The 104,304-nt window shown below is 63.8% G+C and carries 95 protein-coding genes, 2 tRNA genes and 6 pseudogenes; 71 read left to right on the top strand and 32 right to left on the bottom strand.

Translation table 11 applies throughout. The annotated features are described in order from the left end of the window. The 4 genes and pseudogenes from M3I56_RS23740 to M3I56_RS23725 form a co-directional block, all read left to right on the top strand. Positions 1-241 (top strand): annotated as a pseudogene (locus M3I56_RS23740) (hopanoid biosynthesis associated radical SAM protein HpnJ); the annotation flags it as partial. Beyond that, complete coding sequence (gene hpnI / locus M3I56_RS23735) at positions 241-1,506, top strand: bacteriohopanetetrol glucosamine biosynthesis glycosyltransferase HpnI (protein ID WP_375541781.1); 1,266 nt, start codon at positions 241-243, stop codon at positions 1,504-1,506. The pseudogene M3I56_RS23740 and the gene hpnI, both read left to right, overlap by 1 nt. 59 nt (positions 1,507-1,565) lie before the next feature. Next, positions 1,566-2,576, top strand: a complete 1,011-nt coding sequence (locus M3I56_RS23730; RefSeq protein WP_254356080.1) for a lysylphosphatidylglycerol synthase domain-containing protein — start codon at positions 1,566-1,568, stop codon at positions 2,574-2,576. A gap of 77 nt (positions 2,577-2,653) precedes the next feature. Next, a complete protein-coding gene (locus M3I56_RS23725; protein WP_254356079.1) occupies positions 2,654-3,541 on the top strand; it encodes a YopT-type cysteine protease domain-containing protein in 888 nt (295 codons plus the stop codon). 31 nt (positions 3,542-3,572) lie between these two features. Here M3I56_RS23725 and M3I56_RS23720 read toward each other — a convergent pair whose 3' ends face one another. Beyond that, positions 3,573-4,259 carry a hypothetical protein gene (locus M3I56_RS23720; RefSeq protein WP_254356078.1) on the bottom strand — a complete coding sequence of 229 codons (687 nt, stop codon included), beginning with the start codon at positions 4,257-4,259 and terminating at the stop codon, positions 3,573-3,575. Between the two features lie 184 nt (positions 4,260-4,443). Here M3I56_RS23720 and M3I56_RS23715 point away from each other — a divergent pair, with 184 nt between their 5' ends. From M3I56_RS23715 to tagF, 15 genes are all read left to right on the top strand, one after another. Beyond that, positions 4,444-4,947: a DUF3455 domain-containing protein gene (locus tag M3I56_RS23715; protein ID WP_254356077.1), complete on the top strand. Its 504-nt coding sequence runs from the start codon at positions 4,444-4,446 to the stop codon at positions 4,945-4,947. Positions 4,948-5,029: 82 nt separating this feature from the next. Next, on the top strand, positions 5,030-6,079 hold the full coding sequence (gene tssA / locus M3I56_RS23710) for a type VI secretion system protein TssA (protein ID WP_254356076.1): 1,050 nt from the start codon (positions 5,030-5,032) through the stop codon (positions 6,077-6,079). Positions 6,080-6,122: 43 nt separating this feature from the next. Further along, on the top strand, positions 6,123-6,638 hold the full coding sequence (tssB, locus tag M3I56_RS23705; RefSeq protein WP_254356075.1) for a type VI secretion system contractile sheath small subunit: 516 nt from the start codon (positions 6,123-6,125) through the stop codon (positions 6,636-6,638). Positions 6,639-6,648: 10 nt separating this feature from the next. Further along, positions 6,649-8,163 carry a type VI secretion system contractile sheath large subunit gene (tssC, locus tag M3I56_RS23700; protein ID WP_254356074.1) on the top strand — a complete coding sequence of 505 codons (1,515 nt, stop codon included), beginning with the start codon at positions 6,649-6,651 and terminating at the stop codon, positions 8,161-8,163. Positions 8,164-8,212: 49 nt separating this feature from the next. Then, on the top strand, positions 8,213-8,704 hold the full coding sequence (locus tag M3I56_RS23695) for a type VI secretion system tube protein Hcp (RefSeq protein WP_254356073.1): 492 nt from the start codon (positions 8,213-8,215) through the stop codon (positions 8,702-8,704). A 7-nt stretch (positions 8,705-8,711) separates the two neighbouring features. Then, complete coding sequence (tssE, locus tag M3I56_RS23690) at positions 8,712-9,221, top strand: type VI secretion system baseplate subunit TssE (protein WP_254356072.1); 510 nt, start codon at positions 8,712-8,714, stop codon at positions 9,219-9,221. Continuing rightward, complete coding sequence (gene tssF, locus M3I56_RS23685; RefSeq protein WP_254356071.1) at positions 9,218-11,071, top strand: type VI secretion system baseplate subunit TssF; 1,854 nt, start codon at positions 9,218-9,220, stop codon at positions 11,069-11,071. The genes tssE and tssF overlap by 4 nt, the downstream gene beginning before the upstream one ends. Beyond that, positions 11,056-12,072 (top strand): type VI secretion system baseplate subunit TssG, encoded by a 1,017-nt coding sequence (gene tssG / locus M3I56_RS23680; RefSeq protein ID WP_254356070.1) that lies wholly within the window; start codon positions 11,056-11,058, stop codon positions 12,070-12,072. The genes tssF and tssG overlap by 16 nt, the downstream gene beginning before the upstream one ends. Positions 12,073-12,076: 4 nt before the next feature. Then, a complete protein-coding gene (tssH, locus tag M3I56_RS23675; protein ID WP_254356069.1) occupies positions 12,077-14,680 on the top strand; it encodes a type VI secretion system ATPase TssH in 2,604 nt (867 codons plus the stop codon). Next, positions 14,667-16,652 carry a type VI secretion system Vgr family protein gene (locus M3I56_RS23670; RefSeq protein ID WP_254356068.1) on the top strand — a complete coding sequence of 662 codons (1,986 nt, stop codon included), beginning with the start codon at positions 14,667-14,669 and terminating at the stop codon, positions 16,650-16,652. The genes tssH and M3I56_RS23670 overlap by 14 nt, the downstream gene beginning before the upstream one ends. Then, on the top strand, positions 16,649-18,010 hold the full coding sequence (gene tagH / locus M3I56_RS23665; protein WP_254356067.1) for a type VI secretion system-associated FHA domain protein TagH: 1,362 nt from the start codon (positions 16,649-16,651) through the stop codon (positions 18,008-18,010). The genes M3I56_RS23670 and tagH overlap by 4 nt, the downstream gene beginning before the upstream one ends. An 8-nt stretch (positions 18,011-18,018) precedes the next feature. Continuing rightward, complete coding sequence (gene tssK / locus M3I56_RS23660; RefSeq protein ID WP_254356066.1) at positions 18,019-19,353, top strand: type VI secretion system baseplate subunit TssK; 1,335 nt, start codon at positions 18,019-18,021, stop codon at positions 19,351-19,353. Between the two features lie 24 nt (positions 19,354-19,377). Continuing rightward, positions 19,378-20,730 carry a type VI secretion system protein TssL, long form gene (gene tssL, locus M3I56_RS23655; protein ID WP_254356065.1) on the top strand — a complete coding sequence of 451 codons (1,353 nt, stop codon included), beginning with the start codon at positions 19,378-19,380 and terminating at the stop codon, positions 20,728-20,730. Beyond that, on the top strand, positions 20,727-24,251 hold the full coding sequence (gene tssM / locus M3I56_RS23650; RefSeq protein WP_254356064.1) for a type VI secretion system membrane subunit TssM: 3,525 nt from the start codon (positions 20,727-20,729) through the stop codon (positions 24,249-24,251). Before tssL ends, tssM begins: the two co-directional genes overlap by 4 nt. Next, a complete protein-coding gene (gene tagF, locus M3I56_RS23645; RefSeq protein ID WP_254356063.1) occupies positions 24,248-24,808 on the top strand; it encodes a type VI secretion system-associated protein TagF in 561 nt (186 codons plus the stop codon). The genes tssM and tagF overlap by 4 nt, the downstream gene beginning before the upstream one ends. On the opposite strand, the gene M3I56_RS23640 is transcribed toward tagF, so the two are convergent. The 6 genes from M3I56_RS23640 to M3I56_RS23615 all read right to left on the bottom strand — a co-directional run bounded on the left by M3I56_RS23640 (position 24,805) and on the right by M3I56_RS23615 (position 30,680). Further along, positions 24,805-26,142 carry a serine/threonine-protein kinase gene (locus M3I56_RS23640; protein ID WP_254356062.1) on the bottom strand — a complete coding sequence of 446 codons (1,338 nt, stop codon included), beginning with the start codon at positions 26,140-26,142 and terminating at the stop codon, positions 24,805-24,807. The two genes, tagF and M3I56_RS23640, sit on opposite strands and share 4 nt — an antisense overlap. A 3-nt stretch (positions 26,143-26,145) precedes the next feature. Then, entirely contained in the window at positions 26,146-27,039 is an 894-nt protein-coding gene (locus tag M3I56_RS23635) for a DUF3365 domain-containing protein (protein WP_254356061.1), read from the bottom strand. Positions 27,040-27,058: 19 nt separating this feature from the next. Then, entirely contained in the window at positions 27,059-27,895 is an 837-nt protein-coding gene (locus M3I56_RS23630) for a hypothetical protein (protein WP_254356060.1), read from the bottom strand. A gap of 72 nt (positions 27,896-27,967) precedes the next feature. Next, positions 27,968-28,891, bottom strand: coding sequence for an anti-sigma factor (locus M3I56_RS23625; protein WP_254356059.1), 924 nt, complete (start codon positions 28,889-28,891; stop codon positions 27,968-27,970). Beyond that, positions 28,888-29,433 (bottom strand): RNA polymerase sigma factor, encoded by a 546-nt coding sequence (locus tag M3I56_RS23620; protein WP_254356058.1) that lies wholly within the window; start codon positions 29,431-29,433, stop codon positions 28,888-28,890. The genes M3I56_RS23625 and M3I56_RS23620 overlap by 4 nt, the downstream gene beginning before the upstream one ends. Positions 29,434-29,606: 173 nt before the next feature. Then, the gene (locus tag M3I56_RS23615) at positions 29,607-30,680 is read right to left on the bottom strand and encodes a catalase family peroxidase (protein ID WP_254356057.1); all 1,074 of its coding nucleotides are present in this window, start codon (positions 30,678-30,680) and stop codon (positions 29,607-29,609) included. Between the two features lie 549 nt (positions 30,681-31,229). Here M3I56_RS23615 and M3I56_RS23610 point away from each other — a divergent pair. After that, a complete protein-coding gene (locus M3I56_RS23610) occupies positions 31,230-31,541 on the top strand; it encodes a DUF3331 domain-containing protein (protein WP_254356056.1) in 312 nt (103 codons plus the stop codon). 44 nt (positions 31,542-31,585) lie between these two features. Continuing rightward, positions 31,586-31,864 (top strand): annotated as a pseudogene (locus tag M3I56_RS23605) (alpha/beta hydrolase); the annotation flags it as partial. A gap of 535 nt (positions 31,865-32,399) precedes the next feature. Here M3I56_RS23605 and M3I56_RS23600 read toward each other — a convergent pair. Both M3I56_RS23600 and M3I56_RS23595 read right to left on the bottom strand, forming a co-directional pair. Continuing rightward, entirely contained in the window at positions 32,400-33,602 is a 1,203-nt protein-coding gene (locus M3I56_RS23600; protein ID WP_254356055.1) for a cytochrome P450, read from the bottom strand. Positions 33,603-33,617: 15 nt separating this feature from the next. Next, a complete protein-coding gene (locus M3I56_RS23595; RefSeq protein ID WP_309249179.1) occupies positions 33,618-34,013 on the bottom strand; it encodes a ketopantoate reductase C-terminal domain-containing protein in 396 nt (131 codons plus the stop codon). Here M3I56_RS23595 and M3I56_RS23590 point away from each other — a divergent pair. Then, positions 33,999-34,235: pseudogene (locus tag M3I56_RS23590) on the top strand (ATP-binding protein); the annotation flags it as partial. The gene M3I56_RS23595 and the pseudogene M3I56_RS23590 overlap by 15 nt on opposite strands. 47 nt (positions 34,236-34,282) lie before the next feature. Here the strand turns inward: M3I56_RS23590 and M3I56_RS23585 are convergent. The 4 genes and pseudogenes from M3I56_RS23585 to M3I56_RS23570 all read right to left on the bottom strand — a co-directional run bounded on the left by M3I56_RS23585 (position 34,283) and on the right by M3I56_RS23570 (position 36,621). Then, on the bottom strand, positions 34,283-34,726 hold the full coding sequence (locus M3I56_RS23585; RefSeq protein WP_254356054.1) for a universal stress protein: 444 nt from the start codon (positions 34,724-34,726) through the stop codon (positions 34,283-34,285). A 230-nt stretch (positions 34,727-34,956) separates the two neighbouring features. Then, a complete protein-coding gene (locus M3I56_RS23580; protein WP_254356053.1) occupies positions 34,957-35,892 on the bottom strand; it encodes an anti-sigma factor in 936 nt (311 codons plus the stop codon). Continuing rightward, positions 35,889-36,326: pseudogene (locus M3I56_RS23575) on the bottom strand (sigma factor-like helix-turn-helix DNA-binding protein); the annotation flags it as partial. The gene M3I56_RS23580 and the pseudogene M3I56_RS23575, both read right to left, overlap by 4 nt. After that, a complete protein-coding gene (locus M3I56_RS23570; protein ID WP_254356052.1) occupies positions 36,292-36,621 on the bottom strand; it encodes a hypothetical protein in 330 nt (109 codons plus the stop codon). The pseudogene M3I56_RS23575 and the gene M3I56_RS23570, both read right to left, overlap by 35 nt. Before the next feature lie 98 nt (positions 36,622-36,719). On the opposite strand from M3I56_RS23570, the gene M3I56_RS23565 reads away from it, so the two are divergent. Continuing rightward, complete coding sequence (locus M3I56_RS23565) at positions 36,720-36,944, top strand: ATP-binding protein (protein ID WP_254356051.1); 225 nt, start codon at positions 36,720-36,722, stop codon at positions 36,942-36,944. A 39-nt stretch (positions 36,945-36,983) separates the two neighbouring features. Here the strand turns inward: M3I56_RS23565 and M3I56_RS23560 are convergent. Together M3I56_RS23560 and M3I56_RS23555 are read right to left on the bottom strand one after the other, a co-directional pair. Then, positions 36,984-37,059: transfer RNA gene (locus M3I56_RS23560), tRNA-Gly, on the bottom strand. 5 nt (positions 37,060-37,064) lie between these two features. Next, positions 37,065-37,140, bottom strand: a tRNA-Asn gene (locus M3I56_RS23555). 244 nt (positions 37,141-37,384) lie between these two features. On the opposite strand from M3I56_RS23555, the gene M3I56_RS23550 reads away from it, so the two are divergent. Further along, positions 37,385-38,077 carry a pyridoxamine 5'-phosphate oxidase family protein gene (locus M3I56_RS23550; RefSeq protein WP_254356050.1) on the top strand — a complete coding sequence of 231 codons (693 nt, stop codon included), beginning with the start codon at positions 37,385-37,387 and terminating at the stop codon, positions 38,075-38,077. Positions 38,078-38,093: 16 nt separating this feature from the next. On the opposite strand, the gene M3I56_RS23545 is transcribed toward M3I56_RS23550, so the two are convergent. Together M3I56_RS23545 and M3I56_RS23540 are read right to left on the bottom strand one after the other, a co-directional pair. After that, positions 38,094-39,305: a GNAT family N-acetyltransferase gene (locus M3I56_RS23545; RefSeq protein WP_254356049.1), complete on the bottom strand. Its 1,212-nt coding sequence runs from the start codon at positions 39,303-39,305 to the stop codon at positions 38,094-38,096. Positions 39,306-39,679: 374 nt separating this feature from the next. Next, positions 39,680-40,099 carry a hypothetical protein gene (locus tag M3I56_RS23540; protein WP_254356048.1) on the bottom strand — a complete coding sequence of 140 codons (420 nt, stop codon included), beginning with the start codon at positions 40,097-40,099 and terminating at the stop codon, positions 39,680-39,682. A gap of 542 nt (positions 40,100-40,641) precedes the next feature. Between M3I56_RS23540 and M3I56_RS23535 the strand changes: the two genes are divergently transcribed. The 4 genes from M3I56_RS23535 to M3I56_RS23520 all read left to right on the top strand — a co-directional run bounded on the left by M3I56_RS23535 (position 40,642) and on the right by M3I56_RS23520 (position 43,354). Continuing rightward, complete coding sequence (locus M3I56_RS23535) at positions 40,642-41,475, top strand: ABC transporter substrate-binding protein (protein ID WP_254356047.1); 834 nt, start codon at positions 40,642-40,644, stop codon at positions 41,473-41,475. A 16-nt stretch (positions 41,476-41,491) separates the two neighbouring features. Next, positions 41,492-42,223: an amino acid ABC transporter permease gene (locus tag M3I56_RS23530; RefSeq protein WP_254356046.1), complete on the top strand. Its 732-nt coding sequence runs from the start codon at positions 41,492-41,494 to the stop codon at positions 42,221-42,223. After that, positions 42,220-42,903: an amino acid ABC transporter permease gene (locus tag M3I56_RS23525; protein ID WP_254356045.1), complete on the top strand. Its 684-nt coding sequence runs from the start codon at positions 42,220-42,222 to the stop codon at positions 42,901-42,903. Before M3I56_RS23530 ends, M3I56_RS23525 begins: the two co-directional genes overlap by 4 nt. A gap of 124 nt (positions 42,904-43,027) precedes the next feature. Continuing rightward, complete coding sequence (locus M3I56_RS23520) at positions 43,028-43,354, top strand: DUF4148 domain-containing protein (RefSeq protein ID WP_254356087.1); 327 nt, start codon at positions 43,028-43,030, stop codon at positions 43,352-43,354. Between the two features lie 122 nt (positions 43,355-43,476). On the opposite strand, the gene M3I56_RS23515 is transcribed toward M3I56_RS23520, so the two are convergent. After that, on the bottom strand, positions 43,477-44,061 hold the full coding sequence (locus M3I56_RS23515) for a LysR substrate-binding domain-containing protein (protein ID WP_309249178.1): 585 nt from the start codon (positions 44,059-44,061) through the stop codon (positions 43,477-43,479). Between M3I56_RS23515 and M3I56_RS23510 the strand changes: the two genes are divergently transcribed. Beyond that, the gene (locus tag M3I56_RS23510; protein WP_254356044.1) at positions 43,975-44,388 is read left to right on the top strand and encodes an ester cyclase; all 414 of its coding nucleotides are present in this window, start codon (positions 43,975-43,977) and stop codon (positions 44,386-44,388) included. The two genes, M3I56_RS23515 and M3I56_RS23510, sit on opposite strands and share 87 nt — an antisense overlap. A gap of 53 nt (positions 44,389-44,441) precedes the next feature. On the opposite strand, the gene M3I56_RS23505 is transcribed toward M3I56_RS23510, so the two are convergent. The 3 genes and pseudogenes from M3I56_RS23505 to M3I56_RS23495 all read right to left on the bottom strand — a co-directional run. Then, entirely contained in the window at positions 44,442-45,737 is a 1,296-nt protein-coding gene (locus M3I56_RS23505) for an Nramp family divalent metal transporter (RefSeq protein WP_254356043.1), read from the bottom strand. Positions 45,738-45,810: 73 nt separating this feature from the next. Beyond that, the gene (locus M3I56_RS23500; protein ID WP_254356088.1) at positions 45,811-46,005 is read right to left on the bottom strand and encodes a hypothetical protein; all 195 of its coding nucleotides are present in this window, start codon (positions 46,003-46,005) and stop codon (positions 45,811-45,813) included. A 141-nt stretch (positions 46,006-46,146) separates the two neighbouring features. Next, a pseudogene (locus M3I56_RS23495) lies at positions 46,147-46,308 on the bottom strand (pyridoxamine 5'-phosphate oxidase family protein); the annotation flags it as partial. Positions 46,309-46,458: 150 nt separating this feature from the next. Between M3I56_RS23495 and M3I56_RS23490 the strand changes: the two are divergent. Next, entirely contained in the window at positions 46,459-47,817 is a 1,359-nt protein-coding gene (locus M3I56_RS23490; RefSeq protein ID WP_254356086.1) for an NRAMP family divalent metal transporter, read from the top strand. Positions 47,818-48,115: 298 nt separating this feature from the next. Then, positions 48,116-48,799: a glycosyltransferase family 2 protein gene (locus tag M3I56_RS23485; protein ID WP_254356042.1), complete on the top strand. Its 684-nt coding sequence runs from the start codon at positions 48,116-48,118 to the stop codon at positions 48,797-48,799. Between the two features lie 14 nt (positions 48,800-48,813). On the opposite strand, the gene M3I56_RS23480 is transcribed toward M3I56_RS23485, so the two are convergent. The 3 genes from M3I56_RS23480 to M3I56_RS23470 form a co-directional block, all read right to left on the bottom strand. Then, positions 48,814-49,431 carry an SAM-dependent methyltransferase gene (locus M3I56_RS23480; protein WP_254356041.1) on the bottom strand — a complete coding sequence of 206 codons (618 nt, stop codon included), beginning with the start codon at positions 49,429-49,431 and terminating at the stop codon, positions 48,814-48,816. A gap of 23 nt (positions 49,432-49,454) precedes the next feature. Continuing rightward, positions 49,455-50,495: an acyl-CoA dehydrogenase gene (locus M3I56_RS23475; RefSeq protein WP_254356040.1), complete on the bottom strand. Its 1,041-nt coding sequence runs from the start codon at positions 50,493-50,495 to the stop codon at positions 49,455-49,457. Positions 50,496-50,630: 135 nt separating this feature from the next. Next, on the bottom strand, positions 50,631-51,113 hold the full coding sequence (locus M3I56_RS23470) for a PRC-barrel domain-containing protein (RefSeq protein WP_254356039.1): 483 nt from the start codon (positions 51,111-51,113) through the stop codon (positions 50,631-50,633). A 410-nt stretch (positions 51,114-51,523) separates the two neighbouring features. Between M3I56_RS23470 and M3I56_RS23465 the strand changes: the two genes are divergently transcribed. Then, entirely contained in the window at positions 51,524-51,901 is a 378-nt protein-coding gene (locus M3I56_RS23465; RefSeq protein WP_375541780.1) for a hypothetical protein, read from the top strand. 141 nt (positions 51,902-52,042) lie between these two features. After that, positions 52,043-52,777, top strand: a complete 735-nt coding sequence (locus tag M3I56_RS23460; RefSeq protein ID WP_254356038.1) for a PIG-L deacetylase family protein — start codon at positions 52,043-52,045, stop codon at positions 52,775-52,777. On the opposite strand, the gene M3I56_RS23455 is transcribed toward M3I56_RS23460, so the two are convergent. Further along, positions 52,751-54,004, bottom strand: a complete 1,254-nt coding sequence (locus tag M3I56_RS23455) for a phosphatidylserine decarboxylase family protein (RefSeq protein WP_254356037.1) — start codon at positions 54,002-54,004, stop codon at positions 52,751-52,753. The two genes, M3I56_RS23460 and M3I56_RS23455, sit on opposite strands and share 27 nt — an antisense overlap. A gap of 297 nt (positions 54,005-54,301) precedes the next feature. Here M3I56_RS23455 and M3I56_RS23450 point away from each other — a divergent pair, with 297 nt between their 5' ends. The 10 genes and pseudogenes from M3I56_RS23450 to M3I56_RS23410 all read left to right on the top strand — a co-directional run bounded on the left by M3I56_RS23450 (position 54,302) and on the right by M3I56_RS23410 (position 63,205). Next, complete coding sequence (locus tag M3I56_RS23450; protein WP_375541779.1) at positions 54,302-55,519, top strand: DNA topoisomerase IB; 1,218 nt, start codon at positions 54,302-54,304, stop codon at positions 55,517-55,519. Between the two features lie 582 nt (positions 55,520-56,101). Further along, positions 56,102-58,492 (top strand): PAS domain S-box protein, encoded by a 2,391-nt coding sequence (locus M3I56_RS23445; RefSeq protein WP_254356036.1) that lies wholly within the window; start codon positions 56,102-56,104, stop codon positions 58,490-58,492. A 592-nt stretch (positions 58,493-59,084) separates the two neighbouring features. After that, a pseudogene (locus M3I56_RS41690) lies at positions 59,085-59,156 on the top strand (4Fe-4S binding protein); the annotation flags it as partial. Between the two features lie 46 nt (positions 59,157-59,202). After that, positions 59,203-60,198, top strand: a complete 996-nt coding sequence (locus M3I56_RS23440) for a GNAT family N-acetyltransferase (protein ID WP_254356035.1) — start codon at positions 59,203-59,205, stop codon at positions 60,196-60,198. Between the two features lie 822 nt (positions 60,199-61,020). Further along, complete coding sequence (gene infA, locus M3I56_RS23435; protein WP_028207633.1) at positions 61,021-61,287, top strand: translation initiation factor IF-1; 267 nt, start codon at positions 61,021-61,023, stop codon at positions 61,285-61,287. 315 nt (positions 61,288-61,602) lie between these two features. Continuing rightward, entirely contained in the window at positions 61,603-61,893 is a 291-nt protein-coding gene (locus M3I56_RS23430) for a hypothetical protein (protein ID WP_254356034.1), read from the top strand. Between the two features lie 71 nt (positions 61,894-61,964). Continuing rightward, positions 61,965-62,213, top strand: a complete 249-nt coding sequence (locus tag M3I56_RS23425) for a hypothetical protein (RefSeq protein ID WP_254356033.1) — start codon at positions 61,965-61,967, stop codon at positions 62,211-62,213. Positions 62,214-62,271: 58 nt separating this feature from the next. Beyond that, positions 62,272-62,487, top strand: coding sequence for a hypothetical protein (locus tag M3I56_RS23420; RefSeq protein ID WP_254356032.1), 216 nt, complete (start codon positions 62,272-62,274; stop codon positions 62,485-62,487). Positions 62,488-62,663: 176 nt separating this feature from the next. Continuing rightward, entirely contained in the window at positions 62,664-62,921 is a 258-nt protein-coding gene (locus M3I56_RS23415; RefSeq protein WP_254356031.1) for a hypothetical protein, read from the top strand. A 44-nt stretch (positions 62,922-62,965) separates the two neighbouring features. Beyond that, complete coding sequence (locus M3I56_RS23410) at positions 62,966-63,205, top strand: hypothetical protein (RefSeq protein WP_254356030.1); 240 nt, start codon at positions 62,966-62,968, stop codon at positions 63,203-63,205. A gap of 63 nt (positions 63,206-63,268) precedes the next feature. Here M3I56_RS23410 and M3I56_RS23405 read toward each other — a convergent pair whose 3' ends face one another. Both M3I56_RS23405 and M3I56_RS23395 read right to left on the bottom strand, forming a co-directional pair. Beyond that, complete coding sequence (locus tag M3I56_RS23405) at positions 63,269-63,580, bottom strand: hypothetical protein (protein WP_375541778.1); 312 nt, start codon at positions 63,578-63,580, stop codon at positions 63,269-63,271. 546 nt (positions 63,581-64,126) lie between these two features. Next, complete coding sequence (locus M3I56_RS23395) at positions 64,127-64,330, bottom strand: cold-shock protein (RefSeq protein WP_028207638.1); 204 nt, start codon at positions 64,328-64,330, stop codon at positions 64,127-64,129. A gap of 465 nt (positions 64,331-64,795) precedes the next feature. Here M3I56_RS23395 and rpoD point away from each other — a divergent pair, with 465 nt between their 5' ends. The 8 genes from rpoD (at position 64,796) to M3I56_RS23355 (ending at position 76,098) form a co-directional block, all read left to right on the top strand. After that, positions 64,796-66,784, top strand: a complete 1,989-nt coding sequence (gene rpoD, locus M3I56_RS23390; RefSeq protein ID WP_254356084.1) for an RNA polymerase sigma factor RpoD — start codon at positions 64,796-64,798, stop codon at positions 66,782-66,784. Positions 66,785-67,001: 217 nt separating this feature from the next. After that, positions 67,002-69,377, top strand: a complete 2,376-nt coding sequence (locus tag M3I56_RS23385) for a PAS domain S-box protein (protein WP_254356029.1) — start codon at positions 67,002-67,004, stop codon at positions 69,375-69,377. Positions 69,378-70,220: 843 nt separating this feature from the next. Then, positions 70,221-70,427, top strand: a complete 207-nt coding sequence (locus M3I56_RS23380; protein WP_254356028.1) for a hypothetical protein — start codon at positions 70,221-70,223, stop codon at positions 70,425-70,427. A gap of 396 nt (positions 70,428-70,823) precedes the next feature. Further along, positions 70,824-71,159, top strand: a complete 336-nt coding sequence (locus tag M3I56_RS23375; protein ID WP_254356027.1) for a response regulator — start codon at positions 70,824-70,826, stop codon at positions 71,157-71,159. Between the two features lie 183 nt (positions 71,160-71,342). Beyond that, a complete protein-coding gene (locus M3I56_RS23370) occupies positions 71,343-73,178 on the top strand; it encodes an ABC transporter ATP-binding protein (protein ID WP_254356026.1) in 1,836 nt (611 codons plus the stop codon). A 185-nt stretch (positions 73,179-73,363) separates the two neighbouring features. Then, positions 73,364-74,659: an FAD-binding oxidoreductase gene (locus M3I56_RS23365; RefSeq protein WP_254356025.1), complete on the top strand. Its 1,296-nt coding sequence runs from the start codon at positions 73,364-73,366 to the stop codon at positions 74,657-74,659. A 13-nt stretch (positions 74,660-74,672) separates the two neighbouring features. Continuing rightward, the gene (locus M3I56_RS23360) at positions 74,673-75,230 is read left to right on the top strand and encodes a helix-turn-helix domain-containing protein (protein WP_028207644.1); all 558 of its coding nucleotides are present in this window, start codon (positions 74,673-74,675) and stop codon (positions 75,228-75,230) included. Positions 75,231-75,822: 592 nt separating this feature from the next. After that, positions 75,823-76,098, top strand: a complete 276-nt coding sequence (locus tag M3I56_RS23355) for an HU family DNA-binding protein (protein WP_254356024.1) — start codon at positions 75,823-75,825, stop codon at positions 76,096-76,098. 235 nt (positions 76,099-76,333) lie between these two features. On the opposite strand, the gene M3I56_RS23350 is transcribed toward M3I56_RS23355, so the two are convergent. Together M3I56_RS23350 and M3I56_RS23345 are read right to left on the bottom strand one after the other, a co-directional pair. Then, positions 76,334-77,836, bottom strand: a complete 1,503-nt coding sequence (locus M3I56_RS23350) for a GGDEF domain-containing protein (protein WP_254356023.1) — start codon at positions 77,834-77,836, stop codon at positions 76,334-76,336. Positions 77,837-78,072: 236 nt separating this feature from the next. Beyond that, positions 78,073-78,450, bottom strand: a complete 378-nt coding sequence (locus M3I56_RS23345) for a DUF427 domain-containing protein (RefSeq protein WP_254356022.1) — start codon at positions 78,448-78,450, stop codon at positions 78,073-78,075. A gap of 215 nt (positions 78,451-78,665) precedes the next feature. Between M3I56_RS23345 and ssuD the strand changes: the two genes are divergently transcribed. From ssuD to M3I56_RS23330, 3 genes are all read left to right on the top strand, one after another. Next, entirely contained in the window at positions 78,666-79,811 is a 1,146-nt protein-coding gene (ssuD, locus tag M3I56_RS23340) for an FMNH2-dependent alkanesulfonate monooxygenase (protein WP_254356021.1), read from the top strand. Positions 79,812-79,962: 151 nt separating this feature from the next. Then, a complete protein-coding gene (locus M3I56_RS23335) occupies positions 79,963-80,208 on the top strand; it encodes a helix-turn-helix transcriptional regulator (protein WP_254356020.1) in 246 nt (81 codons plus the stop codon). A 2-nt stretch (positions 80,209-80,210) separates the two neighbouring features. Next, entirely contained in the window at positions 80,211-81,536 is a 1,326-nt protein-coding gene (locus tag M3I56_RS23330; protein WP_254356019.1) for a type II toxin-antitoxin system HipA family toxin, read from the top strand. A gap of 148 nt (positions 81,537-81,684) precedes the next feature. On the opposite strand, the gene M3I56_RS23325 is transcribed toward M3I56_RS23330, so the two are convergent. Continuing rightward, the gene (locus M3I56_RS23325; protein ID WP_254356018.1) at positions 81,685-82,605 is read right to left on the bottom strand and encodes a LysR family transcriptional regulator; all 921 of its coding nucleotides are present in this window, start codon (positions 82,603-82,605) and stop codon (positions 81,685-81,687) included. Between the two features lie 194 nt (positions 82,606-82,799). On the opposite strand from M3I56_RS23325, the gene M3I56_RS23320 reads away from it, so the two are divergent. From M3I56_RS23320 to M3I56_RS23265, 12 genes are all read left to right on the top strand, one after another. Beyond that, positions 82,800-83,936 (top strand): muconate/chloromuconate family cycloisomerase, encoded by a 1,137-nt coding sequence (locus M3I56_RS23320; RefSeq protein WP_254356017.1) that lies wholly within the window; start codon positions 82,800-82,802, stop codon positions 83,934-83,936. Between the two features lie 29 nt (positions 83,937-83,965). Further along, positions 83,966-84,256 carry a muconolactone Delta-isomerase gene (catC, locus tag M3I56_RS23315; protein ID WP_254317753.1) on the top strand — a complete coding sequence of 97 codons (291 nt, stop codon included), beginning with the start codon at positions 83,966-83,968 and terminating at the stop codon, positions 84,254-84,256. A gap of 41 nt (positions 84,257-84,297) precedes the next feature. Continuing rightward, positions 84,298-85,233 carry a catechol 1,2-dioxygenase gene (gene catA, locus M3I56_RS23310; RefSeq protein WP_254356016.1) on the top strand — a complete coding sequence of 312 codons (936 nt, stop codon included), beginning with the start codon at positions 84,298-84,300 and terminating at the stop codon, positions 85,231-85,233. Between the two features lie 114 nt (positions 85,234-85,347). Next, positions 85,348-86,718, top strand: a complete 1,371-nt coding sequence (locus tag M3I56_RS23305; protein ID WP_254356015.1) for a Rieske 2Fe-2S domain-containing protein — start codon at positions 85,348-85,350, stop codon at positions 86,716-86,718. Further along, positions 86,715-87,203 carry a benzoate 1,2-dioxygenase small subunit gene (gene benB, locus M3I56_RS23300; protein ID WP_254356014.1) on the top strand — a complete coding sequence of 163 codons (489 nt, stop codon included), beginning with the start codon at positions 86,715-86,717 and terminating at the stop codon, positions 87,201-87,203. The genes M3I56_RS23305 and benB overlap by 4 nt, the downstream gene beginning before the upstream one ends. A gap of 52 nt (positions 87,204-87,255) precedes the next feature. After that, positions 87,256-88,278 (top strand): benzoate 1,2-dioxygenase electron transfer component BenC, encoded by a 1,023-nt coding sequence (gene benC, locus M3I56_RS23295; protein ID WP_254356013.1) that lies wholly within the window; start codon positions 87,256-87,258, stop codon positions 88,276-88,278. Then, positions 88,275-89,051 carry a benzoate diol dehydrogenase BenD gene (gene benD / locus M3I56_RS23290; protein ID WP_254356012.1) on the top strand — a complete coding sequence of 259 codons (777 nt, stop codon included), beginning with the start codon at positions 88,275-88,277 and terminating at the stop codon, positions 89,049-89,051. The genes benC and benD overlap by 4 nt, the downstream gene beginning before the upstream one ends. Positions 89,052-89,136: 85 nt before the next feature. Next, positions 89,137-89,871 carry an ABC transporter substrate-binding protein gene (locus M3I56_RS23285; RefSeq protein ID WP_254356011.1) on the top strand — a complete coding sequence of 245 codons (735 nt, stop codon included), beginning with the start codon at positions 89,137-89,139 and terminating at the stop codon, positions 89,869-89,871. 487 nt (positions 89,872-90,358) lie between these two features. Next, complete coding sequence (locus M3I56_RS23280; RefSeq protein WP_254356010.1) at positions 90,359-91,519, top strand: porin; 1,161 nt, start codon at positions 90,359-90,361, stop codon at positions 91,517-91,519. A 196-nt stretch (positions 91,520-91,715) separates the two neighbouring features. After that, positions 91,716-92,144: a MarR family winged helix-turn-helix transcriptional regulator gene (locus M3I56_RS23275; RefSeq protein WP_254356009.1), complete on the top strand. Its 429-nt coding sequence runs from the start codon at positions 91,716-91,718 to the stop codon at positions 92,142-92,144. A gap of 56 nt (positions 92,145-92,200) precedes the next feature. Further along, positions 92,201-93,469, top strand: coding sequence for a M20 family metallopeptidase (locus M3I56_RS23270; protein WP_254356083.1), 1,269 nt, complete (start codon positions 92,201-92,203; stop codon positions 93,467-93,469). Next, positions 93,466-94,200 (top strand): trimeric intracellular cation channel family protein, encoded by a 735-nt coding sequence (locus tag M3I56_RS23265; RefSeq protein ID WP_254356008.1) that lies wholly within the window; start codon positions 93,466-93,468, stop codon positions 94,198-94,200. Before M3I56_RS23270 ends, M3I56_RS23265 begins: the two co-directional genes overlap by 4 nt. 11 nt (positions 94,201-94,211) lie before the next feature. Here M3I56_RS23265 and M3I56_RS23260 read toward each other — a convergent pair whose 3' ends face one another. Then, complete coding sequence (locus M3I56_RS23260; RefSeq protein ID WP_254356007.1) at positions 94,212-94,754, bottom strand: isochorismatase family protein; 543 nt, start codon at positions 94,752-94,754, stop codon at positions 94,212-94,214. Positions 94,755-95,050: 296 nt separating this feature from the next. Between M3I56_RS23260 and M3I56_RS23255 the strand changes: the two genes are divergently transcribed. The 4 genes from M3I56_RS23255 (at position 95,051) to M3I56_RS23240 (ending at position 101,723) form a co-directional block, all read left to right on the top strand. Continuing rightward, positions 95,051-96,154 carry a porin gene (locus M3I56_RS23255; protein ID WP_266228091.1) on the top strand — a complete coding sequence of 368 codons (1,104 nt, stop codon included), beginning with the start codon at positions 95,051-95,053 and terminating at the stop codon, positions 96,152-96,154. A gap of 53 nt (positions 96,155-96,207) precedes the next feature. Beyond that, positions 96,208-98,739, top strand: a complete 2,532-nt coding sequence (locus tag M3I56_RS23250) for a glucose/quinate/shikimate family membrane-bound PQQ-dependent dehydrogenase (RefSeq protein ID WP_254356006.1) — start codon at positions 96,208-96,210, stop codon at positions 98,737-98,739. A 139-nt stretch (positions 98,740-98,878) separates the two neighbouring features. After that, entirely contained in the window at positions 98,879-99,916 is a 1,038-nt protein-coding gene (locus M3I56_RS23245; protein WP_254356005.1) for a porin, read from the top strand. 163 nt (positions 99,917-100,079) lie between these two features. Continuing rightward, on the top strand, positions 100,080-101,723 hold the full coding sequence (locus M3I56_RS23240; protein ID WP_254356004.1) for an ABC-F family ATP-binding cassette domain-containing protein: 1,644 nt from the start codon (positions 100,080-100,082) through the stop codon (positions 101,721-101,723). 173 nt (positions 101,724-101,896) lie between these two features. Here M3I56_RS23240 and M3I56_RS23235 read toward each other — a convergent pair whose 3' ends face one another. Next, positions 101,897-102,337, bottom strand: coding sequence for a hypothetical protein (locus M3I56_RS23235; protein ID WP_028207296.1), 441 nt, complete (start codon positions 102,335-102,337; stop codon positions 101,897-101,899). A 199-nt stretch (positions 102,338-102,536) separates the two neighbouring features. Between M3I56_RS23235 and M3I56_RS23230 the strand changes: the two genes are divergently transcribed. Continuing rightward, complete coding sequence (locus M3I56_RS23230; protein WP_254356003.1) at positions 102,537-103,955, top strand: ISNCY family transposase; 1,419 nt, start codon at positions 102,537-102,539, stop codon at positions 103,953-103,955. Positions 103,956-104,304 lie beyond the last annotated feature (349 nt).

The following is a 104,304-nucleotide window of genomic DNA, read 5'->3' as shown; positions in this document are numbered from 1 at the left end:
AGAGAACAAGACCATCAACCTGGTGAGCAAGGAAGGGGTGCAGCTCGCGGCGATCGGCTATGCGCATCTGTCGCGCGACGAGATCTATCACCACCTGGAGCAGTTCTATCGGCAGTTCTATTTCCGGCCGTCGAAGATCTGGGAGATCGTGCGCGAGATGCTCACGAGCTGGGACATGATGAAGCGGCGTCTGCGCGAAGGCGTGGAGTTCTTCCGCTTCCTGCGCGCGCACGAGGCATGATGGACCGCGCGCATGCGACGGGGCGAACGGGTGCCATCGTTGCGATGGCCGTGACGGTGCTTGCCGTCGCTTTTGCGGCAATCGAAGTCATTCGCGCTGAATTGCCCGCGTTCTCGCACCTGCTCTTCAATTCGCTCGCGGTGCTTAGCGGTCTTTGCGCCGTGCTCGGCATCATCTATACCTGCACGGCGAGCGCGCTGGTCGGCCGTTTCTTCGCGCGCGAAGTGGCGACACCTCGGCACTTTCCGGCCATCACGCTCGCCAAGCCGCTGCATGGCGACGAATGGCACCTCGAGGAGCACCTCGCCAGCTTTTTCGAGCAGGACTATCCTGGACAAGTCCAGTATCTGTTCGGCGTGCACGATGCGCGTGACATAGCGCTCAACGCCATCGAGCAGCTACGCGCGCGTTATCCCGATGCGCACATCACGGTCGTCGCCGATGCGCGCCTATACGGTCCCAACCGCAAGATCGCGAATCTCGTGAACATGCTCGAAAAGGCCGAGCATGATGTGCTGTGCTTTGCCGATAGCGACGTGCTCGTCGACAAGAACTATCTGCGCCAGGTGGTCGGGGCGCTGCAGCAACCGGGCATCGGCCTCGTGACCGCGGTTTATCGCGGCCTGTGCGCGCCGGGATTCTGGCCTCGCGTGGCGTCGGCACTGACCAACTATCATTTTCTGCCCGGCGTCGTCACGGGGCTCGCAATCGGGCGCGCGCGGCCATGCTTCGGCCAGTCCATCGCCATGACGCGTGAAATGCTCGAACGCATTGGCGGGCTGGCGCAATTCGCGCATCACCTCGCCGAAGACCATGCGATCGGCGAAGCCGTGCGCCGCGCCGGCGCGGAAGTTTCTATTCCGCCGATTCTCGTGCGACACGCTTGCGTGGAGAATACGTTTGCCCAACTCTTTGCGCACGAACTGCGCTGGAGCCGCACGGTTCGCGCGGCGGACCGCTCGGGGCATCTGGGCGCCGTGCTGATGCATCCGTTCGCGCTCGCCATGCTTGCCGTGGCATTGTCCGGCGGCGCAGCGCCCGCGTGGATACTGGGCGCCGTGGCGCTGTGCGCGCGCGCGTGGCTGATGTGGCGGACCGACCGCGCGACCGGCGACAAGTCCAGCGGACTGTTATGCTTACCCCTTTGGGAAATGGTCCAGTTCGCGATCTATGTCGCGAGCTTTTGTTCGTCTGGCGTCGTTTGGCGCGGCACGCGCTTTCGCGTCGACAGGAATGGCATGCTTTCGCCAGTCCACGAGACCTGAGCGTCACAGTAGATGGGGGGCACAATGAGACGGGAGCATCCACTAGAGAGCACCCGCAGATGAAGCACATGGGACGTATCGCCGCCCTGGTCGGTCTTGCGATCGCCGTGTGGCTCGTATGGCGCGAACATCCCGCGGCGGTGCTGCAACTGTTGCGCGGCGCGGGCATGGGCCTCGTGCTGGCGGCCATCGTGCATATCCTGCCGATGTGCGCGAACGCGTGGGACTGGCGCAGCCTGATTCGGGCGGCGCAGCGTCCGTCGTTCGCGACGATGCTCAAACTCGTGTGGATTCGCGAGTCGATCAACGGCTTGCTGCCCGTTGCGCGCGTGGGTGGGGAACTCGTGTCGTTCCGCTTGCTCGGCCGTGCGGGCGTACGGCCGGCCACGGCGGTGGCGAGCCTCATCGCCGACATGCAGCTCACGCTGATCAGCCAGGTGCTGTTTGCTTTGCTCGCAGCTGGCTATCTGCTCGAACATTCCTCATCCGACACCGCGCGGGTCGTGGGGCGGATCGCATGGGGCCTCGCGGGCTTCATACCGCTGCTCGTGCTCTTCGCGCTCGTGCAGCATGCGCGGCCGTTCGAGCGCGCGGCACGCACGCTCAACCGCGTCACGAGCGGCAAGGTTGTCGATCTCGTGGGCAAGTCCGCGCGCGTCGATTTATCTCTCAAGCTGATCTGGCGGCAGACCGGCGTGGTCGTGCGCTATGTGCTCATCTGGCAAACGCTGCAATGTCTCGGCTACGCGCTTGAAATCTGGATCGCGTTGCGCGTGCTCGGCACGGACGCGACCTTCGGGCAGGCGTTCGTGATCGAAGCCCTGATCCAGATGCTGAGCAGCATCGCGTTTCTCGTGCCAGCCGGCCTTGGCGTGCAGGAGGGCGGGTTCGTCGTGATCGGCGGACTGCTGGGATTCGATGCGCCCACTTGTCTCGCGCTCGCGGGCGCAAGACGCGTGCGCGATCTGATGTTCTATTTGCCCGGGCTGCTTGCCTGGCAGGCGGCCGAATACGGCTGGCCGTCACGACGCCGGACAGAGGGCACGGCCACGCGCACCCGCACGGAATAATCCCGGAAGTGACCTGTTATTGAAGACAGGTCGCTTCACATTGCTCTATTGTCGGCAATCGCCCGAAAGGACTCGACATGGCAAGGGATTTCAGCGCGCTGAACAAGCACGCTCACCGCGAATACAAATTCGTTCAGGCCGACTCATATCGCCAGGTCAGGCAGACCTACGGGACAGATATGGATGGCGGGGCGTGCATGGGAGTCGTGTTGAATTGGGTCAAGGAGAAGTTGTCGACCTCGAACGGGCTACTTCGTCCTGATGGTCCCCTGCGCAATTCGGCCGTCAAGCATTTTTCAAATCCACTCAATCCCCTTTCGCGCATTCGCAACGGCATCTCCCCGCCCACGGATTCCACGCTGGGGAAACTCATCGGCAAGGAACCCGGGCAACCACGCGGCAGAAAGAGCGGGGCGCGCAACGAAGCGGCCATGCTGGAGGGCGCGAAGAATCAGGAAAATTACAACCGCTACAAGACCATTGACGAGTTGGTCGCTGAACTCGAGCTCGATCCGGGCGGATATACGCCAGAAGAAAAAACGCGCAAGGTAAAGTATGTCGCGCAGAATGCTGGCACAAGCCGCCCCCAGGAGAGTTTCGGAGCCGAGCGCGTGGACGACGCCACGATTGCCGGAGCCGGGGAGCAGTTACCCAAGGGCAATGCAATCGTGCTCGATTTGAAGCAAGAGGCTGGTGGTACCGGGCACGCCGTTGCGTTCTACAAGAGCCGGGGAGGCACGCTCTATTTTTTCGACCCGAACGCCGGCGTGTACGAGATTTCTCGTCCGTATGAGAAACACCTTCTGGGATTCGTGCAGGCGTGGCTCGATGTCTACACGAAGGACAAAGACGATAACGGCGTGCCCACTCCGAAAAACTGGAAGACGAAGAATGAACACCGCTGGTATTCAGTTTATACCCGCACTGCCCCCAAGAAAGCCGGCACTACCCCCACGGAAGACTAACGCCTGAAAGAACCCGGAGCCCTCGCGAGCATTAACCGTGACTCGTGCGCAACTGAAAGCGCCAACGCTCGAGATTCGAGAGTTCATCCATGGTCTTCTTCTCGATGTCGCCGCGAATCAGGTGATGAATCGTGAGCCGACCCTGCTGTGTCTCCAGGATCTGCACTAGCCGTGCGCGCTCCTGGTGGCCCTTGAAGCCCAGATCGAAATAGATGACGCGGCGACGCGTATCCCCGGTGACGAGGCTCAAACCGCCCCCGCCGCCCGACCCGCCAAGGACGCCCATTTGGGGAATATCCCGTATGAGGAGATTCCAGCTGAAGCCATTGCGCGCGATCCACTTCTTTGCATCCTCCTCGCGCTTCATGGCCATGAGCGCAGCGGGCGGATGGTTGGTCACATCGGTCGCGATCGTATAGCGCGACCTGTGCCAATTCCTGAAGGTATTCGACTCCCGATTGTGCGCATACATGTTTCTCTCGACCTTGCCTTCGAAGTCCCATTGCTGCGTCACGGTGTCGAACCTGAACCATTCGATGCACTCGTTCCACTCCAGTTGCGGGCATTCGATGTCATCGGCCATGAGCTTGCCGAGCATGGGCGCCTTTACCTCGGCGCGAAACGTCAGATCGAATTGATGACCGGCGGTGCCAGTGGAAGAGCGCCCGCCAATGGGTTTGATCCGCTCCACGGGCACAGCAAGATTGGAAATCGTCATGCGTGCTTTCATGGCTCACCTCTGTGCAATTCGGGATGCAGCGATAACAGCTGAACGTTTCCAGATATTCCCTCCCATGCACGGCGACAGGCTGCAAAAAACAAATGGAATAGTTCTCCTCGCCGGGCTGTTGTGCAAGAGCGGATCGAACTGGATCGACCCGTTGGGCTAAAGGAGCTTCTCCATGAATCACCTCTCACGCGGGAAGCATATTGCGATTGGGGCTGGGCTGATTTCGATGATGAGTGGGCCTTCCGCGCAAGCCGAATCGATCGATGTGCCTGGCGTGCAGCCGTTCCTGAAGACGACCGCAGCGGGGGTGCAGATCTACGCCTGCGAGTACGGTGCGGATCACACGCTCGACTGGGTCTTCCGGCAGCCACGAGCCACGCTCTACGACGCGCACGGCGCCGAGGTGATCGAGCATTCGGCCGGCCCGTCGTGGCAAGCGCACGATGGCAGCCGCATCGAGGGAAAGGTCGTCGCGCAAGAGCCGAGCGATACGCCAGGCAGCGTGCCGCAACTGCTGCTCGAGGCGCACTCCGCCGGATCACCGGGCATGCTCGCATCCGTGCGCTACGTGCAGCGGGTCAGGACGGTTGGCGGCGTGAAGCCGGCCGCGCCGTGCACAGTCGAGCACGAGTCGGGTAGCTCGCCTTATATCGCGACTTACATCTTTTATAAGTAATAAGACAGATCATAGAACGGTCTCTCTGGAAAGGTACATCGTCAATTAATTCGGAATGCGAAGGTAAGACAGTCAAAGCGCCATGACCATCGAATTCATCACGCATCAGGACTGGACCGCGTGGCTCGAACCTCTCACGCAAGCACAGCCGTGCGGCCCCGACCTCGAATACGACGCGCAATTCCGCGAACTCGAAGAGGCGGTCAGCGGACGTCCGGAAGCCGAGTATGGCGACACGCTCGTGGCCGCGGTGCCGCCCGACTGGGAAGCCGCCGATGCGCTTGGCACCGCATTGATGGCCCGCACGCGAGACCTGCGCGTGGTGATGCATATGGCGCGGGCGCGCTGGGTCCGCGAGGGCATCACCGGTCTCGCGGACGGGCTCGTCCTGACTGCCGCACTGCTGGAGCGCCACTGGGAGCACGTGCATCCGCAACTCGACGCCAGCGACGGCGACGACGCGACGGCCCGCATCAACGCGCTTGCCGCGTGGACGGAGGCAGGCGGCGTGCTTGCCGGTCTCATGGATAGCCCGCTGCTGCAAGGCCGTTCTCCGGTCACGCTGCGCGAGTGGTCGTATGCGAATGGCGAAACCGTGGCACCAGAAGGGCACACGATGATGAGTCTCACGGCGATCGAAGCGTCGATCGCCGTGTCGCCCGATGCTGCGCGCAGCGCGAAGAAGGCGTTCGATGCCGCACACGACAGCGTCCGCGCAATCGAAGCGACGCTTGCCGAACGGGTAGGCGCTATCCAATCACTCGATTTCGCTTCGTTGAGGGCGTTGCTGGAGCGCGCCTCGTCGCTGCTCGCAACGGGCGTGGGCGAGCACCCGGACGATGCGCAAATGCGTTACGCAGATGAGGCCGGTGTCGCGTCGCCTGCCGCCGCCAACGGTAACGCATCCTCCAGCACGATCAGCAGCCGTGCCGACGTGGCCGCTGCGCTGCAGCGGATCTGCGCCTGGTACGCGCAACACGAACCTGCCAGCCCCGTGCCGTTACTGCTCGAACGGGCGCGCGGCCTCGTCGAGAAGTCCTTTGTCGATCTCTTGAAGGACCTCGCGCCGGAAGGGCTCGCGCAACTTACCCAGGTGGTCGGTACGGCTGCCGTCGAAACGCCGGTGGAATGATCGAAGCCGCATTGCAACGCAACTCAACCAGGAGAACGGTCAAATGGCCAAGGAGAGCAGTCAGAAGTTCATTGCGCGCAATCGGGCGCCGCGCGTGCAGATCGAGTACGACGTGGAAGTGTACGGCTCGGAAAGGAAGGTCAGCTTGCCCTTCGTGATGGGCGTGCTGTCCGATCTTTCGGGGCAGCCGCAGGAAGCGCTGCCGCCTGTTGCGGAACGCAAGTTTCTGGAGGTCGACATCGACAACTTCGACGAACGGCTGCGCTCGATGAAGCCGCGTGTGGCGATGCAGGTCGACAACACGCTGACCGGCGAGGGCAAGATCGGCGTGGACATGACCTTCTCGAGCATGGACGACTTCGAGCCCGCCGCGATCGCGCGCAACGTCGAACCGCTCGCCAGGCTGCTCGAAACGCGCAGCCAGTTGCAGAACCTGCTGACCTATATGGACGGCAAGACCGACGCGGAAAAGCTCGTCGCCCGCTTGCTCGAAGACCCTGCGCTGATGAATGCGCTCGCCGCCGCGCCGAAGCCCGAGGGCGCGCCCGACACCGAATAAAGGACCCAAGATGGCAGACACCCAACTCGATCCATCCGCGTTCGCGCAGCCGGAAAGGCAGGAAGCCGACGCGGCGAACCCATCCGGCGAGTTTCAACAGCTCCTGCAGAAGGCATTCCGCCCGCGCACGGAGAAAGCGCGCGAAGCGGTGGAAAGCGCCGTGCGCACGCTCGCGGAGCAGGCGCTGCTCGACACGCACCGCGTGTCCGACGACGCGCTCGCGACCATCGAAGCGCTGATCGCGCGCATCGACGAAAAGCTGAGCGCGCAGATCAACGTCATCCTGCATGCACAGCCGTTCCAGCAGCTCGAAAGCGCGTGGCGGGGACTCCACTACCTCGTCACCAACACCGAGAGCGATGAGAGCCTCAAGCTGCGCGTGATGAACATTTCGAAGGCCGACCTGCACCGGTCGCTGCGCAAGTACAAGGGTGTGGCGTGGGACCAGAGCCCGCTCTTCAAGCGGCTCTACGAGGAAGAGTACGGCCAGTTCGGCGGTGAGCCTTACGGCGCACTGGTAGCCGACTACTACTTCGACAACAGCGGCCCCGACGTCGATTTCCTCACCCAGATGGGCAAGGTTTCCGCCGCCGCGCACGCACCGTTCATCGCGGGCGCGGACCCCGCCGTCATGCTGATGGACTCGTGGCAAGAACTCGCGAATCCACGCGATCTCACGAAGATCTTCCAGACGCCTGAGCACGCCGCATGGCGCTCGCTGCGAGATTCCGAAGACTCGCGCTATATCGGCCTTGCCATGCCGCGCTTTCTCGCGCGCACGCCCTATGGCGCGAAAACGAGCCCCGTGGAGGAGTTCGATTTCGAGGAAGACACCGCGGGCGCGGACGCATCGAAGTACGCGTGGGCCAATGCGGCCTACGCGATGGCCGTGAACATCAACCGCTCGTTCAAGACGTGGGGATGGTGCTCGCGCATTCGCGGCATCGAGTCGGGCGGAGTGGTGGAGGATCTGCCGGTCCACGCGTTTCCCACCGACGACGGCGGCGTCGACATGAAGTGCCCGACGGAGATTGCGATTAGCGACCGCCGCGAGGCCGAGCTGGCGAAGAACGGCTTCATGCCGCTCGTGCACAAGAAGAATTCGGATATCGCGGCTTTCATCGGCGCGCAGTCGCTCAACAAGCCGATCGAATACGAAGACCCGGACGCCACGGCGAACGCCAACCTCGCCGCGCGTCTGCCTTATCTGTTCGCCTGCAGCCGTTTCGCGCACTACCTCAAGTGCATTGCGCGCGACAAGCTCGGCAGCTTCAAGGAGAAGGACGACATGCAGCGCTGGCTGCAGGACTGGATTCTTCAGTACGTGGACGGCGACCCCGCCAACTCGTCGGAAGAGACCAAGTCGCGCCGGCCGCTCGCGGCGGCGGAAGTCGTGGTCGAGGAGGTGGAGGGCAATCCGGGCTACTACACCTCGAAGTTCTATCTGCGTCCGCATTATCAGCTCGAAGGCCTGACCGTCTCGTTGCGGCTCGTTTCGCGGCTGCCGTCGACCAAAGCGGCGTGAGTCGCCGCGGTTTTCAACTCTGAACGAACCCGATCAATAAGGAATCCAAATGGCAGTCGATATTTTTTTGAAGCTTGGCACGGTCACGGGCGAGTCGCTGGATACGACTCACAAGGACGAAATCGACGTGCTCTCGTGGAGCTGGAGCATGGATCAGTCCGGCACGATGCACCTCGGCACGGGCGGCGGCGGCGGCAAGGTCGACGTGCATGACCTCTCGATCACCAAGTACACGGATCACGCCACGCCGGCCATCATGACCGCCTGCGTGACCGGAAAGCACTTCCCGACGGGCAAACTCACCGTGCGCAAGGCGGGCGGCAACAAACCGCTGGAGTACTACACGATCGATCTGGAAAAGGTGCTCGTCACGAACTACGCGACAGGCGGATCGGACGGCGAGGACCGCTTCACCGAAACGGTGACGCTCAACTTCGAGAGATTCCATGTGACCTACCAGCAGCAGGATCCGACCACTGGCTCGGCGCTCGGCGGCGTGGTCGAGTGCAAGTGGAACATTCCGGCCAGCGCGCCGGCGTAAGCGGATCATGCGCACGAGAAACGCCGAGCGCGTGCTGCCCTCGCTGCTCGAGCGGCTGACCGACCACGCGCCCGAGGCGACCAGCGAAGTCCGCGAGCATCGGGCCAGTTCGGCGCGCGCGCAGCGCCTGAGCGTCATGCGCGACATCGGCTGGCTCCTCAATGCGCGGGGCATCGCGTCGGCGCAGGAGATCGCGCGCTATCCGTGCGTGGCCGACTCGGTGCTGAACTTTGGCTTCGCGGAGCTGGCGGGCAAGAGCGCGTCGGATGTGGAGCTCACGCGGATCGAACGGCTGATTGCCGAGGCGATCGGCGCGTTCGAGCCGCGCATCGTGCGCGGCACCTTGCGCGTGCGCGCCATTCAGTCCGGTGGCGTGGCGATCGCGCACAACGCGCTGGCGTTCATCGTCGAGGGCGATCTCCATGCGCATCCGGTGCCCGAGCGGCTTTATTTGCGCACGGAACTCGATCTGGAGGCCGGCAAGGCGAACGTGTACGAAGAGGTGACGCCCAGATGAACCCCGACTTCCTGCAGTACTACAGCCGCGAACTGCAGCATGTTCGCGAGATGGGCGGCGAGTTCGCCAAGGCGTTTCCGAAGATCGCGGGGCGGCTCGGCCTCGAAGGTTTCGACTGCGCCGATCCCTATGTGGAGCGCTTGCTCGAAGGTTTCGGCTTTCTTGCCGCACGCGTGCAGATGAAAATCGATGCCGAGTTTCCGCGCTTCACGCAGCATCTCGCCGAACTGGTGTATCCGCACTATCTCGCGCCGACGCCCGCAATGACCGTCGTGCAACTGCAGCCCGACAAGACTCACCCCGCGCTTGCGGACGGGGTTGCCGTGCCGCGCGGCACGCCCCTGCAGGGCCGGTTCGACGGCGAGCGCGCGACGCGCTGCGAGTTTCGCACGGCGCACGCGCTCACCTTGTCGCCGCTCGAACTGGTGGAGGCGCGCCTTTTTACCCACACCGGCGCGCTGCCCGGCATCGCGGCCGCCATGCCGCGCGGCGTGAAGGCAGGCTTGCGCCTCAAACTGCGCGCGCTCGGCGAACGCTCGATTAGCGACCTCGCCATCGATCATCTGCCCATCTACCTGCGCGGCAGCGACGGCACGGCGGCAAAGCTCCATGAACTTCTGGTCGGTTCGACGCTCGGCATCGCGACGCCCAGTGGCGTGCTGCCGCCTTCGTCGCTGCGCGCGCTCGGCTTCTCGGATGAAGAAGCGCTGCTGCCCGTGAGCGATCAATCGTTTCCAGGCTATCGGCTGCTGCAGGAGTATTTCGCATTTGCGCAGCGCTTCATGTTCGTCGGCATCGATGGATTGCGCTCGCATTTCGCTCGTTGTGAAAGCCATGAAATCGAGCTTGTCGTCCTGCTTTCGAAGGGCGATACCGCACTCGAGCAACGGATCGACCACGAGAATTTTGCGCTCCATTGCACGCCTGCGATCAATCTGTTTGCGCGCCGCGCCGATCGCATCGCGGTGACGGGCGAGCAGTTCGAGCATCACGTCGTGGTAGACCGCACGCGGCCGCGCGACTTCGAAGTCTATCGCGTGCAAAGCGTGACGGGCCATCGCTCGGGTGGCAGTGCGCCGATCGAGTTTCAGCCGTTCTACCGCATGCGCGATCTCGGCGCAGGCGACCGCGACACGGCGTTTTATCAGGTGCGGCGCGAAAAGCGTCTGCCGTCCGCCCGCGAGCAGGAGCGCGGCGCGCGTTCGTCGTATGCGGGCAGCGAAACCTGGATCGCGCTGGTGGATACACACGAAGCACCATATCCCGGCGATCTGCATCAGCTCGGTGTCAGCGTGCTGTGCACCAACCGCGATCTCACGCTGACCCTGCCGCTCGGGCGCGGCGAAACCGACTTCACGCTGGAGCTCGAAGCGCCGGTTTCCGGCGTGCGCTGTGTCGCCGGGCCGAGCCGCCCGTTGCCATCCTATGCGCAAGGAGCAGTGGCGTGGCGTCTCCTGAGCCACCTGTCGCTCAACTACGCATCGCTCGTCGACGATGCGAACGGGAGCGGCGCCCGCGCCATGCGCGACCTGCTCGCGCTCTACGCGCCCGAAGGCGACGGCGCGGCCGCGCGGCAGATCGAAGGCTTGCGCTCCGTCGGCTCGCGGGCGGTCACGCGGCGCCTGCCTTCGCGCGGGCAGATCGTGTTCGGGCGCGGCCTCGCGCTCGATGTGCTGCTCGACGAGAGCGGTTTTGAAGGTGCGAGCGCGTTTTTGTTCGGCGCGGTGCTTGCGCGCTTTTTCGCGCAATACGTGTCGATGAATTCGTTTACCGAAACCTGCGTGAGTTCGACCACACGCGGTGAAATCATGCGCTGGGCGCCGGGGAGCGGGCAATGCCGGACGCTGTAATGCTATTCGAGCGCTTCTGCGCCGATGCGAACCGCTTCGACTTCTTTCAGGCTGTGCGGTTGGTCGAATGCACGCATCGCGGGTTGCCGCGCGTGGGGTCGTCGCTGCGCCCGCGCGACGACGCAGTGCGATTCGGTCAGGAACCCGAATTGATCTTCTTTCCAACGGCGCTACGCCGTTTCGTCAGCACGCAGGACACGGCACCGAAGCTCGCCGTGAACTTCTTCGGGCTGCTCGGCCCGAACGGACCGATGCCCACGCATCTGACCGAATACGTGCGTCACCGCGCGCGTCACGCGGGCGATCCGACTTTCGCGCGCTTTCTCGACGTATTTCATCACCGCATGGCCTCGCTGTTCTATCGCGCGTGGGCCACGGCGCAGCCGGTGGTGAGCCTCGACCGCGACGACGACGACCGGTTCTCCGCATACGTGGGCACCGTGTTCGGGCTCAACGAAGCGGCGCTGCGCAATCGCGACACTGTGCCCGATTTCGCCAAGCTGCATTTCGCGGGGCTGCTCGCGGGGCCCACGCGCCACGCGGCGGGTTTGCGGATCGTGCTGTCGCACTTCTTCGGCTTTCCGGTGGAGGTCGTGCAAAACGTGGGGCACTGGATGAAGCTGCCCGACGCTGCGCTAACGCGCGTCGGTTCGCGCGACGAAAACGCCCGCATGGGCGTCGGCACGATGCTCGGGGCGAGAGTCTTCGATCGGCAGCACAAGTTCCGCGTCGTGCTCGGACCGCTTTCGCTGGGCGACTACGAGCGCTTCCTGCCGGGCGGCGCAAGCCTCGTGCGGCTCGCCGACTGGGTGCGTCTGTACGTGCGCGATCCACTCGAATGGGACGTGAACCTGCAATTGCGGCGCGCGCAGGTGCCGCGTCTCGCGCTGGGGCGCAGGCTGCGCCTCGGCTACACGACCTGGCTGCACGCGCGCCCGGCCACGGCCGACGCGGTGCAACTCAAGCTTCGTCCGTTGGCCCCATCTCATGCAAAGGACTAGTTCAATGGCAGACATCAGCCGCGCCGTCCTGTTCGGCAAGCTCGATACGCTCAGTTTCGGCGCGATGGAGAGCGCGACCACGTTCTGCCGCTTGCGCGGCAATGCGTATGTCGAGCTTGCACACTGGCTGCATCAGATGCTGCAGTTGCCCGATTCGGACCTGCATCGCGTGATCCGCTACGCCCATATCGATCCCGCCGCGCTCTCGCGCGATCTGACCGAGGCGCTCGATCGGCTGCCGCGCGGGGCGGCCTCTGTCAGCGATATTTCTTCGCAACTGGAAGAGGCCGTGGAGCGCGGGTGGGTCTATGCGTCGCTGCTCTTCGACGCGCCGAAGGTGCGCAGCGCGCATGTGCTCGTCGGCATGTTGCAGACGCCCGTGCTGCGCAACGCATTGCGCGGCATGTCGCGCGAGTTCGATCGCGTGAAGCTGGATGACCTCGTCGCCAACTTCGCCGATGTGCTCGACGGTTCGCCGGAAGCGTCGACGCCGGCGGCCGTCGTGACGCAGGAACCCGACATGGCGCATCGCACGGACGACGCCTTGCTACGCTTTACCGTCGATCTCACGGCCCAGGCGCGTGAGGGCCGGCTCGATCCCGTGGTGGGCCGCGATGCGGAGATTCGCCAGGTCGTCGACATCCTCATGCGGCGCAGGCAGAACAATCCGATCCTCACGGGGGAGGCGGGCGTCGGCAAGACGGCCGTGGTCGAAGGCCTCGCGCTGCGCATCGCGGCGGGCGACATGCCGCCCGCGCTGCGCGACGTGAGCCTGCGCACGCTAGACGTTGCCCTCCTGCAGGCCGGTGCGGGCGTAAAAGGCGAATTCGAGGCGCGTTTGCGCCAGGTGCTGGAAGCCGTGCAGGCGGCGCCGCATCCCGTCATCCTCTTCATCGACGAGGCGCACACGCTGATCGGCGCGGGCGGCGCGGCGGGCACCGGCGACGCGGCGAATCTGCTCAAGCCCGCATTGGCGCGCGGCAGCGTGCGCACCATTGCGGCAACGACGTGGTCGGAGTACCGCAGGCACATCGAAAAAGATCCGGCGCTCACGCGGCGCTTTCAGGTCGTGCAGGTTCACGAGCCCGAGGAGGCGCGCGCCGTGACGATGATGCGGGGACTTGCCGCCGCGCTGGAAACGCATCACGGCGTGCAGGTGCTCGACGAGGCGATCGAGGCGGCCGTGAAGCTCTCGCATCGCTATCTGCCCGCGCGCCAGTTGCCGGACAAGTCGGTGAGCCTGCTCGATACCGCATGCGCACGCGTTGCGGTGAGCCAGCACGCCACGCCCCCTGCCGTCGACGATGCGCAACGGCGTATCGATGCGCTCAACACGGAGCTGGAGGTGATCGGGCGCGAGGCGGCTATCGGCATCGATACGGTGGCACGTCGCGAAGCCGCGGCGGCGGCATTGCAAACCGAAACCGCGCGCCTTGCCGATCTGCACGCGCGCTGGCAGGTGGAGCGCGAGATGGTCGAGGACATCCTCGCGCGCCGCGAGGCCCTGCGCGAAGGCGCACCGCACGCCGATCTCGCCGCGTTGCGCGAACGGCAGGCGCAGCTCGCCGCGCACCAGGGCGACGCGCCGCTCGTGCTGCCGGGCGTGGACCGTCATGCGGTGGCGGCGGTCGTGCAGGACTGGACCGGCGTGCCCGTGCTCAACATGCTGAAGAACGAGATCGGCAATGTGTTGCGCCTGAACGAGGTGCTCGACCGCCGCATCATCGGCCAGCAGCATGCCACGCAAATGATCGCGCGGCGCGTGCAGACTTCGCGCGCCGGCCTCGACGATCCGGAAAAGCCCGTTGGCGTGTTTCTGCTCGCGGGCACATCGGGCGTGGGCAAGACCGAGACGGCGCTCGCGCTTGCCGAGGCGCTCTACGGCGGCGAGCAGAACCTCATCACCATCAACATGAGCGAGTACCAGGAAGCGCACACGGTGTCGCTGCTCAAGGGCGCGCCGCCGGGTTACGTGGGTTTCGGCGAAGGCGGCGTGCTGACCGAAGCGGTGCGCCGGCGGCCGCACAGCGTCGTGCTGCTCGACGAAGTGGAGAAGGCGCATCCGGACGTGCACGAACTGTTCTTCCAGGTCTTCGACAAAGGCCGCATGGACGACAGTGAAGGCCGTTCCATCGACTTCCGCAATACGCTCATTCTGCTCACGACCAACGCGGGCACCGAGTGCATTGCGCAGTTGTGCCGCGATCCGGGTATGAGCCCGCCGATGGAGGTGATCGAACGCGAACTCCACGCGCAGTTGCTGGAGACGTTCCCGCCCGCGTTGCTCGGGCGCATGGTGACCATTCCGTATTACCCGCTTTCTAGCGACATGTTGTGCGCCATCATCCGGCTGCAACTCGGCCGCGTGGCCGAGCGTGTGACGCTTACGCACGGTGTGCCGTTCACGTATGACGAGAGCGTGGTGACGCAAATCGCCCAGCGTTGCACGCGCATGGATAGTGGCGGCCGCATGATCGACGCCATTCTCACCAACAGCGTGCTGCCGCGCATCAGCACGGAGTTTCTTGCGCGCGTGATGGACGGTAAAACGCTTGCGCGTGTGCACGTGAGCGTCGGCGGCGAGGAGTTCACTTATGCCTTCGATTGAACGCCATGTGCGCATGACCTGTGCGGCGCTCGGCGACGACGCGGTGTTTCTGCGCATGTCGGCGAGCGAGGCGCTGGGACGCCTGAGCCGCTTCGAGATCGCATTCCTGAGCATGCGCAACGATATCGATCCGGGCGCGGTGCTCGGGCAGGACCTGTCTGTGACGCTCGATTATCCGGCGGGCGGGTCGCGCGAGTTCAACGGCATTGTCACGACGCTGCGTCTGCTCGCGCCCGGTGACACCACAAAAAACCGCATGACGCGCTACGAGGCGGTCGTGCATCCGCGCCTGTGGCTGCTCACGCGCGCCTCGCACCGGCGCTTCTTCCATCAGCGCACGGCGCCGCAAATCGTCGCGCAGGTGCTGGAGGCGTACGACATCGACTTTCGCAATGCTTGCACGGCGAGCTATCCGGCGCTCGACCATTGCGTGCAGTACCGCGAGACGGATTTCGACTTCGTGAGCCGCATCATGGAGCGCGAAGGCATGCATTACTTCTTCGAGCACACAGGCGGCAAGCATACGCTCGTGCTGGCCGATTCCGGCGCGGAGCATCGGCCCATCGCGCACTATGAGTCGGTGCCGTTTCAGGGCTGGGACACGCCTGAGCCCGACGAAGAATGCGTCTACCGCTGGCACGCGGGCGCGACGCTTGAAACGGGGCGCTACGAAGTCAACGACTACGACTTCGAAAAGGCCTCGGTGAGCAACAGCGAAGGGCTCGTTTCGCGCGCGACCCGCAGTGCACCCTACGACCCGCCACGCTATCTGATGCAGGAGCATCTGAGCGGACATCTGAAAGCGGGCGACGGCGAGCGGCTCGCGCGCGTCAACGTGGAGATCCATCAAACGCAGAACGACGCGATGGAAGGGCGCACCACCGCGCGCGGCATCGCGGCGGGCGGCCTGTTCGGGCTGCGCGATCATCCGGGCGGCGCGCAGAACCGACAGTATCTGGTGATCGAGAACCAGGCCGAAATCGTATCGGATGCCTACGTATCCACGAACGACCCCACGCAGCCGCTATTTGACTGCCGTTTCAGGGCGATTCGCAGCGACAACACGTTTCGTTCGCCGCGCACCACGCCCGTTCCTCGCGCGGCGGGCCCGCAGACGGCGGTCGTGATCGGGCCGCCGGGCGAGGAGATTCTCACGGACCAGTACGGGCGTGTGAAAGTGCAGTTCCACTGGGAGCAGCTTTCGCAAACAGGCGGCGGAGATCGGCTCGACCGCTGCTGGGTGCGCGTGGCGCAGGGCTGGGCGAACCGGCGTTGGGGGGCGATGTGCCTGCCGCGCATCGGCCAGGAGGTGCTGGTGGATTTCATCGAAGGCGATCCCGACCGGCCTGTGATCGTCGGCGCGGTCTACAACTCGACCAACATGCCGCCGTACGACCTGCCCGCGCAAAGCGCGGTGTCCACGCTCAAGAGCCAGTCGACGAAGGGTGGCAACGGCTACAACGAAGTCCGCTTCGACGACCGCAAGGGCGGCGAGCAGATGTTCTTTCACGCCGAGCGCGATCACGAAACATGGATCAAGCACGACGCGCTGATGAACGTCACCGGCGAGCGGCATCTGCGCATCGGCGGCGGCGAGTTTCGCGAGACGCGCGGCGCGCGCAACGATTCGGTGCTGGGCAGCAGCACGTCGCGCGTGCTTGGCAGCGTCTCGGCAGCGAGCATGACGACGCACGAGCAGTTCGTAGGCGAGGCGTATTCGCTCGACGCCGGCGCGGCCGTGCACATCAAGGCGGGCGCGGCCGTGGAGATCGAGGCTGGCGCAACCATCGCGCTGCGTGCAGGGGCGGCGTACATCCTCATCGGTCCGGAGACGATCGAGATGTCGAGCTTCCCGATTCCGCTCGGCCCGGGCGTGCCACCGGTGCCGCTTTCGTTACCGCCCGCGCCGCCGAGGCCGCCGCGCGACGCCGACGACGGCACGAGCAAGATTCGCAATCAGGAGGCCCCGTGAGATTGACGCTGACTGTTGAGGGCGGCGATGCTGGCGAGCACGCCGCGCCACGCACGATGGAGATCGATGATCGCGCAACCATTGGGCGCGCGCCGGAAAGTACGGTGGTGCTGGGCGACGCGCAACGCGGTATTTCGCGCATGCAGGCGAGCATCGAACGCCGTGGGGCCACTTACGTACTGGTCGATACCGGCAGCAATCCGACACTGCTGAACGGCGAGGCGCTGAACGGCGCGCACGAGGCGGTGCTGTCCGATGGCGACCAGATCCGGATTGGCGCTTATACGCTTGCAGTTTCGCTCGAAAAAGGCGAGGAAAGCTGGGCGCCAGTCGATCAAACGCTGATGACGCAACCCACGCCGCCCACGCAGCCACCCGCGGCGAGCCTGCCGGGCACGCCGGAATTCGAGGCGCCGCCGGGCGCGCCGCTCATCCCCGACGACTGGGACGCGCCGCGCGCTTCCGGCACGCCGCAGCCCCTGCGCGACGACGCGCCGTTCACGCCCGACCCGCTCGCTGCGACCCCGCTGCTGCGCGAACCGGGTCATTTCGGCGGCGAAGCGAACGAGGCGCTACTGGACGTGCTGGGCTCCGCCGACCCGTTGCGCGATGCCCCCGCGCGGGTGGAGCGCGAACCTGCCGCGCCGTCACGCAGTTTCGAGCACGTATCGCCGGAAAGAGCGCTGGCTGCGCTGCCGGCGCACCGGTCCGAGGACTCGCGCGCCGCGACGCCGGAGGCCCGCCCAGCCGCCCCGCGCGTGGACGATTCGGCAGTGCTGGACGCACTGCTGGAGGGTCTCGGCATCGCGCCCGCCGAGGTCGCCCACCTGAGCGCGCCGGAAGTCGCACGCCTGGCCGGTGCGCTGCTGCGCGAAGCCACGCAGGGCACGATGAGCGTGTTGCGCTCGCGCGCGATGGCGCGGCGCGAGGCCCGCATGGCGATGACGATGATCGAGGCGCGCGACAACAACCCGCTCAAATTCTTCCCCGACGCAGACCGCGCCCTGACGCAAATGCTGGGCGCGCGCGGGCGCGGCTATCTCGCGCCGGACGAAGCCTTGCGCGCCGCCTATCGCGATATCCAGGCACACGAACTCGCGCTCGTCGCGGGTATGCGCGCCGCGTTCGACGACGCCATGGCGCGCATCGATCCCGCCGCGATCGAACGCTCGCTCGACGCGCCCGCCGGGCTCGAAGCGCTCGTCGGCAATCGCCGGGCGCGCCTGTGGCAGCGCTTCGTGAAGACGTGGGAGCAAGTGTCGCGCGACGCGGGCGACGATTTCCAGCAGCGCTTCGGCGAACCGTTCGGCCGCGCTTATCAGGCGCAGCTCGACGCGCTGCAATTTCCGAAGGATTGAGTCATAGCATGTACTGGAACAACAAAGTCATCTGGTCGGAGGGCATGTTCCTTCAGCCGCACCATCTCCAGCAGCACGACCGGCACGTCGAGGCGCTGCTCGCGGGCCGCGTGAACGGCCTGCGCGCCTATGGCTGGGGCTTTACGACGCTGGAGATCGACGAGGCGCTGCTCAAGCTCGGCAAACTGGCGTTGCGCGCAGCGGCGGGCGTGCTGCCCGACGGCACGCCGTTCAACCTGCCCGCGGACGACGATCTGCCCGAACCGCTCGAGATCCCTGAAAACGCCGCGAACGTGACGGTGATGCTCGCGCTGCCGGTGCGCCGTGCCGGCGCGCCCGAATCGGGCGGCGACGGGCACGCCGACGATCTCGCGCGGTACGGCGCGGGAGACTTCGAAGTGCATGACAGCAACGACGCCGACGCGCCCAGCACGTTGCTGCAGATCGGCAAGCTGCGCCTGCGCCTCGCACTCGCGCCCGAGGTTGCCAATGCGCATGCGTGCGCGGGCGTGGCGCACGTGGTCGAGCGCCGTAGCGACGGCCGCGTCGTGCTCGACGACGACTACTGCGCGCCGTGCCTCGACTATCGCGTGGCGGGGCGCCTCACGCGCTTTTCGACCGAGCTGGGGGGGCTCCTTCAGCAGCGCGGCGAAGCGCTCGCCGGGCGTCTCGCCCAACCCGACGGCGCGGGCATGGCCGAAATCGCCGATTTCCTGCTGCTGCAGATCGTCAATCGTGCACAGCCGCTCGTTACTCACTTCAATGCCATGGATGGTTTGCATCCCGAAGCGTTCTATCAGTCGTGCCTCGCGCTGGCGGGCGAGCTTGCCACGTTCAGCCAGGCGGGGCGGCGGCCCCCCACCTTCGCGGCTTACCGGCACGACCGGCTCAAGGAGACGTTCGAACCCGTGATCGATGCGCTGCGGCTCGCGCTGTCGCGCGTCGCCGATCCGCAGGTCGTGGCGATTGCGCTCGAAGAACGCAAGTATGGATTGCGTGTGGCGCGGGTCGCGGACCGCACGCTCTTTGCCGGCGCGACCTTCGTGCTCGCGGTGCGGGCGCAGGTGCCGGCCGGCACGCTGCTCTCCGCGTTCGCAAGCCAGGTGAAGATCGGCAGCATCGAGAAGATCCGCGATCTCGTGAACCTGCAACTGCCAGGCATCGCGTTGCGCGCGCTGGCGGTCGCGCCGCGCCAGTTGCCGTTCCATGCGGGCTACAGCTATTTCGAACTCGACGACCAGAACGAAGCGTGGGCAACGCTGGCGGCTTCCGCGGGCATGGCGCTGCACGTGGCGGGCGAGTTCCCCGGGCTCGCGATGGAACTCTGGGCCATCCGTCATTGAAGTCTCGCATCGAGGACCTTTGCCATGACCGACAGCACGAACGCGCCGCTCGACGATGCGGACTATCTCGACGCGGCGCGCACGATCCGCATGCCGATGCCAGGGCGCAAGCGCGAACGCTCGGCCAGCGCCGAAGCGGAACCCACGCCGCAGCGCAACCCGCAAGCCACAGAGCCCGCGCTCACGCCGCTCGATGCCTTGATCGCCGGGCGCAACCCGCTGCTGCGGGCGGCCAATCCGTTGCTGGAACTCGCGCTGCCGCTGCGCCGCCTGCCGAGCCACCCGGATCTCGACACGCTGCGCGCGCAACTGATCCAGATGGTGCGCCGCTTCGAGGCAGACGGCCGCGCGTTCGGCGTGCCCGACGCGCAGCTCGGTCCGGCGCGCTATTGCCTGTGCACCTTCATCGACGAGGCCATTGCGGCGACGCCGTGGGGCGCGGGGGTCTGGGGCCGCAGGAGCCTCCTGGTGACGTTTCACAATGAGGCCTCCGGCGGCGAGCGGCTTTTCGTCATGTTGCAGCGGCTCGCGCAAACACCCGCTGCCGATATCGACCTGCTCGAACTGATCTACGTGATGCTCGCGCTTGGCTTCGACGGGCGCTACCGGCTCATCGAAGGCGGTAAGCGGCAGCTCGACGAGATTCGCGAACGCCTCGAACAGATGATCCGCGCGCAACGCGGCCCGGTCGAGCGCGCGCTGTCGCCGCACTGGCAGCCCGCGGAGCCCGCGCGCGAACGGACGCTGGGTTTCGTGCCGCTGTGGGTCGCGCTGGCGCTCGCGGGCCTCGTGTTGATGGCGACGAGCCTCGTGCTCGGGCTGCGCATCAACGCGTTCTCCGACCCCGTGTTCGAGGCGATGCGCGGCATTCGCGTGGCGCCCGCGCCCGTGCTCGCGGCCAAGACGCAGGCGGCGCCGAAGTTCGCGTCGGCGCTCGATGGCTTTCTTGCGCCCGAGATAGCGCAAGGGCTGGTCACGGTCGGCGAATCGGGTGACCGCACGACCGTGACCATCAACAACAGCGCCGAAGGCACACAGATTTTCGCGTCCGGCAGCGCCGAACTCGATCCGCGTTTCGTCCCGCTCGTGCAGCGCATCGGCGAGGCGTTGGCGGACAAGCCGGGCAATGTCGTCGTGATCGGGCATACGGACGACCAGCGCATCGTGTCGGCGCGCTTTCCCTCCAACGTCGCGCTTTCGCAGGCCCGCGCGGAGACGGTGCGGGCGATCCTCGCGGCGCATCTTGCGGACCCTGCGCGCGTGAGCGCGGAAGGCCGCGGCGATACCGAGCCGGTCGCATCGAACGAAACCGCGGCGGGCCGCGCGCGCAACCGCCGCGTGACCATCGCCATTCTTGCGCCGGGAGCCGCGCCATGATGTGGATCCAGGGGTTCAAAAAGCCCGCTGTCGTGACGTTTGCGGGCGTACTGGCGCTTTGCGCGCTGGTCTGGTTCGAGGGGCCGCTCGTGGCGTTCAATGGTACGGCGCCGCTCGAGAGCAGCGCCCGGCGCTGGACCGTGATCGCGCTCATCCTCGCGTGCTGGGCGCTCTATTGGGGCGTCCGGTTTGCCAAGGCGCGCATCGCCAGTTCGACGTTCGTGCAGAGCCTCGTGGCCGATGCGCTCGATCCCGCGAAGCACGCACCGGACCCCGCGCGCAAGGCCGCCGACGCCGACGTCGCGGCACTGCGCACGCGCTTCGAAGCGGCGCTGAAGACACTGCGCGAGTCGCGCGCGTCTGCCGGCGGCGCGCGCGGCATGCGGCGCATGTTCGCGTGGCTCGCCCCGCGCCGGGAAACGCTCTACGACTTGCCGTGGTATCTCTTCGTCGGCGCGCCGGGCGCGGGCAAGACGACCGCGCTTGCGCACTCGGGGCTGCACTTCCCGCTCGCGGACCGGCTTGGCGCGCAGGCGGTGGGTGGCGTGGGCGGCACGCGCAACTGCGACTGGTGGTTCACGGACCACGCGGTGCTGCTCGACACGGCGGGTCGCTTCACCACGCAGGACAGCCACGAGCAGGCCGATCGCGGCGCATGGCTCGGCTTTCTCGGGCTGCTGCGCAAGTACCGGCCGCGCCGGCCGCTCGACGGCGTGATGGCCGTGGTTTCGGCCGCCGATCTGCTGCAGCAGTCCGACGCAGTACGCGCCACCTATGCCGCCGCGATCCGCGAGCGCCTTGCCGAACTGAACCAGCAACTCGGCGTGCACCTGCCGGTGTACGTCGTCGTGACGAAAACCGACATGCTCGCAGGCTTCTCCGAGTATTTCGACGACTTCGGGCGCGACGAGCGCGAGCAGGTGTGGGGCATGACGTTCCCGCTCGCGTCGGAGAACGAGGCCGGCGAAGGCAGTACGCCGCTCGCGCGCTTCTCCGAAGAGTTCGGCTTGTTGCACGCGCAACTGCAAGGCCGCGTGCTGCAACGCATGCAGCAGGAAACCGATGCGCGGCGGCGCGCGCTGATCTATGCGTTGCCGCAGCAGTTCGCGGGCATCGAGCGCGCGTTGCGGCGGTTTCTCGAAGAGGCATTCGGTGAATCGCGTTTCGCGCGCGCGCCATCGCTGCGCGGCGTGTACTTCACGAGCGGCACGCAGAGCGGACGTCCGCTCGACCGCATGATGAGCGCGATGGCGGCATCGCTGGGCTTGAGCCGCGAGGTCGTGATGGCGGACGCCTCGAGCGGGCGCGCGTATTTCGTCAAGCGGCTGCTGCGCGACGTGATCTTCGCCGAGCAGGGCATCGCGGGCAGCGATCCGCGCGCGCTGCGGCGGCGCACGCGCTTTCAGCAGGCAGCGATCGCGGGCATCGCCGTGTTGCTGGCGGCGGGGTTGATCGCCCTGTTCGCGAGCGACCGCGCGAATCGCCGCTTCGTCGATGCAAGCCGTCAGCAGATCGCCGCGCTCGCCGAGCTTGCGAAGAAGACCAGCGCGGGTGACAGTCCGCTTGCGGTCCTGCCGCTGCTCGACGCGGCGCGCGATTTGCCCGGCGGCGAAGCGGAGCGCGCTTCGCGTGACGCGCCGTGGTGGGCGGGTCTCGGCCTCGATCAGCGTCAGAAGCTCGGCCAGGAGGCGCAGCGCGTGTACCAGCGCCTGTTGCGGCAGACCTTGCTGCCGATCGTCGTGCAACGCATGGAGGACCAGCTTCGCCGCGGCAGCGCGGAAGATACCGCCACGCTCTATGAGGCCCTACGCGCGTACCTGATGCTGGGCGACCCGACGCATTTCGACCCGGACGCGCTGCAGGTCTGGGCGCTGCGTACCTGGCGAACGGGTTCGATGAAAGACGCCAGCGACGCGCAGCGCGCGGACATCGAGCAGCATTTGCAGGCGTTGTTCCGGCGTGGCGAGTTCGATTCGAACTTGCCGCTCGATCAGAACCTGATTTCACAGGCGCGCGCCGTGCTCGATCGCGTGCCGCTCGCGCAGCGGCTGGAAGGCCGTATCGATCAGCAACTGGCACAACTGCGCCTGCCGGAGTTCACTGTGGCGAAAGCGGCGGGGCCGAGCGGGCAGATCGTGTTCGTGAGAAGGAGCGGCGCGCCGCTCACGCAAGGCATAGAGGGCGCATACACGCGTGCGGGCTTCGACGCGTTCGTGCGTTTGCGTGAAGATGCGCTCGCCAATCTGTCGAAGGACGACTGGGTGCTCGGCGCGGGCCAGACGCATACGGATGCGCAGAGCACCGAGGCATTGCGCGCGGCGCTCACGCGGCTCTACAGCGAGGAGGCGATTCGCCAGTGGGACGCGTTGCTTGTCGATATCGCCGTTGTGCCGTTCAGTGCGCCGGATCAGGGCGCGCGCATCGCGAACCTGCTCGGCTCGGCGAATTCGCCGTTGCGTGCGCTGATTCAGGCCGTTGCGCGCGAAACGACCTTCACGCCGCCGGCCGCCGCGCCCGGCAAACTCGACGCGCTCAAGAACCGCATCGGCGCGGATGCAGAGCAGCCCGCCGCGCCGACGCCCATCGATACGCATTTTCAGGCGCTGCACGATCTGGCGGGCGCGGCGCTGGACGAATACATCAACGCGCTCAAGGACGCCGCCGCGACCCTGCAGGCGGAAGACACGGCACGCAAGCAGTCACTGCCGCCGCCCGCAACGGGCCCGCTCGACCGCCTGAAGCTGCTCTCGCAGAACGCGCCCGCGCCGCTCGCGGCGGTGCTGCAAGGCGTAGCGGGCAACGCCGATACCGTGCAGATTCAGGGCCAACGTGCGCAGTTGCAGACACTGTGGGCCACGACCGTCGCGCCCGCGTGCAGGCAGGCGCTCGACGGCCGCTATCCGCTCGTGAGGGCGTCGGCGCGCGACGCCGCGCCCGACGACTTCGCGCGCGTGCTGGCGCCTGGCGGCCTGATCGACGCGTTCTTCCAGAAGAATCTGCAGAATCGGGTGGATACGTCCGGCACGGTATGGAAGTGGCGGCCCGAAGCGAAAGCCCTCGGCATTCCTGACGATGTGCCGGTGGCGTTCCAGCGTGCGGCGACGCTGCGGGACGCCTTGTTCCGCGACGGCGGCCACGACGTGTCCGTGCGGTTCTCGGCGAAGGTGGTCACGCTCGATCCTTCGGTGAAGCGCTTCGTGCTCGATATCGACGGCACCCAACTGAGCGCGACGAGCGATGCGCCCAACGCCACCGCCGCGTTCCAGTGGCCGAGCGGAAAGGGCACGGGGCAGGCGCATGTCGAACTCGACCCCGCGGCTGCGCCGCCGCCTCGCGCGGAAGGACCCTGGGCGCTGTTCCATCTGCTCGACGCCGCGCGCATCGAGCAGGCCGGACAGGCCGATCATTTCAACGCCACGTTCGACGGCGGCAAGGTCACGCTCGCGCTCGTGGCCGGCAGCGTGAACAATCCGTTGCGCGGGGGCGTGCTCAATGGCTTTCGTTGCCCGACGTCGCTATGAACGCAGATGATCGAATCGACGCCGGTTTTTACGGCAAGGTCCGCACGCATGGTGATTTCGTCGGAGGCGGCCTTTCCGCGGCTTTCGTCGGCCGTTGGGACGCGTGGCTGCAACGCGGCTTGCTCGCCGCGCGCGAGCGCCATGCCGGAGGCTGGCTCGAGCGTTACCTGGAGATGCCCGTGTGGCGCTTTTCGGCTCCGCCCTCCGTTATCGACGACTGCGCCTGCACCGGCGTGCTCATGCCCGGCATCGACGCCGTGGGGCGCTATTTTCCATTCGTGATCGCGGGGCAGATCGAAAGCGCAGCGCGCGCCGTCGATTCGCGCTGGCACGACGAGGCATGCGCGCTGGCCCTGTCCACGCTGGCGCCTTCGTTTTCGCTGAAGGCGTTCGAGTCGAACCTGGCTGCGCTGCGCGAGCAGTCAGTCGCGTTGGCATCGTGCGAAGGCGCCAGCGTGTGGTGGACTCACGAGGATGGCGTGACGCATCGGCACGAGGGACCGCTCGATGCGCGCATGTTCCTGGATCTGCTCGAAGCGCACGACAGCGTGGACTAGTCGCCGTCGATGCCCCATTCGCGGCGCAGCGCTTCGCGGTGCGGTTCCGGCACGGCGTCGAGCAGTTGCGCGTGGAAGGTGCGCAGATCGGTGGCCTGGGTTGCGGCACGGCGCGCCACGATACGGGCGATGGGGCCCAGCAGCGTCGAGAGGCGCGAGGCGGCTTCGCTCACGCTTTCGGCGCTGATGGTCTGCGCGCCGATCGTGCGCGGCGCGCCCGCGCCCACCGGAATCAACAGCGAATCGAAGTCGCGCCGCGCATCGTCGGTGGGCAAGTGAGCGCTGAGGCGTTCGCGCAGCATATCGATGTTCGTCGCGCCTGCGCACGCACGCCGTACCAGCAGCGACGCCACGGGCCCGACATGGCTCGCGAGGCGCTTCTCCAGGTGCGCGATGAGTTCGGGGTCAAGTGGGGTCTGCGTTGGCGGCGCGGGGATCGGCGATTCAAAGGCCGCATGCGCGAGCACAGTTCGTTCGGCATCCTCATGGACATCGGCAGCGAGTGTCGCAAGCAGCTTGTCGCGCCATTCGCGCGCGCCGGCGTAGCGCATTGGGGGGCGCTTCTCCATGCCCTTCATCACCAGTGCGTCGACATACGCAGGCAAGCCGGGCACGACTGCGGAAGGGGGCGGCGGCATCTCGTCGAGAATCTTGCGCATCACAGCGCCCGGCGTTCCCGTGAACGGGCACACGCTGGTGAGCATTTCGTAGAGCACGACGGCGGCGCTAAAGAGATCGGAGCGTGCATCGACGGCGTCGCCGGTGAACTGCTCCGGCGACATATAGCTCGGCGTGCCGAGCAGCGTGCCGGTTTGCGTGAGCGTGGACGTGTCGAGCTGCGCGATGCCGAAGTCCGCGACCTTGCATTCGCCGCGCGGCGAGATCAGCAGATTGGCGGGCTTGATGTCGCGGTGAACGATGCCTGAGCCGTGCGCGTAGTCGAGTGCATCGAGCAGTTGCGCGAACCAGCGCAGGGCGGCCCGCGGATTCATCTGCGTGCCCGCGCGCGCGTGCTGCGCGAGATGCGCAGCGAGGGTGTCGCCGCGCACGTATTCCATCGTGATGAAGGCGGTGTCGCCCGTTTCGCCATAGTCGTACACCGCCACGATGTGCGGATGGGCGAGACGTCCTGCGGCGCGCGCCTCGTTCAGAAAGCGCGCGGTGAGTTCATGGTCCGTTTCGCCGCCTGCGGGCCGCTCGATGGTTTTGAGCGCCACCTTGCGCTCGATGCGCGGGTCGAACGCCAGATACACCACGCCCATTGCGCCGCGCCCGAGCACGCGCTCGATCACGTAGCGGTCGAATGTCGTGGGGATGTCGGCGGAGTGGGACATCGCTTACGTCTGCTCTTCGTCCAGAATGCGGAACGCTTCGATGAGGCTGGTCTGCATGCGTCCGAAGGACACCGCGAGCGAGGCGATTTCGTCCGAGCCGCCCGTTGGCAGCGTGGTTGCGTCGAGCTTGCCGAGGCTCATTTCGTCGGCGGCGCGCGACAGCGCACGAATGGGGCGCGTGATCAGCACGTGCATCATCACGTTCATGACGATCAGCACGACCGCGAACACGGCGCTGAGCGAAAGCATGAACGTGCGCCACACGGCGCGTCCGCGCGCAATGGGCTGCGCCATCGGCACGGACACGAACTCCGCGCCGATCACCTCGTTCATGGTCCAGCCGAAGCCGTTCGAGGTGCCGTACTTCTCGATCACCGTCGCGGGCGCGGCGTTCGGCGTGCTGTGGCACTGCATGCAGGCGGTGTCGGTAATGCTGCTGGGCCGCGCGAGGAAGAACGAGCGGCCGCCCGGCGCATCGCGCTGGCCGGTCAGTTCCTTGAGTTCCGGATGATCGTGCAGATGGCGGATGACGTCGGTCTCCCAGTCGGTCGGGCGGTCGCGCGGATTGGTCGGGTTGAGCATCGTGGCGTTGTACGAGAAGTTCGGGAAGTCCTTCCCCAGCAGTTTGAGCATCTCGATGGCCGAAAAGGCGGGGATCGACTCGGGCACGAAGCTGTACTTGATCTGCGTGGCGAGCAGCGGCGTGACGTGCGCCGCGGTGTAGCTCTGCATCGACGATGCGGCGCTCGCGAGGATGTTGGCGTCGTGCGCGGTTTCTTCGAGCGCCTGCTTTTGCAGCAGACGGTCGGAGGCCACGCCGATCACCACCAGCGCGATCGCGAAGATGATCAGGAATACCAGGTTGAATTTGACGCTGAGCGAGAGTCCGGGCTTCATGGCGGTGAAGGATCGAGCCTTATGGATAGCGCACTTTGCGAACGCCGGGGCGCTCTGGCGGATAGAGCAGGGCGCGCCAGTCGGGCAGGGTGTTCAGATGTGCCTGAACATCGTGGCGAAATGCACGATCGGTCAGACGCGAGCGAAAGCGTGCGGGAAAGCTCTTGCGCGCGGGCAGCCTGCTGTCCAGCCACGGCGCGATGTCGTCGTAAGTGGCGGCGTGCGAGGGCGGCGCACTGCGTGCGGGCCTGGCGACGGCGAGCGGCTGCAAGGCGTCGCGAAACGCGACCGGCATGGCCGTGACGAAGGCGTCGGTGGGGCGCCCCGATAATTGCACATGCCCAAGGCTGCCGATGCTCGCGAAGCGGCCGTTTGGTATCGACGTGGGCGGCTTGGCCGCGACGGTCTGCGTTCCGGTTTCGCTGAATACGTCGACCGTTTGCGTGCCCTCGGGCGCTGCGACGATCGCCGCTGCGCTCGATCCAACATCGAGCGCTCCGGATTCCGAGTCCACGCGCACCTGGGCACAGGGCGCGGTGGCGCACGCGGCAGCGGCGATCTTCAGCCAGCCGCTGAGCAAGGCCACATGGGCGTCGGCCATGAGCATCGCGCGAGTTCGCGGACCGAGCGCGACGAGCGTGCCGTGCTCGTCCTGCAGATGCGCCACACCTTCGCGCGATTCGAGCAGGTCGCCGTCGCGCAAGGTGTCGCCCGCCGCTGCCGAGGTCGCGTTCGTGCCGCGCACGACGCTGACGGGTGCATCGCTGCTCGCGAGCCGCCAGGCGGCGTGCGCGGGCGACGCAAGCGCCGCCGCGATGACGATGCCCGCTGCCCAGAGGTGCAATCGATGAATCATGCCGAGCCATTGGTCGAGGGTTCCTCAACACAACAGCCCGGCGGCGAAATTATTCCGCGCCGACCTTGGCGCTTACCCGTTGTGCGGCGGTACGGCTTCCTGCGCCTCGCTGAATAGCGCAGCCGTATCGAGGTTGGAGATGCGCTTGCCGAGCGCGGCGAGATCGACATCGCCCGCCTGGCCGATGAGCGCGTAGGTCAGCTCGTTCTGCCGCCACGTGGTGACGCCCATCGAGTCGACGGTGCGCGAGGCGACCGCTTCGTCCGGGCGCGCGTCCTTCATCACGCACAACGCGATGGGTGGCCCGTTGCGCGGCAGATAAACGATCTGCACGAGCGGCTTGTCGTGAAAGCGCAGGCGCTGCACCGACTTGAAGGTGAGCCCGGCGCTGCTCAGATCGGGCACGCGCAGCGCGAGGCGGTCGTCGCGACGGATGTCCTCGACGACCCTGGCGGCGAGCGCCGGATCGTCCTGACGGTAGGCGACGGTCTCCCGCGTATAGAGCTTCTGGTAGCCAACCGCCGCCTTCACCCACGGCGACAGCTCCGATGCGCTCGCGAGCTGCGAGGCGCCGGAGCCTTGACCGGCAGGCCCGAACAGCGCGTCGAAGCGCACGAACTGGCCGGCCAGGAACGCGCCCGCCACGCATGCCGCCGCGAGCCAGACCGGCACGCGGCGCAGGCGCGATCTCACGGGCGCGGAAGTCTGTTGTTCCGCGGCTGGTATCGCCGCGTCGTTCGCGCTCGAAGACGGATGCGCAGGTTGCCCGGTTTGTGCGCGCACCATTTCCTCGATGCCAAGGCGCAGCGATTCGGGCACGGGCGGCAGCGTTTGCTGAGCGAAGGCGCCGGCGAAATCGACCTGCGAGGTGCGCAGCAGCGTGACCTTCTTGCGCGCCTCGGCGGACTCGCGCAACTGCGCTTCGATCGCGGCGCGCTCGTCCGGCGACAGGCGGCCGTCCACATAGGCGAGTAACTGTGCGTCGTCGGCAATCATGCGAGTGAGTCCTTGTGCTGCGGGGCGGGCGGCGCCTTGGGCGCTGCACCGCTGAACATGGCGCCGACCGATTGCCGCGCTCGCGAGAGCCGGCTCATCACGGTGCCAATGGGTACCTTGAGCACGTCGGCGGCCTGCTGGTACGTCATGCCTTCGACCGCGACGAGCAGCATCACCACACGCTGGGCTTCGGGCAGGCGCTCGACTGCCTCGATGATCTGGCTGTGCATGAGTTGTGTTTCGGGGCCATTATCGACGGGATCGGGGAGATTTTCGAGGAAATCGTCGTCCCACTCGAAGCTCGCGCGCTTGCGCACGCTGCGGGCTCGCAATTCGTTGATCCATGTGGAATGCACGATGGAGTACATCCAGCTCAGCGGAGCCGTGTCGGGCTGAAGCTGATGCGCGCGTTCAAGCCCGCGCAGGCAGGCGCGCTGTACGAGGTCTTCGGCATCGTGGTGGTCCCCGGACAGGCGCAGCGCAAACGCCCATAGCCGCGGAATCATGGCGGGAAGCATGCCCGGTAAGTCTGTACCGCTCATCGAAGGGTTTTCTCCACGATCCCCGTTCAATCCGGACCGGCGCGCGCTTCGCGGTCGTGTGCGACCGTCTGGTCGGGAGCGCGCGGCTCGGGCCATTTGGGTGAACTTGAAACGAAACACCTGGCCGGTGGGCTTTATTCCATGCTTTCGTTTGGGTTGCCCCCGCGCTGCCTTCAGCGGGCTTTCACGCCGGCGTGCGCTTCTTCGCTCGTGCGCCGGTCGAACGACACCGCGTAAGCGGCCGCGCGCGCGGCGAGCAGCGGGTCGTCAGAGGGCGCAATGCCCACCGGCAGGAGCGTCGGGTCGAAATTGATGTCGCGGCAGGGGCCGTCGATCTGCGACTGCGCATGCTCGATGACGATGGTACCCGCATCGACGCGATGCTGCTCGCGTTCGACGGGCCAGGCGCGGGTGGCGTCGTCCACCGGGTCGCCGGCACCCGCGGGTGTCAGCATGAGGTGCCAGCGCACCGGAGCCGATTGCAATTGCACTTTCAGGTCGCGCGCGAGAAAGTCGGGGTCTCTCGCGTTCGAATTGCGGGTGTCCAGCGGCGCGTAAGGCGTATCGGGCACGACACTCCAGCGCACGAATCGCATGTTGCCGCTTGCATTGGTGAAGCGAAACGCGTCGATGCTGTAGTAGCTCGCGTTATAGAACGCGGAAGCCGGCGGGTGCGCGGCGAGCCAGTCGCGCAGCGCGTTGGTTTCGGGGTGGCTCGCAAAGAACGCGTCGAGTCTCGCGGGGTCGGGGCGGCCCGTGCGCTTGTCGTGCTGCATTGCCTCTTGCAGTTCGTAAACCGCTTGTGGCGTGCGCACCGCGAAGACGGGCGCGGAATTCATGCCGGTGCGCCATTGCTCGCCGTCGCGCAGCGCGAAAAGCAGCGCAAAGCTGCGCACGGTCGTGTCCGCGTCGTCTTCGGCGGGATTGCCGCCGGGCGCGGAGAAGCGGCCAATCAACGGCGTGCGGCCGCGCTCGAATACGCCCGCGCGAGAAAGCGCCGTGCCGTTGCCGTTGCTGTCGAAATAGCCGCTCACGCAGATGCCTTTTGCATGGTTGCGGCGAAACCCGGGATGCTTGCCGGCGCTGCGTTCGAAGGCGTCGATGAGCCGGTCGGGCGTGAGCGCGGCCTGGGCGCCGGGCCAGTGTATCCAGCCCGCGGCCCATGCGAACGCCGCGGCAAAGGCCGCGAGCGTGATCGCGATGAATGCGTATCGGACAAGAAGTTGCGAAAGCGAAAGACGGGACATAAATCAGCGCAGGGGCCTCATACAGCCGCTGATGCATGGAAAAGGCCCTCTATGAATCTCGTGCGGTGCCGTCGTGCGGCGACGCCGCTATGGTAATCCGCTTGCCGCTATTCAGTGTGCACTGAACGACGAAGGTACACCTACGTATGGGGTCGTCATCCAAAAGCGTCTATCCGTTTATGCGCGGGAAGAATAGCGACTCGCCGCGCTTCTCCTTAAGCTTCAGTCATTCGAAATGAGTGGGCGCAATACGCAGGACGTTCCGGTTTCGGGCGACGGGACACGCGTGACAGACACGCTCACCCAGAAAATGGGAGTTAGCCGTGGTGAGATTGGATTTGTGGAGGTCGACATATGCGGGAGGCGCACTCGATGGCGGCGGCCCTGGCGAAAACATGCGCCTCGTGCCGCCCGCTGGTGCCGATGACGCCAACGATCCAACACACGCGCCGGACGACGACGCAGCCGCCACTGCGCCGGACTGCGCGCACAATCCGTGGGTGCACGTGGTCTCTGGCCTGCCAGCCTCGCCGGCTTCGAGGACCAGCGTTGCGCGCCGCGGATCACAACACCTACGCAAGTTGCACGGTCAAGATAGAAGAGCGACTGGCCAATTCGTCGTTCACGCTCTCGTGGAGCGACCCGACGCGCTGCAGCTACCGCGAGCAGGTCTGGAAACGCGCAATCGCCAGAAAGTCGGGCATCTGTGTGCTGTCCGGGGAGCACATCAAGCGAGGCGATGCGGTTTTCCGGCCGCTCGCGCGCCGCTACAAGATCCCGTTGAATTCGGGGGCGATGATCCTCGCCGCGGCGCTGGAGGCGTGGGGCGCTCGCCTGGCCGACCCCGAATCGCCAGAATAGCCAGGCACGGCGCCGCAAAGGCACTAAATTCCGGAACACAAAACAATCATGTCGCGGTGGTGATCCATAACTATCGCTGGCGGCTGGGTCTCGCGCAAGGCGAGTCGAAGTACGACGACATCAAAACGAAGCTGGGGCTGTCGCCCACGATTGCGGTGCCCACCATCACGATGGAAGGGGACGCGAACGGCGCGCCGCATCCGCAGCCGGCGGCTTAAGCCGGGAAGTTCACGGGCAAATATCAGCATCGGGGCATCAGCGGCGGCATTGGCCACAATCTGCCGCAAGAAGCGCCCAAGGCGTTTGCCGATGCCATGCTGTAAGTCCAGCATCTGTAGCGACGCTTCCGGCGCTTAAGGCATTGGTGAGCGCTCGACGTATCGTTGGGAGGTAAGGCTTGTCGATTCGCAATCCGACACAAAGGATATCAACCTGAGCCCCGAAGATCTCGAAGCGATCCGGGGCAAATTCAACGGATAACTCATGGTCATGGCCAAGACTCGTAGATCCGCTCTCGCTGCGGTGCCGGCGGTGTCCTTGTTTGCATGCGTTTGCGCACAGGCACAGGCGGTAAAGCCGGTGAAGCTTTCGAAAGCCGATCTCTACGGCGCCGTCTTCAACCGCAAGGACGCACAAAAGTCGGTTGAAAGACGGCACGCAGATGACCGACGTGGTCGGCTTTACGTCGCCGGACAAGGCTTATCAAACCGGCGTGTTCAATTCAGGCCCGTCGCACGAGGTCATCAAGGGACCGCAGGGGCTCGCCTACACCGAGCTTCTGTATTTTCTTTCTGGCGGCGTGAAGCTCACCTCGTCGGACGGCTCGGTGCTGAACGTCGGGACAGGCTCCGCCCGACGTCAACGCGTGTACACGCGCAAGATCGTCACGCCGCGCAGATTGTTGCGCCGATGCCAGACCAGCCCGTCCAGATCCACAGGGCGGATTGCCGGGAAACGGGCAAGCAGGGACCGCATCGCGACATCCAGTTCGAGCGCGGCGAGCCGTGCGCCCAGGCAATAGTGAATGCCCGCGCCGAACGCGAGCGAAGGCATGCTCGCGCCGCGCGCGAAGTCCAGCGTGTCGGGCGCGGGGAATGCGGCAGGATCGCGGTTGGCCGAGCCGATCAGCATGAACACCACGGAGCCGCGCGCGAGGGAGGCTTCCCCAAGCGAGATGTCTTCCAGCGCCGTGCGGACCAGCATCTGCACCGCGCCGTCGTAACGCATGCACTCCGCGATCGCCCGCGGCAACAGCTTCGGGTCCTGCTTCAACGCCTCCATCTGCTGAGGATGGCGAAAGAGCGCGATCATCATGTTGCCGATCATGTTCGACGTCGTTTCGTGGCCGGCAATGAATAGCAGCACGGCATTCGATACGACTTCTTCGTCGGTGAGCCGCGCACCCTTGTCTTCCACGCTGAGCATGGCGGAAATCAGATCGTCGCCGGGCTGTACGCGGCGCTGCTCGATTACGCCGTGAAAGTAACGCTCGAGCGTGAGCGCGGCTTCGTCGGCCGCGCGCAAGCCGTTTTCGTCGAGCGGCGCGAGATCGAATGCCGCGACGAGCTGGCTTGCCGCGTCGCCTAGCGCGGTCGCGTCCGCCACGGGGACATCGAGCAGCCGGCAGATGATCTGCACCGGCAAGGGGAGCGCGTAGTCGCTGACGAGATCGAACTCGGCGCGCGAGCCCGCGCGTTCGAGCAGTTCATGCGTGGTGGCCTCGACGATCGCAGTGAGCTTTTCGATGCCGCGCGCGTTGAAGGTCTTCATCAACAGCGCGCGCAATCGCGTGTGCGCAGGCGGATTCATCATCAGCAAGGTACGGCTCAGCGACTGGAACACCGGCTGCGTGGTCGCCGCCTCGCCGTAGCGCGCCGCCACGCTTTGCAGATAGGTCTTGCCCATGCGCGGGTCGCGCAGCAAGGCGTCGATGATCTCGAAGCGCCCGGTTACGAATGCTCTGGGCCCAACCGGCAAAATCGGCCCTGCTGCGCGAATCTTTTCGTACAGGGGATAGGGATTGGCGTAGAAGGCCGGCGAGGAGAAGTCGGAGAATTGCATGGGTGTGGGAGACGATTAGACGTGAGCGGCGGGTTTCTCTTCCAGCACTTTGACGAGGGTGTGGAGCGTGCGGTTGGCAGGCGTCGCGATTCCCGCGATCATACCGCGCCGCACGATCGCGCCGTTGAGAAAGTCAATTTCGCTGTGTTTGCCGCGCGCGAGATCCTGGGCGGTGGACGAATACTGACTACCGGGAATCGTGGCTTCGATCTGCTCGATCATGCGCGCGGCATCGTGCTCGAAATGCACGCCTTCGGCGGCTGCGACGGCGAGGCACTCGGCAACCACTTCGCGCATGGTTTCGCGCAGTGCGTCGCGATGCGCCATGGCGCCGAGCGGCAACTGGACGATGGCGGAGACCGCGTTATAGGCGCAGTTGAGAATGAGCTTTTGCCACAGCGTCTCGTGCACACGGTACTCGATTCGGGGCTGGGGATCGTTCCCGCCCGTCTGGAAGCGGTTTTCGCCGCGTGGTCTCGCGCGCCCGAGACGGCGGCGTCGGCGTCAGGCTCGGTGCTTGGCCTCACCATTGCTCGACGCATCACGCTTGCGATGCGCGGCGAGCTCGAACTCGAAAACCGGCGCACAGGCGGTCTGGAGGCGCGCCGCACGCTGCCGTTGGCCGCAACGTGAAGCTGGCATGTTGAATCGTCGGACCATCGGCGCTGTGTTACGCATGACTACGTAGACGCCAGCGTCACGGTGACGATGGTCGTTCCGCACAGACGCTCGGCGAGATCGACATGAGCGGGGCGCCCGCTCCACCAGCGCCTTGCTCGCGCGCGGTGACCAAGCACGATGAGGTCGGGGTTGAACGTTTGCGCGTGGCGCGCCACGACATCGGCGATTCGCCCGTATTTGACGCAGCCGTTCGCGGCAATGCCAATATTGGCCAGCTGCGAGACGGCATCGCTCAGCGTATTGCGGGCGATTTCCTCGAGGTGGCTATAGGCAACGTCGGTCAGCAGACCGCCGCAGCTCGCATTCACCGCTTCGGTGTCGACGACGGCGACCACATCGACAGGCGCGGACAAGGCAAGCGAAAGCTGCGAGCAGCGGTGCAGTGCGGCCTGGGCCTCGCTCGTGCCGTCATACACGAGCAGCATGCGGGAAAAGGAAGACATGATGTGCCGATAACGTAACAGAGCCGCTGGCGGCGCCTGACTGAACATGAAGGTTGGCCAGTGCATTCGCCCCGGAGGGCGAGCTGCCTGGCCGCGCAATCAGAACAGTCCGTTATCGGTGTTTATTCCAGGTGGCGGGCTGATTTGGTTTACGCCGCGGTGTTCTCGTCGGAGAGGATATATTCCGACATAATTCGGGGTCCGGAGTAACGGACAATGCGTGCAGTCATTCAACCCGCGGCGTTGCCGCGCGGCGCCACCTGACCCACGGTTTCGTCCGTCTGGCCTTTGGCAATCTGTTTGCCGATTGCCAGCAGCTGATCGTCGTCGAGCGACGCAATCAACGCGTAGCTGAGCTTGGCGCGCCGCCACGTCAAAACGTTCATGCTTTCGACATGCTCATGCGTCATGCTCGCGTCCGGTTTTTCGTCCTTCATGACGCACAGGGCCACGGGCAAACCCGTTTGGGGCAGATACACGATCTGCACGAGCGGCCTGTTGTGAAAACGCAGCCGTTGAATGCGCGTGAACGTGAGCCCCGCCGGGCGCAGGTCGGGCACGCGTATCGGCACGCCGTCGTTGCTGTGAATCTGCGCGATCACCTGCGAGGCCACTTCCGGTGTGAGCGCGTCGAATGCTACGGTGTCGCGCGTGTAAAGCTGTTGATAGTTCACCGCCGCCGCGACCCACGGCGAGACGCTCGCGGCCGCGGCGTGCAACGCGCTGGCGTTTGCGCCGCGGTCGTTACGCGCCCAGTCCGTCGCGAAGCGCAGCACCAGCGCGCAGCTTAGCGCGCCCGCGGCGAAAGTCATGGCGAGAACCGGCAGCGATAGATTGAGCGGAAAGCGAAAGCGCAAGCGCAAGCGCGAGAAAAGCCGCGAAAACCTCGCAGGCTCAGCGGTGCTGCGTCGAGCGCTGCCCGAAGCTTCCGGCACGTCGGCATACGCGCGGCTGAGCTGGGCGATCTTGAGCGTGAGCCGCTCGGGCACGGGCGGCAGCTTCTGTTGCGCAAAAGCATGCTGATACCGCAGCGTCGAGGCCGCGAATACCGCAACGCGCTCCGCGATCTCGGGCGACACGCCGATCGTTTTCTCCACGTCCTCACGCTCACGCGGCATAAGTTCGCCGTCGACATAAGCCATGAGCAGGATGTCATCCATAGTCATGCCCCACTTTGCTTGCTGTTCGCCGCGTCTTTCGCACGTTCTTCTTTATTCCGTTCGTTGAACAGGGCGCCGATTGCCTGGCGTGCCCGCGAAAGCCGGCTCATGATCGTGCCGATCGGCACGTCCAGCACCTCGGCGGCTTCGCTATAGCTAAACCCTTCCACCGCGACGAGCAGCATGACAATGCGCTGTGCCTCGGGTAATTGCTGAACGGCGCGGATGACTTGCCCGTTCATGAACTGTTCTTCCGGTGTCCTTGCAGTGGGATCGGGAACGATTTCCAGGAAACCGTCGGCCCATTCCAACCTGCTCAGTGGCGCTGTTCCGGGTTCGAGTTGATGCGCACGTTCGAGCGCGCACACACGGCCAATTCGGCGACAATCATCGTCTCGGTAGATTTCATTTTTCGACGATAGGGTAAAGCGGCGAAACCGTCACCTTGAGCAGAACACCCGGCGGGCGAACAAAATTCCGTACGCGCCAACGATTGCGTTCAACGTTTCCCTCTCTTCTGAAGAACACGGAATTCAGATGCGAAATCAGCAAACGGATAGCGAAAACAACCTGAAGCAGGCGACCGCTCTGGTGCGGGCACTCGGCGGTATGGAACATCTGGTCTGGCTGCTCGACCGCAATCGCGCGATTCATTTCGCACTGGTCGCGTAAATCGACCGCGTGTTCGAGCCCAGCGCCTGGCAAGCGGTGTTGCTTGCGCTCCAGCTGCGGCATCCCTTGCTCGCCACGCGTATCGTCGCCGATGGTGAGGCGGCTCCTGCCTTTTATCGTGATCCCGACGCACGGATTCCGCTGCGCGTGGTCGAAAATGCGTGGGCATCGTGGCAAGCCGAGGCCGCGGGGGTATTGCCGCGAAGGCCGTGCACCATCGGTTCGACTCGCTCGCGACCACCAAAGACGCGGGCTTGGGGATGGGGCTGTCGATCTGCAAGTCGATTGTCGAGGCGCACGGCGGACCGATCGAAGCGGCTTCGCTGGAGGGGAAAGGGGCGTGCTTGCGGTTTTCGCTGCCGCAAGGCTGGGGCAGGCGCGATTAGACGCTGTGCTGATCGCAGGCGGATGGCCTGCCTGGATGCTGGAGCGGGAGACGAGTCTCGAACTCGCGACCTCAACCTTGGCAAGGTTGCGCTCTACCAACTGAGCTACTCCCGCATGTCTGGCTCCCCGACCTGGGCTCGAACCAGGGACCTACGGATTAACAGTCCGGCGCTCTACCAACTGAGCTATCGGGGAATCAAGGAGGCCGGATTGTACAGGAGATTTTTTGATCTTGCAGCTTTTTCCTGATGAATCTCGATGAGACGTAACGGGGATGATTTAGTCGAGAATTTAACGGTTTACGGTGTATTACTTCCGGGTAATTGGCTTCCGGTCATTTCGTGGCTCCAGCGCGCAAGGCAAGTCTGGATCTACCCATGGGGCCACGCCTTGTCTATCGTAGGCGGCATCTCAACCCGAACGTAAAGGAAGCAAAACGATGTCCCTCGCCGATGCCGTCAACGAACCCGCCGCCGACACCAGCGCGGCACCTTCGCAACGCACGCGCGTGCGCCGGGTCGCGCAGCGCGCGCACTACGACGCGCCGACGCTGCACGCGATTCTTGACGAAGCCTATGTCTGCCACGTCGCCTTCGCCGACGAGCACGGCGTGCATTGCATCCCCACCGCATGCTGGCGCGAGGGCGATCATCTCTACATTCACGGTTCGAACGGCAGCCGCATGCTGCGACTCGCGGCCGATGGCGCCCAGGTTTGCGTGACCGTTACACATCTCGATGGCCTCGTGCTCGCGCGCTCGGCGTTCAATCATTCGATGAACTATCGTTCCGCCGTGATCTACGGCATGTTCGAGGTGGTGACCGAGGAGCACAAGGCGGCCGTGCTCGATGCCTTCATGGAGCACATCGCGCCGGGCCGCAGGCTTGAGGTGCGTGCGGGCAACCGCAAGGAACTGGCGGCGACCACGGTCATGCGCATTGCGCTCGCGGAATCGGTGACGAAGATCCGCGCGGGCGGCCCGAAGGACGACGAGGAGGACATGGATCGGCCCGTCTGGGCAGGCGTGCTGCCACTGACGGTTGCACCGTTGCCGCCCGTGGTCGACACAGTCGCGCCGGAGCGCGAGGCCCCGGCTTACGTGAAGGCCTGGTCAAACCGGCACGACGGCTGACCACGGATTGCCGCGTTCACCGCGCCGACGTGAGGGCACGCAGCTTCGCGCGCAGCGGGTCGATGGCGAACTCGCGCGCTCTGCGCAATACGCGCCGAAGCTGCTCCGCGGCAAGGGGAAACTCAACGAGCCTGCCGCGCCAGGTGAGTATGACGAAATGCGACTCGTACCAGCTTTTATGATTTGACCAACGCTCCTTGTAGCTCGAGAAGTATGGGCGGAAGTCGAAATCACGGCCGTTCGCGAGCGCCCATCGCGCCATGCTGTCGACCAGCAGGTTGCCGACGGAGCGCGCGGCATAGGCTTCGTCATACGTCGTGATGAAATACTCCAGTCTGCGCGGCCCGGTCAGGTTCACGGATGCCGCAATGGGTACGCCGTCCAGTTTGACGAACGAGACCAGTGGAGTCGCAACGAGATCGGTCCGCCCGGCGAGTTCGATGAAGAAGTCGCGCACGTCGTCATTCATCAGATAAGGCGCGTCGAGGCCACGTGAGAGCACCCAGTGGCGCTTCGTCGCAAAGAGCCACGTGAGCACCGCTCGGGCGTCGTCGACGCCCTTGCACCAGCCGTATTCAACCGCGCCGTCTTCCGAAAGCCGCCTTGCGAGGCGTCGCAATGGGCGCCGCAGCGAGTCGGGCCTCGTGGCGATGAAGGCGTCGAAGGTGGGGAACCGGGACAGCTCCATGGCGTACCCGGACAGCAGGCGCCAGCGCTCAGGAAGCGCGCGCAAGACCCACGACAGGGGCGCACGCGAGAGCGCCTCGTGAAGCGGGCCACCGCTTTCGACGAACCGGATCTCCAGCACGTCGGCGTCGACGCTGCGCAATGCATCAACGGCGGCATCATAGAAGCGCCTGTCGCCTCGATCGGATACGAGCGGGCCGCCATATTCCTCGTTGCTTCCGCAGCCGAGCGCGCGCGCGACCCGGCATGCGCCTTCGCGCGCAATGCACAGCGGCCAGAGCGCGACAAGCGCGGCGCCGTCGTAGACAAGCGCGACACTGACTGCCGCGCCACGGGCGAATGCCTTGGCCGCTGCAAGTTCGCAGTAGGCGAATTCGAGCGTGGCTGGGCACGCAGTACAGACGGCTTCCCAGGAAGGGCGCAGTTTCAGGAAGTCCGCGTGGGTGCTGCATGCGCGGATCTCATGGCGAATACTACCCGTGTTCGCGCGGGTGGCGACGTCGGGAAGGAAAGCAGTCTCGGTCGGTGAGTTTCGCATCATGTTGTCCCGGTAGTCCGATTCGGCGGAGCGTCAATCCCACATTTGACTTATCGATATGGACTCCGAATAAGATACGTATGAACATCGGAGGCATATCCGTATGATCCATCGAAATAACTTGCGCAGCGCGCGAAAGTATTCTGATTGCTTGAAATTGGCGGCGGACGACTAATGCGTGGTGCAAGCGTGGTAGGAGGATTGCGGACTTGTGGTAAAACGCACCGCACCATCGCATGGATGCGTTTGGCCTTCGGCATGAGTTGCCGCTCGATTAGTCGGTTGAATAATCAACTATGTGGAGATTCGACCGGCGACGAATACGGTTATTGCCGAGCCCGCAAACCTGGTTTGCGAGTGGACACGTGCGGTGCTGATCAGGCGATGGCGGACCCGAGCATGCTGGCGATTGCGACGAGGTAGAACACTGCCATGATGATTGCCGCCACGCGTAGTGGCCGGCCGACTGCCGAACTGCTGGTGATAATGACCAGGCTTATCCCGATGCCGATCAGGGCGAGCACGAAGAGTCGCGGCAGCAGACTCCAGCCATCCAGCCCAACCTTGAAGATCGACCAGCCGAGGGCGGCGGCGAACATGCCGAAATACCACCATAGTCCCGCTGAGCGGTTCCATAGCATGAGGATGCCGGCGCCGATCAGTGCGACGCCGGCAACGAAGTAATAAGGCGCGTGGCCCATCCAGGGTATCCACCCGCCCAGCACTGCGAAAGCTGCGCCGACGAGGATGATCCATTCTGCGGTCTCGGCAGGAGACGTCCAGCGGCGGTAAGACATAAAAGTCCCCCTAATGCAGACAAACCGGGCTTCGCAGCGAGCCATGCTGACGTCTGAAACTGACTCATCGACACATCGATGAATAAGCTCAAAGCAAAGTCCCACGTTGATCCTAAGCAGCCGATGTGCCCAGGTCAAGGGTGATAGCCCCTTGAAGTTGTAAGAACTTACGAACCTGTTCGCATTCAATTTCTCGCGCGAAAGAAATGCACGGCAATGGCATGGGCGATAGTCGACATTACCGGCTCGATGCGATTTTCCCGGCAAGAGTTGCAGCGCGGGGCTGCATGCAAAGAAGCATGCGTCAACATTACTTGCGGTTCGTGGGGAGCGGAAGTGGGTCACTGCAACGCTCTATCCCGGCGCTTATAACGCGGCGTAATCCACGGTTACAGCATGCCGTTGGTCCATATCGCCAGCAGCGCTTTCGATCTGAAAAATTGTTGGTTCGTTCGCACCCGTCATGCAGATAGGCTGCGTACTTCGCAGCGCGCAGGTTCGGTGTCAGCGCAACGGCAATGAGAAAAGAAGGAAAACCGATAATGAAAAGCAGCATCTGGGGCGCAGTGCCAGGCGCACTGTTGACGGCACTTCTGGTCGTGGCATCGACGTCCGCGCATGCGGATCGTCTGGACGACATCAAACGCGCGGGCGTGTTGCGCGTCGCTGCATTCGACAGCAATCCGCCGTTCGGTTTCGTCGATCCGAACGACAATCAAATCGTTGGGCTCGACGTGGACTATGCGCGTGCCGTCGCCAGAAGCCTGGGTGTGAAACTCGAAGTTCAGCCCACCAATCCCGCCAATCGCATCGCCTTTCTGAAGTCGGGCAAGGTCGATCTGGTATTCGCCAACTTTACGATTACCGACGATCGCAGGAAGGAAGTGGATTTCAGCACACCGTACTTCGCGTCCGGCACCCAGTTCATTGCGAAGAAGGGTGTGTTGAAGTCTTCGGAACAGCTCAATGGTCTGCGTATCGGCGCGGATAAAGGGACGACCAACGAACAGCAGGTGCGTGCGAAATTCCCGGGCGCAACCATCGTCGCTTACGATGACACGCCTTTCGCTTTCGCTGCGCTGCGTACGGGCAACGTGCAGGCCATCACGCAGGACGGCCCGAAGCTCGTCGCGCTGCTTGCACGCGCGCCGGACAAGGCGGGCTACGAGATTTCCCCGTTCACGATCTCGAACGACTACGAAGGCGTTGGCGTGCCCAAAGGCGAGACGCGGCTGCTCGATGCGGTGAACAGCACGCTGACGCACCTGGAAAGCGACGGCGAAGCCGCGCAGATTTACGACAAGTGGTTCGGCCCGAAGAGTGCGGCGCCGCTGCCCCGTCTGTTCAAGATCGGCGACCCGCAAAAGAACGGTTGAGCGCAGCGCCCGATTCATGCATAACTGGCTTGAACCGAAGTATCTCGCGTGGCTCGAACAAGGTTTCTTCGTAACGCTGATGCTCTCTGCCTGCGCGGCGTCGTGTGCGACGCCGCTGGGCTTTCTGCTGGCGGTTGCGCGCACGGCACGCGGTGGCGCGATTGCGCGCGCTGCGGCGCTCTACGTGTTCGTCTTCCGCAATTCTCCGCTGCTCGTTCAATTGCTGTTCTGGTACTTCGGCGTCGCGGCCGTGTTGCCGTCCGGATGGATGACCTGGCTTAACACACCGCACCTGGCGACGTTTGGACCGCTCACGCTGCGCTGGCCGAGTTTCGAACTGTTCGCCGGCTGGGTCGGATTGACGTGCTACACCACGGCGTTCATCGGCGAAGAGTTTCTGGCCGGCATGCGCGGCGTGAACCACGCACAGTGGCAGGCGGCCGCCGCGCTTGGCATGCGCCGGTACGCGACCCTGCGCTACGTGATCCTGCCGCAGGCGTTGCGCATCGCGACGCCGCCACTCGCTGGCCAATACATGAACGTGATCAAAAACTCGTCGCTGGCGATGGCGATAGGCGTCGGCGAACTATCGTACATGTCACGGCAGGTCGATACCGAAAGCTTCAGGACCTTCCAGGCATTCGGCACCGCGACCGTATTCTATGTGCTGGCCATCGCGGTCATTGAGGTCGCGCTGGTGCTCTGGCAACGCGCCGGCCAGCACGGTTTGCAGCGAGGCCGTGCGTGAACGGGTTCGCGTGGTTACCGGTTTTGCGTTATTTGCTGATCGGCGCGTTTCCGGCGGGCCCGCTGGGAGGCGTTGCGCTGACGATCGCGCTTTCGGTGGTGTCGGCGCTGCTCGCGGCCCTGATCGGATTCGCGCTTGGCGTTGCGCTCGCAATGACGCGCGGAGTCGTCCGTCTCGCGCTGACCGCGGCGGTCGCGTTCTTTCGCGCGATACCCGTGCTGATGCTGATTTTCTGGACCTTCTTCCTGATGCCAATCCTGCTGCACGTCGACGTTCCTGGTCTTGCAACGGTCGTGTGTGCGCTGGCGCTGATCGGCGGCGCGTATCTGTCGCATTCGGTCTATGCGGGCATCACGTCGATCGCCGCAGGGCAGCGGCAGGCAGCGCTCTCGCTTGGCTTGACGCGCTGGCAGGCATTACGCGAAGTCATCCTGCCGCAAGCCGTGCGGGTGATGATGCCGTCGTTCGTCAATCAGTGGGTGGCGTTGATCAAGGATACGTCGCTCGCCTATATCGTCGGCGTGCCGGAATTCACGTTCCTCGCCAATCAGCTCAATAACCGTCTGCTGGTGTACCCGGCGCAAATCTTCCTGTTCGTCGGGCTCGTCTATCTGCTGCTGTGCGGCGCGTTGCAATGGGGCGCCAATGCGCTGCTCCCGCGCCGTGAGCCACGCTTTTAACCGATGCGCACAAATGTTGTTCCCGTGCGGTTCTTTATCTCGAGTGCTCACCTGTCTACCATGCGTTCAGCTGCTGCAAACGACCGTCTGCAGCCCTTCATAGACATCGAGGTGAATCATGAAAGTGAAAGTTGTGGCTTCGGCCCTGTCAATCGCAGTGGCGCTCGCCGCGCCTGCAATCGCATTGGCTCAATCTAACGGCGCACTCACCCGTGCGCAGGTTCGCAATCAGCTCGTCCAGCTCGAAAAGGCGGGATATCGGCCCGGAGACGGCGATCAGACGACTTATCCTCAGCAGATCCAGCAGGCCGAAGCGCGGGTGGCGGGTTCGGCCGCGGCGTCGAGCGGCTATGGCGGGGTGGCCAGTGGGACTTCCTCAGCCGGGCAAGCCGCGCCGGCCGCACTCCAGGCGGACATTCCGGGTCTGCGACCGATCTACAGCGGCCAATGACTCACCGGATTGCTGAGGACGGCCGCGTCGGCTCGATGACCCTGATCTACCCTGGGCAGACTTTCGGCTGACAGCCAACGGGCCAGATCGCATCGGCGTGGCTAGCGCTCTGATCAGACCTGTCACAACGATGACGCGATGGATTCAATCAGAGTCCTCAGCCACTGCTGCGCAGTATTGGCATCGCTTCGGCGATGCCAGATCAAATGGAAGACGATCTCTGGCAGTGCGACAGGCGGTGGAAACAATGCCAGTTGCCTGCCTGCCGGCGAATTGAGCGCAACCCGCTTCATGACCGTGGCGGCCATGGCCGTGCGGGCGACGACGGCCGGCACCGCGAACATCTGCGGCAGGGTCAGCGCGAGGGTGCGCTGCTTGCCCTGTTGCGCCAGCGCCTGATCCACCAGGCCATGCCGATCACCTTCGGGCGACACAAGCACATGGGGCAGCGCGAGATACGTCTTCATGTTCATCCCGCGGCGTGCCGCGGGATGATCGCTGGCGATGATCGTGACGAACTCGTCGCGCAGAATCGGGCGCGTCAATATTCGACCTTCCGGATGCGTGGGCGTGACGCCGATGGCCGCGTCGATCATGCCGGCATCGAGCAAGTCGACGGCATGGTCGCGGTCGGTGAAGGCGCGCACATTGATCGAGATACCGGGTGCCTGTTGCCCGACCGCCTGCAGCAACGCTGGCAGAAACACGTGGGCCGGGTAATCGGACAGGCCCAGGTTGAACGTCCCGGACCCGAAGGCATCAAGCCGATTATCCGTAGCCTGAGTCAGGCCTTCCCGGATGTCCGCATCGTCATCCATGACCTGATCCAGGTGCCCGGCCAGATCGCGGTGCGTGCCGAAATCAGCGGCACGCATCACGGCGAGTTGTTCGGCATTGCGCCCACCGGCAAGCAGGTCAGCTTTCGTCTGCATGAGTTTCACGCGCTGGACGGCCAGCGCGTGACCACCACGTGGCACATGGAGGACTGGTTTGGCCTTTTCCTTCAGATCGGCCAATTTCCGGCGCAACCCTGAACCAACGCAGGTGCGCAGAGCTGACAGATGCAAGGCAAAAAACAGTCGCACAGCTATGCGGGAATGAACATGCCGATGGCTGCTACGGCCATAACGGCAGTTGCAGTCCAGCCGCCAAATTTCAGGATCCCTGATATGGCGAACTTTCCCATTACGCGGCGACTGGTTCCCATCAACATGACGACGATCATGACGGGTACGGCGGCAAGCCCATTGACGACAGCGCTCCAGTAAAGCGCTTTCACCGGGTCGAGGTGGCAGAACGTAATCGCGACGCCGCCCAGGATGGCCACGACGATGACGGAATAGAACTCGCGCGCCAGCGTGAGGTGTAAAGACAGGCTATTGCGCCACCGAAACGCGCCCGCCGCACCATAGGCCGCCGAACCGGCCAGCACGGGCAGCGCGAGCAGCCCGGTTCCCAGGATACCCGCGGCAAACACTAACGCTGTGAAATGCCCGGCAATGGGAGCAAGCGCCTTCGCCGCATCCGCCGAAGTCTGGATGCTGATATTGTGCGCGTGCAGCGTCGCGGCTGCGGTCAACATGATGAAAAATCCCACGCCATTCGAGACGCCCATGCCGATCCAGGTATCGGCGGTGATCCTGTCGAGCTGCCTGTATGCACGGAATGACGAGACCCAGCGTAACGGATGTTCGCCCGGCTTCGATCGAAGTTCCTCGACTTCCTGTGAAGCTTGCCAAAAGAACAGGTAAGGGCTGATCGTGGTTCCGAGGACGGCGACGACGGTGGTGAGATAGTCGCCAGACAGTGGTGCACGCGGGCGGACCACGGAAAGAGCGACCTGCGCCCAGTCGACCGGAACGACGAACGCCACTGCAACGTACGCAAAGAGCACGATGGTCAGCCACTTCAGGAAGCGTGCGTAACTTTCGTAGGGAACGCAGATCTGGAGGATTGCGGAAAACGCGCCCAGCGCGACTACGTAAAGTTGCTCAGGGCCACGCACCAGCAAACCGATGGCTGCGCCCATGGCCGCCAGGTCCGCGGCAATGTTGATCGTGTTGGCGACCGCGAGAAGCAGCACGAGAACGATCACAAGCCAGCGGGGACCAAAAGTTCGCATGTTGGAGGCAAGTCCTTTGCCAGTCACACGTCCAATTCGTGCGCTGATCATCTGGATGGCGACCATCAGCGGATAGGTCAACAGAAGCGTCCATAGCAGCGCGAAACCGAATTTCGCGCCGGCCTGGGAGTACGTGCCAATTCCGCTCGGATCGTCATCCGCGCCGCCCGTTACGAGCCCGGGCCCTAGCCGCGACAGCCACGAGCGTTCGGTCCGATCAGTGACGGCGCTTTCGGGTTCAAGTTTTTCGTTGTCGGCCACGGAGATCTTCCTGGAGCACTCGGCATGTAGCGTCGCGATGAACCCGCAAGTCTCGTGCCGCATGATGGCCTGATCAGGGGGCGATCCAGCTGTGGATCCAGACGTCACCGTGACGGACAAACAGCGCGCGCTGCTGACAATCCGTCGACGAAAGGTCTAGCCAATCCAGGCGCGCGGGACGCAACTCGACGACGCCGAAATGTTTGAGGCCTTCGGCCTGACCAGGAATATCGTGTGTCTCGTCGAACGCATCACCCGAATGGCTCATGGGAGTTCCGGGCGGGAGGCGCGTGCGGTAGACAATAAGATCGTGGTCTGGACTGGACCTCCATGCATCGATTCGCGCTCGCCCGTCGCGAAGGATTCGGGTCTCGCCATATACGCGGATTTGCAGGTTGCGAACGGGATCGCAACCGACGAGCGCGATGCGAGGATCCCGGCTTAGTTCGGCAATCTTCGGCGAGCGCAGGTCGGTATGGAAAGTAAGCCGGTTCTCGGCTTCATTGGCGCTCCGAAGCAGGACGGTGCGCACATTCGGGGAACCATCAAGGCTGATCGTCGCCACCTGCATCACCTTGAACGGCTGGCCATCTTCGCGTACAGCGGCAGCGAGGCAATCCCAGATTCGGGCATAAATCTGATCGAGGTTCATCGAGTTTATTCCTGGCAGGCTGACTATGACGTGACGAAGGACCGGAATCAGAAGAGAAGAGCACGCTCGATGCCCGGGAACGTGCCCTGCGGGGCAGAGTGCACTCCGCACGTCTATGCACTCTTCTCGATGAAAGCCGGCCTGAGCCTACGTTTTCGACGCGAGCATGCCAATCGAAGCGAACTCCCGGCGCACGCCTGGGCGGCGGACATTGGCCCGGGTCTCGGCACCGTCGCAACGGACAATGACCCGGGCGGCATCCTGACGTATTCGCTGGCCGGCGCGCAATATGGTTTCGATCTGCTATGGGTGTGCGTTCTTTCGTACCCGTCGATGGTAGCGCTCCAGTTGATCGCGACGCGCGTCGCCGCTGTCACGGGCAAGGGCCTTACGGAGAACATGCGCGAGCACTATGCGCGCTGGATCTTCCTGATTGCTGTCGCACGCTTTCTGGGTGCGAATACCGTGAACATGGCTGCCGATATGCTTGCCATGGGGGAAGCCGCGCGCTTGATGTTCCGCGGGCCGGTCGCGCCATTCATCATCCTTTTTGCTGGCGCGTCAATCGCGCTTCAATGGTGGATCCCCTATGCGCGCTACGCTAACGTGCTCAAGTGGCTAGCGCTCTCGCTGTTCGCGTATGCCGGCGTGATGTTCGTGACCGACGTGCCGTGGCGCGCCGTGGCGTGGCATGCCCTGGTGCCCGGTTTCACCTGGTCCGAAGACTACTTCGGGATGCTGCTTGCGGTGCTTGGCACCACGGTCAGCCCGTATCTGCTGTTTTCGCAGGCGGAACAGGAAGTCGAAGAGCGTACGCGCGCGGGGGAAAGCCGCGAACGGCGTCATGAAGACCCACCTCAGCTGAAAAAGATGCGACGCGATACGCTCGTGCGCACGCTGTTTTCCAACGCCTGCGGAGCGCTTATCCTCGTCGCGGCTGCCGTTACGCTCCACGCCGCGCACCAGCCGGTCAGCAGCACCCAGGCCGCTGCACTAGCGATCGCTCCGATCGCGCGTGGATACGCGTCGCCTGTACTCGGTCTTGCGCTCCTCGGCACCGCGCTGCTTGCGCTCCCGCCTCTGGCGGGTTCGGCGGCGCACGCTGCCGCCAGTTCGTTCGGCTGGCCGCAGGGTGCGCGGCGAGACCGCCGCATTGCCGGCGTTCTCGTTGTGCTCATGGTGGTGAGTGCGGCCATTGCATTGCTGTTCCATGTTTCCGGGGTCGATCCGGTCAAGGCCTGCTATTGGAGTGCCTTGGCCAATGGCATGACCGTTGCGCCGGTCCTCATCCTGCTCTTGCTGTTGAGCCGGCGCCGCGAGGCGGTGGGTGAAATGAAGGCGCGCGCGATCACTCGCGCATTATGCTGGCTGGCCACCCTTGCTACGGGCGCGGCGTTGGCAGTGCATACCGTTTTGCAGTTCACATGAGAGCCCATGAATGGCGAAGTTACGCGCAACCGGTATCTTGTGTCTGGATATCCACCTGGAAAGGGATCAGGGGCGAGCAAGGTTTCGCAAACGAACGCGCGACTCAAGCTGTCGGCTGGCTGAGGCATGGGTGCGCATCGACATTGCGAGCCTGGAGCGCCGGGGGCCGCGCAGGCAACGGTATCAGGTGGTGGGCGCAGGCATCCGGCGTGCGCATGCAGTCTGGCCTTTGCTGCGTACGCCACGATCGGACTTCGGGTGGCATGACGCAATGTCACGCCAATACTATGGAGTTCGAATGATCGGGGTAATTATTCCTGCGCACAACGAAGCGTGCCTGATCGCCGCGTGTCTTGCCTCGGTGCGGTGCGCCGCGTCGCATCCCGCGCTGCGAGGCGAAGCGGTTCGTCTGCTCGTGGTGCTCGACGCCTGCACGGATACAACGGCTGCGATCGTCTCGGACTTCGGGTTCGAGGCGCTATGCGTAGAAGCCCGCAACGTTGGCGTCGCCCGCGCCGCCGGTGCGCAGGCTCTGCTTGCATGCGGCGCCCGCTGGCTGGCCTTTACCGACGCCGACAGCCACGTCGCGCCCGATTGGCTTGCCGCCCAACTCGCGCTTGCCGCGGACGCCGTGTGCGGGCCCGTGAGCGTGGACGACTGGAGCGCGCTGGCGCCTTGCGCCCGCGCGGCTTGGGAACGACGCTACTGCGATGCAGACGGGCATCGCCACATTCATGGCGCAAACCTGGGCGTCGCGGCGCACGCGTATTTGCGCGCTGGAGGTTTTCCGCCGCTTGCCTGCAGCGAAGACGTCGCGCTGGTCGACCTGCTGATCGCGACGGGCGCCACGCTCGCGTGGAGCGCGGCGCCGCGCGTGGTGACCAGCGGGCGGCGCGACGCGCGTGCGCGCGGCGGCTTCGGCGACACGCTCGCCGCGTGGGCAGACGGTGTGGACGACACCGAGCGGCCGGTTGCGCCTTGAGTCTCAGCGTGACTTCACGGGCGTTCGCGGCGCGCGACGCTGAGCCGATCGCGGCTCCAGACATCGAGCAGGAAATCCGTATCTTCGACCTGAACGACGGCAAGCAGCGCGGCGTTTGCCGCCGCCTGCGCGAAGATGCCGTGCACCTGGACGCTTTGCAGCATCCACGTCTCGCCGCCGTGACGCCAGTGGCAGCATGCAAGCGTGCCATCGGCGGCGAGCGAGGACGCGGCTAGCGTGGCGAGTGAAGTGCAGTCGCTTGCGTTCAGGTAGTACGCGAATTCGCTCATCACGATCAAGTCGAACTGGCCGGCGGGCCAGTCGCGCGGCATGGCGAGCGCGTGCACGTCCACGTTCGCGAACGCGGCAAGGCGCGCCCGTGCCGCGGCCACGGCGCGAGACGAGAAGTCCGCGCAAAGCAGATGCTCGCAACGCCGCGCCAGGCCGGCGGACAAGGTCCCGATTGCGCAACCCGGCTCGAACGCATTGCGATAACGCTCGCGCGGCAGCGACGCGAGCAGCAGCGCACGCTTGCGCGCCTCGTACCAGCTGTCGCGGTAGTGCCATGGATCGGGGCTCGCGGCGAACTTGCTGTCGAAATAGCTGGCGAGCGATGCGGGGGGACCGTCCATCGTTATCCTTGCGATTACCGGTTTTAGAGCCGCCAGTCTTCGCCGGACTCAAGTACCGCGCCGGCGAGCGCGGCAAGATCGGCTTCCGCATGGCTCTGGCGCAGGAAGACCGGCAGGTCGGCGCTCACGCGCGCGAACCAGCGGTCGCGGCACAGCGGCGCCGCGCCCATGCTGCGTGCGCAAGCACGCAGGGTACTGTCCACAGCGCTTTCCACGGCACAGCGCGCGCGCAAAGCGTGCCGCGTAGCGTCCGCGCGCGGCGCGCCGTCGATGGCGGCCGCGCACTCGCGCAGGCAAGCACGCGCGGCGACGAGCGCCACGTCGGCGGCGCCCAGGTGTGCACGCAAATAAGGATTGTCGCGGCGCTGCGCCGCGTCGCGCAGTCTCGCCGCGAGCGCCGAAGCCGCACCGTACCAGCAAGCCGCGATACCCGCTCCGCCGTGCCAGAAGCCGGGGCGGCGCACGTACGCACCAGGGTCGCCCACGAGCGTTGCATGCGCATCGGCAAAGTCGACTTCCACGCTTTGAGTGGCTTCCATGCCGACCGCTTCCCAGCCGCGCTCGCTGACCGTTACGCCTGGCTGGTCCACGGGCAGGGCGGCGAGCCAGTCGCTCCCGTCTGCATCGACGCAGGTCACGAGCGCATGCGTAACAAAGCGCGCGCCCGAGCACCATGCCTTGGTGCCAGCGAGCTTCACGGCCTTGCCGTCGCGCGAAGCAAAGCTCAATTCGTTGCCCGGCGAGCGAGCGGCCCAGACGGCCCAGATAGGCTGCCTGGCAAGGGAAGGGGCTTCGCAGCGCGCAGCCGGCGCGAGTTCGGCGAGGATCGCGCGGGCGTCGGCGTGCGCTTCATAAATCTTGACTAGTGCGAGGTCGCGCGCTGCTACCTCCGCGAGAAATTGCCAGCGCGCGAGCGTGTTGCCCGCGCCTGGCATCGGCAGGACAGGAAACGCCGCCGCAAGACGCGCAGTCGCGCCGGTGAGCGTCGTCGTGTCGAGCGGCATGGGTTCGCTGACCAACAGTGCATCGAGTTCCGCCTGCCAGTGCGCGCGTAAATCGGACATGGTGGACTCCTGACCCATGTGAGTTGCCTGAATTTCAGCAAGCGGCATGCCTTCGCGCGCCCACCCTGGATGGGTAGGACGCGTGTGCGGGCCCGCGAAAGCCGCGAGCCCGCTTCATTCACGCGCATGCCAGTCCTAGAGCTTCGGGCCACCCATCCCGGGAGGCTCGATGCCGCTGCCCGGCGCGAGCGGATCATCCTGCCAATGCGCGCGCGCGCCGTAGTAGTCGTGCACCGTGGTCGCCCAGCCGATGTCGGCCATGGAAGGCCAGTGGTCCTTGTCGAAGCCCGGCGCATTCTTGACGCGCTCGCCGGTCACGTTCAGCACGAAGCATTTCTGTGTGGTGTCGAGCGTGAGCGCGGCCCACGGCAGCGCGAGCAGCTTGTCGCCAATGCCGAGAAAGCCGCCGCTCGACATGACCGCGTAGGCAATCCGTCCGCGCTCGACATCCAGCATGATGTGCTTGATCTTGCCTATTTCTTCGTTATCCGAACTGAAGACGCGATCGCCTTCGAGCGTGCTCGAGGCCATGATGGATGGGCCTGGGCCGGCCGCGGTCTCACTGCCTTTGCCGACGATACGCGCGCCGGTCTGCGGGGAATCGGGGTTTATCGCCATGATGGGCTCCTGAAATGATCGAAGGTTGCGTGAAGCGTTCGCATCGCCCGCGCGACCCGGCGGTTTTACCCGCAGACCGCGCGGAGACGGTGCATCGATCATTCCGCAACCCGCGCGCCCGGGTCGACACGCCATGGCAGCGGGGCCAGCCGGAACGCCAATTGCGTGGGAGAGACGTTCGACGAGCCGAATCGAGAAGGAATCCATCATGAAACCGATTGCCTGGGACGCCTATAGCGAAGGACGCAAGGCGCCGCTGACCGCGAAGGCGGGGGAGGGTTACGCCGGTTCCGATTATGACCTCTCCACGGAATGGGGCTTGACGCACGAGCGCCTTGAAGCCGCGCAGCGGCGCCAGCGGGAGAGCGGTACGCGCTCCCGCGCGCTCGTGGTGAATGCTTCGTCGCGCAATGACTATACGTGCCCGGGAGAAATGCGAACCCGATCTCCACGGCAAGCATCCGGACGAAGCGAAGGCGCTTGAACTGGCGGGCTGGCATTATCCTAAGCGTCTTGCGGGGAGTGCGTACGGCGCGATCGTGCATGGCGATGTGGCTGGCATCGAGGCACGCGCCGCGCGCTTGCCGACTGGCTCGACTGGATGGGTCGCCGCGGGTATGGCGCGCATCGATCGTATGGGTTACTACGAACCCTACGCGAGCTCGCATGACACGCTCGACGCCGACATGCGCTTCCGGGAGGAGGTGGCTGGGAAAGCGGTGGTCGCGCTCCGCGCAGGCAAGCTGCATTGCGCCGACGAACGTATCGAGCCACCGCGTGCCAAATAAATCTGCTCAGCATTGCACAGCAATGTGCAGTTGTAGAAGCTACGTGCAAGCGCTGCAAGCTGTACGAATTGCAGCCCCACTGCGCCATATCGCGTGCATGCCCATTGTGCGTCGGGAGCTTGAAGCGAAAAAGGAGAGACGATGTCGAATGCTGCGCCTCACGACATAAGCGACGGCGCGCCGCGGCTGATCGTGGTTTCGCCACATCTGGACGACGCAGTACTCGGCTGCACAGGTCTGCTTGCGAGGTGCCCCGGTTCGATCGTTTGCACGGTGTTCGCGGGCGAGCCTGCCGCACCGATGCATACGCAATGGGATGAAGCGAGCGGCTTTGCCGATGCGCACGAAGCCGTGCGTGCGCGCAAGCGGGAGGACGAACGTGCGCTTGCGCTGTGTGGCGCTACACCGTTGTGGCTGGATTTTCTGGATGGACAGTATGGCGCGACGCCGGACGTCGAAGACGTTGCGCGCACGTTGGCCGAGCAGTTTGCGCGTTTTGGCGCCTATTTGCCCGTGTGTCCGTTCGGCCTGTGGCATTCCGATCATCAACTCGTGGGCGCCGCGTGCCGTTTACTGCTGCAAACCGGGCGTCTTACACGATATATCGCCTATGAGGACGCTATTTACCGCGCAATGCCTGGGGTGCTCGACGCGGGCTTCCGGCGCCTCGAAGCAGAGCGCCTGGGGGTGAGCCCGATGAGTGCGCAGGCGTTCGGCCGGTATCCGGCTCGGCGGCTCGCGGCGATCAAGCGGCGTGCGGTGGGGGCGTACCCGAGCCAGGTGCGTGCATTCGGGCCGTTTCCACCGGATGTGGAGCGGCCCGAGCGTTACTGGCGGGTGGAGCGGCGGTCAAACAGCGGCGAGCGCGAGCCGTGAATTGACTTTGAGAGCGCAAGCGTCGTCGCGGTATGGCGGGCGCGGTTCGAACCTGCGAATCACGTTGGGCTGGAAGATGAGGCAATACGTGCTGCCGCCATACTGGAAGAAGCCGAGTTCTTCGCCCTTGTCCACATGCTGGCCTGGCAGCGCCACGATGCGGCAGGAAGAAACCTCGGCCATGCCGACAAATACGCAAGCCACGAGCCCAAGCGCCGCTTCGTCGGCTTCGATCAGCATGACCGCGCGCGCCGCGACCGCCGTTGTGTAGCCCTGAGAATCGTTCAGGCCGCGTGCGTCGGTGCCCTCGGCCTCGATTTCCGAGTAGTAGGTGCCATCCACGTTGTACGCCTCGCGTACCGTCCCTGCGATGGGCGCGTGCCAGCGGTGGTAGTTGAACGCGCTCAGATAGCCCTGATACACGCTGCCGCCCACGAAGCGTTCAGCCACGCTTCGTTCGGTGCCGGCCAGAATTTCGCGCAGCGAATACGGCTGCGCCTTGATCCAGAAGCGGTCGTGAAGTTGGCAACGGTCGCTCACGTCGTAGGGCGACGCTTCGCAGGCGTTGACGATCACGGCTGCGTTCGACGGGTCGTCCACGGGGCGCGCGCCTTCGCGCAGGCGCCGCGTGAAGAAGTCGTTCCAGGATGCGAAGCCCCAATAAGGCTGCGAGCGTTCGCATAGGTAGTCGTCCAGATGCATCGTCTCCTGGGCTCGCTCGCTGAACCAGCCGTGCGGCGCCTGCGTGGTGAGATGCGAGCGCGAATGCGGACCGCTCAGGAAACTGCACCAGTACGAGAGTACGTTGCGCAATTGCGTATTGAAGGCAGGGTCGCGAAACACGGCGTAGCCCGACGGCATGCACATGGGCCAGTCGAGTACGAGATTGAGCGGCGTGGCGATCGGCACGGAGGCATTGAAGGGCGGCGCGTAGGTCGTGAGGTAATCGACGATTGTCATCAACTCGTCGATATTGCCATATCCGAGTTCGAAGCCCGCGCGCGATGCTTCGTCGATCGCACGCGAGAGATTCATGCGCAGCACCGTGTCGCCTTGCACGAGGTCGGCGAGTTCGCGCACGACGTTCGCCAATGCCGTGCTGCGCGCGCGCTCGCGCGCGGCGGCGGCGATCTGGCGACGAAAGTCCGCCGCGATCTGTTCTTTTTGCGGCATCCAGTTGCCGAGGCGGCTTCGGGCCTTCACATTGGGCCGGGTAGTGGCGTCCATGCGTCGCTCCTTGTGCTCAGGAAATACGACTAGAAGCAAGGCGGATACCTCGGGGAAACCGGGCGCGACTGCCGTCACTCATCACTGGCCATGGCCGTAGGTGCCTCGTTCGACTTTTTTCGGGTCGCTCCGACGCGACTGTCGCCCGCCGCCGCTGGTGCGAAGCGGCCGCCAGGCACAGTTAGAGCCCAGGTTCGATAACGTTACTGATGCGACTCAGCGGTGCGATCACGATGATCACGGTACGGCTATTGCTGAACGGTGGCTACCATCGTGGTCACTGGTTTGAGGTAAGTCGTGGCGAAAACTCAGAAAAGCACCCGAAACCAAAATCGTGCGGCGGGACCGCGCGGCGCATCCAGTACGGGTTCCCTGCCTTCGGGGCTGCGCTACGTCGACGACTCGCGTCGCGGGTATACGCGCAAACGCATCGGCGGAACATTCGTCTACTTCGATACGCACGGCGAGCGCATCGAGGACGATGCCGAGAATCGCCGCATCAACGCGTTGGCGGTTCCGCCCGCCTATACCGATGTGTGGATCTGCCCGGACGCGCGCGGCCATTTGCAGGCAACGGGCCGCGACGCACGCGGGCGCAAACAGTACCGCTATCACCCTCGCTGGCGTGAAACGCGCGACGCGACCAAATACGAGCGTATGCAGGCGTTCGGCGTCGTGCTGCCTCGACTGCGTGCGCGGATGGCGCGGGATATTGCGCTTGACGGCATGCCGCGGAACAAAGTGCTTGCCACCATCGTGCGCCTGCTCGATACGACGCTGATTCGCGTGGGCGGCGAGGAGTACGCGAGGGAGAACCGCTCATATGGACTGACGACGCTGCGCAAGCGGCATCTGAAAGTTTCGTCCAACGGGCTGCGCTTCAGGTTTCGCGGCAAGAGCGGTATCGAGCACGACGTTGCCGTCAGCGACGCACGCGTCACGCGGATCGTCAGACGCTGTATGGAACTGCCGGGCCAGGAACTCTTCCAGTATCTCGACGCAGACGGCACGAGGCATTCTGTCAACTCCTCGGACATCAACGACTATCTGCATGAGGTTACGGGCGCTGATTTCACGGCGAAGGACTACCGCACGTGGGCGGGCAGCGTCTTCGCGTTTGCGGCGCTGCGCAAGCTGGAATGGGAAACGGTGGCGCAGGCGCGCAAACACGTCGTCGGCACCATCAAGCAGATCTCGCAACTACTGCGCAACACGCCCGCAGTCTGCCGCAAGTGCTATGTCCACCCGGCCGTGATCGAAGCGTTCGAGACGGGCGAACTGGCTTGGGAGGTTCCGGCGGCGCGCCCCCGCGGACTCAAGGCCGACGAAGCCGCGCTCGTTGTCTTCCTGAAGAGCGACGCGAAACGCCGGGCGCGCGAGGCATCGAGCCGCGAGCGAAACGGCGCGTCAAGTGGCTCAAGCCTCAGCGGCCTGCTCGCGCGATCCAGTCGGGAAGCGTCTGCAGCGAAAAAGCCTCCACGTGCGCGCTCGCCGTCCGAGGCGGCTTCCCGGTGATCTGGCGGCAGTCGTAGCGTGTCTCATTGCCCGAAAAAATTGACATGCCCTTTTTCGTCTTCTTGCACTTCCTTCCTGACCAGTCTTCGAAACTCCTGAAGTGCCTTCAGGCTGACTATCAGGTTTTCAAGTCACTTTTCAGAATCCTCGCGGGTGCGCAGGCTTTGGCCGATCGACTCAAGACGATGCTCCTGGTCCACTATTTGTTGTTCGCAATCGCGTAACTTCGCGTCGATCATGGCAAGTTCGTCTATCGGCCTTGTGTGCGCCCTGGTGGCCCTCCCAGATTGCCGGGCGCTGTGTGCGGCGAACGCCACGACGCCAAGCCTGATCCTACGCCATGATGCCCAATCGCTGCACGCTAGCGACCCGTACTTCGCACACGGATCAGCATTGCGCAGTGCACAAGGCGGATGCGAATTGCCCGTATTGCATAATCTGGTAGACGGCGGACTCGCGGCCGGGGAACATGCCGGTTCGTTTCGCCTGGTAACGACGGAACGCGCAATGGCCGCCTGCCTATGCGCTGCAAGGGCGCAGTCTTGAATTTTATCGGACGTCGACATCGACGAGGGGGGGCTGATGGAAGGCGACCAGTACCACGACATCGATTCTTTATGGCTGCGGTCCCTGGTCATGCGCGTTTCGGAATACGCAATCTTCAGGCTCACCGAGCTAGGGGAGGTTGCCAGCTGGAATCCTGGCGCCAGGCGTATCACTGGCTACCACCCTGCCGAAATCATCGGCCGGCAATTCTCCACCTTCTACACGGAGGAGGACCGGCGCAACGGCGTCCCGGAAGCCGGGCTTCACGCCGCGCGGGAGCACGGGCAATACGAAACCGAAGGCTGGCGGGTGCGTAAGGACGGCACGCGTTTCTGGGCCAGTGTCCTGATCACGTCGCTCCGCACGGTTGGCGGTACATTCATCGGCTACGGCAAGATCGTGCGTGACATGACCGACAAGCGCCGCGCTCATGAAGCTGTGACGGAAAGCGAGCGGCGATTCAGGCTGCTGGTGCAAGGCGTGGCCGACTACTCGATATTCATGTTGTCACCGGAAGGATATGTGACGAACTGGAATCTTGGAGCGGAACGCATCAAGGGATATGAGGCGAGCGAAATAATCGGCTCGCATTTCAGGCGGTTTTATACGGCCGAAGACGCGGCAGAGGGGCTGCCAGAGCGCAGCCTGGGCACCGCCGCGACAGAGGGGCGCTTCGAGACTGAGGGATGGCGGGTCAGGAAAGACGGCAGCAGGTTCTGGGCCAATGTCGTCATTGACGCGATACGCGACGAGGAAGGAAAGCTGATCGGCTTTGCCAAGATTACGCGCGATGTCACGGAACGCAAGACCGCTCAGGAAGAACTTGAAAAGGCGCGCGCGGCGCTGCTCCAGTCGCAGAAGATGGAGGCCCTCGGAAAGTTGACCGGCGGCGTCGCGCACGACTTCAACAATGTGCTGCAGGTGTTACGCGGTAACCTGGAACTGCTCGAAGGCCGGCATGGCCGCGATGTGTGGACGAGAGAGCGTCTTAACAAGGCAATTGACGCGGTCGAGCATGGGGCGAATCTGGCGTCGCAGCTGCTCGCGTTCGGGCGCCGGCAGGCGTTGCAGCCAATCGTCGTGAACCTGGCCGTCATGTTGCGCAGCATGGACGACCTGCTCAGGCGGGCCTTGGGCGAAGTCGTCGATGTGGAAACCGTCATCGCCGGCGGTCTGTGGAATACGCTGGTCGATCCGAACCACCTCGAGAACGTTGTATTGAACCTTGCGATCAACGCGCGCGACGCCATGCCGGAAGGCGGCAAGCTGACGCTCGAGCTGTCGAACGCAATGCTCGACGATCACTACCGTGCACTCGCCGCGGACGTTCGCGAAGGGCAATACGTGCTGCTCGCGATCACCGACACCGGAACGGGCATGCCCTCGGACGTACTTGAGCGAGCGTTCGAGCCTTTCTTTACAACCAAGCCGGAGGGGCAAGGCACCGGCCTGGGGCTGAGCATGGCGTATGGCTTCATCAAGCAGAGCGGTGGCCATATCAGGATCTACAGTGAGCCCGGGCACGGGACTACCGTCAAGATCTATCTGCCCCGCTCTCTGGAGAGCGCTGCGGATATTGAACCCGTGGAAAGCGTTGCGCCCACCGGCGGTTCCGAAACCATTCTTGTCGTCGAGGACGACCGGCGCGTCCAGACAACGGTGGTCGAGACACTAAGGCAATTGGGCTATACGGTACTGAAAGCCGACAATGCACAAAGCGCGCTTGTGATCCTGCAAAGCGGCGTGCATGTCGACCTTATGTTCACGGATGTTGTGATGCCCGGCAGAATGCGAAGCGTCGAACTCGCGAAACGCGCGACGCGCGCGCTGCCGCATCTGAAGGTTCTTTTTACCTCGGGATACACGCAGAACGCGATCGTGCATGGCGGCCGCCTTGACCCGGGCGTGCACCTGCTAAGCAAGCCCTACAGCCGCGAGCAGCTTGCCTCCAGGATCCGCCGGCTGCTTGGCCCGGCCCGCAATCAGGACACAGGCAACCCGTCGGTCGTGCAGTCGTTGGACCGGACGGCGCACGCGCCTGCCCAGGCGCCGGCGGACGTCTCGATTCTTATCGTGGACGACGACGACGGCTCGCGGGAGGCAGTGAGCGAATTGCTGTCCAGCCTGGGCTATGACGTGCAACAGGCCGGCAGCGCGGAACAGGCAATGCAAGTATTGATGGCGGGAAAAGCGGATGTGCTTCTCACGGATATCGTGCTTCCAGGACAGTCGGGCGTTGAACTCGCCCGGGCTGCGGTTGAGTGTCATCCGGGTATCAGGATCGTGTTCGCGTCCGGCGGTGAAGCCCCGTCTCCGGACGCGCTTGGATTCGACTTCGCTTCTCTTCGCAAGCCGTTCACTGCAGAACAGTTTCATTCGCTTATCGCAGCGATGCACGGACAGGCTAAGCGGAATGAAGACGAATAAGCCGATAGTTGTCCCAGTGATAACCCTGTAGCGATGGTTGTTCAACAACTGAAGCAACGTCGTCACCGAACTCGATTGCGTGGCTGCTGGACGTGGGCGGACCGCGAAAGCGATTCCCGGGTGGCTGCCGGGAAAGAGGGGAAGCAAAGCCCCTTCTCGACTCCATACGTAAATCGTACCGTGCGGACATCAAATCTGGACGGCTGATCGGAAGAAATTGGGCAGGGAATAACCTGTTCGCATGCCGCTTGGATTTGGCGTACACAGTAGAGGGTCGTGGATAGACTGAAGTTCAGTGCGCCAATGGCAGTTGGCTGACATACGCATTGGGCGTCCATTGCAGCACAGAGAGGGATGCCGGAAACGAAAGCAGAGGCGCTCGAAGCGCCATCTTGCGCATAGCTTCGCAGGAACCAGGAGAGACAAGAAAACCCGCCGCGTGGACTGCCACGTTGAGTACACGCGTTGTCACGTCGAGAGGAATTCGCTGAAGAGCGTGGGCACGGGGGCAGGTGGAGTGCATGCATGATCCCGCGGCGCTTGCAGTCACAACAGGCTGGTGATCGATGACGACCAGAATTGACCGGGCGTTTCCCGTTCTCGATGCATCGGCTGCCACAGTTGCGCCGGAGCCTGTTCGCGCGGCGCCTTCGATCTTTCATGAGCGCTGGTGGCTCGATATCACCACACAGGACAACTGGAAGCTTGCGATGGTGAAGCGCAATGACGAGGTCATCGGCGAAATGCCGTATGCGATGCAGCGTACGCGACTGTGGCGTGTCTCGCACCTGCCGCCGCTCACGCGAACGCTCGGGCCGGTGATCAAGCGCGTGTCGGGCAGCGAGGCGCGCCAGTTGCATCATGAACTCGACGTCATCGGACAACTGATCGAACAATTGCCCGACTGCGATAGTTTTTTCCAGGTGCTGGATCCTCGCATTGACGATGCGCTCGCGTTCGCGCTGCACGGCTTTGCGGTATCGGCGCGCTACACGTTCCGCATTGACCCGCAGACAACACCCGACGAAGCATGGAAACTCCTCAACAGCAAGACGCGTAATGTGATCCGCAGCGCCTCGCGCGAATTGACGATCGTGCCCGACCTCACGCCCATGGAATTTCTTGAGTTATACGAAGCGAATCTCACGGCACGCTCGCGTGACAATGCTTATGGGGATGCAGTCATGCGCGAACTCGTCAACGCGTTCGTCGAGCGAAAGGCCGGCATGCTGCTCGGCGCATATGATCAGGGCGGAAAGCCCGTCGCGGCAGTTGGTCTCGTGTGGGATCAACAGGCGATGTATTACCTGCTCTCGTCACGGTCGCAGGACGCGCATTGCGGCTCGATCAGCTTGCTGCTGTGGACGGGCATTGGTCGCGCGCTGGAGCGCAAGCTTACTTTTGACTTTGACGGCTTTTCGAGCCCCGATGCGTGTCACGACAATGACGGGAGCGGTCGGATGAAAACCACTTTTTTTTCCAACGATGCGACGCTGGAACTGGCGCACATTACCACCATGGTTTCGCAACTCGAACAACTCGTTCAAAGCGAGATCACCTTCCCGAAGTCAACAGTCGTGACATTGCCGGCTTACTGGCGCGCACGCATCAAGGATATTGGCTCCGCCTCACTGGATATGCAGTCCCAGGTCCGGACGCTGCTGGCACGGCTCGATGCACTTGAAGCAGCGAAAGAGCGCCACTAGCGTATTTGCGTTCTGTAAGCTTTGAGTCGTCGCCGCCATGGCAATGCGTTCGGGCGCCGAACACAGTCGCGTGGCGAGAAAATCGATCCGTGTCCGTATTGCAGGGATGCCGATCTCCAATGCTTCACGGAGCGCGCTATTAGCAGCATTAGAGACGATCAGGATTGCCAGGAAACGCATTGTACCGTTCAGGCAGACCACCGGCGAAACAGCCGATAGCACTCCGGGAGGTGGCCTTAGCCAAGACCGAAGGAGGGCGGGGGATGGGGTTGCCGGAGTTGCGGTTGACGACGAACCGCTATCAAACAACGAGCAAGCCAGGCTACGCTTTGCCAGCCAGGCCGTCAAGCCGCGTCGGCTGCGCGAAGTCATTGGCAAGACAAGAGCGCGTCATACTACTGTCGCCAGCCGACATGAGAATCGTCGGGCGACCACGTCCACAGCGGCGGGCCGGTGGCCAATTAGACGAAACGCGTGCATAATAGCTCCCACGCATTCTGAGCCAGAGACTTGCCGCGCATGCTCTGAGCTGCCGCACAGAGGCTGTCTTACCTCTGTCCCTATTCCGCTGTCGCGTCCATCGTGACTACATTACGCGCCATCCGCCTTGGTAGGCGTGGCGCAGCCCTCCCGGACGGCACGCGCCGTTCGTTGAAGCGTCTGTATTCCAGTTCGCGTGCAGCGAGCACGCCTTTTCACAGTCGCGTTTATCCAGATCATCGCCTCAGCATCGCATTGGCAATGGCCGTTGCAATGCCCATGCGTCTTTTGCCTTGAAGTCGCGCTGGCGACGCTTTGCCCCTATTTGCTCAGGAGAATTGATTGGCAAAAGAAGAGCTTCTCGAACTCGATGGAATTGTCGACGAAGTGTTGCCCGACAGTCGCTACCGTGTCACGCTGGACAATGGCGTGATCGTAGGGGCGTACGCTTCTGGCCGCATGCGGAAGAACCGCATTCGCATCCTGGCCGGGGATCGGGTTACGCTTGAGCTCTCGCTCTACGATCTCACCAAAGGACGCATCAATTTCCGACACAAGGACGAGCGAAGCGGCGCCCCGACGCGCAGCAGCACTTTCCGTCGTCACTGAACGGGAGCAACGCAAGGGCGCCAACTACCCGCCGTTCCAGGACCTGACTGCCCGCCGACAGGCCGCATGAGTCCGGCAGCATGCAGGCTGCAAGTCTGAAACTTTCGCTGTACAAACGGCTGGAGGGGCGTAGCATGAAAACATCAGTTGACCTGCGACCGATCCCAGCCCGCCTCCTGTACCCTTCCTCAGGGATCGAGCCGCTCCCCTCCATCGCAGACCTCGAAACGCGATCGACCGCCGTCCGGATGTCGAGGCGGTCGCGTGCGCCCTTATTCTCTTTTGCCGCAAACCGTGCGGCCAGAAGGTGACTCCATGACTGTCGCTACCCGTCTCTACCGTGGACTCGAAATTTGTCCCCTGGTTTATCCGCACCGTCCAACCGCGTCCGGATCCGGTCATAACTACGACGAGGGGTTTGACGCTGCCGTACGAATCCTGGAACCGCAGGAGCCCGACGGCACTCAACGGAGCCGGGTGTTTGGCGTCGTAGCCAGTCGGCCGTTTATCAATTCGGGTGATGCGCGTCGTGCATCGATCGAATACGCAGAGCGCCTCATCGATACCTGTACGCCGGGTGCGACTTTCCTCGATATGACGTCCTGAACGTTTTTCTCTTCGTGCAGCCGTTGTTCCCCACTGGAACAATGGCTTTCCGGAATCGCCGGAGGTTCGCCATGAACAGAGACGACCTGCTCAGACGCATTCAGGTCCGCGGCCGCGAGATTGTCGATGAATACCTACCCTCGGATGCGAACGTCGACCTGGATAACCTGATAGGCGATCACCGCCATGAGGTCGACGCGGATGCGTACCGGATGTTCGTCTCGGTGCGTGCACTGTTACACGACAGTGGTATGTCGAGTTGCGAGTCGGACTGCGAGGCGGGGCAGATCATGGCCCTTCTCAACGGTCGCACAGCTTGACGATGACGACGTACATTGCGGCACAAGAATGCCGCATATTGATTGAGAAGGTGAAAACATGCGTTCCGATTCAACCCGATTCCGGATCGACCCAACACCCCGTCGGGCGGACGGCGAATACATAGCGCATGCGCGCATCAGCACCAGCCGTTCGGATGGACTCGAACATGACGTTCACCTCAGTGGAGACCTCGCTGGATTCGACGCGCGTGAGGATGCGATCGCCTACGCGACGAACTGGGCACAGCAGTGGCTGGACACCCGCTTCGGGTAGAAGCGCGAGGGCGCCGCGGTCGGGCATGTGGTCGGATCTGCTTGTGTTGGATGACGGCATCGTACCCGCCGGGCCGATCGGCCTTCTCCTGTGTCGGACGGAAACGGAGCGCGGCCCGATCGCGGAACAATGTCCGCCATCGCGAGACTGACTTCACGGGGTTTGATGGGAGGCCTATGGAAACGCGGCTCGATACATTCAACGGTTGGCAAATGAAAGCAACAGTTGCAAGCAGACTTACCCCGGCTGGGGAAGCCAGGTACTTCGTCGTAGAGCCACCCACATACATGGAATCATCGGCAGGCGTGCCGAAAATGCCCGAGAACACCAGATGCATCGAGGGTTCATTCGACGATCCTGACGATGCGTTCCGCGCTGCTTTTGATGCCTGCAAACGTGCGATCGAGCATGCGGAAAGTGCGCGAAACGTGTGAAAGTCCGATTAACCGAATTCCCGTATCATTTTCGCGGGGCTTCCATGCATCGAGTATTCTCGCATCGTGGTTTTGAAATTCATGTGAGGCTGACGGAGGTTTCTCCGGGCCTGTACGACGCGGTTTTTCAGATCAAGGGCGGTGATAATGTCGAGGTGATTGACGAGCTTGGCGCCGAAACAAAGCTTCGTAGAGGGCCCTTTGGCCGGGAAAAGGCGTTTCTGAACGCACAGGAAGCGGGTCAAGCGGCTATCGATGCCGTTATCGGAGAAGACGAGTCGTAAAACCACCGGCATTGCGTCGGAAACGGTGACTGCGCCTGATTAAGAATTGCCGCGCCGGAACGCTCACAGGGAGACCAGAAGCCTCAACTGGTGTGTGCTTTCCGCCCCATCTATCAGGGAATAGGCACGAACTGACGTACGTTCGAGGACCGAGAGGGATTCCGCGGCCGAAAAATCATCCCATGCATCATCGGAGATCGAGGTCGCTGAGCCTCGGGCTTTTGCGAAAGCTTGAAGGAGTGAGCTCGCTTCGCGACGCAGGATGAGGCGGTCGATATCGAGCACATAAGGTGGCCAGCCGGCGCGCAGGACCAGGTAGTGGGGAACGGCATGGCGATCAACTAGCATGTCGGCGTTTCCGTTGGGGGTGTTCACGGGTTTCTACCGTTCCGTACACTCGACTCTCAGCGATTCGGCTTGTATGGTACCGCCTGCCGCTCGCTTGAGCAATTGCGCCGAGCATCAGGCTGTCTGCTCCGAGCTGGTTCCAGTTTCTTCACTACAATTTCTGACTGGTCGAAGTGAAAAGCGGGTCCATGCTATCACTGTCAATCGGCCGAAAGTGCTTTGGCTTTGATTTGCGCATGTTCGCCAGATGCGACTTTGCTTGATATGAAGTCCTGAATATTTTTCTCTTCGCCGGAACGTCGATATGAAGTGGAGCAGTGGCTAGCCCCGGGTATCGATCCATTCGCATCCCCAATTGATCTGAAAAGCCGAGGGCTTCCATTTCGGTGGCGAAATATCCTGGGGAATAAAACTCGTAACGCGAACGTTCTTCGCGATTGGCGGGGCGTGTGAGTGTGAGGTTTGAAGAAAAGCAACCGTCGGGAATACGGTGAGCCGGGGGAGATCGCCAGATGGCTCCCGTTTTGAGAGTGTCGGCGTGCCGCCGTCATGACGGCGGCACGCACAGATGACTTACAGCGGGGTGATGTTGGATGCCTGCATGCCCTTGGGGCCGCGCTTCGTCTCGTAGCTGACCTTCTGGCCTTCTGCGAGGGTCTTGAACCCGTCGCCGCGAATTTCCGAGAAATGCGCGAACAGGTCGTCGCCACCTGCGTCGGGCGTGATAAATCCAAAACCTTTGCTGTCGTTAAACCACTTTACGGTACCGGTGTCCATGGAATTCTCCTGAATATGAACAGATGTAGGCGCGCTCCAGACGGGCGCGGGGAAAAAGGATCAAGGAGGGGAGAGGACAACGAATACCGCAGGATGCGGTCAATGATGAGCAGCAATCGCGCTTCTTGAAGACTTCAACACTTCAGATTATCCTGGAAAACGCTGGAAGTCAACATGTTTCCGTTGTTGCTGCCGTCGGCCGCTTTAGCCAGGCTTGCCCTGTACGTAATGTTCCCCCGTTTCGCCGCTATCCCGCGACGTGGAAAATCGGTGTTTCATGTTGCATCGCACAACAGAATCGGGTATTATTTAGGATTCCCCAAGCTTCGCGCGCCGGATCTCTCCGGGGTATCCCAGCCTCGATTGCCCATCCGCCATTCCACGATTCCGTTTGCACCCCGACAGTTAAGTTCATCTGCCGTCCTGCCTGCGCCGATCGTCAGCCAACCTGTCGAGGAGAACGTATTGGCCAATCCCGTTCGTGACGATTTAGCACCCCGCGTGATCGCGGTTCTGCCAAAGGCCACCCGCCGCGGGACAAGAGGCAAGCCCCGGGCCGTCGACGCACCGCTCGACATCGAAACAATTGCCCGACAGGATGACGAGCGGCAACGGCAGATGCGCGCACTGATCGCGCTGGGCCGTGAACGCGGCTATCTCACGCACGTGGACATCAACGACCACCTGGCTGACGACTTTACGCAAACTGCAGCAATGGAGGCGATCGTCAGTACGTTCAGCGAAATGGGCGTGGCGGTGTACGAGCAGGTACCGGACGCGGCAACGCTCCTGTTAAGCGGCGCCACCCTCGCCGTATCGTCTGACGATGAGGCGAACGAGGAAGCGGAAGCCACACTGTCAACTATCGATTCCGAATTCGGCCGCACGACGGATCCTGTGCGGATGTACATGCGGGAGATGGGCGCCAGGGAACTGCTGACCCGAGCCCGCGAAATCGAGATCGCGAAACGCATCGAATACGGCCTGCAGGACATGATTCAGGCGATCGCCGCATGTCCGTCGGTCGTGGCCACCATTCTTGCCGATGTGGACCGCATCATTGCCGGCGACCTGCGTATCGACGAACTGGTCGCTGGCATTTGCGACGATGTGAACGCAAGTGCATTGACGGTGGCCTCCGAAGAAAATGAGCCGGAAGCATCCGCTCGCAGCGATGACCCCGACGGTGACGACGTCGGGCCGGAGGCTGAGGATCCGGAGATGGCGAACGCAGTCCGCCTCGAGGAACTCACGAACGACAGTCTCGCGGTTTTCGCTCGTGTGCGGGCACTGTTCGCGGAGATGCCGAATGTGCCTGCTACCGGCAAGGCCCGTTTCGCAGCCGTTGCGCGGGTGCGCGCGCAGATTCAGCGCGAACTGGGAACAATCCGCTTTACGCCCAGAACCATTGATCGTTTGTGTGCCAGTGTGCACGAACGGGTTGCGGAGGTTCGTGCGATTGAGCGCAGCATCCTCGAGATCGCGGTAGTCCGTTGTGGCATGTCACGTGAGTTGTTCGTCGAGTCGTTCCCGGGCCACGAAACGGACCTTCGATGGACCAGCCGCATGGCGGCGACGTCACAGCAGTTTGGCGCGGCGTTCGAGCGGCATCTCCCGGCCATTCAGGCCGGTCAGCAGAAACTCGCGGACATCGAGGCGAGGGTTTCGCTGCCGCTGCAGCAGCTCAAGGAGGTCAGCCGCACGATGCGTGCCGCGGAGTCGAAAATGCGGGAGGCCAAACGGGAGATGATCGAAGCGAATCTTCGTCTCGTCATCTCGATTGCCAAGAAATACGTCAATCGCGGCATGCCGTTTCTGGATCTCATCCAGGAAGGCAATATCGGTCTGATGAAGGCAGTAGACAAGTTCGAATACCGGCGCGGCTGGAAATTCTCGACATATGCCACATGGTGGGTCCGGCAGGCTGTCACGCGTGCGCTTGCCGATCAGGCGCGAACCATTCGCCTGCCGGTGCACGTGATCGAGACGATCAACAAGCTCAACCGCATTTCGCGCGAAATCCTGCAACAGACGGGACAGGAGGCGCATCCCGCCGTCCTTGCCGTGCGCATGGAGATGTCCGAGGATCGAGTGCGTGGCTTCCTCAAGGCCGCGAGGCAACCTTTGTCGCTTGAAATCCCGGCGGGCGACGATGCGGATGCGACGCTCGGCGACTTGATCGAGGATGTCTCTGCGGGTTCGCCGGCTGAGGCAGCAATTCACGCGAGCATGCGCACCGCGATCGATGAGGTGCTCAACGGACTGTCGCCACGGGAGGCCAAGATCCTGCGGATGCGTTTCGGGCTCGATACAACCTCCGACCACACGCTTGGAGAGGTCGGCGAGCAGTTCAACGTGAGCCGCGAGCGAATCCGGCAGATCGAGAGCCAGGCGATGCGCACGCTGAGGAATCCCCGTAATGCTGACAAGTTGAGGCCCTTTCTCGAAGGCTGAGTCAGGCATCAAATGTCCAAATGCGCGAGCGCGCGCCGTACGCAGACGGGAGCGTTTCTTGCGCACCTCGTGACCCGCCATGGTGCTCGGAGCAGGTTCATCGGCGCCGAGCCTGCCCGACAAATGTTCATCCCATTTCCCGAGCGCCAGGTGCCGATGGTGTGGCACGCGGGGGCGCTCCTCCCCGCTGCACGCCGCAGCGAAAACGGAGAATTCCATGACTCAGTCTTTGTCTGCGGAACAGGGGGCCGGTTGGGAGAAAACGCTGGTGGCCCGCGTATGCGAATACGGCATCTTTCGTCTGACAGAAGCGGGCGTCATCGCCAGTTGGAACCCGGGCGCGGCACGCATCAAGGGATACAGCGCTCAGGAGATCATTGGTCAGCACTTTTCCGTCTTCTATTTGCCGGAAGACCGGGAAGCGGGCGTTCCCGACGCGGTGCTGCAGACCGCGCGCGAGTATGGCCATTGCGAGACCGAGGGATGGCGCCTGCGCAAGGACGGTACGCGTTTCTGGGCCAGTGTCGCGATTACACCGCTTGCGGGGGATGACGGAAGGGTGACCGGTTTCGCGAAGATCGTCCGGGATGTGACGGACAAGCGGCTTGCCCACGAGGCGGTGCTTGAAAGCGAACGCAAGTTCAGACTGCTGGTGCAGGGCGTGACGGACTACGCTCTGTTCATGCTCTCGCCGGAAGGCATTGTGACGAACTGGAATCTCGGCGCCGCGCGTATCAAGGGATATGAAGCGAACGAGATCATTGGATCGCATTTCCGCCGGTTCTATACGCCGGAGGATGCCGCTAACGGTCTGCCCGAACGGGGCCTTGAGACAGCGGCGCGCGAAGGGCGCTTCGAAATGGAGGGATGGCGGGTAAGGAAGGACGGGAGCCGGTTCTGGGCCAATGTCGTCATTGATGCGATACGTGACGAGGATGGCAAGCTGATGGGCTTCGCAAAGATCACACGCGACGTGAGCGAGCGCAAGGCCGCCGAGGAACAGCTTGAAAAGGTAAGGGGGGCTCTGCTACAGGCTCAGAAGATGGAGGCCATTGGCAAGCTCACCGGCGGCGTCGCTCACGATTTCAACAATGTTCTACAGGTACTCCGGGGCAATCTCGAACTGCTCGAACGTCGTCACGGGCGCGACAGCTGGTCGCGCGAACGCCTCGAAAAAGCCATCGATGCCGTCGAGCAAGGCGCGAACCTCGCCTCGCAGCTCCTCGCCTTTGGACGCCGCCAGGCTCTGCAGCCGGCAGTGGTCAATCTTGCGGTGATGCTGCGGAACATGGACGATCTGTTACGGCGAGCAATCGGTGAGACGATCCATGTGGAAACCGTCGTCGGCGGTGGGCTCTGGAACACACTCGTCGATCCGAATCATCTGGAAAACGTAGTCCTGAATCTGGCGATCAACAGCCGCGATGCCATGCCGCGCGGCGGGAAACTGACGCTGGAGGTCTCGAATGCGACGCTGGACGGTCACTACAAAGCCCTGCCGGAGGACGTGCGCGAGGGACAATATGTACTGCTGGCCATATCTGACACCGGCACTGGCATGCCGCGGGAGGTGCTCGAAAGGGCATTTGAGCCGTATTTCAGTACGAAACCGGAGGGCGAGGGGACAGGGCTTGGACTGAGCATGGCCTACGGCTTTGTGAAGCAGAGCGGCGGGCATATGCGCATCTACAGTGAGGTTAATCACGGTACAACTGTCAAGATTTACCTTCCGAGGTCGACGGAAGAGGTCATCGAAACTGAGGCGTCGCATGCTCCGATGATCGCGGGCGGCTCGGAGAGCATCCTCGTGGTCGAAGATGACCGGCGGGTGCAATCGACTGTTGTCGAGACGCTTGGGGAACTCGGCTATACGGTGCTGAAAGCGGACGACGCCAAAGGTGCGATGGCCATCGTCAAAAGCGGGATAAAGATAGACCTCCTGTTCTCCGACGTGGTGATGCCGGGTCCGATGCGTAGCACGGAAATGGCGAAACTGGCTACGCGAGCCATTCCGGACCTGAAGGTGCTGTTCACGTCAGGCTACACGCAGAATGCGATCGTCCATGGCGGCCGGCTTGACCCCGGGGTGCATCTGCTCAGCAAGCCCTACAGCCGTGAGCAGCTCGCCACAAAAATCCGGCAGATGCTGGGTAGAAAAAAGGAACGCCGTGCAGGAGGGCGGCAGGCGAGCCATTTCGATGAAAAGCCGACAGTCTCGACACATCCGCTGTCCCTGCTCATCGTCGACGACGAACCGGCTTCCCGCGAGGCAGTTAGCGAACTGCTTTCCGCAATGGGCTACGACGTGCAGCAGGCATCCGACGCTCAGGAGGCCCTACGAATCCTGAGCGAGAAAAAGAAGCATCTTCTCATCACCGACATATGCCTTCGCGGCAGCTCCGGGATCGAACTTGCCAGAGCGGCACTGCAGCGGGTTCCGGATCTGCGTGTCGTGCTCGCCTCGGGCGCTGAGCCATCGCGTCCTGGTGACCTTGATTTCGATTACGGTTTTTTGCGCAAGCCGTTTTCACTTGTCGAATTGCGACGGCTCATTGAAGCGGTTGCTCCCCCGATCGGTGGAGAGGATGAGTGAAGGCTATCGTTTTCTCGACGCCGGCGATGACACGGCTCCCACACGGCGTACACGCCTGGGAGGATACCCATAATGAGTGCCGCTACGGCGAACCATTGACTGAAGCGACCTCCTGCGCCGGGACTGAGGGCTGGCTCAGTCAAGGCCTGACTGCCGTGAGGTCTGACTGGGCTGGAGAACGCGTGCGGCCCCGGAGGAGCGCGCCGGGGCGCGCGGGGGCGCGGCCGGGTAATCACGTGGCCGTTTTACCGGGAAGGCGCCGAAATATCCGGCCGCGGGTTGTGGAACGGGTCGCGGCCGATCATACTTGTTCTTGATTCGTTCCGCATTTGCACCGCTGCAGGAATGCTGGAATCACGTGTTTTGAGCCCCATCCGGTTCGTTACGCTCTCAATGACGTAACAGTCACCCGCTATGCCGTTGGGCGCCTGGCTGCACGTGACCCGCGTGTGTTGCTGCCGGCGAAACTTCAAGCTCATGGTACCGGCTTCCATTCGATGTGAAGGTGCGACTGCTTATCCTCTCCGAACCGCAGCTCCCAACGTAGGCCGTCGTCTCTCGCGGACGGGCGGCGGCGCGGCGTCGATCGCGGCCCAGGGGATGTCACTGAAGTTATCCAATAACAGATAGGGGTTCCACCCTGTCGGGTCTCAAGCATCTGGCGAATAGTGATCCGGCGGCCTTCGCGCCTGCTGTTCGTGCAGTGATTTGAGAGCGCTGTATGGAGCGGATGGTGCGGGACACGACTCTTGAAGGTTTCGATTCTGCAAGAGGAGCCTGCACGGCGAGCTTGCGCGGCTGAAGCCCCGCTTCGAGGTAGCCGCAAGTCGCAGGAGGACAACGATGATCACGTTGACACGTAGATATTTCGTGTGCCTGAACGGACACGAGGGCGAAGAGGTGACGTCCGAAGACGATCAACCCGACTCGCCGCAGTGGGAGTCGAATCGCACGTCCGGACTCGTGGACAACGGCACGGACTCGAACGGATTCGCGTGCTATCGATGCAAGACATGCGGCGAGCCCATGTCCGAAGCCGGGAGGCACTAGCCTATGGAAAACCTGACATGTAGTTCGACGTTCCGCATGGACTTGCGTGATCGACTACTCGATTGAAATTTGGGAAACGGTGACCTTCTGACGCGATGCCGGCCTGGCATCGCGTCCTGTTCGGTGTTCCCCGCCAGCATATGCCTGCAGATAATGATTCCCGCCGTCTGCGTGAATGCCGCGGCGAGTTCAAGATCGATCTGTGAGGGTTCGCGTGGCTCCCCGAAATACATGGCGAGCGAGCCGACAGGTGGGCTCCGCAGCTGTCCGCTCCATTATGTTGGCGAGAACGTTCGCACGACGCTGTCGTGCCTGGCGGTTTGGGTTACCGCGGAACGATATTTGCTACGTGCTGGCGTCTGGACCGGGGGGCCGGAATTGCCAACTGTAATTCTCGTGGACGACGACCCGCGGCTGCTCGATGCGATGTCCGCGCTTGTCGAGTCCGAGGGCTTCGATGTCTTGAAAGCGCTCGATGGAGCGGAGGCGCTGCGCCTCGCCCGTATCCAGCGGCCGGCGATTGTCGTGACGGACTACATGATGCCGGTGATGAGAGGCGATGCCCTGGTGTCTGCGCTGGCGGGAGAACCGGGGCTTGCGGACCTGCCGGTCGTGCTGTGCTCGGCGGTAGCTGCACCGCCCGGGAGCCTGGCGGTAGCCGCGTTTCTGCGCAAGCCGTTCGCTGCCGCGCAGCTGCTCGAACTGCTGCGCCAGCACACCGCACGAAACTGAAGAAGGGCATCGCGGCATTCCTCGATTGCAAACGTGGCATAGGCACGGTATCAGCGTCCGCGAGTCGCGAAGTGCCAAAGACTTCGTACGCGGGCGCGCGCAGGGTATCCGGACAGCTTTCGCTTCAGGAACGGTCTATGCGCGCATCACAAGTTCATCTGGCGGCGACGAAGGTGCGCGGGGATGGTTACGACACGTGCAGACATTGCAGACGGGGACCCCCGAGCGCAGATTCGCGGCCGCCGCGCGACGGCGCTGATCCAGTACGCGCGCAAGCCGATCCGTCTGCTCTTGCGTTATGTCCGGGCACATCCGTACGGCCATCTGTTGATCCTGTCGAGCATCGTCGCGGCCGTTGCCTGTTCACTAGGGGCCCAGTTCGCGACGAAGAATCTTATCGACGCGCTACCTGCGGGTCACGCGCATCCCGCTCGCGTAGTGGAGGCATTCCTTATCATCGTTGCCCTCCTGTTCGCAGATAACCTGTTCTGGCGTCTTGCAGGTCTGGCCAGTGTGCGGACCTTCGTTGCGGTAACGGGGGAAGTGCGCCGCGAACTGTTCGGATACCTTACCGGCCATTCGCCCGCCTACTTTTCGAACGTGCAGCCGGGAACGCTGGCAAGCCGGATCTCGGCGACCGCCAACGCCATCTTCACGATCGAAAATACGTCGGCGTGGAGCGCTATTCCGACGTTCCTGTCCGTATTGGGATCCGTTGTGCTGATCGGCTGGGTGAGCAAAGGGATGGCTTTCGCCCTCGTTGGAATTTCCGTATGCATGACTGCGCTCCTCTTCTGGCTCGCCAGAATGGGAGGGGAGCGTCATTTGCAATTTGCTTCACGGGCAGCGTCCGTCGACGGTGAACTGGTCGACCTCATCGGCAATATGTCGACGATCCGGTCATTTGACGCGACAGCACGCGAATGCCTGCGCTTCGGCAACTTTCTCGACAACGAGATCCATTCACGTCAATCGTCATTGCGCCACCTCGAAAAGCTCCGACTGGTGCACGCCATCATGACGGTGCTGCTGTCATGTTTGCTGCTGGGGTGGGTCGTCTGGCTTTGGACCCAGGAGCGGGCCACCACTGGCGACGTCGTGCTGGTGAGTTCGCTAGGCTTCGCCATTCTGCACGGCACGCGAGATCTTGCCGTGGCGCTTGTGGATATGACCCAGCACGTCGCCCGGCTTGCGGAGGCCGCGCAATCCTTGCTCATACCGCGGGAAATGGAGCAAAGGATGGGCGTGCCCGACTTGCAGATTCGCGACGCGAATATCGATTTTGAGAATATTTCGTTCTCGTATCCCGGACGACGTCGTGTGCTGGATCACTTCAGCCTTCACATCGACGCCGGACAACGCGTTGGCCTGGTCGGATCGTCCGGTGCCGGTAAAAGCACGGTATTCGCGCTGCTGCTTCGCTGGTTTGACCCACCAGCAGGCGCCGGCGCGGTATGCATATCCGGGCAGCGGTTATCCGATGTGAGCCTGAAGAGCCTGCACGACTCAGTGAGTATCGTCCCGCAGGATGTTTCGCTGTTCAACCGCTCGCTGTTCGATAACCTGCGCTATGGGCGGCCTGAGGCGACAGAAGAGCAGGTACTGAAGGCCTGCGAGCTTGCCGGCTGTCTCGATTTGATCCGCTCGTTGCCGGATGGCTTGAACGCCGTCGTGGGCGAGCGTGGAGCGCGTCTTTCGGGCGGACAGCGGCAGCGAATCGCGATTGCACGCGCCTTCCTGAAAAATGCACCGATTCTGTTACTCGATGAGGCGACGTCCGCACTCGATAGCGCGTCGGAAGCTGTCGTCCAGGCGGCGTTGGACAAGCTAATGAAGGGCCGTACGGTTGTTGCCATCGCTCACCGGTTGTCGACATTGCAGAACTTCGACCGCATTGTTGTGATCCAGCACGGGCGGCTGGTCGACGATGGCACGCCACGGGAGCTTTCGCTTCGGCCCGGAATCTATCGCGATGTCCTGCTTCATCAGGAACGGCGCGCCGCGGTAATGCAAGCCTGACACGCAGGAAGAGCGGTAACGGTGGGAGAGCGGGCCGGTGCCTCCAGATGCACTTTGACCGCTGACGAGTTCACTCGCTCACACTCTCGGACTAGCATCGCCACCGGGAATACGCCGATTTGCGCACGTGAAATGTTCGTGCTAGTTTTTCATGAAATTCAATATGAAAAATTTCACAGACACTCATGTTCGCCGAATCGACTCGTCATATCGAAAGCTATTACGCACGTCACTACGCCCAGCGCGGCGCGCTGCCCGAGCGCCCTGCGCTGGCGGGCGATTACCACGCAGACGTGCTGGTCGTGGGCGCGGGCTTCAGCGGTCTGCACACGGCGTTGCGGCTCGCGCTGGCCGGCCGCCGCGTCGCGGTCGTCGAGGCGAGCCGCGTGGCCTGGGCCGCCTCGGGGCGCAACGGCGGTCAGGCTCTGCTCGGCTGGTCGTGCGATATGCCGCCGTTCGAGCAGGCGCTGGGTCTGGCGGGCGCGCGGGAGTTGTGGGACAGCATGCGCTGGGCCGCCGCCGAAGTGCGCGAGTTGCCCGCGCGGCATGGCTTCGACATCGACTACCGGCCAGGCAGCCTGTGGGTGGCGGTCCGGCGCTCGCGTGTCGCCATGCTCGAAGCCGCGCGCGACGAGGCCGCGCAGACGTGGGGCTGCGATCGCCTGCGCGTCATTGCCGAGCCGGAGATGCCGGAGTGGATCGGCAGCCGCCGTTACCGCGCCGCGCTCTACGATCCCGAGGCGGGGCATCTCGACCCGCTCAAGCTGGCGCTCGGCCTCGCCGACGCCATCGAGCGCGCGGGCGGCGCCATCTTCGAGCAAAGCCGCGTACTCGCGTACCGCGAAACGCCGGGCGGCTACGTGGCGAGCACGCGGGAAGGCACGGTGCGCGCGGGCACGCTGGTGCTCGCCTGCAATGCCTACATCGACCGGCTCGATAGCGATCTGGCTAGCCGTGTGCTGCCCGTGGGCACCTGGCAGATCGCCACGCGCAGGCTCGACCCTGCGCTTGCCCGTTTGCTGCTGCCGCGCAACAGTTGCGTGATCGACAATCAGTTCGTGCCGGACTACTTTCGCCTGAGCCCCGACGATCGCCTGCTCTTTGGCGGCGCGTGCACGTATCTCGGAGGCATCCCGAAGGACATAGGCGCCGCGATCCGCCCGAGTCTCGAGCGCGCATTTCCGCAGTTGCGCGGCATCGAATTCGAATACGCGTGGGGCGGTCATATCGACATCAGCATCCGCCGCACGCCCGACGTCGGTCACGCACGCGATCGGTACTGGCTGCAGGGTTTTTCCGGGCACGGCATCCTGCCGACGCTCGCGGCGGCGCGCGCCGTTGCCGACGCCATCCTCGGCGAGCCGCACTTGCTCTCGCTCTATGAGCGCATTCATAATCCGCGCTTTCCGGGCGGCGAGCGCTTCGCTGCGCCGCTCGAGGCGCTCGGCAAGCTGTGGTATCGCCTGCGCGACGTCGTGTGACAGAAAGAATCGCATGGACCAGCAGGACGAAATCGAAGGCCTCGCGATCCTCATTCGGGATCTGCGCAAGCACAAAAAGGTGACGCTCGCGGAACTCGCGCAAAAGATCGGCCGCTCGGTGGGCTTTCTTTCGCAGGTCGAGCGGGGCCTTTCGCGGCCCACGGTGGCGGATCTCACGGCCATCGGCGAGGCGCTGCAGACGCCTACCACGTACTTCTATAGCGTGAGCATGCCGCGCGAGCTGCCGTGGGTCACGCGGCCAGGCGAGCGGCGCACGCTCTACTATGGCGGCGGCATTACGGACGTGCTCGTTTCGCCCAGCATGTCGTCGGGTTTCTCGATGCTGGAGAGCCGGCTCGAGCCTGGCGCGACGAGCGGCGAGCGCCCCGTGGACGACAGCGACGAGCAGGGCGGCTTCGTGCTCGAGGGTGAGCTGACGATCTGGGTGGAGGACAGCGACGAGCCCGTGACGCTGCGGGCCAACGACAGCTTCCAGGTGCCGGCGCGTTGCCGCTTTCGCTACGCCAATCTCGCCGATGCGCCCGCGCGTGTGCTATGGGTTTTCACCTGAGCCTCGGTAATCAGCATCACTGATCAATCTATTGGCTGACGACGCGATTTCCGTCTGCGCAGACGACACCCAAGGCGCAAGGTGTTCATGCGGCCTTACGTTGCGCAACTGAAAGACAGGATGCGATTTTGGCCCGCCGCTATCCCCGCTCTCGATGACAGCTCCGAAGTTGCGCGACGATCCGCTCGACCCAGCCCGGCTGGCTCGCCGGATGCCGCACGGGCGGCGTCCCCGAGGGTGACTGCAGGCCGGCGACTGTCCCGGCGAGACATTTTTTTCAGGCTTGGTCAAAATCGGAAATATCGCCGATTTTCGTTGTGCCTCAGCGGTCATCGGCACGAATCGTTCCTGTATAAACCCGCCTGAAACTGCCGCAATGTCGTTTTTGTGCATTTTTGCCAATTTTTAACGTGTTTTTGTCTACACACTGACTCCGTGTTGTGCTATTGATTCGGCTTTCGCCGTCATGCGCGTGGTCCGCAAAACACGTGCCGGGCGGGCGATCGGCGCGTTTCCATATGCAACGCGATTTGCCTGTTTCGCCCGCGTGAGGTAGGGTATGCAGGTTTTCTCAACTCAATACAGGTAGCAGATGAACAAACAGGAACTCATTGACGCAGTCGCCGCTAGCACGGGCGAGACCAAGGCAGCCACGGGCGCAGCCATCGACGCGATCCTTGACGTCGTCACGCGTGCGGTCACCTCGGGTGACTCCGTGCAACTCGTCGGCTTCGGCTCGTTCTCGACTGGCCAGCGTGCCGCCCGCGTGGGCCGCAACCCTGCCACGGGCGCGGAGATCCAGATTGCCGCCGCCAAGACGGTGAAGTTCACCGCTGGCAAGGCATTCAAGGACGCCGTCAACGCGTAGTGATGCCAGGTCCGCCGTCCTGGCGGACGCGCGCGTTGCCGGCTCGCTTGCTGGCGCGCGGCGCAGCATCACGCCAGTGCGGTGGCCCACACTCGGGCACGTGGCGTCACGCCGCTGGCCTGAGTGTGTGAAACGAGGGCGCAAGGCCCTCGGCAAGCCGGCATGCTCACATGCCGGCCGCTTTTTCTCCCCTGCTTTTCTTACGGTATCCGAAGCGTTTCCCGCGCTTCGAGCGTCAGCCATCACGCGCGGCGTCGGCCTCCAGCGACGTACGGCTCGTTTCGTTGCGGCGGCGCTTGGCCTCGTACATCGCCGCGTCCGCTTCACGCAGCATCGCTTCCACGCTTTCGCCTTCCTCGCAGCTCGCAAAGCCCATTGAAAAGCTCAGCTTCGGTCCGCCGTAAAACTGGTTGTTCAGCTCCACCAGTTTGGTGATGCTGTCCACCACGGTTTCCGCATCGCGCACGTCGGCGCCGGGCATCAGCACGGCGAATTCATCGCCGCCGATACGCGCGGCCTGATAGGGCTTCTGGATCGCTTTCGCGAGCACTTCACCGGCGCGGCGCAGCAACGCGTCGCCGGCCGCGTGGCCGAGCTGGTCGTTCACCGTCTTCAGGTTGTCCATGTCGACGACGATCGCGCTCACCGGGAACGGCCCCTTGCGATGCAGACGATTGAGTTCGTCCACATAGAACGAGCGGTTCTTGAGCTTCGTGAGCACGTCGTGCTTGCCCAGGAATTCGAGGTAGGCCTCGGCTTTCTTGCGCGCCGTGATGTCGGTGAGCGCGAGCAGCACGAGATCCCACTGCGCTTCGTGGCCGGGGAACACGGAAAACTGCAGGTGCACGTTGACTTCGCTGCCGTCGAGCGCGTAGTTCACCACCTCGCGCTGCTGAAAGAGGCGGCCTTCCCAGAGATCGAGCAACTGCTCGCGGAAGTGCGGGCGCATTTCGTCGCGGAACACCTCGGGCAGGCGCGCGAGCAGCGTGGCTTTGTCTGGTGCGCGAAACATGCCCAGCGTGTAGTGGTTCACGTCGAGCACCTGGATTTCGCTCATGCAGCGTTCGACGAATTCGGGATGTACGTCGGTGAAGGTGCGAAAGTCGACGATGCCCTGCTCGCGGACCTCGTTGAGCAGTTCGCGAATGGCGGAGAAGTTTTCGACCCACAGTGAAACCGGCGAGTGTTCGAAAACGCCGAGCGCGTATTGCTCGCTAGCGGCCGCCCGATGGCGCGCTTCTTCGAGCGCCGAGACGTCTTCGATCGCCACGAGCACGCGGCTCCAGTCGGCTTCGTGGCCCGGCAGGATCACGCCACGCAACAAGATGTCCATGCGCCGGCCGCGCAGCGTGTAGTTCACGCTCTTGCTCTCGAACGTGGTGTGGCCGGCCCACATCTGCTCGAGTTCGCCCACGTGCGCCTGGAACATGTCGTCGCGCAGCACCTGCGGAAGATGCGCGGCGAGTTCTTCGTAGTCGCGCGCGCCGTAGAGATCGAGCGTATGGCGGTTGACCTTGAGCACGCGGATGCAGGCCGAGCAATCGGCCACGCGGCGCGGATCGTCTTCGAGGAATTGGCGCAGGTTGGTCACGCCTTGTGCGCGCCAGCGATCGAAGAGCGCGCGCAGCTGACTATAGTCTTCGAGCCACAGCGAAGTGGGCGTCACGTCGAAGAAGTCGAGCAGATCGACGCCCATGTTGGCAAAACTGGCCGCGGTGGCCGGGGTGCCTTGTTGCATGTCGGTTGGATGTAAGGGAGCGGGGCGCGGCGGGCTGCGCCGCACGAATAACAGAATCCTGGCACACCTTGGGGTCCGACTGGGCATCGACGATGCCGATGTCACGTCGCCGCGGCGTCGGTGGCGGCCGATGGGTGGTTCAGCGAGCCGGCATGCATAGCGGCCGGCTCGGGGCAAAACTTGAGCGGGTAAAGTCGCATGATGATGCGTAACGCATCGAAAGGCGGCGCGGGCGCTCAGTCGGACGTTTCGATCGAATCGACGCGATCCGGGTAGAACGCAAGGTGGTCCTTGATTGCCGATACCGCTTCATGCGGCGTTTCATAGCTCCATATTGCGTTCACGGCTCGCGCGCCGCCTGGCGCGATCGAGTAGTACGAGGCCTCGCCCTTGTACGGGCACCAGCTCTTGTGTTCCGTGCGCGAGAGCAGCGACATGTCGGCGTCCTCGCGCGGTATGTAGAACACCGCCGGAAAGCTCGCCTCGCGCAGCGTGAGCGCGCGGCGCGTGTCGGCGACCACGCGGCCGCCCGCTTTCACCACCACGCGCGTGTGCGCCGGTTCGACCGTGATCGGATGATCGGGGCCGGGAATCTTGACGGTCCGTGTGTCCATGGCTGGGGTCCTCGTGAAAGGGGGAGTACGGGGTGTTTAGCCGAATACATCATATGCAATTGCAGATTAACTGGTAGGGGAAAGCGCTGCAGGCTGTTTCAATGAGGGCGCGACTGAGTTCGACGCACGGGCGGCGATAGTCACGCGATTGCGCCGTATGCATTCGTGCTTCAAGTCGCTACCCGCGCCTTCATTTACCCGCAGCAGGATCATTGATGAGCCTCGATATCTTCTGGTTCTTGCCGACTTCCGGCGACACCCGCTACCTCGGCAAATCCGATTTCGGCCGCGCGCCGACCAACGCCTATATGCGCCAGATCGCCGTGACCGCCGAAGAACTCGGCTACGACGGCCTCCTCATTCCCACCGGCAGCAGCTGCCTCGACCCGTGGGTGACGGCGGCGAGCCTCGCGCCCGTCACGCAGCGCATCAAGCTGCTCGTCGCGCTGCGTACGTCGCTCGGCGGTCCCACCGCTTCGGCGCGCCAGGCGGCCACGCTCGACCAGGCGTTGAACGGCCGTTTGCTGCTCAACGTCGTGCCGGGCGGCGACGCCACCGAACTCGCGGCCGACGGCGTGTTCCTCGCGCACGACGAGCGCTACGAAGCCGCCGACGAATTCCTGACGATCTGGCGCGACCTGCTGCGCGGCGAGACGGTGAACTTCGAGGGCAAGCATTTGCGCGTGCAGGGCGCGCAGAACTTTCACGCGCCGGTTCAGACGCCGCATCCGCCGCTGTATTTCGGCGGCTCGTCGCCGGCGGCGCACGAACTGGCGGCCAAGCACGTGGATGCCTATCTAACATGGGGCGAGCCGCCCGATGCCGTCGCGCGGAAGTTCGCCGATATCCGCGCGCGGGCGGCACGCCATGGCCGCACGCTCAAGCTCGGCGTGCGCCTGCACGTGATCGTGCGCGAGACCAACGACGAAGCGTGGGCCGCCGCCGGGCGCCTCATCAGCAAGCTCGACGATGACGATATCCGCCGCGCCCAGGAAAACTACGCGCGCATGGATTCGGTGGGCCAGCGCCGCATGGCCGAGCTGCACGGCGGCAGCCGCGACAAGCTGGAGATCAGCCCGAACCTGTGGGCTGGCGTGGGCCTCGTGCGCGGCGGCGCGGGCACGGCGCTCGTGGGCGACCCGCAAACCATGGCGGCGCGCCTCAAGGAATACGTGGACGCCGGTGCGGACAGCTTCGTGCTCTCCGGCTATCCTCACCTCGAAGAGGCGATTCGCTTCGCCGAACTGATGTTCCCGCTGCTGCCGGGCAAGAAACCGGTGACGCTGCGCGACCAGGCCTTGACGGGCGGCGCGTTCGACGTGCGTGCGCGTGAGCGGGCGCAGGAGGCCGCGCGCGCGTGAAGACTGCCGTGCGCGGCAAGCGGGGCCGGATCCGGGAGGCTCGCCGGACAATTATTCGTGTGAGCGATATTCGCGATTTATTCGTGTGAGTGATATTGGCGAAATATTCCCCACAGGCATATAATCGGTTTATGTCTCACAGGAATATGCCATGAAGATCATCGTCCAGACGCCAGGCGGGCTTGCCGAGATTCTGCAATCGGCCCGCAAGGCGCGCGGCATGACCCAGGCGCAGGCCGCGGCGCATCTCGGCATCGGCCAGCCGCGCCTTTCCGCGCTCGAAACCACGGGTGCCGCCAGCCTCTCGCTCGAGCAGATGCTCGCGCTTTTCGCGCTCTACGGGTTGGAACTCTGCGTGCAGTCGCGCGATGCGGCGGCCGGCGCGCCGGAGTGGTGAGCATGGGCCGCAAATCATATTCGCGCGCGCTATCGATCTGGGCCAACGGCGAGCGCGTAGGCACGTGGGTCATGACGTCCGCCGGCGACACCGAGCTGCGTTATGACGACGACTGGAAGCGCTCGGCGGTAGGCCGGCCGCTTTCGCTCTCGCTGCCGTTCGGCATCGGCGACGCGCCGTTGCGCGGCGAGCGCGTGCAGCACTATTTCGACAATCTCTTGCCCGACAGCGAGCCCATCCGCCGTCGCATCGCCACGCGCTTTCGCACCGATACGCTCGAGGCCTTCGACCTGCTCAAGGCCATCGGGCGCGATTGCGTGGGCGCGGTGCAACTGCTGGGCGAGGACGAAACGCCGGGGCGCGTCGACCGCATCGAAGGCACCGCGCTGAGCGATGCCGTCATCGAGCGCCTGCTGCTCGAAACGGCCGGTGCGCTGCCCGGTGGCTCGCTCGAGACTGAAGATCTGCGCATTTCGCTGGCGGGTGCGCAGGAGAAGACCGCGCTTTTGCGCCACCGCGGCAAATGGCTGCTGCCGCGCGGCGCCACGCCCACCACCCATATTCTCAAGCTGCCACTGGGGCTGATCGGCCATCGCAAGGTGGACTTCAATACCTCGGTCGAAAACGAATGGCTTTGCCTGGCACTGCTGAGGGCCTACGGGTTGCCCGCTTCGCAGGCGCAGATCATCCAGTTCGGCGCGCAGAAGGTGCTCAGCGTGGAGCGCTTCGATCGTACGCGCTCGCGCACCGGTGGCTTGCTGCGCCTGCCGCAGGAGGACTTCTGCCAGGCGCTCGGCGTGCCGCCGCATCGCAAGTACGAAGCGCATGGCGGCCCCGGCGTGCGCGAGATTGCGGGGCTCTTGCGCCAGTCGCTGCAGGCGCGCGAGGACCTCGAAACGTTTCTCACCGCGCAAATCGTCTTCTGGATGCTCGCGGCGCCGGACGGCCACGCGAAAAACTTCAGCATCCGCCTGCTGCCGGCAGGGCGCTTTCAGCTCGCGCCGCTCTATGACGTCATGTCGATCTGGCCCGTGGAGGGCGACGGCGGCAATCAATGGTCGTGGCACAAGGCGTCGCTCGCCATGGCGGTGTGGGGCAAGGCGCGCCACTATCGCATGCGCGACGTGAAGCGCGCGCATTTCGACGCCACCGCCCGGCTGTGCCACTACGGGCCGGATGCAGGGCCGTTGATCGAGCGCGTGCTGGCGCGTACGCCCGGTGCGATCGAAGAAGTCGCGGCGGCGCTGCCGGAAGGCTTTCCCGGGCGGGTGGCCGAGCGGCTCTTCGACGGCTTGCGTTTCTCGGCGGAGCGGCTGGCGGCGCAGTGACGGTGGGCTTCAGCGCACGCAGGCGGCAAGCCGCGCGACGGCCGCGTCGATGCGCTGGGTATTCATTGCGTCCAGGAGGATTCGCCGCACGAGATCGGCGCCGCCGTACGCGCATTCCTGAACGAACTGGGGTAGACGGCATATCGCTTCAAGACTTTTGCTTCTTCGCCGGCAGCCACCGCTGGGGCTCGGCGTACATTTCCTTGACCAGCTGCTTCACGAGCTCGACGTAGACGGAGTTGTCGTTCACGCGGTGATTCAGGATGATCGGCGAAGTCGCGTGGTCGCTGTCTATCAGACGGTAGTGCACGTCCTGGCGCAATTGCCGCGCTGAAGCGGGGATCACGCATACGCCGAACTCGGCCGCAACGAGACCCAGCGCCGTCTGGATTTCCCGCACTTCCAGCACTTCACCCGGTTGCACGCCGTCGCCGTGCAACACGTTCAATACCTGATCGGCAAAGCTGGGGCGCGGCTCCTTGGGGTAGACAATCAGTTTCTGCCCGGCCAGTTGCTCGATGGGGATGGGCGTCGATTCCTGTGCCATTTCGCTGCCGATCGGCACCACCACCGCCAGCGGCTCTTCGCGCAGGACGATGCCGGCCACGTTGGGGTCGCTGTGGCGCACGCGCCCGAAGCCGACGTCGATGCGGCCTTCCTTCAACGCCTCGATCTGCTGCACCGACATGAGTTCGACCATCTGGATGTCGAGTTCGGGCGCATTCTGGCGCAGCTTGCGCATCAATGGCGGCAGACCCGAATACAGAACGGAGGCGACGAAGCCGATCGACAACACGGTGCGGTGGTGCAGTCCCACGTGTTTGGCGGTCGCCTGCAGTTGTTCGACGCGCCCAAGAATCTGCATGGCCTGCTCGTAGACGAGACGCCCCGCATCGGTCGTGCGCACCGGTCGCGTATTGCGAATCAGAAGGGGCACGCCGATCTCTTGTTCGAGCAACTGAATCTGACGGCTCAGCGGCGGTTGAGCGATGCAGAGCTGTTCCGCGGCGCGCGTGAAATTGCGCTCGCGGACAACGGCAACGAAGTAACGAAGCTGGCGGAGATCCATGGTTTCTTCCCAAATGAAGCATCAATTTATCAATACTCTGAGAATATGATGCGCTGCAATATCGGCCGGTTTATGGGCTGTTGCGGGGCTTCCATATTATAAAGGTATGGAACTGGACGCAAATAGTATTGGATCGGGCGGATGCGCGGCGTGTATAAAGCCACCATACCTTCTTCACTTACGCAGCCTTCGACATGACTTCCGCCACGATCGAACGTATCGAAACCCGCCTCGTCGATCTGCCGACGATTCGCCCTCACAAGCTATCCGTCGCCACGATGTACGGGCAAACCCTGATGCTGGTGAAGGTGTATTGCAGCGACGGCGTAACCGGCGTCGGCGAAGGTACGACGATTGCCGGCATGGCCTACGGTCCCGAAAGCCCGGAAGCGATGAAGCTGGCGATCGACGCCTACTTCGCCCCGGCGATGATCGGCCAGGACGCCACGCGTATCCAGGCGCTCATGGCGCACCTGGGCAAGCTCGTGAAGGTCAATCACTTCGCCAAGTGCGCGCTGGAAACCGCGCTGCTCGATGCACAGGGCAAGCGCCTCTGCGTGCCGGTGAGCGAACTGCTGGGCGGCCGCCGCCGCGAGCGCCTGCCGGTGGCATGGACGCTGGCTTCGGGCGAGACCGCCAAGGACATCGCCGAAGCCGAGACCATGCTCGAAGTGCGCCGCCACAAGATCTTCAAGCTGAAGATTGGCGCGAAAGACTTCAAGACCGATATCAAGCACGTAGCCGACATCAAGAAGGCGATGGGCGACCGTGCCGCCGTGCGCGTGGACGTCAACATGGCCTGGAGCGAGACGCAGGCGGCATGGGCGATTCCCGCACTGGCGGAAGCCGGCTGCGAGCTGGTCGAACAGCCGGTGGCTTCGCCCGCGGCGCTGGCGCGCCTCATGCGCCGGTTCCCGGTGGCGTTGATGGCCGATGAAATCCTGCAGGGACCGGAAAGCGCATTCGAGATCGCAAAGAACGAGGGCGCGGACGTATTCGCCATCAAGATCGAGCAAAGCGGCGGACTGTTCGCGGCGCAGCGCGTGGCGACGATTGCGGACGCCGCGGGTATCGAGCTGTATGGCGGCACGATGCTCGAAGGCGCGTTCAGCACGGTCGCGTCGGCGCACCTGTTCGCAAGCTTCGCCAACCTGCAGTGGGGCACCGAACTGTTTGGCCCCTTGCTGATCACCGAAGAGATTTTGACGAAGCCGCTCGATTACAGCGACTTCGAGCTGACGGTGCCGAATGGCCCGGGCCTCGGCATCGAGCTGGACGAAGCGAAGGTCAAGCGCTTCACTCGCGACGGCCTGATGAAAGTCACGAAGTAATCCGGACACCTGATAAACGGAATTTGACGATGCTTTTCCACGTACGCATGGATGTGAACATCCCGGCCGACATGCCGGCCAATGTCGCCAACGAAATCAAGGCGCGCGAAAAGGAGTACTCGCAGGAGCTGCAGCGCAGCGGCAAGTGGCGCCATATCTGGCGACTGGTGGGCGAGTACGCGAACTACAGCATCTTCGATGTCGAGAGCAATGCAGAGCTGCACGACATTCTCACCGCGTTGCCGCTTTTTCCGTACATGAAGATAACGGTCACGCCGTTGTGTCGCCACCCGTCCTCGGTCAGGGACAACGACGCTTGAGCTGATTCCCCCTCAATACCAGCAAGCACCAGGAGACAAAGATGAGTGCAAAAGTATTCGACACGAAGGAAGTGCAGGACCTGCTGAAGGCCGCTGCGAATCTGAACGGCGGTAGCGGCGACGCGCGTTTCCAGCAGATCGTTTATCGACTGCTGGGCGACCTGTTCAAGGCCATCGACGATCTCGACATCACGCCCGATGAAGTCTGGGCGGGCGTGAACTATCTGAACAAGCTCGGCCAGGACGGCGAAGCGGCGCTGCTCGCTGCCGGTCTCGGTCTCGAGAAGTACCTCGACATCCGCATGGACGCCGCCGACAAGGCGGTGGGTCTCGAAGGCGGCACGCCGCGCACGATCGAAGGGCCGCTTTACGTTGCAGGCGCACCGGTGCGCGAGAGCGTTTCGCGCATCGACCTCAACGGCGACGCCGATGCGGGCCCGCTCGTCATCCACGGCACGGTCACCGGACTCGACGGCAAGCCGCTCGCCGGCGCCGTGGTCGAATGCTGGCACGCCAATTCGAAGGGCTTCTATTCGCACTTCGACCCGACCGGCGCACAGGACGACTTCAACCTGCGCGGCGCGGTCAAGACCGGCGCGGACGGCAAGTACGAATTCCGCACGCTCATGCCGGTGGGCTACGGCTGCCCGCCGCAGGGCTCGACCCAGCGGCTGCTGGACGGCCTTGGCCGCCACGGCAACCGCCCGGCGCACGTGCACTTCTTCGTCACGGCTGATAACAGCCGCAAGCTCACCACGCAGTTCAATATCGAGGGCGACCCGCTGATCTGGGACGACTTCGCCTACGCAACGCGCGAAGAGCTGATTCCGCACGTGGCGGAAAAGACCGGTGGCACCGCGCTCGGCCTGAAAGCCGATACGTACAAGGACATCGAGTTCAACTTCACGCTCACGCCGCTGGTCCAGGGTAAGGACAACCAGCTCGTTCACCGCCCGCGCGCCGCAGCCACGGCGTAACCGCCCCAGCATGGCGGCGGCATGTTGCCGCCGCCCCCCGTTTCACCGCGATCATCATTCGACACCGATGCAGGAATTCCGTACCGCGTGCGGAGTATGCATAGGAGAGCTAATATGTCAGCCATCATCGACAAAGCCAGTGACCTGGATCACCTGCTGTCCACCGCCGTGCAGGACGACAGGCAAAACGGTGTGTTCCGTTGCCGCCGCGACATCTTCACCAATGTCGACCTGTTCGAACTGGAGATGAAATACATCTTCGAGAAGAACTGGGTCTACCTCGCGCACGAAAGCCAGATTCCCGAAAACAACGACTACTACACTACGTGGCTGGGTCGTCAGCCGGTAGTCATCACGCGCGACAAGACCGGCACGCTGAACGCCGTGATCAACGCCTGTGCGCACAAAGGCGCCATGCTGTGCCGGCGCAAGCACGGCAACAAGGGCAGCTTCACCTGTCCGTTCCACGGCTGGACGTTCTCCAACACCGGCAAGCTGCTCAAAGTGAAGGATGAAAAGACTACCGAGTATCCCGTGCAATTCAACAAGCAGGGCTCGCATGACCTGAAGAAGGTCGCGCGCTTCGAGAACTATCGGGGCTTTCTGTTCGGCAGCCTCGATGCCGACGTGCAGCCGCTGGAAGACTACCTCGGCGAAGCGAAAATCATCATCGACCAGATCGTCGACCAGTCGCCGAACGGCCTCGAAGTGTTGCGCGGCAACTCCTCGTATGTCTACGACGGCAACTGGAAGATGCAGATGGAGAACGGCTGCGACGGCTACCACGTCAGCACCGTCCACTGGAATTACGCCGCAACCATGGGGCGTCGCAAGGAAGACGGCACCCAGGCCGTGGACGCCAATAGCTGGAGCAAGTCGGTGGCGGGTGTCTACGGCTTCGACCACGGCCACATCCTGCTGTGGACCAACACGATGAACCCGGAGGTGCGGCCGGTCTACAAGCATCGCGACGAAATCAAGGCGCGCGTGGGTGAAGTGCAGGCCGATTTCATCGTCAATCAGACGAGAAACCTGTGCCTCTACCCGAACGTGTTCCTGATGGACCAGTTCAGCACGCAGATTCGCGTGGTGCGCCCGATCAGCGTGGACAAGACCGAGGTGAATATTTTCTGCTTCGGGCCGAAGGGCGAGAGCGCGGAAGATCGTGCGACGCGTATTCGCCAGTACGAGGACTTCTTCAACGTCACGGGCATGGGTACCGCCGACGACCTGGAAGAGTTCCGCGCCTGCCAGGCGGGTTACGCCGGCACCACGGCGATGTGGAACGATCTCTCGCGCGGCGCGCCGCTGTGGGTCGAAGGTGCGGACGACAACGCGAAGAAGATGGGCCTCAAGCCGGTCATTTCCGGCGAACGCAGCGAAGACGAAGGGTTGTTCGTGGTTCAGCACGAGTACTGGGTGCACGCCATGCGCGACGCCCTCAAGCGGGAACTGAATCACGAACAAGCGGGAGCGCAGGCATGAGCAACGATTACCACAAAATCTGCGCCGCGCTGTACCGCGAAGCGCGTCTGCTCGACGATCGCCAGTGGGAAGAATGGCTCGCCTGCTACGCAGAAGACGTCACGTACTGGATGCCCGCGTGGGACGACGATGACCAGCTCACCGACGACCACGAATCGCAGATCTCGCTGATGTACTACCCGGATCGCGGCGGCCTCGAAGACCGCGTGTTTCGCATCAAGACCGAACGCAGCGGCGCATCGATGCCGGAGCCGCGCACGAGCCACAACGTCACGAACGTGGAAGTGCTGGCGGACCGCGGCGATGAAGTGGAGGTGCGCTACAACTTCCACACGCTCAACCATCGCTACCGGGCCACGGATCATTTCTTCGGCACGATGTTCGTCACCATGCGCCGAGCTGGCGACGGCTTCCTGATTGCCTGCAAAAAGATCGTGCTGAAGAACGACTACATCCGGCAGGTGCTCGACGTTTATCACGTGTGAAATCACGTTTGATATCGAGCTTCAGTTTCAACATGGGATAGAAGGAGACACCATGTCCAGCTACAAGATTGCACTCAACTTCGAAGACGGCGTCACGCGCTTCATCGAATGCAAGGCGGGTGAGAAGGTCCTCGACGCGGCCTTTCGCGCGCGCATCAACCTGCCGATGGATTGCTCAGACGGCGTATGCGGCACCTGCAAGTGCCGCGCAGAAAGCGGCAGCTACGACCTGGGCGAAGACTATATCGAGGACGCGCTGACCGACGACGAAAAGGACAGCGGTCTCGTGCTAACCTGCCAGATGGTGCCGGAAAGCGATTGCGTAATCGCGATTCCCGCGTCGTCCACGGTCTGCAAGACAGGGCAGAGCAAGTTTGCGGCCACGGTGGCGAAGATCGAGCAGCACAACGATGCCGCGGTCGTGCTCGAGCTGGACGTCGACGCAGCGGGTCCGGTGTTCCTGCCGGGCCAGTACGTCAACATCGACGTGCCGGGCAGTGGCCAGCATCGTTCGTATTCCTTTTCTTGCGCGCCGGGCGAATCGAAAATCAGCTTCCTGATCAAGAAGATTCCGGGCGGCGTGATGAGCTCGTGGCTCGAAGCCGCGCAAGCGGGTACGAAGCTCGAATTGACGGGGCCGCTCGGCAGCTTCTATCTGCGCGACGTGCAGCGGCCGTTGCTGTTCCTCGCGGGCGGCACGGGTCTGGCGCCGTTCCTCTCGATGCTGGAAGTGCTCGCGCGCACCAACGCGCAGCAGCAGGTGCACCTGATTTACGGTGTGACGCGCGACCTCGATCTGGTGCTGGTCGAAGCCATCGAAGCCTACGCGGCGAAGCTGCCGAACTTCAGCTTCGCCACCGTGATCGCCGACACGGATTCGAATCATCCGCGTAAAGGCTGGGTCACGCAGCATATTCCCGCCGACGCCCTGAACGATGGCGACGTCGACGTGTATCTGTGCGGGCCGCCGCCGATGGTGGACGCCGTGCGCAAGTATTTCGACGACGAAGGCGTGAAGCCCAGCAGCTTCCACTACGAGAAGTTCACCCCCAACGTAGTTCCGAAGGCGGCATGATCATGCAACGATTCGCAGGCAAGGTCGTCGTCGTCACCGGGGCGGCGCAGGGAATTGGCCGCGGCGTGGCGCTGCGGGCGGCGGCCGAAGGCGGCAAGGTGGTATTCGTCGATCGTGCGGATTTCGTCGCCGAAGTCGCAGCCGAGGCGCAGGGCGCGCAAACGGCGGGATTCGTCGCCGACCTCGAAACGTATGAAGGCGCGCAAGCGGCAATGGAGTTCGCCGCGCAGAAATTTGGCGGCATCGACATTCTCATCAACGGCGTGGGCGGTGCCATCCGCATGCGGCCGTACGCGGAATTCGAGCCAGCGCAGATCGATGCGGAAATCCGCCGCTCGCTTATGCCCACGCTGTATACGTGCCATGCGGTGCTGCCGCATTTGCTCGAGCGCGGGCGTGGAACCATCGTCAACGTTTCGTCGAACGCCACGCGCGGCATTCGCCGTGTGCCCTATTCGGCAGCGAAGGGCGGTGTGAATGCGATGACGCAATCGCTGGCCATGGAATACGCGGAGCACAATATCCGCGTGGTCGCCACGGCGCCGGGCGGCACCGAAGCGCCGCCGCGCCGCATTCCACGCAATGCCGCGGGTGACAGCGAGCAGGAAAAGGCCTGGATGGGCGAGGCGGTGCGCCAGGTCACCGAATCGACCTTCTTCAAGCGCTACGGCAGCCTCGACGAACAGGTCGCGCCTATTCTGTTTCTCGCTTCCGACGAGGCGAGCTATATCACCGGCTCGATCTTGCCGGTCGCCGGCGGGGACACGGGCTGAGCGACGAACACATGGGGGCGGCGGGCGCGCACAGGCGGGCGGGGTGTTATGCTCGAAAGACCCTGATTTTCGTCCCGCGCTCTCCATGAACTTCGATCCCGCAGTCGTCAAAGCCTTCGCGCCCACGGGCACGTTGCGCGCCTCCATCAACCTCGGCAATCCGATACTCGCGAATCGCGATGCGGCGTCGGGCGAACCGTTCGGCGTTTCCGTCGATCTCGCTCGTGCTTTCGCGCAGCATCTGGACGTGCCGCTCGAACTTGTCGTATTCGACGCAGCAGGCAAGTCCGTCGAAGCCGTGAGCGACGAACGCGCGGACTTCGGCTTCTTTGCCGTCGATCCGAAGCGAGGCGAGACGATCGCGTTCACCGCACCTTACGTGTTGATCGAAGGTTTCTATCTGGTTCGCAACGATTCTGCGGTGCGCACCAATGCCGACGTCGACCAACCGCATAACCGCGTGGCCGTCGGAAAAGGCAGTGCGTACGATCTCTTTCTCACGCGCGAATTGAAGCAGGCGCAAATCGTGCGCGCACCGACTTCGCCTACGGTCGTGCAAACCTTCCTCGAACAAGGGCTCGAAGTGGCCGCGGGCGTGAAGCAGCAAATCGAAGCCGACGCCGCGAAGGCTGGCGGCTTGCGCCTGCTCGACGAGCGCTTCATGGTGATTCGCCAGGCCATGGGTGTCGCGAAGCGCCGTGGTCCCCAGGCCGCCGCAGCGCTTGGCGCGTTCGTCGAAACGATGAAGGCATCGGGATTCGTCGCAGAGGCATTGGAGCGCCACGCAATAGCGGGCGCATCGGTTGTGCCGGCTGCTTAAACGAATCATGTCAGGCAAAAAAAGAGAGCGCATTAAAAGAACAATCAACACGCTCCGAGGGCCAATTGCCTCATGGATTCTCAATGTAGATAATCGGTCTTTCTCGCCGGTTTTAATGCACCACCTCGAAAGCATTATGTAATTTGTCCGCCGATATTCATGCCCGCACATTCCTCGACGCGCGTCGAGCGTTGCCGGGTGCGCTTGTGCCATTGACGCCACGCAATCTGAATTTCAACACCATTTTTATTTTCGACACCCTATGATGCGGGTGTTCGATTCGCGCCGCACTCACCGCACGATTCCCGTTTTGCCATTGCATTTTCAACACCGATGAATTGCGTAATTTGCAATAATCGTCGGCGGATAGCTTTTTGCTTTTGAGTCTGCACCGAAATGGAATGGACGCGTATGAGATTGCACGTCGAAGGTGCCGGCTGCCTGAATTCGATGCATTGACCCACCGCCCAATCCGGAGCTTGAAAACATGAAAAAATCGCTACTCGCCGCAGCACTCCTGAGCGCCTTTGCTATTTCGGCGCACGCGCAAAGCAGCGTGACCCTTTACGGCCTGATCGATACCGGTCTCGTCTACACGAACAACCAGTTCGGCCATAGCAACTGGCAGCTGAACAGCAGCTCCACGCAAAACACGGTGTTCGGCCTCAAGGGTTCGGAAGATCTGGGCGGCGGTCTGCATGCAATCTTCAAGCTCGAACAAGGCTTCCTGCTCAACAACGGCGCGCAGGCGTTCTCGGGTCTCGGCTTTGGTTCGCAAGCGTGGGTGGGCCTGCAAAGCGATCCGTACGGTACGCTGACGTTCGGCCGCCAGTTCGACGTGATGAACGACCTCGTGGGCCCGCTTACGGCCGGATCCAACACGTGGGGCGGCAACCTCGCGGCGCACCCGTTCGAGAACGACAACCTCGCGGCGAACTCGGTGGTCGTCAACAACTCTGTCAAGTACGCGAGCCCGACGTTGTACGGCGTGACGTTCGAGACAATGTACTCGTTCAGCAACAAGGCCGGCGACTTCGCGAACAACCGCTCGTACGGCTTCGCTGTTTCGTACACCCAGGGCCCGCTGAACCTCGCGGCCGGCTACCTGCAGTTCAACAACGCGGGCAACAGCAGCGGCGCAGTCACCACCAGCGACACGAGCGCGAACTTCCTGGCGGAGCGTCAGCGTGTCTGGTCGCTCGGCGGCAACTACACGTACGGGCCGGCCACGGTGGGTCTCGTCTGGAGCCATACGCAGATCGACAACGCCGCAGGCGTGTACTCGTTCGGCACGGGCACTTATCTCGGCTCGAACGACGACTCCGCCGGCTCGCTCGCCGGTTCCCTGCGCCTCGACAACTTCGAAGCGAACGTGAAATATGCGCTCACGCCGGCGTGGAGCGTTTCGGGTGCGTACACGTACACGCACGGCGCCTACAACGGCACGAACCCGGGCTGGAACACGGCAATGCTGCAGACGGATTACGCCGTCAGCAAGCGCACCGATTTTTACCTCGAAGGCGTGTACCAGAACGTGCACGGCGCACCGCAAGGCTCCGTGCTTTCGCACGCCATGATCAATACGCTTTCGCCTTCGTCGACCGATACGCAGGTCGCTGTGACGGTGGGCATGCGTCACGCGTTCTAAGTCGATTCAGCGATGACTTCGGCGGGGCATCTGTCCCCGCCGGACGTTTCCCTCTGCGCGGCGCGCTTCCTCTCGAATGGGGGCCCGCCGCGTTGTCATATCTGCGCCCGCTTTGTTCCCCCTGAGCGAGATAGTTGAAATTTTCAACTATTTGACTATACTGCCGTCCGGCTAGCATACGGATGGGAGCACGCATTTGTATTCGGATTTCCTCACCTTCAGGCTCGATCAAACGAGCGCGCTGCTGATGGATCGCGCCAACGCGGTCTACCGCGAGCGCTGGGATCTCGACGTGCGTGCCATGCGCGTGCTGCGCATCATCCGCGCCGAGCCGGGCATCACGCCCAAGGCTGTATCGCAGCGCGCGCTCATCGAAAAAACGCTGCTTTCCAAAACGCTCGGCGAACTCGAATCGCGTGGCCTGATTGGCCGGGGCACGCATGCGCAGGACCGGCGCAGCGTCGTGCTGCGCGTCACGCCCGAGGGCACGAAAGTGGCGAATGCCTCGGAAAAAGCCGGCTCGAAGCTCGAAGCCGAACTCGCTGCCGTGCTCACCGATCACGAGCGCAAGACGCTCGATCAGTTGCTCGCCAAGCTTGCGCAGAGCCTGATCGACGGTGTTTGAGATCGCGGCGCGCACGCCGCACATTGCACAATGAAATACGCATGAAGGAGTCTTCCATGCCGAATCTGGTCGAAACTGTGGCGCCCGCCATTGGCGCGCTGCTGCCCGAACTCGAAGCGCTCTACAAGGATCTGCACCAGCATCCTGAACTCTCGATGCAGGAGTTCCGCACGGCGGCGCTCGCGGCTCAGCGCATGGAAAAGCTCGGTTACGAAGTCTCCCGCGAAGTGGGCGTGACGGGCGTCGTGGCCCTGCTGCGCAACGGCGAGGGCCCGGTCGTGATGCTGCGCGCCGACATGGATGCGCTGCCCATGGCCGAGGCCACCGGTCTGCCGTATGCGAGCACCGTGACCGCGAAAGACGAGGAGGGCGTGCAGGTGGGCGTGGCACACTCGTGCGGGCATGACCTGCACGTGACATGGCTCCTTGGCGTGGCGCAGTTGATGGCGGCGCATCGCGACGCGTGGAGCGGCACGCTGCTTGCCGTGTTCCAGCCAGGCGAGGAAGTGGGACGTGGCGCGCGCAGCATGATGGACGACGGCATGATCGAGCGCTTTCCGAAGCCCGACGTGATCCTCGGCCAGCACGTGATGGTGGGCCCGGCAGGCACCGTGGGCTATCGCAGCGGCACGATCCTCTCGGCCGGCGACAGCCTGAAGGTGAAGCTGTTCGGCCGCGGTTCGCACGGCTCGCAGCCGCAAACCTCGATCGACCCGGTGATCATGGCGGCTTCCACCACGCTGCGCCTGCAGACAATCGTCTCGCGCGAAATCTCGCCGCGCGAGGCCGCCGTGCTTACGGTGGGCTCGCTGCAAGCGGGCACGAAGGAAAACATCATCCCCGACGACGCCACGCTCAAACTCAACATGCGCACCTTCGACGACGACGTGCGCGAGTACATGCTGGGCGCGATCCGCCGCATCTGTTGCGCCGAATGCGCAGCCTCGAATGCGCCGCGCGAGCCGGAATTCACGACGCTGTCGAGCTACCCGCGCACGGTGAACGACGACGCCACCACGGCGCGCCTGCGCAAGGCTTTCGAAGCATGGTTCGGCGCGCGCGCCTACGAAACGCAGCCGGCCGCCGCCAGCGAGGACTTCAGCGTGTTCGGCCGCGAATGGGGTGTGCCGTACGCGTTCTGGTTCGTGGGTAGCACCGACCCCGGGGTCTACGCGCAAGCCAGGGCTGCGAAGAAGCTCAACGAAATCCCGAGCAACCACTCGCCGAAGTTCGCACCGGTGCTCGACCCCACCTTGCGCACCGGCCTCGAAGCGATGCTGTGCGCGGCCGCCGCGTGGCTTGGCTGCGAAAGCGAGGCGGCGTGAGCGTGGCACTCGGGGCGCACGTGGGCGCGCATCTCAACGCCCACACGGCCTATACGGCACTCGACCTGATCGGCACGTTCGCCTTCGCGATCTCCGGCGCCGTGGCCGCGCGGCAGCGGCGGCTCGATCTGTTCGGCATCGTCGTCGTGAGCTTCATGGTGGCGTGCGGCGGCGGCATCATCCGCGATCTGTGCATCGGCGCGGTGCCGCCCGTTGGGCTCGCGAACTGGGCTTATCTCGCGGTCACGCTGCTGGCTACGGGACTGACCATTGCCGCGTATCCGCAGGTGCGGCGGCTGCGTCATCCCGTGCTGTTGTTCGATGCGATCGGTCTTGGGCTCTTTGCGGTAGCGGGCGCGCAGAAGGCGCTTGCGTATAGCCAGAGCGCGGAGCCCGCCATCATCCTTGGCATTGTGAGTGCGGTGGGCGGCGGCGTGTTGCGCGACGTGCTGCTCTCGCGCGTGCCCGCCATTCTCGATCGCGAGATCTATGCTTCGGCGGCGCTGCTTGGGGCCTCTGTGCAGGTGGGGCTCACGTATGCGGGCTGGTCGACGTTCTGGACGCCCTGGGTGGCCGTGATTTCCTGCGTGGCGTTGCGGCTCGCCTCGCTCTACTTCGGCTGGCGTTTGCCGGTGTTTCATACGGTGCGGGCCGCTCAGCCGCAGCCGGCGCAGGGCGGCGACGCCGCGAAGCTCACCGGCAAGGCGGATTCGCGGCACGACGCGCGCTAGCGTCAGCCACCTTACGCCGCTGGATCGAATGCGATTTCGGCGGTGCGCACCGCACTGATCTTCGGGCCGAAGCTGCGCATATTCGAAAGCGTCGCATTGTGGTGCGCGCGGATCAACGCTGCGTTCGCGTGCGGCTTGTCGTGCGTGGTATGGGCATCGGCAGCGAGCGTGACCGTGAGGCCATTCGCGGCGGCGCGCCGTACCGTCGTGTCCACGCAGAATTCGCTCGCATAGCCGCAGATCACCACGTGCTTCACCGCATGCGCGGCGAGCAGGGCGGCCAGCCCGGTGCCGAGAAACGAATCGGGCGTGCGCTTGCCGATGAGGTGGTCGCGTAATTCCGTCGCGAGTGTGGCCGACAACGCCCACGCGTCGGACCCGCAAACGAGCGCCGTGTCGTCCTCATGCTGGATCAGCACGACCGGCGCGCCGGCATGCCTTGCGCGCTGCATCAGCGCGTTGATGTTGGCGCTGATCATGGCGATGTCGCCGGGCAGCGGTTCGGTGTCGATGAGTTCCTTTTGAAAATCGATGACGAGCAGTGCGGTGGTCATGGCGAAACGTCCGTGGCAAAGCGCTGATTCTAGCGCGTGACCTTCGCCCACGCTGCACCGTGCATGGTGCGGCGCGGCACGCAATATGCTGGGTGCCGCGGGCGCCGTCGCGCGCATGCAACTGTACGTCGTTCGCCGTCCAGCCAAAATACGGTTTTTTTCACCACGCGCTATGCTTTTTAGTGCGCGATGTGGCCGGCATGAGACCAGGCGCGCCGGTTTGTCCGCACGTTCAACCACGCTATCCGCCCCGGCATGGACCGGACCAGGAAAGAAGACTCCACGAGGGAGCCAACGTGAAAACGACTTTGGGCGCAGTGGTGCTGCTCGCCGCCAGTTCGGCCGCGAGCGCACAATCGAGTGTCACGATGTATGGCCGCGTGGATGGCGGCATCGAATACCTCAATCACATCGCGAACGGCAACGGCGGCAGTTCGAGCCGCTGGAGCGCCGAAGGCGGCGACTGGGGCACCAGCATGTTCGGCCTCAAGGGTACTGAGGACCTGGGCGGCGGCAGCGCCGCGATCTTCAACCTCGAAACCGCCGTGCAGATCATGAACGGCACCACGGGCGGCGGCCGGCTCTGGTCGCGGCGCGCGTATGTGGGCTTGAAGAACGACACCTGGGGGCAACTGCAAGCCGGCCGTAATCTCTTCATCGACAGCGACGGCGTGTGGGCTTTCGATCCGTTCGTGCAGCAGGCGGTGTCGTCGGCCTCGCTCGTGCGTGGGCGCAACTGGCAGCAAACGAGCAACAACGTCGAATATCACAGCCCGGTGTGGAACGGCCTCGACGTGCAGGGCCAGTATTCGTTCGGCAACCAGCCAGGCAACTTCAACGCCGGTGCCGAAGGCGAGTTCGGCCGCTCGGACGGCATCATGCTCTCGTATCACTCGCCGCTCTTCGACCTGCGCGGCATCTACGACGAACTGCGCGATTCGAGCGGGCGCTTTTCCAACATCTTCACGGCCTCGCGCGAATACTTCGTGGGCGGCAACCTGCGCGTGCAGAAGTTCAAGATCCAGGCCGCGTACACGCATTACTCCGCACCCGATTCGCCGCCCGGCATTTCCGATACCGCCGACCACTACTGGCTGGGCGCGACCTGGCAGGCTACGCCGAAGTGGGCGGTGACCGCCGCGGGTTTCTATATTCACGTAGGCGAGGGCGGCGGCGACGCCTCGCACGACCCCGCGAGCCACGCCATGCTCTACGCGCTCGGCGCGACGTACAACCTCAGTGCGCGCACGTTCCTGTATGGCACGGTGGCCTACGTGGACAACAGCAAGAACGGCACGTTCTCCGTGTTCGCGACGCCGCGCGACTCGAGCACGCCGACCAGCCCCATGGCCGGCCAATCGCAAACGGGGGCCTACGTCGGGATGATGCACGTGTTCTGACGCCTCGCTTTTTCCGCCATCGCAGACGACATTCTTCGAGGAAGGTTGAGATCATGGCCAGACTATCGAAACCGCTGGGCTTCATCGGAGTCATCTCCGTGCTGTTCACCTTGCTCACGGCGGTGTATCTGCTGGCTGGTGGCGCGTGGCTCATTTCGCTCGGCGGCTCGCCGTACTACGTCGTGACGGGCGTGCTGCTGCTCGTCTTCGCGTGGCTGCTGTGGCGTGCGAGCCCCTCGGCGTTCGTGCTCTATGCGATCGTGCTGATCGGTACGGCGATCTGGGGCCTCTGGGAGTCGGGGCCGGACTTCTGGGCGCTCGTGCCGCGCTCGGGCGTGCTGGTGGTGTTCGGCATCTGGCTGCTCGTGCTCATGAGCTGGCACCTGGAGCGCCCGCGCCAGTTCGGTGTGCTCTCGCTCGTGGTCGGGCTGCTCGTGTGGGGCGGCGTGCTCGTGTATGCGCATTTCAACGACCCGCAGCAGATCAACGGCTCGCTCGCGGCGGTGAGGGCCACGCCCGCGCCGAACGTCGACGGCATCGAGCCGTCCGAGTGGCCCGCTTATGGACGCGACCAGCAAGGCACGCGCTATTCGCCGCTGCAGCAGATCACGCCCGATAACGTGCATAACCTCCAGGTGGCCTGGACCTTCCGCACCGGCGACACGAAAGGCCCCAACGATCCGGTCGAGATCACCAACGAAGTCACGCCGATCAAGATCGGCGATCTGCTTTACCTGTGCTCGCCGCACCAGATCCTGTTCGCGCTCGACGCGCAAACCGGCGAGCTCAAATGGAAGTTCGATCCTAAGCTTCAGGCCGATCCCTCGTTCCAGCACGTGACCTGCCGGGGCGTGTCGTTCGTGGATCTTTCGGCGGCGTCCGTGAACGCCGCGGCGGCGGCGCTGGGAGCGACGGCTACGACGCCCGTGGGCGCATCGGACGCCGCGGCGGCTTCGGGAACCGAAGCGGCTGCGCCCGCCAGTGATCCCGCTTCGGCAACGGAAGCCGCCGCGCCCGCGAGCGTACCGGCGGCCGCAGCAACACCTGCCGCCGCGAACGGCACCTGCATGCGCCGCATCCTGCTGCCCGTGAACGACGGCCATCTCTATGCACTCGATGCGCTGACGGGCGAGCGCTGCGCGGGCTTCGGCAACAACGGCGACCTCGACCTCCAGCACGCCATGCCGGTCACGACACCGGGCATGTACGAGCCCACCTCGCCGCCGATCGTCACGAACAAGGTGATCGTCGTGGCGGGCGCCGTGGAAGACAACTTCTCGACGCGCGAGCCCTCGGGCGTGATTCGCGGCTTCGACGTGCGCACGGGCGAACTGCTTTGGGCGTTCGATCCGGGCGCGGCGGACCCGAACAAGATTCCCGGCCCCGGCGAGCACTACGTGTGGAATTCGCCGAACTCGTGGGCGCCGGCCGCCTACGATGCGAAACTCGACATCGTTTATCTGCCGATGGGCGTGAAGACGCCGGATATCTGGGGGGGCGACCGCACGCCCGACCTCGAGCGTTACGCAACCGGCCTGCTCGCGCTGCACGCCTCGACCGGCAAGCTCGCCTGGTTCTACCAGACGGTGCACCACGACCTGTGGGACATGGATCAGCCCTCGCAGCCCACGCTCGCCGACATCACCGACAAGGACGGCAAGACCGTGCCGGTGGTGTACGCACCTGCGAAGACGGGCAACCTGTTCGTGCTCGACCGCCGCACGGGCGAGCTCGTCGTGCCTGCGCCCGAAATGCCGGTGCCGCAGGGCGCGGCGCCGGGCGACCACGTCTCGGCCACGCAGCCGTTCTCGGCGCTCACGTTCCGGCCGTCGAAGAATCTCACCGACGCCGACATGTGGGGCGCCACGATGTACGACCAGCTCATCTGCCGCGTGATGTTCCACCAGCTGCGCTATGAAGGCACGTTCACGCCGCCTTCGGTGCAAGGCTCGCTCATTTTCCCGGGCAACCTCGGCATGTTCGAGTGGGGCGGTCTCGCCATCGACACGGACCGGCAGATCGCCGTGGCGAACCCCATCGCGCTGCCGTTCGTCTCGCGACTCATTCCGCGCGGGCCGGGCAATCCGCTCGAGCCGCAGCCGGGCGCGAAGGGCAGCGGCACGGAGGCGGGCATCCAGCCGCAATACGGCGTGCCTTACGGCGTGACGCTCAATCCGTTCATGTCGCCGATCGGGCTGCCCTGCAAGCAGCCGGCGTGGGGTTATATCTCCGTCGTCGACCTGAAGACCAACCAGATCGTCTGGAAAAAGCGTATCGGCACGACGCGTGACAGCTCGCCGATTCCCGTGGCCTTCCGCACGGGCATGCCGATGCTGGGCGGCCCGATGGTGACCGCGGGCGGCGTGATCTTCATCGGCGCGACGGCGGACAACTACCTCCGCGCCTTCGACGTGAACAACGGCAACCGGCTCTGGCAAGCGCGGCTGCCCGCGGGCGGTCAGGCCACGCCGATGACGTACGCGGTGAATGGCCGCCAGTTCGTCGTGATCGCGGCAGGCGGGCACGGCTCGTTCGGCACGAAGCTCGGCGACTACGTGATTGCCTACGCGCTGCCGAAGCAATAAGCAATGCGCGACCGCCCGGCAGCACCGGGCGGCCGCGGCTTGCGGGCTTTTCACGCGGCGGCAGGCGAGAAGCACAGCGCAAGCCGTCCCTCATGCAGCATGCGACGCACTGCTCGTGCGCCTCACCCGCATTTCCCTCATGAATCGAACATTGCGCGCGGCGCGCGCCTGGGCGGTGTTGTCTGCGGCAACCTTCGCCACGCTGCACACGATATGCGCACGCGCGCAAAGCTCGGTCACGCTGTACGGGGCGCTCGACACGAGCATCGAGGTGACGAATCCGGGCGCGGGCTGGGTCGCGCGCATGGACTCGGGCGCGTATCGCGGCTCGCGCTTCGGGCTGCGCGGCGTGGAGGATCTCGGCGGCGGCATCAAGATATTGTTCGAACTGGAAAACGGCTTCGGCTCCAACGACGGCACCTTTGCCGTAGCCAATACGATCTTCAACCGCCAGGCGTGGATAGGCCTCGGCACGCAGTGGGGCACGGTACGGGTGGGGCGGCAATACTCGCCGATCTATATTCCGTTCAAGGGACAGCTCGACGCGTTCGGCGCTGGCACCATCGCCTCGGGCCTCAACAATCTTTCGAAGATCACGCCTTACGAAAGCAACGCGATCACGTATCTGTCTCCCGACATCTACGGTTTCTCGACCACGCTGATGGCCTCGCTGCGCGATCCGTCCGCGGGCAGCAACGGGCTGGCCGGCAACATCGAAACCGTCGAGTGGCGGCGCGGAGCGTTTCGCATCTCCTGGGCGCATCAACAGCAAAACGGCGATGGCGCGCTGCGAGCCAATCTGGGCGGCATGTCGTACGCGCTCGGACCGGTGACCGGATTTCTCGCGTACTTCAACGGCGATGGCGGCACGCCGCGTAACCACAACAACGGCGTGTCGGTCTCGGCGCGCTATGCGCTCACCTCGCAGTTTCGCGCTTCGCTCGGTTACGCGTGGGTGCACGATCTCTCGGGCGCCGGCAACGACGCCGACCAGTTCAGCGCCGCGTGCGAATACGACCTTTCGAAGCGCGTGCTGCTCTACGCGAGCGCAGGGTGGCTGCGCAATCGCGCTGAGGCGACCTTCACGCTGCGCGGCGTGAACGTGACCGGGCTGCCGCCGTCCTGGCCGGGCGCGCCTGTGCGCGGCGTGCAGTTTGGCATGATCGACCGCTTTTAAAGCGTACGGCTTGTGCCAAGGCATCTCTCGTTGTTATCATGCGCGTTCCATCCCCGCACACCGGACTCCAGCCAAAGTGGACAACTAAGCTTTTCCCCAAAAATGTTTTCGCGCCAGCGTGATACACGCCGCGCGAGTGGATTCATACATTCGGGAGAAGCTTATGGCTCGAGTCACGCCAGTCGCGACGCTTGTCGCACTCCATCACATTTCATACCGGTTCGATAGCGGCGTCACGCTATTCGACTCGCTGGACCTCGTTCTCGATCGCGTGCCCACGGGTATTGTCGGGCGCAACGGCGTCGGCAAAAGCATGCTCGCGCAACTGATCGCTGGGCGAATCGAGCCGACGTCCGGCTCGATCGACCGGCACGTCAGGGTTGCGTTTGCGGCCCAGCAGCCCCTCGACGCCTCGCACGACAAACAGACCGTTGCGCAAGTCGCGGGGCTCGACGCGCCGCTCGCGGCTCTGGCGCGGCTAGCGAACGGCGTGGCCGACACCGGCGATTTCGACGTGATCGGCGAGCGCTGGGATCTCGCGGCGCGCCTGCGTACGGCGCTCGATGCGGCGGGACTCGATCATCTGGAGTCCGACACATTGGCGCAAACGATCAGCGGCGGCGAACTTGCGCGCGTTACCTTGATTGGTGCGCTGCTGGCGGACGCCGGCTTGCTCGTGCTCGACGAGCCGACCAATCACCTCGACGCCGTCGGCCGCGCGTGGCTGCGTGGCACGCTGGCGGGATGGCGCGGCGGCCTCGTCGTCGTGAGCCATGACCGTGCACTGCTTGCGCAAATGCAACGCATCGTCGAGGTCACGCCCAGGGGACTGCGAACGTATAGCGGCAACTACGCCAGCTACCGCGCCCAGCGCGATGCGGAACACGAAGCGGCAAAGCGCGTGCTCAGCCATGCGCGTACCGAACGCGAGCGCGCCGCGCGCAGGCTTCAACGCGAACACGACACGATCCAGCGACATGCCGCCGGAACATGCCGTTACGCGAAGACGGCCAATCTATCTTCGATGGCGAAAGAGGGGATCAATAGCGGTGCGCGCAATGTGATGGGGCAGGTAAGGGCCGAGCAACGCGAGCACAAGGCGGCGCTCGATGAGCGCGTTACCGAGGCTGCCGCGCGCGTCGAGCCCGACGCACCCGTGCTGGTGGCGCTGCCGGGCGCAGAGGTTAGCGCGCGCCGCCAGGTCTTCACGCTCGAAGAGGCGAGGCTGCCGTGGCTCGCGCACGACGATCCCGCCGCCACGCTCAGCTGGTCGTGCAGCGGCCCGGTGCGCGTGGCGCTGACGGGTCCGAACGGATGCGGGAAGTCGACGCTGCTGCGCCTCCTCGCGGGACAGCTCGCGCCCAAAGCGGGGCATAGCGTGACGCATGTCCGCAGCGCGTACCTCGACCAGAAGCTCGCGCAGCTCGATCCCGACCGCTCGATCGTCGAGCAGCTTGGGTTGCTCGACACACCGCTCGCAAGAGGGGGGCTGCGCAGCCGGCTAGCGTTGTTGCAACTCGATGCCGCGCGCGTGACACAGCCGTCGCGCCACCTGAGCGGCGGGGAGCGGTTGAAGGCCACGCTTGCCTGCGCGCTCTGGCGCGGCGCGCCGGCGCAGTTGCTGCTGCTCGACGAGCCAACCAACCATCTGGACCTGGAATCCGTGCGCGCGGTCGAAGGGGCGCTAGCGGACTTCCCGGGCGCGCTGATCGTGGCCTCGCACGACGCCGATTTCGTCGCCGCGCTGGCACCGACACATACGATGCAATGGAGCCGCGACGGGTGGCGCTGCGATCCCGTTGTTTGATCCATCGGATAACGAATCGATTTTCTAATCCGCGCCTGGAAGCGATACGTGACCGCCACCTGCGCGACGGGATACCAGCGATAGCGTTCGACGTCGCGCGCTATGGCGGCGCATTCGGGCTGGCCCGCGCGTTGGCGTGATACATGGCGTTTGCAGCGCGGAGATCGCGTTGCCTAGTCGAACGCCGTGCAGAGGCGCTCGATCGGTACCGCGATCAGTATGCAGATCGAGAAAGCGAGACCGAAGGTGAAGGCCACGGAAGTGGTCGCGCCGCACCACGCGATGAACCGCCTCGCGTCGCGCTTCTCGTGAGCGACGTAGGCAATCTTGCGCCAGGCGCGGCCCGCGGCGTAGGTAATGGCGAGCGCGAGCACGAGCGCGCAGACCGAGGCGATGCCGAGGATCCACTGCGTGCCGTGCCAGCCTGGCATCGGATCCTGCGTGACGGCGTCGGCACAGGCCGTGGAAACGAGCGTGACGCCGAGCGCCAGATGTAGCAGCCAGATGAGCGGTACCGCGCACAGACCGAGCCAGGCTGCGACGCGCTGTGCGCGCGTCGGCTCTGAATGCGAGCCTGCGCCGGTGGGTTGCCCGGATGTGGGGGCGGACGTCATGGGTTCCTCCTGTGAGGCGGCATGGGTTCGCGGCGCAGGAGGTGTGCCTGGGTGGGGTTATTTGATTTTACATAACATAAATTATCGAAGTTTTATATGTGGGGGCTACGTCTTAATGTCGTGTTCTGGCTATTTACAGATGTCGTGTTTTTGAGCGCTGGCAAGCTGGCAGACTGCTGCAACCGCTGCGGGGCCTGCCATGAAGCCGGACACGACGCTGGTGAGTTTGAGCATGCGCGAACTGGACAGACTGAAGGTTATACAGGCCGTCGTTGAGACGGGCCTCAAGCCCGGCCGTGCCGCCGAACGGCTGGGTCTGACAGTACGTCAGATCGAACGGCTGGTGATCCGGTACCGGGAGCACGGGCCGTCTGGCGTGGCCTCGGGCCGGCGCGGTCTGCCAGGTAACCGCAAGCTCGACGAAGGCCTGGCGTTGCGCGCCCTGATGATCATCCGCGAGCGCTACGCCGATTTCGGGCCGACGCTGGCCCGCGAGAAGCTGGACGAATGCCACGGCATCCGGCTGTGCAAGGAAACGGTGCGCCAACTGATGACCCAGGCCGGCCTGTGGGTGCCGCGCAAACAGCGTCCACCGAAGGTCTACCAGCCGCGCGCACGGCGTGCATGTTTCGGCGAGCTGGTGCAGATCGACGGCAGCGACCACCGCTGGTTCGAGGACCGGGCGCCGGCCTGCACGCTGCTGGTGTACGTGGACGACGCGACGAGCCGGCTGATGCACCTGCATTTCACGCAGACTGAATCGACGTTCAGCTATTTCGAGGCCACGCGCGCGTATCTGGAGCGCCACGGCAAACCGGTAGCGTTCTACAGCGACAAGGCGAGCGTCTTTTACGTGAAGCGCCGCGCCGAGACCGCAGGCAAAGGTGTCACCCAGTTCGGCCGGGCGATGTATGAGCTCAATATCGACACGTTCTGCGCGAACTCAAGCCCCGCCAAGGGCCGCGTGGAGCGCGCCAACCTGACGCTGCAGGATCGCCTGGTGAAGGAACTGCGCCTGCGCGGCATCAGCACGCTGGACGAAGCGAACGCCTGGGCACCCGCCTTCATGGCGGCCTACAACGCCCGCTTCGCGAAGCCGCCCAGAAGCCGGTTCGATGCACACCGGTCGCTGCGTGCGGACGAGGATCTCGACGCAATCTTGACCTGGCGCGTACAGCGCAAGGTGTCGGATTCACTCACGCTGCTGAACGACCGCGTGATCTGGCTGCTGAAGGACACGCCGGCAACCCGCCGGCTGATCGGCCGCTACATCGAGGTATGGGAGTATCCGGACGGTCGCATCGAGCTGCGGGCCGGCGGTGCAGCACTGCCCTGTATCCCCTATGACAAGCTCTCGGAAATCGACCAGGGTGCCGTGATCGAGCACAAGCGGCTCGGCCATGCGCTGCGCGTCGCCCAGGCGCTGCAGGCGCAACGCGATAACCGTCGCGTATCAGGCTCGCCATCCCGCACCAATCGCGGCGCCGCGGTACGCAAACCGAAACCATTGCCTGGCGCGAGGAAGCAGCGCGAAGTGACACTCGAGGACTTGAATGCGGCGGTAATGGGGACTCACCGCAACCCGGGAGGCTCGGTGCTAAAAACCCCCTCCAGATAGATATAAAGGACTGCAAAACAACCACACCCAGAACCAACCTCAACCCCGATATCTGTATTTAGCCGGGACCCCGACATCTGAAAATGGCTTTGACATTATATGTAGGTCCAAAGTTCAAATGTCGCGTTTCCGCTAAATAGATGGAATGGTCGCCTCCCGCCTTAATGGGCCGTCCAGCGCCGCAGTCTCGCGTCCTGAACATGCGACATTGCTGGTTCGGCAGTCCAGCCGCCAAGGAGAATCAGATGGAACCCACGACCATTGCCATCGACCTGGCCAAGCGCGTTTTCCAGATTCATTACGTCGAGACCGAGACCGGCGCAATCCGCAGCAAGGTACTCAAACGCGC

It is taken from the genome of Paraburkholderia sp. CNPSo 3281, assembly GCF_024206515.1.
GTDB classification, from domain to species: Bacteria; Pseudomonadota; Gammaproteobacteria; order Burkholderiales; family Burkholderiaceae; genus Paraburkholderia; species Paraburkholderia nodosa.
Note: the sequence above shows the minus strand (reverse complement) of the source record. Positions and strands in the feature narration are given on the sequence as shown.

Excerpts from the sequence above, each read along its gene's own strand:
- M3I56_RS23395 (WP_028207638.1), bottom strand. The coding sequence starts at position 64,330 with ATGGACACCGGTACCGTAAAGTGGTTTAACGACAGCAAAGGTTTTGGA.
- M3I56_RS23725 (WP_254356079.1), top strand. The coding sequence starts at position 2,654 with ATGGCAAGGGATTTCAGCGCGCTGAACAAGCACGCTCACCGCGAATAC.
- catC (WP_254317753.1), top strand. The coding sequence starts at position 83,966 with ATGCTTTTCCACGTACGCATGGATGTGAACATCCCGGCCGACATGCCG.
- M3I56_RS23630 (WP_254356060.1), bottom strand. The coding sequence starts at position 27,895 with ATGATTCATCGATTGCACCTCTGGGCAGCGGGCATCGTCATCGCGGCG.
- M3I56_RS23425 (WP_254356033.1), top strand. The coding sequence starts at position 61,965 with ATGAACAGAGACGACCTGCTCAGACGCATTCAGGTCCGCGGCCGCGAG.
- M3I56_RS23490 (WP_254356086.1), top strand. The coding sequence starts at position 46,459 with ATGCCCGGGAACGTGCCCTGCGGGGCAGAGTGCACTCCGCACGTCTAT.
- M3I56_RS23460 (WP_254356038.1), top strand. The coding sequence starts at position 52,043 with ATGTCGAATGCTGCGCCTCACGACATAAGCGACGGCGCGCCGCGGCTG.
- tssG (WP_254356070.1), top strand. The coding sequence starts at position 11,056 with ATGCCGGACGCTGTAATGCTATTCGAGCGCTTCTGCGCCGATGCGAAC.
- hpnI (WP_375541781.1), top strand. The coding sequence starts at position 241 with ATGGACCGCGCGCATGCGACGGGGCGAACGGGTGCCATCGTTGCGATG.
- M3I56_RS23355 (WP_254356024.1), top strand. The coding sequence starts at position 75,823 with ATGAACAAACAGGAACTCATTGACGCAGTCGCCGCTAGCACGGGCGAG.
- M3I56_RS23385 (WP_254356029.1), top strand. The coding sequence starts at position 67,002 with ATGACTCAGTCTTTGTCTGCGGAACAGGGGGCCGGTTGGGAGAAAACG.
- M3I56_RS23640 (WP_254356062.1), bottom strand. The coding sequence starts at position 26,142 with ATGTCCCACTCCGCCGACATCCCCACGACATTCGACCGCTACGTGATC.
- M3I56_RS23360 (WP_028207644.1), top strand. The coding sequence starts at position 74,673 with ATGGACCAGCAGGACGAAATCGAAGGCCTCGCGATCCTCATTCGGGAT.
- M3I56_RS23615 (WP_254356057.1), bottom strand. The coding sequence starts at position 30,680 with ATGTCCCGTCTTTCGCTTTCGCAACTTCTTGTCCGATACGCATTCATC.
- tssC (WP_254356074.1), top strand. The coding sequence starts at position 6,649 with ATGGCAGACACCCAACTCGATCCATCCGCGTTCGCGCAGCCGGAAAGG.
- M3I56_RS23270 (WP_254356083.1), top strand. The coding sequence starts at position 92,201 with ATGCCGAATCTGGTCGAAACTGTGGCGCCCGCCATTGGCGCGCTGCTG.
- tssH (WP_254356069.1), top strand. The coding sequence starts at position 12,077 with ATGGCAGACATCAGCCGCGCCGTCCTGTTCGGCAAGCTCGATACGCTC.
- M3I56_RS23510 (WP_254356044.1), top strand. The coding sequence starts at position 43,975 with ATGGTCGCGGTCGGTGAAGGCGCGCACATTGATCGAGATACCGGGTGC.
- M3I56_RS23260 (WP_254356007.1), bottom strand. The coding sequence starts at position 94,754 with ATGACCACCGCACTGCTCGTCATCGATTTTCAAAAGGAACTCATCGAC.
- M3I56_RS23475 (WP_254356040.1), bottom strand. The coding sequence starts at position 50,495 with ATGTCCGATTTACGCGCGCACTGGCAGGCGGAACTCGATGCACTGTTG.
- M3I56_RS23445 (WP_254356036.1), top strand. The coding sequence starts at position 56,102 with ATGGAAGGCGACCAGTACCACGACATCGATTCTTTATGGCTGCGGTCC.
- M3I56_RS23470 (WP_254356039.1), bottom strand. The coding sequence starts at position 51,113 with ATGGCGATAAACCCCGATTCCCCGCAGACCGGCGCGCGTATCGTCGGC.
- M3I56_RS23325 (WP_254356018.1), bottom strand. The coding sequence starts at position 82,605 with ATGGATCTCCGCCAGCTTCGTTACTTCGTTGCCGTTGTCCGCGAGCGC.
- M3I56_RS23715 (WP_254356077.1), top strand. The coding sequence starts at position 4,444 with ATGAATCACCTCTCACGCGGGAAGCATATTGCGATTGGGGCTGGGCTG.
- tagF (WP_254356063.1), top strand. The coding sequence starts at position 24,248 with ATGAACGCAGATGATCGAATCGACGCCGGTTTTTACGGCAAGGTCCGC.
- M3I56_RS23240 (WP_254356004.1), top strand. The coding sequence starts at position 100,080 with ATGGCTCGAGTCACGCCAGTCGCGACGCTTGTCGCACTCCATCACATT.
- M3I56_RS23235 (WP_028207296.1), bottom strand. The coding sequence starts at position 102,337 with ATGACGTCCGCCCCCACATCCGGGCAACCCACCGGCGCAGGCTCGCAT.
- M3I56_RS23335 (WP_254356020.1), top strand. The coding sequence starts at position 79,963 with ATGAAGATCATCGTCCAGACGCCAGGCGGGCTTGCCGAGATTCTGCAA.
- M3I56_RS23540 (WP_254356048.1), bottom strand. The coding sequence starts at position 40,099 with ATGTCTTACCGCCGCTGGACGTCTCCTGCCGAGACCGCAGAATGGATC.
- M3I56_RS23730 (WP_254356080.1), top strand. The coding sequence starts at position 1,566 with ATGAAGCACATGGGACGTATCGCCGCCCTGGTCGGTCTTGCGATCGCC.
- M3I56_RS23570 (WP_254356052.1), bottom strand. The coding sequence starts at position 36,621 with ATGCCGCAGCTGGAGCGCAAGCAACACCGCTTGCCAGGCGCTGGGCTC.
- M3I56_RS23420 (WP_254356032.1), top strand. The coding sequence starts at position 62,272 with ATGCGTTCCGATTCAACCCGATTCCGGATCGACCCAACACCCCGTCGG.
- M3I56_RS23550 (WP_254356050.1), top strand. The coding sequence starts at position 37,385 with ATGTCCCTCGCCGATGCCGTCAACGAACCCGCCGCCGACACCAGCGCG.
- M3I56_RS23245 (WP_254356005.1), top strand. The coding sequence starts at position 98,879 with ATGAATCGAACATTGCGCGCGGCGCGCGCCTGGGCGGTGTTGTCTGCG.
- M3I56_RS23485 (WP_254356042.1), top strand. The coding sequence starts at position 48,116 with ATGATCGGGGTAATTATTCCTGCGCACAACGAAGCGTGCCTGATCGCC.
- tssL (WP_254356065.1), top strand. The coding sequence starts at position 19,378 with ATGACCGACAGCACGAACGCGCCGCTCGACGATGCGGACTATCTCGAC.
- M3I56_RS23720 (WP_254356078.1), bottom strand. The coding sequence starts at position 4,259 with ATGACGATTTCCAATCTTGCTGTGCCCGTGGAGCGGATCAAACCCATT.
- M3I56_RS23500 (WP_254356088.1), bottom strand. The coding sequence starts at position 46,005 with ATGAGCCATTCGGGTGATGCGTTCGACGAGACACACGATATTCCTGGT.
- tssM (WP_254356064.1), top strand. The coding sequence starts at position 20,727 with ATGATGTGGATCCAGGGGTTCAAAAAGCCCGCTGTCGTGACGTTTGCG.
- catA (WP_254356016.1), top strand. The coding sequence starts at position 84,298 with ATGAGTGCAAAAGTATTCGACACGAAGGAAGTGCAGGACCTGCTGAAG.
- M3I56_RS23305 (WP_254356015.1), top strand. The coding sequence starts at position 85,348 with ATGTCAGCCATCATCGACAAAGCCAGTGACCTGGATCACCTGCTGTCC.
- M3I56_RS23330 (WP_254356019.1), top strand. The coding sequence starts at position 80,211 with ATGGGCCGCAAATCATATTCGCGCGCGCTATCGATCTGGGCCAACGGC.
- M3I56_RS23455 (WP_254356037.1), bottom strand. The coding sequence starts at position 54,004 with ATGGACGCCACTACCCGGCCCAATGTGAAGGCCCGAAGCCGCCTCGGC.
- M3I56_RS23345 (WP_254356022.1), bottom strand. The coding sequence starts at position 78,450 with ATGGACACACGGACCGTCAAGATTCCCGGCCCCGATCATCCGATCACG.
- M3I56_RS23230 (WP_254356003.1), top strand. The coding sequence starts at position 102,537 with ATGAAGCCGGACACGACGCTGGTGAGTTTGAGCATGCGCGAACTGGAC.
- M3I56_RS23350 (WP_254356023.1), bottom strand. The coding sequence starts at position 77,836 with ATGCAACAAGGCACCCCGGCCACCGCGGCCAGTTTTGCCAACATGGGC.
- M3I56_RS23440 (WP_254356035.1), top strand. The coding sequence starts at position 59,203 with ATGGTGAAGCGCAATGACGAGGTCATCGGCGAAATGCCGTATGCGATG.
- M3I56_RS23635 (WP_254356061.1), bottom strand. The coding sequence starts at position 27,039 with ATGAAGCCCGGACTCTCGCTCAGCGTCAAATTCAACCTGGTATTCCTG.
- M3I56_RS23620 (WP_254356058.1), bottom strand. The coding sequence starts at position 29,433 with ATGAGCGGTACAGACTTACCGGGCATGCTTCCCGCCATGATTCCGCGG.
- tssB (WP_254356075.1), top strand. The coding sequence starts at position 6,123 with ATGGCCAAGGAGAGCAGTCAGAAGTTCATTGCGCGCAATCGGGCGCCG.
- M3I56_RS23670 (WP_254356068.1), top strand. The coding sequence starts at position 14,667 with ATGCCTTCGATTGAACGCCATGTGCGCATGACCTGTGCGGCGCTCGGC.
- M3I56_RS23370 (WP_254356026.1), top strand. The coding sequence starts at position 71,343 with ATGGTTACGACACGTGCAGACATTGCAGACGGGGACCCCCGAGCGCAG.
- M3I56_RS23280 (WP_254356010.1), top strand. The coding sequence starts at position 90,359 with ATGAAAAAATCGCTACTCGCCGCAGCACTCCTGAGCGCCTTTGCTATT.
- M3I56_RS23545 (WP_254356049.1), bottom strand. The coding sequence starts at position 39,305 with ATGATGCGAAACTCACCGACCGAGACTGCTTTCCTTCCCGACGTCGCC.
- M3I56_RS23625 (WP_254356059.1), bottom strand. The coding sequence starts at position 28,891 with ATGATTGCCGACGACGCACAGTTACTCGCCTATGTGGACGGCCGCCTG.
- M3I56_RS23600 (WP_254356055.1), bottom strand. The coding sequence starts at position 33,602 with ATGCAATTCTCCGACTTCTCCTCGCCGGCCTTCTACGCCAATCCCTAT.
- tssA (WP_254356076.1), top strand. The coding sequence starts at position 5,030 with ATGACCATCGAATTCATCACGCATCAGGACTGGACCGCGTGGCTCGAA.
- M3I56_RS23410 (WP_254356030.1), top strand. The coding sequence starts at position 62,966 with ATGCATCGAGTATTCTCGCATCGTGGTTTTGAAATTCATGTGAGGCTG.
- M3I56_RS23535 (WP_254356047.1), top strand. The coding sequence starts at position 40,642 with ATGAAAAGCAGCATCTGGGGCGCAGTGCCAGGCGCACTGTTGACGGCA.
- benB (WP_254356014.1), top strand. The coding sequence starts at position 86,715 with ATGAGCAACGATTACCACAAAATCTGCGCCGCGCTGTACCGCGAAGCG.
- tssE (WP_254356072.1), top strand. The coding sequence starts at position 8,712 with ATGCGCACGAGAAACGCCGAGCGCGTGCTGCCCTCGCTGCTCGAGCGG.
- M3I56_RS23580 (WP_254356053.1), bottom strand. The coding sequence starts at position 35,892 with ATGACTATGGATGACATCCTGCTCATGGCTTATGTCGACGGCGAACTT.
- M3I56_RS23380 (WP_254356028.1), top strand. The coding sequence starts at position 70,221 with ATGATCACGTTGACACGTAGATATTTCGTGTGCCTGAACGGACACGAG.
- M3I56_RS23480 (WP_254356041.1), bottom strand. The coding sequence starts at position 49,431 with ATGGACGGTCCCCCCGCATCGCTCGCCAGCTATTTCGACAGCAAGTTC.
- M3I56_RS23320 (WP_254356017.1), top strand. The coding sequence starts at position 82,800 with ATGACTTCCGCCACGATCGAACGTATCGAAACCCGCCTCGTCGATCTG.
- M3I56_RS23585 (WP_254356054.1), bottom strand. The coding sequence starts at position 34,726 with ATGTCTTCCTTTTCCCGCATGCTGCTCGTGTATGACGGCACGAGCGAG.
- M3I56_RS23465 (WP_375541780.1), top strand. The coding sequence starts at position 51,524 with ATGACTATACGTGCCCGGGAGAAATGCGAACCCGATCTCCACGGCAAG.
- M3I56_RS23415 (WP_254356031.1), top strand. The coding sequence starts at position 62,664 with ATGGAAACGCGGCTCGATACATTCAACGGTTGGCAAATGAAAGCAACA.
- benD (WP_254356012.1), top strand. The coding sequence starts at position 88,275 with ATGATCATGCAACGATTCGCAGGCAAGGTCGTCGTCGTCACCGGGGCG.
- tssF (WP_254356071.1), top strand. The coding sequence starts at position 9,218 with ATGAACCCCGACTTCCTGCAGTACTACAGCCGCGAACTGCAGCATGTT.
- benC (WP_254356013.1), top strand. The coding sequence starts at position 87,256 with ATGTCCAGCTACAAGATTGCACTCAACTTCGAAGACGGCGTCACGCGC.
- M3I56_RS23530 (WP_254356046.1), top strand. The coding sequence starts at position 41,492 with ATGCATAACTGGCTTGAACCGAAGTATCTCGCGTGGCTCGAACAAGGT.
- tssK (WP_254356066.1), top strand. The coding sequence starts at position 18,019 with ATGTACTGGAACAACAAAGTCATCTGGTCGGAGGGCATGTTCCTTCAG.
- M3I56_RS23695 (WP_254356073.1), top strand. The coding sequence starts at position 8,213 with ATGGCAGTCGATATTTTTTTGAAGCTTGGCACGGTCACGGGCGAGTCG.
- M3I56_RS23430 (WP_254356034.1), top strand. The coding sequence starts at position 61,603 with ATGACTGTCGCTACCCGTCTCTACCGTGGACTCGAAATTTGTCCCCTG.
- M3I56_RS23365 (WP_254356025.1), top strand. The coding sequence starts at position 73,364 with ATGTTCGCCGAATCGACTCGTCATATCGAAAGCTATTACGCACGTCAC.
- M3I56_RS23250 (WP_254356006.1), top strand. The coding sequence starts at position 96,208 with ATGGCCAGACTATCGAAACCGCTGGGCTTCATCGGAGTCATCTCCGTG.
- M3I56_RS23285 (WP_254356011.1), top strand. The coding sequence starts at position 89,137 with ATGAACTTCGATCCCGCAGTCGTCAAAGCCTTCGCGCCCACGGGCACG.
- ssuD (WP_254356021.1), top strand. The coding sequence starts at position 78,666 with ATGAGCCTCGATATCTTCTGGTTCTTGCCGACTTCCGGCGACACCCGC.